Here is a 114,983-nt window from a genome sequence, read left to right as displayed (position 1 = left end):
CGGCGCGGCCACCGAGGTGGAGCTCAAGGAGCGCAAGCACCGCATCGAGGACGCCGTCCGCAACGCCAAGGCTGCGGTCGAGGAGGGCATCGTCGCCGGTGGCGGCGTCGCGCTGATCCAGGCCGGTGCCGTCGCGTTCCCGAAGCTCGAGCTCGAGGGCGACGAGGCGGTCGGCGCTCAGATCGTCGCCGCGTCGGTCTCGGCCCCGCTCAAGCAGATCGCGATCAACGCCGGCCTCGAGGGCGGCGTCGTGGCGGAGAAGGTCAAGGACCTCCCCGCCGGCCAGGGCCTCAACGCCGCGACCGGCGTGTACGAGGACCTGCTCGCCGCGGGCGTCAACGACCCGGTCAAGGTCACGCGCTCCGCGCTGCAGAACGCCGCGTCGATCGCCGCGCTGTTCCTCACCACCGAGGCCGTCGTGGCCGACAAGCCGGAGCCGGCTTCTGCCGCGCCGGCCGGTGACGGTGGCATGGGCGGCATGGACTTCTGATCCAGCAGCCCTGAGTCGTCAGCCACGCGCTGACTGACGCACGACGACGGCCGGTCACCCCGCGAGGGGTGGCCGGCCGCCGTCGTTCTCTCGCTGGTCGAGCCTGTCGAAACCAGCGACCTCGGTTTCGACAGGCTCAACCGACGGGCAGCAGATCAGCGGGCCGCGAAGAGCCGGGTGGCCTGGGCCTCGGCGTCCGCGTAGGTGCGCGACGCCGACGACAGGGCCGCCGTCACCGCGTCCAGCGCGGCCTCGACCTGCGTCTGCGTCGCCTGCCACTGGCCCATGACCCCGGCGAACTGCGTCGCCGCGCCGCCGTGCCAGTTCGACTGCAGGTCCTGCAGGTGCCGCATCATCGCCCCCACCTCGGAGCGGATCGCCACCACGGAACCGTTCACCGCCGCGCCCGCCTGCGCGACCCGCTCGCTGTCGACCTCGTACCGCACGTGTCCTCCTTCGTCGCCGTGCCCCGTGCTCCGGGGATGCCGAGGACGACGCTAGGGAAGCGGGCGCTCCACCGCGACGGTTGTCCACAGGGCTGTGGAGCACTGCCGGGATCAGGAGGCGGACGGCTCGGCCTTCTCCGCGAGCAGGCGCCGTTCCTTGAGCAGGCGGTGCAGCTCGGCGTCGACGTTCTGCCTCGCCGGCTCCTCCCACGCGGCACCCATCGGGCTGAAGTACAGGTAGGAGCGCTGCAGCAGCTTGGTGAGCACCCGGATCCGGGCGTCGAGATAGTCGGGCAGGGGGATGTGTGAGTACTCGGCCCGCACGTCCGTCATGTACGCCTTGTAACGTTGCGGCTCCGTCGCGAGCATCGCGAGGTCGGCGTCGTTGAGCACGGCCGAGTCGACGTCGTCGGGCAGTGGCTTGTGGCGGGCGATCGAGTCCACCAGGCGTGCGGTGCGCTCCACCGAGGCCGCCGGGACGCCCAGCTCCGTGAGCTGCGTGCGCGCCAGCTCCGCGCTGACAGTGGTCTGCTCGCCGCCCTGGTTGGCGGCCGCGACCTTCCTCGTCGCGTCGAACACGGCGCCGTGGTACCAGGCGGCGAGGCGCACCAGGTCGGGTTCGTGCGTCTCCTGGGACAGCTCGTCGACGCGGTGCAGCACGTCGGCGAGGTGCCGCAGGTTGTGGAAGCGCCGGTCGGCCCCGGACCACCGCTCGATGAGATCCTCCCCGACCGCCCGGATCTCGGCCTCGTCGGCGGTCGCCTTGGCACCGTGGCAGGTGCGGACGAACGCGGAGAGGAACCACTGGGGTGCGTCGGCGCTCATGACGCCCATCGCGATCAGACCTTCGGTCGACGGACTGGGACTGCCTTCTCCGTCAGAGTACGACCGAGCGGCGGCAACGTACCGCAGCCCGACCACGCCGGTCAGGCGGACGAAGACGACGCGCCATCGTAGCCGTCCGGCGGGGGCAGCTGAACACGCACCGTCAGGCCGCCGCCCGGCGTCTCGCTCACCGACACGTGCCCGTGGTGGGCGCCCACGATCGCGGCGACGATCGCCATGCCCAGCCCGGACCCGCCCGACTCGCGGTTGCGCGACGAGTCGGCCCGGTAGAACCGCTCGAAGACGCGCTCGGCCTGCTCCGGCGCGATGCCCGCGCCGTGGTCGCGCACCTCCATCACGGCGCCGCCGTCGGGTCCTGGGCCCACGGCGATCTCGGCCGGCGACCCGGCCGGTGTGTGCCGCGCCACGTTCCCGACCAGGTTGGTCAGCACCTGCCGCAGCCGGTCGCGGTCGCCCGTGACCCGGGCGTCGCCCGACGGCTCCTCGCCGTCGCGCAGGCCCGTCACGACGACCTCGCGCGTGGGGTCCAGCGCGTGCAGGTCCTGCGCGGCGTCGCGGGCCATCGGCACCAGGTCCACGTCCTCGCGTCGCATCGGGCGTCCCTCGTCGAGCCGCGCGAGCACGAGCAGGTCGGTGACGAGCGTGCTCATGCGTCGCGCGGAGTCCTCGATGCGGGCCATCGTGTCGTCGATCTTCTCGGGGGTGTCGAGCGCGCCCATGCGGTACAGCTCGCCGTAGCCCTTGACCGTGGCCAGTGGCGTGCGCAGCTCGTGGCTCGCGTCCGAGACGAAGCGGCGCATGCGGCGCTCCGACTCCTCCTGGGCGGAGAACGCGCGCTCGATCTGCGCGAGCATCGTGTTCAGCGACAGGGAGAGCGAGCCCACCTCGGTGGACGGCGGGCGCTCCGGGATGCGCTGCGAGAGGTCGCCGTCGGCGATCTTCGCGGCCGTCGCCTCGATCCGCCGCAGCGGCCGCAGCGACCGGTGCACGAGGAGGAACGAGATCGCGCCGCCCACGATGACGATGCCGAGGGCCGAGAAGAGCAGGGACCGGGTGAGGTACGCGACCGTCTGCTGCACGCCGGCGAGGGGAAGCGCGACGTACGCGGCGCCCTGGACGCTGCCCGACGACGTGTACGGGAGGGCGACGATTCGCCAGTCTCCCGGCTCCCTCCCGCCCGTCGACCCGACGGTGAAGGGGTCGGGGCCGCGCTCGACCACGGCGGAGACCGGCTCGTCAGGAATCTCGGGGGTGCCGAACCTCTCCCTTGTCGCAGGCCACACCATCGGTTCCGACGTGGCCCCGTCGATGTCGCGCAGGATGACGACATACTCGCTGGGGGCGCGCTGCACCATGTCGCCGGACGTGTTGAGGGTCATCTTCGCGACCCCAGTGGCGGACTGCTGGAGCTGGTCGTCCGTCTGGTCGACGAGGTACCCCGACACGACGACCCGCGTCACGACGGCCGCGAGGACCAGCCCCGCCGCGAGCACGAGCACAGTGATCGCGACGAGCCGGGTGCGCAGGGGCAGCCGCTCCATCCACGTCCAGCGGGGGGACGACGCGTCCGAGTCCGCGACGGGCGCCGCCGGGGCGGACCGCGGGTCGGCGGGCAGCGCCCGGCCGTCCGCCGTCGTGCCCACGCTCGTCGGGTCGGCCGTCCTCCCCGGTGCACCCGGCGACGACGTGCTCATCGCGGCGCCTGGGGCGCGCGCAGCAGGTAGCCCACGCCGCGCTTGGTGTGGATCAGCGGCGGCAGGTCGACGTCCTTACCGTCCGGGCCGGTGACGGAGAGGTTGTCGATCTTGCGGCGCAGGTAGGAGATGTAGGACTCGACGATGTTGGCGTCGCCGCCCCAGTCGTACTGCCACACGTGGTCGAGGATCTGCGCCTTGGACAGCACGCGGCCGGCATTGAGCATGAGGTAGCGCAGCAGCTTGAACTCGGTGGGGGAGAGGTCCACCTCGACGCCGGCGCGACGGACCTCGTGCGAGTCCTCGTCGAGCTCGAGGTCGCCGACGCGCACGACGGCGTCGTCGTTGTCGGGCTCGCCCGTGTGGGTGCGCCGCAGGACGGCGCGGATGCGGGCCACGACCTCCTCCAGGCTGAACGGCTTGGTGACGTAGTCGTCGCCGCCCACGGTCAGGCCCTGCACCTTGTCCTGCGTGTCGTCGCGGGCGGTGAGGAAGAGCACGGGCGTGTGCCGGCCGGTGGAGCGCATGCGGCGCGTCACGGTGAAGCCGTCCATGTCGGGCAGCATCACGTCGAGCACGACCAGGTCGGGCTCGACGTCCCGGACGAGCTGCAGCGCACCGTTCCCGTCACCGGCCGCGTGCACCTCGAACCCGGCGAAACGCAGGGAGGTGGACAGCAGCTCGCGGATGTTGGGCTCGTCGTCCACGACGACGAGGCGTGCCTCGGGTGCGCTCATGGCTCCAGTGTGCGACCGGGGACTGGGGGTTGCCTGGGAAGACCCTTGGACGGTCCTGGTGCTCGCGGCGTGGGTGCCGGGCTCCATGATGGGCGGGTGCGGATCACAGGGGAACAGCGTCGGCGCCGGGTCGTGGCGCACCAGCTCGCGCTCGGTGCCGACCAGCCGGGAAGGCCCGCGGCGACGACGCCGGAGGAGGTCACGGAGCGGCTCGTCGCGCTGCACGCGACCGACGCGCCGAGCGTGCACCTGGCGGTGCTCGCCCGGGTGCCGGGCCTCACGCTCGACGACGTGCGCGCCGCGCTCTTCGACCGGCACAGCCTCGTCAAGGTGCTGGGGATGCGGCGCACGATGTTCGTGGTGCCGCGCGCGAGGGTGCCCGTGGTGCACGCGGCGGCGTCGGCCGCGGTGGCGGGCCGCCTGCGGACCCGGCTCCTCAAGGAGCTCGAGACCCTGCCCACCGACCCGCCCGTCGCCGACCCGAAGGCGCTGCTGGCCGCGGCGGAGGCGCAGGTGCACGCCGCGCTCGTGGAGCAGGGCCCGCTCGACGGGGCGCAGCTCTCGCGCGCCGCGCCACTGCTGCGCACGGCGTTCCTGCCCACCACCGACAAGCCGTGGGACGTGCGCCGCACCATGACGTCGCCGCTGCTGTCGGTGCTCTCGGCCGAGGGCACCGTCGTGCGCGGCGAGCCGCGCGGGGCCTGGTCGTCGCCGCGGCACGTGTGGTCGCCGATGACCGACTGGTTCCCCGGCGGGATCCCGCCGATGGACGAGGACGCGGCGCGCGTGGAGCTCGCCCGGGCGTGGCTGGAGGCGTTCGGGCCCGCCACCGTGGCGGACCTGAAGTGGTGGACCGGCTGGAACCTCGGTCAGGCGCGCCGCGCGGTCGCGGCCCTCGGCGTGCGCGAGGTGGAGGTCGAGGTCGGCGCGCCCGGCGCCGACGTCGAGGTCGCCGACGGCGTGATGCTTCGCTCGACCGACCTCGACCTCGACCTCGACGACGACGTCCCGCCCCTGGACCCGCAGGCGGCGCTGCTGCCCACGCTCGACCCGACGACGATGGGGTGGGCCGCCCGGGACTGGTACCTGGGCCCGCACCGTCCGCAGCTCTTCGACAGCGCCGGCAACGCGGGCGCGACGGTCTGGTGGCAGGGGCGGATCGTGGGCGCGTGGGTGGCCCGACCCGACGGCGAGATCCGGTGGCGGCTGCTCGAGGACGTCGGCGCCGACGGCGAGGCGGCCGTCGCTGCCGAGGCGGCTCGGCTCGGCGCACTGCTGGGCGGCGCCGGCTTCACGCCCGGGTACGTGACGCCGCTGTACCGCGAGCTGCTCGCCTGACGCCGGGCGGGCGGGCTCTCGCCCTGACGACGGGGTTTTCCGCCGACGTCACCGGCGTCGCGCAGGTGCTCACCGTGGGCGACACGGTGCGCGGCCGGCGAGGGCTCAGAGGTAGCGCAGCGGGTCGAACTCGTCGAGCGGGATGATCCGCACGCGGGGCAGAGGCGCGGTGAACGCGTCGGCGTCGCCCTCGAGGTCGAACATCTCCAGGCCCTGCTCGGTGAGCTGGCTGAACTGCCCGTTGACGAACTCGCGGAACGCGAGGAGCCCCACGCGGCGGTCCCCGCCGAGCAGTGCCTCGATCTGCGGCAGGAAGTCGCCGTCGTGGCTGGCGAGCAGGACGTCGCCGTCCCGGCCGGCCAGGGCCTCCAGCGTGCGCTGGATGCCGACGTCGACGACCTTCTCCGTGCCCGTCGACGACAGCGGGATGGGCCGGTAGCCCATCGCGAGCAGCGCCTGCACGAACGCCATCGGCATCTGCCCGCTGCTGGCGTTGAGGAAGAACAGCGGGACGACGTCCTGCTCCCACAGCTTCTGCGCGAACGCCGAGATGCGGTCCCAGCGGGGGCGCTCCTCGGGGTTCGGCCGTCGGTTGAGGACGTTCATGCCGAGGGTGGCGTCGATGTTCTCGCCGTCCACCAGCAGATACGTCCGTCGGGGCGCCTCGCCCTCGGGCGTACCGGCCGTCGAGGGCGTGGGGGTGGGCGCGACCACCGGCGAAGTGCCGGCGAAGGAGGGGGACATGCCTGACAGCGTATCCGCCCGCTTCGAGTTCCCCGCTGGTTGAGCCTGTCGAAACCATGTCCCCGGGTTTCGACAGGCTCAACCGGCGGGGAGGTTTCGACAGGCTCAACCGGCGGGGGGGTTTCGACAGGCTCAACCGGCGGGGAGGTTTCGACAGGCTCAACCGGCGGGGAGGTTTCGACAGGCTCAACCGGCGGGGAGGTTTCGACAGGCTCAACCGGCGGGTGTCGGTCAGGGCTGGTCGGTCGTGGGGGAGATCTGCGGGGTCGAGGGGCTGCCGGCCTTCAGGGCGGCGAGCCGGGCCTCGAGCTCGATCTCCTCGTCGGAGGCCTCGAGCTCGGCGAACTGGGCGTCCAGCGAGGTCGCGGCGATCTCCGCCTGGCCCATGGCCATGGCCTCCTCGCGGCGCACGGTCTCCTCGAAGCGGGAGATCTCGCTCGTCGGGTCGAGCACGTTGATGGAGCTGATCGCGCCCTGCACGGTCTGCTGGGCCTGCGCCGCCTTCTGCCGGGCCACGAGCTGGTCGCGCCGCGACTTCAGGTCGACCAGCTTGTCCTTCATCGCGGCGAGGCCGGACTTGAGCTTCTCGACGGTCACGCGCTGCTGCTCGATCATCGGCTGCGCGGTCTTGACCTCTGACTCGGCGTCGAGCTGCTTGCGCAGCGCCACCTTCGCGAGCCGGTCGAACTTGTCGGCGTCGGCGGTGTTGCCCGCGGTCCGGTACTCGTCCGCCTTGCGCGACGCCGCGAGGGCCTTGGTGCCCCACTCGCGGGAGGCGGCGACGTCCTCCTCGAAGTCCTGCTCGGCCAGCCGCAGGTTGCCGATGGTCTGGGCGATCGCCTGCTCGGCCTCGGCGATGTTGTTCGTGTAGTCGCGCACCAGCTGGTCGAGCAACTTCTGCGGGTCCTCGGCACGGTCCAGCAGCGAGTTGATGTTCGCCTTCGCGAGCTGGCTGATACGCCCGAGGATGCTCTGCTTCTGCGTCATGGTCGTGCTTCCTTCCGTCGCCCGGTCCTGTCGCCAGGTGGTGCCGTCGTGTGCTGCCGTGATGCGTCGTCGTGTGCTGGTCAGAACGCCCGCGGCCGCGGGCGAGTTCCGACGTCAGAAACGTCCGCCGCGCGACCTCCCGCCGCGGCCGCCGCCGCGACGTCCCGCGCCGCCGCCGCCGAAGCCGCCGCCGCCGAATCCGCCGCCGAAACCGCCGGAGCTGCCGCGACGTCGGCCACCCCCGTACCTGCCGCCGGACCCGCGGAGCACGGAGTCGAGCAGGATCCCGCCGAGCACCATCCCGCCGATGTTGCTGCCACCCCCGCCAGGCGTGCCGCCCTGGTTCATCCCCCAGGTCGACGTGTCCCGCTCGGCGGCCTGCGCCGCCTGCTGCGCGTACTGCTCGGCGCGCTGGGCGCGCTCGAGCGCCGCGGTCGGGTCCTCGGTCTGCAGAGCCTGCGCCTCGGCGACGAGGCGCGCGGCCTCGGCCAGCCGGGTGCGGGCGTCGGGGCCGACGGCGCCGCGGCGGGTCGCGATGTAGTCCTGCGTGGCCCGCACCTGCGAGTCGACCCGGCCGAGCGTGTCGCGCAGCAGCGCGCGGGCGCGGGCGTCCGACTCCGCCTTCTCCCGTGCGGGGGCAAGCGCGGCGTCCAGCGCCGCCTCGGCCGCCGTGAGGCGGTGCAGCGCCGCGAGCGGGTCGCCGCCGGAGCGGGCGTCGCGGGCCTGCGCCATCGCGGCCTCGGCCTCGGCGCGCGCGGCCGCGACGGCAGCGCGGTCGGCCACCGGCTCGGCGTCCCCGGGCGGGTCTGCGGGCACGAGCCGCGCGGCGTCGGCCACGTCCTGCCCGATCGACGCGAGCCCCTTGTCCAGGTCGGTGCCGGCCGAGGCGAGCTGCGTTCCCGCCTGGTCGACGGCGTCCAGCAGCGTGCCCGCCTGGCCCAGCGCGTTCTGCGCCGCGCGCAGGTGGGCGACCGCCGCGGCCCGGGTGCGGCCGGTCAGCGCGGCGCGCCCGGCGGTCACGGCCTCGCGCGCGTGCTCGACGAGCACCGCCGCCTGGTCCGGGTTGCCGCTGACGGACGCCAGTGCTGAGGCGGGGTATGTCGCCGCGAGGCCCGTGAGCATCTCGCGCGCCACCGCGACACGTGCCTCGATCTCGCCCGCGCGCTGCTGGGTCTCGTCGAGCAGCTCCGGCGCGCGCTGCTGCAGGGAGCGCAGCTCGTCGAACGCGTCTGTCTGCTCGTCCAGCGACGCGCCGGCGTGCTCGCACAGCTCGAGGATCTCGGTGAGCAGCTGCCGGCGGCGCGCCTCGTCCTCGGGTACGTCGTCGTCCAGCTCCTGGCGCAGGTGGAACGCCTGCGCGACGTCCGCCTTGGCGGCCTCGAGCGCGGCGGAGAAGTCCTGGGTGGCCTCGAGGCCGAACTCCGCCTGCGCGAAGCCCAGCTCCTGCTCGGAGGTGCGCACGGCGTCGTCGATCCCGACCAGCGCGGTGCCGACCCGGCGCTCGAGCTCCGGGGTCGGTAGGGCGGCGACCTCGTCGGCCCCGGCCGGGGCGGTGGCGCGCGCCTCCGACGCGCGGCGGGACCGGAACCAGAGCCAGACGCCCACGACGACCAGGATCAGCAGACCGATCCCGAGGATCGCCCCCCAGGGGACTGCGCCGCCGGACGAGCCGCCGCCCGTGCGCACCGTGTCCGCCGCCGCGACGGCGGCGCCGGCCCAGTCCTCGTCGCGCAGGTGGTCCTCGACCGTCCCTTCGACCGCGTCCAGCTGGTCGTCGGTGATGGCGGCGTTGGAGTCCACGGAGAGGCCGTACACGCGGTCCTCGGTGGCGACCGCGAGCAGCAGGTCGTCCACGCCCAGCGCCGCGGAGGTGGCGGTCGCGTTGGCCCAGTCGCGGCCGTCGACCCCGTCGAAGGAGTCCACGTAGACGACGAAGAGCTGGTACGGGGTCTCGTCGGCGAGCTGGTCGAGCGCCGCCTGCACCTCGGCCTTGTCGCCGCCGAGCACCCCCGCCTCGTCGGTGATCTCGGTGTCGAGCTGGGTCAGGGGAGGGACGGCGGAGGCGGTGGCGACGGGCAGGGCAGCGCCGGCGAGAGCCAGCAGGACGGCCAGCACGCAGGCGCCGACGGCTGCGGCGCCGCGGCGCGGCGCGGCAGGAACGGGGGGAATCACGTCCTGATCGTGTCGCGCAGGGCGGACGGACGCAATCGCGCCGATCGCTTGTACGAGCCTGTAGCCCCGCTGGTTGAGCCTGTCGAAACCCGCCCGTCGGTTGAGCCTGTCGAAACCCGCCCGTCGGTTGAGCCTGTCGAAACCCGCCCGTCGGTTGAGCCTGTCGAAACCAGCCCGTCGGTTGAGCCTGTCGAAACCATGCGGGGTGGGTTTCGACAAGCTCAACCGGCGGAGAGGGGTTTCGACAAGCTCAACCAGCGGAGAGGGGTTTCGACAAGCTCAACCAGCGGAGAGGGGTTTCGACAAGCTCAACCAGCGGAGAGGGGTTTCGACAGGCTCAACCGGCGGAGAGGGGTTTCGACAGGCTCAGTCGATGGCGGGGGCGTCGAGGTCCTCCGCGTCGACGATGCGGTACGCGTACCCCTGCTCGGCGAGGAACCGCTGGCGGTGGGCGGCGAAGTCCTGGTCCACGGTGTCGCGTGCGACGACGGCGTAGAAGTGCGCCGTCCGGCCGTCCGCCTTGGGCCGCATGATGCGCCCGAGGCGCTGCGCCTCCTCCTGCCGCGACCCGAACGACCCGGACACCTGGATCGCCACGGACGCCTCGGGCAGGTCGATGGAGAAGTTCGCCACCTTGGACACGACCAGCCGCGATATCTCCCCGGAGCGGAACGCCTCGAACAGCCGCTGGCGCTCGCGGACGGTGGTCGCGCCCGTGATGAGCGGGGCGTCCAGGTGCTGGCTGAGCTCCTCGAGCTGGTCCAGGTACTGCCCGATGACGAGCACCTGATCGTCGGGGTGCTGCTCGACGATCTGCTCGACCACCCGGTTCTTGCCCGGCGCGCACGCGGCCAGCCGGTACTTGTCCTCCGGCTCGGCCGTCGCGTACACCATCCGCTCGTGCTCGGGCAGCGTGAGGCGCACCTCGACGCAGTCGGCGGGGGCGATGTACCCCTGCGCCTCGATGTCCTTCCACGGGGCGTCGTAGCGCTTGGGCCCGATGAGGCTGAACACCTCGTCCTCCCGCCCGTCCTCGCGCACCAGCGTGGCGGTGAGGCCCAGACGACGGCGGGCCTGCAGGTCCGCCGTCATGCGGAAGATCGGCGCGGGCAGCAGGTGCACCTCGTCGTACAGGACCAGGCCCCAGTCGCGTGCGTCCAGCAGCTCGAGGTGCGTGTAGACGCCCTTCCGCTTGGTGGTGAGCACCTGGTACGTGGCGATGGTGACCGGCTTGATCTCCTTGCGGGCGCCGGAGTACTCGCCGATCTCGTCCTCGGTGAGGGTGGTGCGACGCACCAGCTCGTCGCGCCACTGCCGGGCGCTGACGGTGTTGGTGACCAGGATGAGCGTGGTCGTGCCGGACTTCGCCATCGCGGCCGCGCCGACGATCGTCTTGCCCGCGCCGCACGGCAGCACGACGACGCCGGAGCCGCCGTGCCAGAACCCGTCCACGGCCTGCGCCTGGTAGGGGCGCAGCTCCCAGGTGTGCGGCTCCTCCGTCGGGGTGCGCGGCGTCGTGGGCGAGGTGAGTGCGATCTCGTGCTTCTCGCCGTCGACGTACCCCGCGAGATCCTCCGCCGGCCAGCCGAGCTTCACCAGCACCTGCTTGAGGTGGCCGCGCTCGGACGGGTGCACGACGACGGTCTCGTCGTCGACGCGCTCGCCCACCAGGCCGGAGGTGCGCTTGGACTTGAGCACCTCGGCGAGCACGGCGCGGTCGGTGGCCTGGAGCACGAGCCCGTGCGTCGGGTGGGTGGCGAGGGTGAGGCGCCCGTAGCGGCCCATGGTCTCGGCCACGTCGATCAGCAGCGCGTGCGGCACCGGGTAGCGCGAGTAGTCGATGAGCGTGTTGACGACCTGCTCGGCGTCGTGACCGGCGGCGCGCGCGTTCCACAGCCCGAGGCTGGTGAGCCGGTAGGTGTGGATGTGCTCGGGCGCCCGCTCCAGCTCCGCGAACGGCGCGATGGCGCGGCGCGCGTCATCGCCGCGGGGGTGGTCCACCTCCAGCAGGATGGACTTGTCGCTCTGCACGATCAGGGGGCCGTCGGTCATGCGTCTCCTCTCCCCGGGGGGCATCCAGCATCCCAACACCGGATACGGGTCGTGTGTTCCGGACACGTCGAGGACGGACGACGGGCGGTCCGGAGGGCCCACGCCCCAGATCCCCCAGATGGGGATGGAGCGCCACGCGGGCAGACACCATTCTGGCAGCGACGGGCCGGCAGGCCGCGCCCGTCCGTCGGGAAGGAAGCCGTCATGAGTATCGATCCCAGGCCGTCGTCGTCGGCGCCGCCTGGGCGTCGCGCTACGACTCGCTGCGGTTGAACACGTCGCGGCGCAACTCGCGCTGCCGGGCGCGCCCTTCCTGCGCGAGCTCGGTCAGTGCCCCACCCGCGATCAGTACGTGCAGTACCTCCGGGACTACGCCGAGAGCCGGGGCGTGGCGGCCCGGCCCGGGGCCAGGGCAACGGAGAGCGGTTCCGGGGGCGGGCGGTGCTGGTGGTGGGTGCCCGGTCCAGCGGCAGTGGGCCCGGGGGTCGTGGACCAGGTGGTGCTCCATGACCTTCTCATCGTGCGACGTCCGGCGGCGGGTGTCGAGGACGAGGTGCCCTGTCCCCGTGCCGTCCACGGGCTCGACGGCGGCCCCACGACGAACGGGAGATCAGGACGACTCGATCCGGTTCAGGAAGTCCTGGCACCAGGCGTGGTCGGCGCGATAGCCCTGCCAGGTGAGTCGGAAGATCTCAGTGACGTGCGACGGCCCCGACGCCTCGGCACGTTCGATGACGTCAGCCTCGTGGGCGATCATCTGGTCGAGGAGCGCGATGCGTCGGCGCAGCCCGCCCGTCAGCTCAGCGGTGGTCAGCAAGGGTGTGAAGTGCAGGAGCGGGACGAGGCTGAGCGGCTGGAAGTCCTGTTCGTTCAGCAGCGACAGGAGCAGTCGGTGGAGCTCGGCCCGCCCGCTAGGGGTGCAGCAGTAGTCGACGGCGCGGCTTGCGCCATCGTCGGCCGGCTCGATCAGACCCGCCGTGGTCAGTGAGCGGAGCTGGTGGTAGATCGACGCGGGCGCGATCGTCGTCCAGCGGGCGACCGCCCATTCGCCGAAGATTCTCTCGATGCCGTAGCCGCTGACCGGCGCTCGGTAGGCGATGACGCCGAGCACCATGAGTCGACTGATTTGCTTCGCCATGACCGCTCCTTCCCCGCTATCGTCTACTCAAACTTTAGTAGTGGAGGTCGGACATGTCAGTCAAGCCGCGCGGGAGCTATGGCGTCGACGCGCCCTGGGTGCCGTGGTTATGGATCGGGGTCGCCGTCGTGTCGGCCGGCGTCGCTGTCGGGTTCGGGCTGTGGAACGCGGGATGGTGGACAGTCGTGCTGGCGTGGTTCTTCGCCGCTTGCACGCTTCTCTACCTGACCGGCGCGGCCCTCTACTGGCATGCGTCCCGGCGCGGGAAGTTCGTGATCTGGGACGGCCTGCTGCACCGCGGGTCACTACCGGCCGGTGCGCGGGTGCTCGACCTCGGCTGCGGGCGTGGTTCGGTCGCGATCATGGCCGCCGCGAGGTTCCCCGGGGCTACCGTGACCGGCATCGACCTGTGGCGCACCGGCGACCAGTCCGGCAACTCACACGACGCGGCAGCGGGCAACGCGACGCTGAACGGCGTCGGCGACCGGGTCCGCTTCGACACCGGCGACATGACGCATCTGCCCTACCCCGACGGCTCCTTCGCGCTCGTGACGGCGAGTCTGTCGCTCCACAACATCTCCACGGCCGAAGGACGGTGCGCTGCGATCCAGGAGGCGGTGCGGGTACTGGCGCCCGGTGGCCGTGTCCTCATCGTCGACATCCAGCGCACGCGCGAATACGTCGCCGAGCTGCGGCGGCTCGGTCTGACCGTGACCGGCCCGGTTCGACTCGGTTGGCGCAGCTGGTGGAGTGGGCCGTGGATGGCCGCCGCCGGGGTCGACGCCGCACGACCGTGACAGCGCCCGCGGCTGCTCGTCCCGCGGCGGGGTTCAGCCGTCGACGGGCTCGACGGCGGCGATGCGGTGCACGGCGACGGTGAGCTCGGCCTCTCGGACGGGGTCGAGCGCGCGCAGCCGGCCGCCGTCGAGCCGCAGCGGCTTGAGCTCGCGACGCTCCAGGACGCCGGAGCCACCCACCATCTCGATCCACACCAGGCGGCCGTCGCGGAGCGCGTCGTGCAGGGTGGCGAGGGTGTCGCCGGGCTCGGTAGAGCGTCGTCGCGCGGCGGGCGCGGGGCGCGGGATGGCGGCCCGGCCCGGCCCGGCGGGGCCGGGGGTCGCCCGGGTGCTCCGGGCGAGCCGGTCCACGGCCGTCTCGTCCCCGGAGTCCGCTGCGCGCAGCCGCGCCACGAGCGTCGCGCGCGCGTCTTCAGACGTCGGCTCGGTCTCGGCCGCGGGGCCGCGCCGCGGGCCGCGGGAGCCGCGCTCGAGCCGCGGGGGCCGGCGCAGGCGGACGCTGAGCACGTGCCCGTCGGGGCCCTCGACGGCGGACAGGAGCCCCCGCGCGCGCAGCGCGTCGTGCAGCTCGGCGGCGGGCACCGCCGCGGCGAGGACGGTCGGGGCGAGGCGGACGAGGCCCAGGTGGGCCAGCCGGGGGTCCTGAGCCAGCCCGGCCAGCACGCTCGGGTCGGCCGCGCGGACGTACGACCCGGCGGACCCGACGCGCAGCGACTCGTGCCGCCGCGCGGTGTCGCGGACCAGGTACTCCAGGGGCTGCGGCACCGGCACCGGGGAGCGCCCCGCCAGCGCGCCCAGCAGCTCGTCCGCCGTCGTGCCGTGGTCCAGCGCACGCGTGACCGACGCCGCCGAGAAGCGCACCGTCGTCGCCGCGGCCCGCGACTCCACGTCCGCAGAGCGTTCCAGCAGCGTGGCCAGCGCCTGCGACGGCCGGCCCGGCACGATGCCGGTGAGGTCGCCCTGCAGGAGTACCTCGTCCACCTCGGGAGGAAGCGCTGCCCGCATCGCCTCCGCTAGCCCGCCGGTCGCGTGGTCGCCCTCGGCGGGACGCGCGTCCGGCAGGTGCGGCAGCAGGGCGCGCCCGGGCCCGGACAGCGCGCCGGCGCCGGTCACGCCCAGCCGTGCTGCCTCGCCCAGCAGCCCCGCCACGGCCTGCTCCGGCGGCACGGTGCGGGGCGCGTGCCAGCGCAGCACGGTCATCACGGCGTCGAGGTCGAGGGCGACGCCGGGCCGGGCGGCCAGGACGTCGAGCACCTGGCCGCGCAGCCGCGGCACCCAGGCGCGGTGCAGGTCGGGGGAGAGCGGCGCGCGCAGCGTCCCCTTCTCGTCGCGCGACCCGATCAGCCACGGCGTGCGCCGCGACGCCGCCCACGCGGCGGCGAGCAGTGCCCAGCGCTCGGCGTCGTCCATGCCCTCCCACGCGTCCGCGACGGTGGTGGACCGGTACGACGGCGGTGCCTCGCCGTCGTCGGCGACCACCCCGGCGGACGCGGCCAGCTCGACGACGAACGCCGTCTCCGTCTCGTCGGTGCCCAGCGCCTGCGCGGTGCGACGCAGGTCGCGCACGCCCAGGCCCCCGCTGCGCAGCACCGGAGGGGCCGTGTCGTCCCAGGCGGCCACGAGGAGGTCCACGCGGCGCACCAGCTCCAGCGCGGCGCCGGCTGACTCCGCGTCGACCGTCGCCTGCGGCACCGCCCGCCCCTCGGGGAGCGGAGGTGTGAGCTCGGGGGAGCGGTGCGTGCGTCCGTCGCGCAGCGCCAGCCCGACGTCGCGCGGCAGGGCCACGTGCCGGGCGTCCGTGCGCAGCAGGAGGCGGGCGTCCACCAGCGCGTCGACCGCGCTGCGGGCCGGAGTGCCTGGCGGTGGCACGACGCCGATCGGCGGGCCCCATGCGAGGGCGTCCAGCACCTCGCGGCCGCCCGTCGGCAGGTCGTCGAGCGCGACCCGGTCGCCGCGGCCTGCGTCCCCGTCCGTCGTCGTCCCCTGGTCGGACGGCGCACGGGAAGGCGACGCCGCGGGACGGATGGCGGCCGGCCGGGCCGGGCCCAGGCCGGCGGGGTGCGGGCCGAGCAGCTCGTCCAGCCCGGGTGCGGGGCGCAGGTCGGGCCGACCGGGCTCGCCCGCGTCCCACACGAGGGCGGAGGTCAGGACGTCGGCGAGGGCCCGCCCGACGGCGGAGGAGGCGCCCTCGGCGGCCGTCGCGTCCTCGGCCCCGACCGCCTTGAGCACGTCCCGCGGCGCCACCGGTCCGGCGTCCGCCAGGACCACGACGGCCTCCAGCACCTGCAGCGTGCGGGCGTCGGCGCGGGCCAGAGCCCGCTCGAGGGCGGTGCGGCTGGATGCGCGGGCGGCGAGGGAACGCAGGGTGGACGGCGACGGCGTGGCCAGGTCGGGCCGGGCACGCAGCAGGGCCAGCAGCTCGTCGTCGTCGCGGCTGCGGATCGCCTCCGTGAAGGTGCGGGGCGCAGCCGGGAAGCCGGCGCCGCCCGTGACGTCGGCCTCCTTCATGCCTTCCGGCGACGTGTTGGCCATCTGATCGATGCTACGCGCCGCCACCCGGGTGCCGAACCGGCGGGTGACACCGTGCTGGGCGGCCCGGAGGCGCGATCACGGTGTCAACAGCCTGTTCGGCACTCGGGGTCGGGGTACTCAGCCCTGGGCGGTGCGCCGGCAGATCTCCTCCCACGGCGTGGGCTCGAGGCCCCAGCGAGCCCGGGCGGCCGCGTCGTCGAGCACGTAGGGCCGCTCCCACTGGTAGATGAGCTCGCGGAGCTCGCGCAGCATGGGCGAGAAGGCCGCGGCGGCCGCGAGGGCCGGGCCCCGCAGCGAGCCCACGCGCACGGGCGGGCGCCCGGTCGTGGCCAGCACGTCGGTCAGCGCCTGGGCCTGGGTGCGCGGAGCGTTGCTCGGCACGTGCCAGACGCGGCCGTGTGCCCCGGGGTCCTCGGCGGCCGTGACGAGCGTGCGGGCGACGTCGCCGACGTCGGTGAACGTGTGCGGCACGTCGGCGCGGCCCATCATCGTCACGCGCCGGCCCTGGAGCGCGGCGGGCAGCACGCGGGAGACGTGCCCGTTGGCGCCGACGCCGGGGCCCAGGTAGTCGGAGCCGCGCACCTCGACGACGCCGCGCAACCGACCACCCTCGAACGACTCCCGGGCGCCGGCCCACATACGCGCACGCAGCCGGCCCTTGTGGTCGGTGGCGGCGTCGGGGAGGCCCTCGGTCATGGGCCCGTCGAGGGGCCCGTAGGGGTAGAGGTTGCCGGTGATGGCGTAGACGGCGCCGGACCGCTCGGCCGCGGTGAGCAGCGCAGCGGCCAGCGGCGGCCAGGCGCGCTCCCACAGCGTGTAGTCGCCGGGGTTCGCGCAGTTGTACAGGACGTCGGTGCCCTCGGCGGCGCGGGCGAGCGCGTCGGCGTCGGAGGCGTCGAGGGCGGCGTGGGTGACGCCGTCGATCCCGGTGTCGCGGCCCGAGCGGGTGACGACGGTGACGTGGGAGCCGCGGGCGGCGAGGACGGCGGCGACGTGACGGCCGACGGGCCCGGCGCCGACGACGAGGTGGCGATCAGTCATGGCGGGTGCTCCATTCCGAGAGCAGCGCTCTCCGTTGTGGCGAGCATGGCACGGTGACGAGCGTCTGACAAGAGCACTGCTCTCATTGGTGGGCGGCGCTCTCGCGTGCCACCCTGTGCCTCATGTCCGACGCAGTACCCGACGCAGTACCCGACGCAGTACCCGACGCAGTACCCGACGCAGTACCCGACGCAGTACCCGCCGCCGAGCCCGACGTGAGTCGCGCCCCCCGCACCGCCCGCGCGTTGGCCCGCGAGACGATCACGCGCGAGATCCTCGCCGCGGCCCGCGTCCGCCTCGCCGCCGAGGGGCCTGCCGCGCTCTCCCTGCGCGCCGTGGCCCGCGACGTCGGCATGGTCTCCTCGGCCGTGTACCGGTACTTCCCCAGCCGGGACGCCCTCCTCACGGCGCTCATCGTCGAGTGCTACGACGAGCTGGGCGCGGCGGTCGAGCTGGCGGACGCCGGCGTCGCCGACCAGGACGACGCGGCGGCGCGCTGGCTGGCGGCGTGCCGCGCGCTGCGCGGGTGGGCCGTCGCGCAGCCGGGCGAGTTCGCGCTGCTCTACGGCACGCCCGTGCCCGGGTACGCGGCGCCGCGCCATACGGTGGACCCGGCCACCCGGGTGGTCCGCGTGCTCGTCACGATCGTGGCGCGCGCCCACGCGGCCGGCGCGTGCCCCCGGCAGGCGCCCACGGGGGCGCCCGACGTGACCGCCGTCGTCGGCCCGGCCCGGGAGTTCGTCGCGGCGCGCGGGATCCTCGCCGACGCCCCGACCGAGACGGTGGCGCGCACGCTCATGGCCTGGACGACGCTCTTCGGCACGGTCTCGTTCGAGCTCTTCGGCCACCTCGTGGGCTCGGTGTCGGACACCGAGCGCTGGTACGACGCCGTTGCGCTCCGCCTCGCCGCCGACCTCGGCATCGCGTGACCGGACCGATGCAGCGCACGGGCGCACCGGCCGGTAGCCTGAACCTCTGGCCGCGTGCCGGGCAGGTGCCCGACGCGCGCCGGAGGCGGCCCCGCACCAGCGGGCGGCCGTCAGTCGCCGACGAGAACGAAGAGGTCGAGGTGCCCACCGGCAAGGTCAAGTGGTACGACGAGGAGCGCGGGTTCGGCTTCATCGCCAGCGAGGACGGCAGCGAGATCTTCCTGCACGCGTCTGCGTTGCCCACGGACGTGACGGGCGTCAAGCCCGGTTCGCGCGTGGAGTTCGGTGTCGCCGACGGCCGTCGTGGTCCGTCCGCGCTCTCGGTGAAGGTGCTCGACCCGGTGCCGACGACGGCGAAGGCGAAGCGCAAGGCGCCTTCCGAGCTGGGAGGCATCGTCGAGGACCTCATCAAGGTGCTCGACCACGTGGGCGACCAGCTCAAGCGGGGCAAGTACCCGGACTCCGCGTCGGGCAAGCGCGTCGCGACGCTGCTGCGCGCGGTGGCCGACGACCTCGACTCCTGACCGGCGCGGGCCGCAGACCCCGGCGCTAGCAGCCGGGACGAGGGCAACCCCGAGACACATGACGAGCACGAAGAGGACGACGAGGACATGGTGACCGCTGCCGCAGACGCACCCGCCCGTACGACGCGGGTCAGCTCCCGCGCGCGGAAGGACGCCGTGCTGCTGGGCGCCGTCGACCAGGCGCGCGCCGCCGCGGAGGAGGGCGCGTCGTCGCCGTCGGACGTGGGCGAGCACCTGGGGACGGTCGCCGAGGGCGAGCGCCTCATGTCCCACCGGTTCGCCGCGACGATGCCCGGCTACCGCGGCTGGCACTGGACGGTGACGCTCGCCCGCGTGCCGCGCGGGCGGGTCGCCACCGTGTGCGAGGTGGAGCTGCTGCCCGGCGAGGACGCGCTGCTCGCCCCGGCCTGGCTGCCCTGGTCGGAGCGCCTGCGCCCCGGCGACGTCGGCCCCGGCGACACGCTGCCCTTCCGCGCCGACGACCCGCGCCTCGAGCCCGGCTGGACGCCGACCGGCGACGAGGAGCTCGACTCCGTCGCGATCGACGAGCTCGCCCTCGCCCGCGCACGCGTGTTGTCCCCGCAGGGCCGCGACGAGGCCGCCGAGCGCTGGTACCGCGGGTCGCGCGGGCCGACGGCACCCGGCGCGGTCGCGTCGCCGTCGGAGTGCATGACCTGCGGCTTCCTGGTGCCGCTGCAGGGCCCGCTCGGCCAGGTCTTCGGCGTCTGCGCCAACGCGTGGTCTCCCGACGACGGCAAGGTCGTGTCACTGGACCACGGGTGCGGCGCGCACTCGGAGACCGACGCGGCCCAGGCGCCGAACGACTGGCCGGCGGACGCGCCGTTCATCGACGACCTCAAGGTGGAGCCGGTCGTCGTGCAGCGCACTCCTTCCTCGGATGACCAGCCGGACGACCAGCCGGACGACCGGCCGGACGGCCCGGAGCCGACGACGGAGGCGGACGCCGCTCCCGAGCGCCCCGACGCCGAGTGACGGGGGACGTCTTCGGGACCGCGGCGCTGCGGCACGCGGTCACGGAGGCGTGGCTCGGCTCGGGCACGCGCTTCCGTGAGGATGCGAACGCCGAGGAGGACCACGCCCGGGGCTACTACCGGGACCGCGTGGTGGTGGAGCTCGCGCAGAACGCCGCGGACGCGGCCGCCCGCGCCAGTGAGCCGGGCCGGCTGCAGCTCCGCCTGGAGGACCTCGGCGACGACCCGCGCGGCGTCGCGCGGCTGGTCGCCGCCAACACCGGCGCGCCCCTGACCGCGGACGGCGTGGCGTCCCTCGCGTCGCTCCGGGCCTCGGCGAAGACGCCCTCTTCGGTCGAGTCGTCTTCGTCGGTCGAGTCGTCTTCGTCGGTCGAGTCGTCTTCGTCGGTCGAGTCGTCTTCGTCGGTCGAGCTTGTCGAGACCACGGGGTTTCGACAAGCTCAACCTGCGGGGGAGCCAGCCGGGTTCCGACAGGCTCAACCAGCGGAGGCGCAGGTCGGCCGCTTCGGCGTGGGCTTCGCGGCCGTGCGCGGCGTGGCGGACGAGATCACGGTGCGGTCCACGACGGGCGGGGTGCGGTTCTCGCTCGCCGCGACGCGCGCGCTGTTGGACGACGTCGCCCCCGACGGTTCCCGGCTGCGCGCCGACGTCGCCGAGCGGGGCGACGACCTGCCCGTGCTGCGGTTGCCGTTCCCCGCCCCGGCGCTGGGCGACGGCGACGGTGATGTCGACGGCGACGAGGCACCTGCGGGCTACGACACCGTGGTGGAACTCTTCCTGCGCGACGAGGACGCGGCGGCGTCCGTGCGCGCGCAGCTCGATGCCGTGGACGACGCGTTGCTGCTGGCCCTGCCCGCCCTCGAGCGGGTGGAGGTGTCCGCCGGGGAGCGGTCCCGCGTGCTCACGGACCTCAGCGAGCGGTGGGTGGTGCTGCGGCGCACGGGCGACGTCGACGCCGCCGACGTGGCCGACCTGCCGCACGAGCAGCGCCGCGCCCGGTGGTCCGTGACCTGGGCGCTGCCGCGCGCGGAGCGCGGGCCGGCAGGTGGCCCGGACGATCGCCTGGGCGAGTCCGGGGAAACCGCCGGCGTGCTGCACGCGCCGACGCCCACGGACGTGCCCCTGACGTTCCCGGGCCTCCTGATGGCGTCGTTCCCGGTGGACCCAGGGCGCCGCCGGGTGCTGCCGGGCCCGCTGACCGACCGGCTCGTGGCCGAGGCCGGGCGCGCGTTCGCGGAGCTGCTCACCGACCTGGCCGCCGACCGCTCCAACGAGCATGCCGCCGACGTGCTCGACCTCGTGCCGGACGGGATGCCCGCCGGGGACCTCGACGCCGCCCTCCGCGACGTCGCGCTGGACGCCCTGCGCTCCGCCCCGCTGCTGCCCGCCCCGCGCGGGCTTGACGACGGCACCGAGGACGACCCCGTAGGCGGCGCCGTCGCGCCCGCCGACGCGACGGTGCTGGTGGGCGCAGCGGGCGACGATCCGCAGCTCGTCGCGGTGCTCTCCGGCGTCGTCCCGGGCCTGGTGACGCTGACCACCGCGCAGCAGGGGGTGGCCCGCCGGCTCGGGGCCACGCCGACCACCCTCGCCGACGTCGTCGCCGACCTGCCCGGCGGGCTGCCGCCCGCGCGCTGGCGGGCGCTGTGCGAGGCGCTCGCGTCGTACGCGTCGGACCCGGGGGTGCTCGAGGCGCTGGCCGGCGCGCGCGTGCCGCTCGCCGACGGGCGCACCGCGTCGGGCGTGCGCGGCACGGTGGTGCTCCCCGAGGACGACGACGACCCCGCGCTGGCGGCGGTCGCGCGCACGCTCGGCGTGCGGGTGGTGCACCCGGACGCGGCGCACCCGCTGCTGGTCCGCGCGGGCGCCACGTCCACCAGCCCGCGCGCCCTGCTGGACGACGCCGGCGTGCGCGGGCTGGCGCTGGCCGCGTCGGAGGCGCTGCTCGAGGGCGCGGCCGAGCTGCCGGACATGCCGGGCACCCCCGGCGCGTCGACGCTCGTGGGCCCGGTGGAGGTGAGCCCGCGCGAGGTGGTGCAGAACGTTCTCGCGCTGGCCCGGCTCGCGCAGGCGACCGGGGGCGACGGGTTCCCGTTCTGGCTGGGCGAGCTCCCGGTGCCGACCGAGGGCGGGATGCGGCCCGCACGCGAGGCCGTGCTGCCGGGGTCGTGGGCGGCCGGGGCGATGCCCGCGCTGGTGCCCGTCACGCGCGCGGCGCTCGCCTACTACGGCGCGCCGCTGCTGGCCGCGTTGGGCGTGCGCGCCGACGTCGGCGTGTACCGGGTGGCGGACGTGCTCACGCCCGACCCCGAGGACCCCGAGCCCGAGCACGGCCCCGACGACCCCGCCGGGTGGCTCTCCGGCTGGCAGGACTACCTGCACTTCCTGGCCGGCCGGTTCGGCCCCGGGACCGACGTCGGGGACGTCGACGCGGTGGCGGACCTCGACGCGGTGGAGGACGGCGAGAACGGGAACGAGGACGACGGCGACGGCGCGGGGGGCGCCGGGCCGTGGGCCGCAGTGCTCGCCCGGATCGTGGCCGACCCCGCCGCCCGCCGCGCCCTGCTGACCCCCGTCGCCGGCGGTCCGTCGTACACGGCCTGGTGGCTGCGGGACCGCCTCGGCGCCCCGTTCGCCGCGCACGACGGCGTCCCGCTGCTGCCCGCCGCGCCGCCGGCCGTCGCCGCGCTGGACGACGAGGCACAGCGCGCGCTCGGCGTCGTGGACGGCCTCGGCCGGCTCGACCCGGCCGACTGGCCTGCCGCGCTGGACCGGCTGCCCGACGTCGGCACGCCGCTGCCGCTGCCCGTCGCGCTCGGCGTGTGGCGCGGCCTGGCGGGCCTCGCGGTCCGGCTCGCCCCCGCGGCGCGCGCGGACGCCCTCGACCCGCTGCCAGACCGGCTGCCCGCCCTCGACGCGAGCGACGTCGTCGTGCGCCGGGCCGAGGACGTCGAGGTGTCCGGCACCGCGCGCTGGGCCGTGCTGCGCCCGGTGCTGCCCGTGCCGCAGGGCGAGGTGGGTGCCGTGGCCGACCTGCTCGACCTGCCCGTCGTCGGCGAGGACGGCCTGCCCTCCCCGGACGGCCTCGGCCGCGAGCGGCCGCTCGACGAGCGGGTCACGGCCCTCCACCCGCTGCTGCCCGACGTCTGGTTCGAGCACGGGCGGCTGTCCGTGGCCGGCAGCCCGGTGCCGTGGTGGGTCGACGCCGAGGGCCGGGCACACGCCACCGACCGCGCCGGGCTCGCCGCCGCGCTCGCGGACCTGCTGGGTCGCCCCGACCGCGCCGCACTGCTGGCCACCGTGCTCGCCGCGCCCGAGCGGGCCGCCGAGCTGTGGGTCACGACCGCCTGGGGCTGACCGGTCAGTCCTCGCCGCGGTACTCCCCGCGGTGCTTGCGCTCCCACAGCAGCCCGGCCCCGCCGAGCAGGATGCCGGCGACGCAGGTCACGACGACCTCCGACGTCGCGCGCCCCGACATGAGCAGCACCAGCGTCACGATCAGCGCGATCGTCCACGCGGCGATGCCGCCGAGCAGCACGCGGCGCAGGTCCACGCGCGGGGGCGGCGGGCTGGGCCGGCGTTCCTCGGGGTGGGTCAGAAGTCGGACGAGCGAGGGCACGCGCTCAGTCTAGGCGCTCCAGGCATCTTCCCCATGACGGGGCCTCGCGGCTGAAACGCGGGTGAAAGTGCAGGTCAGGAGGGCGCTTCTGGCGGGGTGAAAGCCGGGGTGAAAGGGCCTCAAAGGTCTCTCCGAAGCGGTGGTGACGCTCTTAACGTGATGGCACCGAAGTGTCGTACGCGAGAGCACCGACCCGGAGAGGAGGCCCGTCGTGATCACCGTCCCGGAAACCCGCAGGCCTTCCCGGTCGCGCCTCGCCGCCGTCCGCGCGGTGCGGCTGCGCGAGGTGCGCGACTCGTTCCGCGCCGAGTCCTGGCAGGCGGCCTACCGTCACCGGCTGATGCGCACGGACGCCGCCGTCGTCCTGGTCGCCGCGACCGCCGCCGCCCTCGTGCGCGGCGCGACCGTGACCGTCAGCGTGACGCCGTCCGTGCTCGGCGACCAGGTGCTGCTCGGCGCCGTCCTGGTCGCGACCTGGCTCGGCAGCCTCGCCCTCGCCCGCGCCTACGACGTGCGGGTGTTCGCCTCCGGCCCGGCCGAGTACCAGCGGGTGTTCGACGCGTCCTGGAAGCTCGTCGCCCCGCTCGCCCTGTGCGCGCTGCTCGTCGCCTGGCCCGGGGCGGGCGCGTTCCTGCTCGTGGCGGTGCCGTCCGGCATCGTCGCGCTGCTGGCCGGCCGGTGGGCGTCGCGGACCTGGCTGCACCGGCAGCGGGAGGTGGGCGGGTGCGTGACCCTCGTCCTCGCCGTCGGGCTGCGCGACCAGGTGGAGCGGCTCGTCCACGAGCTGAACGACCGCACGTCGGGCTACCGAGTGATCGGCGTGTGCGTGCCCGCCGTAGACGACGTGCGGCCCGGCGCGGAGATCCTCGGCGTGCCGATCCTCGGCGACCTGCGCACCGCGGGCGCGATGGCGGCGCAGGTGGGCGCCGATTGCGTCGCGGTGAGCGGCTCCGACGCGATCACGGCGGACGTCGTGCGCCGGCTCGGGTGGGAGCTCGAGCCCGCGGGCGTGGACCTCATGCTCACCGCGGAGCTCGCCGACGTCGCCGGCCCGCGCATCACGATCACCCCTGAGCAGTCGGTGTCCCTGCTGCACGTGGACGCGCCGCGGTTCAGCGGGCCGCGGTACGTGCTCAAGTCCGTGGTCGACTGGACCGGGGCCGCGCTCATCACCCTGCTGCTGCTGCCCCTGCTGGGCGTCGTGGCGCTGGCGGTGAAGGTGACCAGCCGGGGCCCGGTGCTGTTCCGCCAGGACCGGGTGGGCCGGGACGGGCGCACGTTCCGGATGCTGAAGTTCCGCAGCATGCGGCACGGGGCGGACCGGGAGCGGGCCGTGCTCGCCGGGCCGAGCGACGGCGCGGGCGTGCTGTTCAAGCTGCGCGACGACCCGCGGGTCACGCCGGTCGGACGCGTGCTGCGGCGCCTGTCGCTGGACGAGCTGCCGCAGCTGTTCAACGTGCTCGGCGGCCAGATGTCCCTGGTGGGGCCGCGGCCGCCGCTGCCGGCGGAGGTGTCGCAGTACGAGGCGCGCGTGCGCCGTCGGCTGCGCGTCAAGCCGGGCCTCACCGGGCTGTGGCAGGTGGGCGGGCGGTCCGACCTGTCCTGGGAGGAGGGCGTGCGGCTCGACGTCTTCTACGCCGAGAACTGGACCGTCTTCGGCGACCTGCTGATCCTCGCCCGCACGGCCAAGGCCGTGGTCACCGGGCGCGGGGCGTACTGACCGACCCCGCCTCGCCGCGCAACGACGTCACCAGCCGCCCCACGTGCCGGCGGATCCAGGCGTAGGCCCGCCAGTACTCGTCGTCGGGGCGCCCGTACGGGTCGGGGACGTCGTCGTCGCCGTCCTGGCCGAGGAAACGGGGCCGCAGCGCGAGCGCGGCGGGCACCAGGGTGGCGAGGCGCTCGCCGTCGGTGTCGCCCTGCATGGTGCCTCGCGGGAGCTCCGCCGCGAGCCGCGACAGCTCGCCGAGCGTGACCGTGCGCCGCACGGCCGACGGGTGCAGCGCGAGCGCCTCTGCCCGGTGGGCTGCCGTGAGCGTGAGCACCAGGTCCGCGTCCGCCATCATCGGTCCCGTGAGGGGCCTGGACCGGAAACCGGAGGCGACGATGCCGTCGGCCGCGAGCAGCGCCGCCATCCGGTCGTCGACCGGCCAGTCCGTCAGGCCCTGCGTGCCCGCGCTGGTGAGCGTGACCGACCCGTCCAGGGCGGCAGCGAGCAGATGCTGGGCCGCGGGCGAGCGGCAAATGTTCCCCGTGCACACGAGCAGGACGTCATAGCTCAACCCGGCTCCTCCTCCGCTCGCGATGCCGTGACGCGCAACCCTGGGTAGCGTGACAGCCGCACCGTCACCCGACGCCATCACACGACGGGAGAGCCCGTGACGCATCCCGGATGGGGCGAGAAGTGGGCGAACACCCCGATCCCGAAGGTCGGGACGACGACGGCTCGACCGCCGGACACGCCGCGCCCGCAGCGGCCGCGGCTCTCCGCGACGAGCCGCGCGGTCCGCCGCCGCCGGTGGCGCATCGCGATCTGGGTGCTCGTGATCCTCGTGCTGGTCCTCGCCCTGCTGCTCGCACGGGTCGTGACCGACGCCATGCGCGCGCGTGATTCGCTCGAGCGGGCCGCGGCCCAGATCTCCGCGCTGACCCCTGCGGCGACCGCGGGTCGCTCCGACGAGGTGGACACGACCCTCACGGCGCTCCAGGAGAACACCTCCGACGCGGTCCGGGCGACGACGGGTGTGCACTGGACGCTGACCGAACGGCTCCCGTTCGTCGGGAGCACCGCGGACGCGGTGGCCACGCTCGCCGAGGTGAGCGACACCCTCGCCCACGGCCCGCTCGAGGACCTCGTCAGCGTGGCCCAGGTGGTCAACCCTGCCACGGTGGCGCCACAGGACGGCAGGGTGGCGCTGGGGCCGCTCCAGGAGGTCGAGCCGGCCGTGGTCGACGCCGACCGCGACATCGAGATCGCCCAGCAGACGGTGGCGGGCATCGGGGAGACGCTCGTGCCCCAGGTGGACGACGCCGTCGCCGCGGTCGGGGACCAGCTCACCGAGGTGCGCGCCACCACCGCCACGGCCTCCCGGGCGGTCCAGCTGCTCCCCGCCATGCTGGGCGGGCAGGACGCGCGGCGGTACCTGGTGCTGGTGCAGACCAACGCCGAGCCCCGCGCGCTGGGCGGGATCCCGGGTTCCCTGATCCAGCTGCGGGCCGAGGACGGCGAGGTGACGATCGAGGACCAGCGCGCGGCGTCATCGCTGGGGGTGTTCGACGAGCCGGTCCTGCCGCTCGACGAGCCCGAGACCGCGCTGTTCGGCGACAAGCTCGCGCGCTACGGCCAGAACGTCACGATGACGCCGGACTTCCCTCGCGCGGCGGAGCTCGCGCGGGAGATGTGGCGGGAGCGCACCGGCGTCACCGTCGACGGCGTGCTCTCGCTCGACCCCGTGGCGCTCGCCGACATCCTCGCCGTCGACGGGCCCTTGGAGGTGCCCGACGGCCGGGAGCTCGAGGGGGAGGAGCTCTCGCAGTTCCTGCTGCACGGCGTCTACCTGAAGTACTCGGAACCGAGCAAGCAGGACGACGTCTTTGCGGAGGTGGCTCAGTCGGCGTTCCAGCGCGTGATGAGCGGGTCCTCGGACACGTCCCGGCTGGTCGAGGCGCTCGCCCAGAGCACGCGGGAGGGCCGGGTGATGCTCTGGTCCGCGGACGAGGACGAGCAGTCGGTGCTGGACGGCACCGTGCTCGACGGCGCGCTGCGGGGGGTGCAGGGCGACGACACCCCCGTGGTGGGCGTGTACACCCAGCTGACCAGCGCCGCGAAGATGGGCTGGTACCTGGACTCGGACGTCGACGTCGAGGTGGTCGACGACCGCCCGGACGGCTCGCACGAGCTGGAGGTGACCGTGTCGTACACGAATACTGCGACACCGGACGAGGTGCGAGGTCTACCCCCATATGTCACAGGTATGGACGAGGAAAAGCCAGGTGAACTCCGGATGAACTCGCTGGCCTATGCGCCGGCGGGGGGTCGAATTGTGTCAGCACACGACACGGAGGGGAATGTCGGTCTTTTCCCGCAGATGCATCATCGCCTCATTGTCGGAGCCCGAACTCTCGAGCTGGAACCCGGGGCGACAAGCACCCTGACCTATGTGATGATCACTGGGAAGCACCAATCCGGCGACGTAGCCATTCGATCGACGCCGGGCGCTCACGCTCAGCGTTGAGGCCACGACCTCGGAAGCGAGAGAGCTGAGGTGCGCCCTTGGGGGCGCCAGACAGGTGCCGGTCGGCACTTTCCTCATGAATCCGCGAGACCAGGGACAAAGAGTATGCTTCGACGTCTTGTATCCCTTGCCACCGCATTGGCCGCCATGGTCGCAATTCCGGCAACCATGGCCAGTGCTGACACCGACGACACCTACACACCGGACGAGTACACGCTGACGGTCAGCGTCACCACGGCCACCGTGGGAGTGCCGTTCACGGCCACCGTGACCGGCCCCGTCGACAACAGCTCGTTCACCCTCGAGATCCCGGGCGTCGACGACTCCGGGATCGAGGTCGCAGGTGCGCAGACCGCCGCCACGACCGACGGGGTCTCCAACTTCTCCGTGACGCTGCCCGAGGAGGGCACGTACCCGCTGACCGCGACCAACGACGACGGGCAGGTCGTCGGCACCGCGAGCGTGACCGCCGTGGCCGCGGGCGACGGCACCGGCACCGGCACCGGCACCGGCACCGGCACCGGCACCGGCGATGGCGACGGCACGAGTGCCGGGGTCGTCGACAGCCAGTCCACGACCTCCGGCGGCGGGGGCCTCCCCGTGACCGGCGCGACCAGCATGCCGTACCTGCTGACCGCGGGTGCGCTGCTGCTGCTCGGCGGCGCGGCCCTGGTGGTCGCACGAGTACGCGGGCGCAGCCACCGTGCCGTGCCGGGGGACGGGACGCCGTGACGCGCGGCGCCCGGTGAACCGGAGCAACGACCTCCATGACCGTCGAGAAGGACGCCCCGTCCGTCGCTGAGGGTTTTGGCGCTCCAGGTCGACACCCGGACGAGATCGGCGCGAATGCCCAGGCGCGGGCGGCGCCCGCGTCCCTGGTGGCCCCCACCCGACCGGTGGGGGCCACCAGGTCGGGGGAGGCCTGGCAGGCCTCGCTCACCGGGCGGGTGCTCGTCGTGGACCTCGTGGCGATCGTGCTCGCGGTGGTGGGCGCGTACGTCCTGCGCTTCGACCTCGAGGTCGACGTCGGCCTGCTGGAGCCGAGAGGCGGGCAGTACCTGCTGATCTCGGTGGTGCTGGTCGAGGCGTGGGTTCTCGCGCTCGGGTTCGGCGGGGCGCGGAGCCATCGCGTCCTCGGCTCCGGGCGCGAGGAGACCGTGCGGGTGCTGCGCTCGTCGCTCGCCCTCTTCGGCCTCGCCGCCGTGGTGTGCTACCTGCTGAAGTTCGACCTCGCGCGTTCCTACGTGGCGGTCGCGCTGCCCCTCGGGCTGGTGCTGATCCTCGCCGGACGCCGCTGGGTCGCGCGGCGGCTGCGCGCCGACCGGGAACGGGGCGAGTGTCGCCGGCGTACCCTGCTCGTCGGGGCGTTCGACACCGTCCAGGACCTCGGTATCCGCATGCGCCGGGCGCACGCGGCCGGGTTCGACGTGATCGGCGTGTGCCTGCCCGGCGGTACCGCTGCGCCGTCCCCGCTCCCCGAGGTGCCCGTGCTCGGTGACGTCAGCGAGGCCGCCGACGTCGCGCGGCGGGCGTGCGTCGACGCCGTCGCCGTCACGGCGTCGGACACGGCCACGACCCAGAGCATCAAGCAGATCGCCTGGGACCTGGAGCCCACGGGAGCCGACCTCCTGGTCATGCCCGGACTGGCCGACGTCGCGAGCCCGCGCCTCCTCATGACGCCCATCGACGGCGTGCCCGTCGTCCAGGTCACCCCGCCCGGCTACACCGGAGCCCAGCACGCGCTGAAGCGCGCGTTCGACGTGGTCGCCGCGGGCCTCGGCCTCGCGGTCATCGCCGTCCCCCTGCTGTTGACGGCTGCTCTCGTGTGCCTCACCAGTCGAGGGCCGGCGCTCTTCCGCCAGGAGCGGATCGGGTTGAACGGCGAACCGTTCACGCTCTACAAGCTGCGCACGATGAAGGCCGGCGCCGAGGATCAGCTCTCCCACGCCCTCGGCGGAGAAGCGGGGGTGTTCTACAAGCCCAAGGCTGACCCCCGCATCACGTCGCTGGGGCGGTTCCTGCGCCGCTACTCGATCGACGAGTTCCCGCAGCTCTTCAACGTGCTGCGCGGCGACATGAGCCTCGTCGGGCCTCGCCCGCAGGTGGCGCTCGAGGTGGCGCAGTACGACGACGCGCTGCGGCGCCGCCTGCTCGTCAAGCCCGGCCTCACCGGGCTGTGGCAGGTGAGCGGGCGCAACGACCTCCCGCTCGACCAGAGCGTCCGGCTCGATCTGTACTACGTGGAGAACTGGACGCTCCTGGGGGACATCGCGATCCTGTTCCGGACCGCCCGAACCGTGGTCGGAGGCAGCGGAGCCTACTGACGACGAGTGCTCGGGTCCCGGTCAGTAGCCGGCGGGGGGCCGCAGGAGCCGTGCGCTGCGAAGGACTGCCGCGAGGTCGTGACGGAGCCCGGGCCAGACCGACGTCACGACACCGAGGGCCACGAGGGCGATGCCGAGACCGACGCCGACCTCGGCCCACGGTCCGGGGAGGTCGAGCCACGACGCGGCGACTCCTCCCGCCGCCGCGGCGACCCCGTGAGCGACGACGGCCCGGAGGGCGGCGCCGAACAGCCGGCCGGCGGGCGCGTCGTTCGTGCGACGGATCCAGACGAGGCCCACGAGCCAGATGACGACAGCGGACACTGCCACTCCGCCCGCCACCCCCGCCATCCCCAGGAACGACCCTGCCACGATGGCGACGAGGAGCAGCGGCCGGGTCACGAGGGTGAAGACGAACAGCGCCCGCGTGCGCCCGGTCGCCAGCAGGACCCAGGTCGTCGGTTGGCTCGCGGTCTCGAAGATCGCGGCGACCAGCAGCAGGGACAGGACGGGTGCGGCCGACGCCCAGGTCGGACCGAGCACGATGTCGACGAGGGGTGCGGCCAGTGCGGCGGCGAACGCGCAGACGGGGGTGAGCGCGTGGAGCAGGATCGTCTGACCCCGCAGGACGAACGGCCAGAACTCGTCCTTGTCGTTCTGCAGCCGCGCCAGGACCGTCAGGGCGACGCGCTGCGCGGGGTAGGTGAGCTGCCGCATGGGGAGCGCCATCAGCTGGAACGCCCGGTTGTAGAGCCCTGCGGACACCGCGCCGAACCGGAATCCCACGACGATCGTGTCGGCGGCCCGACACGTCTGCTCGACGAGCTGGCTCGCGAGTAGGTGGAGGCCGTATCCCACGAGGGGGCGGATGCTCACGCGTCGGTGGGGGAGGCCGGGGAGCCATCCCGCGACGGCGGCCGAGCCGACGCAGATGACCAGGGCGATCGCGAGGTTCTGGCCGACCAGGGCCCAGTAGGCGCCACCGAGCAGTGCGACGACGACCGCGGTCCCGAGGCCGGCGATCTGGCCGACGACCTCGATCGTCGCCGCGGCCGTGAACCGCATGTCCCGCACGAGGCTCGCGCCGTACTGCGTGGTGATGCCGCCCAGGACGAACGTCAGGGCGAGCCACCGGGTGATCTCCACCAGCGCGGGTTCGCCGTAGAAGGCGGCGACCAGCGGTGCGAGGAGGAACAGCGTCGCGCCCGTCACGCAGCCGAGCGCCGTGTTGAGCCAGAAGAGGTTGTCGCGCTGCTTGTCGGACAGCGTCGTGGCCTGGATCGCGGCGTTCGCCATGCCGCTCTCCCGCACGACGTCGCCGATACGCACCACGGCGGCGACCATCGCCACGAGCCCGAAGTCCTCGGGCAGGAGAAGCCGGGCCAGGACAACCAGGGAGACCGCCTGCACCCCCGCGCGCGCGAGCTGTCCCGCGAGCGTCGAGGCGCTGCCTCGCGCGGCGATCCTGCCGAGGCGACGTGCGCCGTCGGTCGGGTCGCCCGTCATGCGGTCGAGGTGGCTCGTGGCGTTGCGGGCGGGCTGCGGTAGGCGAGGGCGAGGGGGACGGCGAGGCTTACGACGAAGTAGAGCTCGTTGTGGCTCGAGTACAGCGACGTGGCGACGACCAGGGCGATCACGAACATGGCCATCACCCACTCCCTCCTGCGCAAGAGTGCGACGGTGGTGCGCGCCAGGACGACGAGGTACAGGACGGCCACCCACAGGGGGAACTCCAGGACGATCGAGCCCAGCGTCGAGTGGAGCGGCGCGGAGCCCTCCAGGATCAGCTGGTAGGTCGCGGGGTCCTTGGCAGCGATGCCCGTGAGGTCGATCTCGCTCGCGGCCACCGCGTTGGAGAAGCCCCCGGGCGTCACGCCGAGTACCACGTTCCACAGGCTGTCCATCTTGAGCTCTGCACCGAGGGAGAGCAGCTCGAGGTGGGCCGTCGTCGAGGCCGAGGTCGCCTCGCCCGGTGCCAGCACTCTCTCGAAGACGGTGAAGCGGTCGGCCGCGCGAGCGGCGAGGAGCGCAGGGATGGTGACGGCAGCGAGCAGGATGAGATGCGCGCCGAACACCTGCCACACCTCGGCGGCACGGGCACGGACCCGGCGGTACTCGGTCCAGAAGGCGAGCACGAGGAACGGTGCGAAGAAGAAGGGCATCCTCGAGTAGGTGATGAGCGCGAGGGCGAAGAACCCGAGGGCGACGAGCAGCCGGAGCGGAGTGCGGAGGAAGCGCAGCGAGGCGAACGCGAGGAAGCACGCCGCCATCGCCGCGTGCGAGTTGTCGTCGAACCCGAGGCTTGGGATCTCGGCGCCCGAGACGAGGTCCCAGCCGAGCATGGACACGAGCACCACCGCGGTCACCGGGATCGCGCGACGCACGCCCTCCGATACGGCGTCCGTGGCTCCGTGGTCGCGGCACGCCCGGTAGACGGCGACGAGGTAGATCGTCGCGATCAGGAAGTAGATCGAGTGGGTGAACAGGATGCGAGTGCCGTACTGCAACGACACGGACAGCGACGCGACCGCCACGGAAGCGACGCCGACCAGGATCAGCACCGTGTCGCGCGTCCGGACCAGCCGGGGATAGGCCGCGAGCAGAAGGACGATCCCGATGACCTGCGCGACGTTGGAGACGGCGAGACGGTCGGCGATCTTCGTCGCGAAGAGCATCCCGACCACCACGACGACCGTCGAGGCCGTGACGAGTCGTGCCGCGCGATCGATCTCGCGGGGGCTGGTGGTCCGCGTCGGTGCCGCGAGGGCCGTCATGCGAGTTCTCCCGCGCGTCGCGGACGCCCGCGGTCGACCGTGGTGCGGGCGGACTGCAGGGCGGGGCGGACCACGCCGCGCACCGTCGTCCGCGCGAGCGCGACGGGGTCGCGCGCGAACAGCCGCCAGTGGCGCCTCATGATGCGACGGATGCTCGCGTCCCGGACCCGCGGATCGCCACGGGTGATGCTGTCCTCGGACAGGAACTTGTCAGCCACGACGACCGGAACGTGCACGAGCCGGGCGTTGGTCTTCTCGATGAGCGACAGCCACAGGTCCCAGTCCTGGAACCGGCGGAGGCCCCCGTCGAACCGCACGTCCTGCAGCAGCGCCGCGTCGAGGATCGCCGACTGGGTGGAGAACCGGTTCGTCAGGCGGAGGGAGCGACGGGGGTCGGCGATCCGGCGAGGCGGCTCGAGGCTCGGGCTCGGGTTCGACCCGGACCACGCCCGGCATGTCCCGAACACGACGACGCCAGGTCCGGCCCACGGCTTCAGACGCTCGACGAGGGTGGGCACCCACAGGTCGTCGCTGTCCTGGAACGCGACGAGCTCGCCCTCGGCCTCGGAGATGCCCCGGTTTCGTGCCGCGGTCGCGCCGAGGTGGGGCTGGTGCACCAGACGCACGCGGGGGTCTCGTTCGGCCGCCCCGGCCACGACCTCGGCGGAGGCGTCCGTCGATCCGTCGTCGACGACGATCACCTCGTGGACCGGGACCGTCTGCTCGAGCACGCTGGCGATGGCCGCCGGGAGGGACTCTGCGCGGTCGTAGGTCGGCAGGACGACGCTGATCCGGCCGGTCGTGGCCTGCGTCGCCGCGCTCATGCGCCCTGCGCCGTCGCTCGGGAGCCGGCGACACCCCACCTGGCGAGCGCGCGCGTGAGGGCGCTCGCTGCGCTGGACAGCGCGAAGCGCAGCCAGATCCCCGCCACGACGCACGCGTCGACCAGCGGGTTCCCCCTCTGGTGCTTGAGGTAGAAGAGCGCCATGCTGCGATGGAAGTGGAAGTTGAGGCGGAGCGGTCGCGCGCTGCCGGACGAGCCTCCCTTGACGTGCGTCGCGGACACCCGGCCGTCGTAGACGATGCGCCAGCCCGCAGAACGCATCCGCACGCACCAGTCCAGGTCCTCGGCGTACATCCAGAACCGTCCGTCGAGAGGGCCGACCTCGCGGATCGCCTCGGCCCGGACCAGCATGAAGGCACCGTTCACGGCTTCCACGTCGGCGACGTCGAACTCGCCGACGTCCGGCGCCGTATAGGCGGTCCCCGTGCGTCCGACGAGCCTGAGGGCGAAGTAGCGGGCGGCGGTCCACGGGCTCGGGATCCGCCTCTTCGCGGCGTGGTCCAGACTGCCGTCGGCAGTGACGAGCCGACATCCCATCATGCCGATGTCCGGGTTCTCGTCCATGTCGTCGAGGAGATGGTCGAGGAGCCCGGGTTCGATCTCGGTATCCGGGTTGAGCAGGAGCACGTGTTGTGCGGTGATGTCGGCGAGCACCGCGTTGTTCGCCGCCGCGAAGCCGTCGTTCGACAGGCGGCGGTGCAGCGTGACCTCCGGAAACCTGGTCGCGACCACGTCGGCGGTCTCGTCCGGGGAATTGTTGTCGACGACATGCACGGTCGTCTTCTCCGGGACCGAGCGAAGGACTGAGGAAAGGCATCGCGCGACGAGGTCGGGCCGGCCATAGGTCACCACGATGATCTGGAGACGATCGATGGGGAATGACCTCCTCCGACGCACCGACGAGCAGTTCGGGCCGAGCGGGACGATGTCACACTATCCACGCCTCACGGCGAGCGCAGTGTGAGCGCGCGGCCCGCAACCTTGGCGGTTAGGCTCGCTGATGGTTCTACTTCGACAATCCGACCGGCTCGGAACATGGCGGATGGTTCGCACGGGGTGACGACGGGAGTGCCATGGGGCTGGCCGAGTATCTGAGCGTCCTCCGAAAGCACTGGATGGTGGTCGCACTCTCGGCGATCGCAGGCGTCGTCCTTGCTGTCGTGCTGTCGGCGGCGACCACCCCGCAGTATCAGGCCGAGTCCCAGGTCTTCGTCTCGACGCGCTCCGGAGACACTCTGAACGATCTCGTCGCCGGGAACTCCTTCACGGCGAACCAGGTCTCGTCGTACACGGCCCTGGTGTCGAGCCCACGGGTCCTCCAGCCGGTGATCGATCAGCTCGGCCTGGCCGACTCGGTCGACTCCCTCGCCGAGAGAGTCACGGCGGAGTCCCCCGAGGAGACCGTTCTCATCACCATCGCCGTGTCGGATCCGGACCCGCAGCTCGCGGCGGAGACGGCGGACACGATCGCTTCGAGCCTCGCGACCGTCGTCTCCGACCTGGAGAGTCCCTCCGGGGACGAGGGCTCTCCGGTCCAGATCAGCACGGTCCGCGAAGCGCAGGTCCCCGAGAGCCCGGTCACCCCGCGCACGGCGTTGAACGTGGTGCTGGGCCTCGTCCTCGGCCTGCTCGTCGGTGTGGGGATCGCGGTGCTCAGGTCGACGCTCGACACGCGCGTCCGGTCGGAGGACGACATCCCTGCTCTCACCGACGCGGCGCTGCTCGGGACGATCGCCTTTGACGACGAGGCGGTGGGCCAGCCGCTCATCGTGCAGGGGAGCCCCCACAGCCGGCGCGCCGAGTCGTTCCGCAGGCTCCGGACGAATCTTCAGTTCGTCGAGGTCGACGACAACCGACGGCACGTGCTGGTCACGTCCTCCCTCCCGGGGGAGGGAAAGTCCACGACGGCGATCAACCTCGCGATTACGCTTGCCGACGCGGGAACCCGGGTCGTGCTGGTGGACGGTGACCTCCGGCGTCCGAGCGTCTCGAAGTACCTGGGTCTCGAGGGGTCGGTCGGGCTCACGACGGTGCTGATCGGCCGGGTGCCCCTCGAAGCCGCCGTGCAGCCCTGGGGCGACACCAACCTGTTCGTCCTACCCAGCGGTGAGGTGCCGCCCAACCCGAGCGAGCTCCTGGGGTCGGCGCAGATGGAACGGCTGGTCGCCAAGCTCGACGAGATGTACGACGTCGTCGTGATCGACAGCGCCCCGCTCCTGCCCGTGACCGACAGCGCCGTCCTCGCGAGGCTCACGGGCGGCACGATCCTCGTGATCAGAGCGGGCGAGATTCACAACGCGCAGGTCCAGCAGGCCATCCGGGTGCTGTCCACGGTCGGCGTCAGCCTCCACGGGGTCGTGCTGAACGGCGTGGCGCAGTCCGACGCGTCGGAGTACCGCTATCAGTACTACGAGCCGGGTAGCGCTGCGGCGCCGGACGACAGGCGACCGGGGTCACGGGTCCTGCACGGCGTGCACTCCTACGAGCCGACCTCGTAGGGCCGACCTCGTAGGGCCGACCTCGGAGGGCCGACCCGTCGGGTCGCGACCGTCAACGACGGGTCGACGAGTCCCGGGGAAGCCAGACCGTCGTGTAGGCGGCCTGCGACTTGCATGGCGCGATGCCCCGGATCGTGACGTGCCGGTGCGCCCGGGCGAGGTCGAAGACGGGGGCGTACCGCGCCCTCTCGGTGTCGTCCAGGATGAGCATGCCGCCGGGGCGGACCTTGGGCAGAGCCCGCTCGAAGCACCGGACCCGCTCCCGTCCGTCGACGACGACGACGTCGAAGTACTCGTCCGGGTAGGCGTCGATCGCCGGCACGTAGTCGGCATACTCGTCCGCGGCGCTCCTGATGAGCAGGGTGACGTTCGGCAGACCGGCGGTTCGCTCGCTCAGCAGGTCCGCCCACTCCGGGTCGTGCTCCGCCGTCACCACCTCGCCGGCCCGCTGCGCCATCCACAGGGTCGAGCCGCCGCCCCCGTACTCGAAGACTCGTGACGCAGGAGTGAGCACCTCGTCGAGCCGGTCGATGATCTGGAAGGGGAGCCAGGGGAGCTCGAGGTCCAGGGTGCTGCGCTCGACCGTGGGGACCCAGCGTCGGAGGTAGCTGAGCTGATGCGGGTCCCTGACGAGCTGGGTCCCGAGGCGGGCAGCGCCGCGGATCGCGATCCACAGGCGTCCCGGGTCCTGGACGAGCATCCTGGCGACGCGCGACGACGCCGACGTCGACTCCCGCAGCATGGCTCCGGTCGTCATCATGCGGTCCCGACGAAGACGCGCTCGCCGCGGACCAGACCGTACCGGCGGCAGTCGGCCGGCTCCCCGACGAACTCTGAGAGCGCGAAGCCAGCGGTCTCGATCCGGTCGCGCAGGTCTCGACCGAAGTACCGGACATGGTCCGCCTGACCGAACTCGATCCGGCGCTCACGGGGGTCGGTCACGCCCGGGATCTCGTGGGAGTGGTCCCAGCCCTCCACGATGGGGACCATCACGATCAGCCGGCCACCGGGCGCCAGGACGCGATGCATCTCCTTGAGCGCCAGGCGGTCGTCGACGTGCTCCAGGACGTGCGAGCACACGATCACGTCGAACGAGTCGTCGTCGAGATCGATCGCCTCGATGTCTATCCGGATGTCTGCGATGTTCTCGTCGATATCCGCGGAGACGATGTTGCCGGGCGAGATCTCCTCGAGAAGTCGCGCGACCTGTACCTCGGGCGCGAAGTGGAGAATACGGTCACCCGGCCTGATCAGGTCCTGGCGCTGCACGGCGAGCGCGAGGAGGCGGTGGCGCTCGAACGACCTGCAGACCCGGCACTTGGCGTCGAGCCGAGGCGGGTCGCCGGAGGGCGAGAACCTCCCCCGGTATCCGCAGAACGGACATTCGCGAGGAGTGATCCCTTGGAGCATGCGGACCGTCGATCGCGCGAGGAACCGCGCGTCTGCGGCGGCACTCCGTAGCCGACCCGATATGCCCAGCCCTCGCGGGGTCGTCAGTGGCAGCCGCACGGGACTCTGCGCCACTCGTTCCGGTTCCATCGCACCAGCCTCCGCGTACATCGCCTGTGATTGGTTCGCCTGAATTCGTCAGTCAACCGGGGAGGGAATCGGTTCGCGCCGATGATCGGGCGTTCCGCCTGCAGCGAGCGTAACTCCCGAAACGCGATAGCGCCCGGGCCGGAGTTCGACCACGTACGCGGCCGTGACCACAGCTCATATGGTGTCGGCGCGAGAACTGCCGGCAACGGGCAGCCCCCTTCGCAGCACCGGAGTAATGTCGGCGGACGTCGACCGTCACCACGGCTTCGGACAGGGACGGGAGGTGAGCTCGTGCGCATCTCACCGTCCCGCGGGGCCAGTGCGGCGCTCGCACCGGCCCTGTCTGTCGTGGTCGGGATGCTCGCGGGCTGCGGGCCCGGCGGTGATGCCCCGGACGGGACGGGATCGTCCGCTGCCCCGCGGCCGTCCACGTCCGTCGCGGTTCCCCGGGACGAGTACGCCGCCCTCCTGGAAGACGGTGTGAACGACGCACGCACGGGCGACGGCCTCGACCCGCTGGCCCACGACGACTGCGCGGCGCGCGCGGCGGCGGGACGCGCGGAGCAGCTGGTCGGGGAGGACGAGCTCACCCACCGTCCGCTGGACGACGTGCTGGAGGCGTGCGGCGTCGCCCTGGCCGCGGAGAACCTGTCGCGGGCGAGCGAGCCGCCGGAGGAGGTGGTGGCGGCGTGGCTCGCGTCGGCGGGGCACGCGGCGAACATCCGGAACCCGGAGTTCGTGCGCGGCGCGGTCGCGTGCGAGCAGGACGGCGAGGAGGCCGAAGGGCCCCGGATGGTGTGCGTCCAGATCTTCCTCGCCGAGTGACGTGCGTCCCGGGTAATGATCAGGGGGCAGCGTCGCGACCTGCGAGGATGTGCGTCGCGCGTGTGAATACGTCGTCACGGTGCGGCGACGCCGCCGGGTTGCCTTCACACGATCTGCCATGATTCTGCCCATGCCGAACCAGACCACCGCTCCGCCCTCCAGCGAGCTGAGCGCGATCGACCGATTCTTCAAGATCACCGAGCGAGGCTCGACCATCGGGTCGGAGATCCGCGGCGGCCTGGTGACCTTCTTCGCGATGAGCTACATCATCGTCCTCAACCCGCTGATCATCGGCACGGTGCAGGACGGCACGGGCCAGGTGCTCGGCGGCGGCGCCGAGGCGACGCCCGAGACGCTGGGCATGGTCGCGGCCGCGACCGCGCTGGTGGCCGGGGTCGTCACGATCATCATGGGCGTCGGGGCGAACTATCCCCTCGGTCTGGCGGCGGGGCTGGGCCTCAACGCCGTCGTCGCGTACTCGATCGCGGGCCTGCCGAACGTCACGTGGGCCGACGCGATGGGGCTCGTCGTCATCGAGGGCGTCATCATCCTGATCCTCGTGCTCACCGGGTTCCGGGAGGCCGTGTTCAAGGCCGTCCCGGTGGAGCTCAAGACGGCGATCAGCGTGGGCATCGGCATGTTCATCGCGCTCGTCGGCCTGGTCAACGCCGGGTTCGTCGAGGCCGGCGAGGGCACCGTCCTGCAGCTCGGCAACCTCGGCACGTGGCCGATCCTCGTGTTCGTCGTGGGCCTCGTGCTCACGATCGTGCTGTTCGTGCGCAAGGTGCGCGGCGCCATGCTGGTCGCGATCATCACGGCGACGGCGCTCGCGGTGGTGCTGGAGAACACGCTGCACATCGGCACCAAGGCCGAGGGCAACCCGAACGGGTTCAACCTCAACGCACCCACGTTCAGCGGCGTGGTCACGACGCCCGACCTCGGCCTGCTCGGTCAGTTCTCGCTGCTGGGGTCGTTCCAGAACATCGCCGCGGTCTCCGTGGTCCTGATCGTGTTCTCGCTGCTCATCGCCGATTTCTTCGACACGATGGGCACCATGGTCGCCGTGGGCGCCGAGGGCAAGCTGCTCGACAAGGAGGGCAACCCGCCCCGCACCCGCGCCATCCTCGTCGCGGACTCCGTGGCCGCCATCGCCGGCGGCATGGGCAGCACGTCGTCCAACACCGCGTACGTGGAGTCGACGACGGGCGTGGGCGCCGGCGCACGCACCGGCCTCGCTGCCGTCGTGACCGGCGTGGCGTTCCTGCTCGCGACCTTCCTGTCGCCCGTCGTGGCGCTCGTGCCCTACGAGGCGGCGGCGCCCGCCCTCGTCTTCGTGGGCTACCTGATGATGGCCCAGGTGGCCGGCATCTCGTGGCGCAACGTGGAGATCGCCATCCCGGCGTTCCTCACGATCATCCTCATGCCGTTCACGTACTCCATCGCGGACGGCATCGGCGCCGGGTTCATCGCCTTCGTGATCATCAAGCTTGCGCTCGGCAAGGTGCGGCAGATCCACGCGCTGATGTGGATCGCCGCCGCCATGTTCCTCGTGTACTTCACGCTCGACCCCATCCGGCAGGTGCTGGGTCTCTGACCCGACGACCGCGACGACCGGCCGGATGAACCTCACGCAGGGGCGTCCGGCCGGCCGTGTCTCCCGGGCCGGAGCGCACGGGAGGCGCTAGCGTCGAGCATCGGCGCTCGACGAAGGGCAGTGGACTCGTGAAGATCTCAGTGGTCGGCCTGGGTTACCTCGGTGCGGTGCATGCCGCGAGCATGGCGCGGCTGGGCCACGACGTCGTGGGGGTCGACGTCGACGCGGACCGGGTGGCGGCGCTCGCGGCGGGCAAGGCGCCGTTCTTCGAGCCGGGCCTGGACGAGCTGCTGTCCGAGGTCGCGGCCACCGGGCGGCTCACGGCGACCACCGACATGGCCGCCGTGGCGGGGGCCGAGGTGCACTTCGTCTGCGTGGGCACGCCGCAGCGCGCGGACAGCAACGCGGCCGACCTCTCGTACGTCGACGCCGCGTTCGCGGCGCTCGGGGCGCACGTCGGGCCGGGCGAGGTCGTGGCGGGCAAGTCCACGGTCCCGGTGGGGACGGCCGTGCGCCTCGCCGCAGGTCTGGCCGACGCGCAGCCGGACGCCGTGCTCGCCTGGAACCCGGAGTTCCTCCGCGAGGGCTTCGCGGTACAGGACACGCTGCACCCCGACCGCCTTGTCTACGGGGTGCCGGACGGCGAAGCGGGGGAGCGGGCCGCGGCCGCGCTGGACGCGGTGTACGCCGACCTCCTGGGCGAGGAGGTCCCGCGCATCGTCACGGACTACCCGACGGCGGAGCTGGTCAAGGTCGCGGCGAACTCGTTCCTGGCCACCAAGATCTCCTTCATCAACGCGATGGCGGAGCTGTGCGAGGTCGCCGGCGGCGACGTCACGCAGCTGGCGGACGCGATCGGCCACGACGCCCGCATCGGACGCCGGTTCCTCAACGCCGGCCTCGGCTTCGGGGGCGGATGCCTGCCCAAGGACATCCGCGCCTTCATGGCCCGCGCCGACGAGCTCGGCGCGGGCGACGCCGTCGCGTTCCTCGGCGAGGTCGACACGATCAACACGCGCCGTCGTGCCCGGATGGTCGACCTGGCCGTCGAGGTGCTCGGCGGCATGGTCGAGGGCGCCGAGGTCACGGTGCTCGGCGCCGCGTTCAAGCCGGACAGCGACGACGTGCGCGACTCCCCGGCCCTGGACGTCGCCGTCCACCTGGCGGAGCTGGGCGCCGTCGTCACCGTGCACGACCCGCAGGCGATCGACAACGCGCGCGCCAAGCAGCCGGGGCTGCGCTACGACCAGGACCTCGAGGGCGCGCTCGCCGGCGCGGACGCCGTTCTTGTGCTCACGGAGTGGCGCCAGTACCGCGAGCTGGACCCCGAGCGGGTCGGGATGCTCGTGGCGCAGCGCACCGTGCTCGACGGGCGCAACGCCCTGAGCCGCGGGGAGTGGCAGGCGGCGGGCTGGCAGTACCGCGCCCTCGGTCGAAGGTGACGCGTGTGCTCCGCCGGCGCTGACAAGTTATCGAGGAGGATCGGCGAAGCGGTAGTAAAACCCCGCACCTCGCCGATTCTCGCGCGAGGGTTCGAGGGCGCCCTCGTCCTCGAGCGAGCGGAGCACGCCGCCGACGTTGCTCGGGGCCGCGCCGACGAGAGATCCGAGCTCGGTGGACCTGATACGCCGTCGACCATGCCGATGAGCGGCTCCATATCGACCCTCGCGTCATTCAGCTCGTGGATCACCGACTCGCTCTCGGGCGGCGAGACTCGGAGAAACGGCGCCAGGCTCTCGACGTCGAACCAGCCCTGTTGCGTCAGCAAATGAAGTGCCATGAGCCAGCGGAGGTCGAAGCGGGCGCGGCGGTCGTCGATGCGTTCCAGCCACGCCACGTCGTCGGCACACCCACGATGAGTGCGCCTCCTCCTGGAGTGTTCGACATGCAAGCACACTCGCCAGCGAGTGCTTGAGCCGCACGTTCGTTGGTGGTGGCTGCTGTCACCGCGGCTGTGACGGGGTCCGGGCCGAAAGTGAAGCTCATGTGGATCCTCGACCTGGATCATAATTTCTTCTGGAGAGAATCATGGCCATGGCCCGCGCCACGCGGCCGCCATCATTTCTGCACCCGCCTGACCGGGTCCCTGGTGGCGTGGGGAGCGTCACCCTCAGGCGAGGAATAGAGCGATTCGATAGTCCGTTGCTCCGGGAGACACCCATCCCCAGGAGGAGGAGACCCGTGGCACCCGCGAGCGACGAACACATTCGGAGCCTCGCCCGATGAGCGCCACCTTCTCCTCCCTCAGGTACACCAACTACCGCATCTGGTTCGGGGCTGCCCTGGTCGCCAACGTCGGCACCTGGATGCAGCGCGTCGCGCAGGACTGGATCGTCCTCACCGACCTGTCCGACAACTCCGGGGTCGCGGTCGGCATCACCACCGCCCTGCAGTTCGTGCCCTTCCTGCTGCTGTCCCCGTGGGCCGGTGTGCTGGCCGACCGCCTGCCGCGCCGCCGGCTCCTCATGGCCACGCAGGGCGGCATGGGCGTGCTCGCGCTCGGACTCGGCGCGCTCGTGCTCTCCGGGAAGGCGGAGCTCTGGCACGTCTACGTGTTCGCGCTGCTGCTCGGCGTCGTCTCCGCCCTCGACAGCCCCGCCCGCCAGACCTTCGTCGCCGACATGGTGCCGGCCGACAAGCTGTCCAACGCCGTCGGGCTGAACAGCGCGTCGTTCAACGCTGCCCGCCTCATCGGCCCGGGCGTCGCCGGGCTGCTGATCGCTGCTGTCGGAACCGGATGGGTCTTCCTCATCAACGGCGTCACGTTCGCTGCGACGATCATCGCCCTCGGCTACATGCGCGTGCGCGAGCTGCGACCCCAGCCGGCCGCTCCACGGGCCAAGGGGCAGATCCTCGAGGGCGTGCGGTACGTGCGGCGGCGCAGCGACATCGTCGTGATCATGGTCGTGATGTTCGTGGTCTCTACGTTCGGTCTGAACTTCCAGCTCACGTCCGCGCTCATGGCGCGCGTCGAGTTCGGCCGGGGTGCGAGCGAGTACGGCATCCTCGGCTCGGTGCTGGCGATCGGGTCGCTGGCGGGGGCGCTTCTCGCGGCCCGACGGGACCGGCCGCGGGTGCGGCTGGTCATCGGGGCCGCCTTCGCGTTCGCCGTCACCACCGGCGTGCTGGGCCTCATGCCCACCTACTCGTCGTTCGTCGTGGCCTGCATCCCCGTAGGCCTGGCGTCGCTCACGATGATGACGGCGGCGAACAGCGCGCTCCAGATCTCCACCGACCCCGTGATGCGCGGGCGCGTCATGGCCCTCTACGTGATGATCTTCCAGGGCGCGACGCCGATCGGCGCACCGGTCGTCGGCTGGATCGGCGAGGCCTGGGGGCCGCGCTGGTCAATCCTCGTCGGCTCGATCGCCACGTTCCTCGTGGCGTCGGGGGCGACGGTCTGGGCCGTGCGCCGCTGGCACCTGCGGGTGCGCTACCGCGTGCTGAGCCGGCCGCACCTCGACGTCGTCTACCTCGACCGTGAGGTGCACAGGAGCGCGACGAGCGAGGGCGTCACCACCCGGGACGGCGTGCGGCGAGAGCTGACCCGCGCCGACGCCGAGCGGGTGGCCTCGGCCTGACCGTCGGTGTCGCGCCGTCAGTGCCGCGGACCGGCCGTCTCGTGCCGGGACGCGTGGCGGGTGACCGGCTCGCCGCGGGCGCCGCGCGACCGGCGGCGCTGCCTGGCCTCGAACTCCTGCTGGTCGCGCATCTCGGACTCCGTGGGCCACATGACCACCACGAAGATCAGGGCCACGGTCAGTGCCACGATGCCGAAGATCAGCGGGCCGAGCAGGTCGATCGCGCTGGTGCCCCCCGGGGCCTCCCCGCCTTTGCCGGTGACGGTGAGCGCGGCCATGCCGGTGTAGTGCATGCCGCTGACCGCGAGGCCCATGATGAGGGCGGCCCCCGCCGTCGCGCGGGCGCCGCGCACGTGCGTGCACAACCACAGCGCCACGGTCGCGGCCACGATCGCGATGAGCACCGACGCCGCCACGATCGGCAGCGAGAACTGCAGGTGCCCGGTCATCTCCATGGCGGCCATGCCCATGTAGTGCATCGCCGCGACGCCCAGCCCGGCCACGATGCCGCCCGGGATCAGCCACAGCGGCCGGTTGCCGCCGAACCCGACGAGGAACAGCCCGATCGCGACCACTGCTATCGCGACGAGGGCACTGACGACGGTGCGTGGCACGTCGTACTGGATCGGCATCCCTGTGACGGTGAAGCCGAGCATCGCGACGAAGTGCATGACCCAGACGCCCGTGCCGCCGATCGCGAGCGCGCCCACGAGCAGCCAGACGGATCGGGACTTCGCGTCCTTCGCCACGCGAGCGCGGGACGTCGCGGACAAGCCGGTGGCCGCTCCCACGGTCGACGCGACGTACGCCAGCACAGGGGTCATGACCCCATAGGTGAAATGGTGCATCTCAGGCAGTACGATCCTTGGCCTCCTCGTCCGTTTTGTGACGAGGCGGCACGTTACCAGTTCGTGACCTAGAGGGTGAAACGTGGGTGCTGACCAGCGACGATGCAACCCGTCCGCAGAGGGTCTCGCGCCGTGTGGCGGCCTCAGCCGAGGTGCTCGACCACGTGGTCGACGCAGGCGGTGAGGGCGCGCACGTCGTCCGGCTCGACGGCGGGGAAGACGCCGACCCGCAGCTGGTTGCGGCCGAGCTTGCGGTAGGGGAACACGTCCAGGATGCCGTTCTCCCGCAGCACCCGAATCACGGCAACGGCGTCGATCGCGTCGTCGAGGTCGATGGTCGCGACGACGGTCGAGCGCTCCGCGGGGTCGGCGACGAACGGCGTCGCCCAGTCCCGCGCTCCGGCCCAGTCGTACAGCACGCCCGCGGACTCGGCGCACCGCGCTGTCGACCATGCGAGCCCGCCCCGGCCCAGCAGCCACTCGACCTGCTCGGCGAGCAGCACGAGCGTCGAGACGGCGGGCGTGTTGAGGGTCTGGTCGGCGCGGGAGTTGGTGAGGGCGGTGGTCAGCGAGAGGAACTCGGGCACCCAGCGGCCGCTCTCACGCCCGGCGGTTGCCTCCACCTCCTCGGCGCGCTCCACCGCGGCGGGCGAGCAGACCGCGAGCCACAGGCCGCCCTCGGCCGCGAAGACCTTCTGCGGGCCGAAGTAGTAGACGTCCGTGTCGCCGACGTCGACGGGCAGCCCGCCCGCGCCCGACGTCGCGTCGACGAGCAGCAGGGCCCCGGCGGAGCGCGCGTCCTGCACCTGTCGCACCGGCGCCATCGCGCCTGTCGAGGTCTCGTTGTGCGGGGTCGCGTAGACGTCCACGCCCTCGGCCGTTCCTCTCGACGTGGCGAGACGTGCGACCGTGCCGGGCGCGGCCTCGACGACCTGCGAGGTCTCGAGGAAGGGGGCGCCGCGGGTGCTGGCCGCGAACTTGCCGCCGAACTCGCCGAAGACGGCGTGCTGGGCGCGCCGGCGCACCAGGCTCGCCGTCGCGACGTCCCAGAACGCCGTCGCACCGCCGTTGCCGAGCGCCACCTCATACCCGTCGGGCAGGTCGAAGAGCTCGGCCACGCCTCGCCGCACGCGGCGCACCAGGTCCTTGACCGGCGGCTGGCGGTGCGACGTGCCGAGCAGCGGCGATGCCGGGTCGCCGGCCGCGGCGAGCGCGGCCACCTGCGCGGCGCGCACCTTGGACGGGCCGGAGCCGAAGCGCCCGTCCGCGGGCAGCAGCGACGAGGGGATGGTGTGGGTCGGCACGGCGGGCATCGAGTCTCCGGTTCCGGGCGGGAGGCGGGTTGTCGGTGGGACAGGGCAGGATGGCGCGGGGCACGCGCACGACGGCGCCACGCGCGACCCGCCTGCGCCCACGCGTGCGAATAGACTAGGCCGCGCCGAACGACAGGAGCTGACGTGACCGACCTGATCGACACCACGGAGATGTACCTCAAGACGATCTACGAGCTCGGTGAGGAGGGCATCCCGCCGCTCCGTGCCCGGATCGCGGAACGCCTGGGGCACTCGGGGCCCACGGTGTCGCAGACGGTCGCACGCATGGAGCGCGACGGGCTCGTCGTCGTCACCGGCGACCGGCACCTCGAGCTCACCGAGGCGGGCCAGGCCAAGGCCACCCGGGTGATGCGCAAGCACCGGCTCGCGGAGCGGCTGCTCACCGACGTCATCAAGCTCGACTGGGAGCAGGTGCACACCGAGGCGTGCCGCTGGGAGCACGTCATGAGCGACCTCGTCGAGAAGCGCCTCGTGACACTGCTCGACCACCCACACATCGACCCGTACGGCAACCCGATCCCGGGGCTGTCGGAGCTGGGGGAGCAGTACCAGGACGTCCCGTTCCTCGAGGGCGTGCAGTCCCTGCCGGCGGTGCTCGCGGCCGGCCGGCCCGGGGAGGCCGGCGACGGCCTGGACCTGGTGCTGCAGCGGATCGCCGAGCCGCTGCAGGTGGACATCGAGCTGCTGGCGCGGCTCTCCGAGTCGGGGCTCGTGCCGGGGGCGCAGATCACGGCGCGCACGGCGGGGGACGATGTCACGGTCGAGGTCGAGGGTTCCAACATCGTGCTGGAGCTCCCGGAGGAGCTGGCCAAGCACCTGTTCGTCGCGAGCCGCTGACCAGGGCGTGGACCGCCGAATCGGGTCGGCACGCCACTTCGTGACTGCAGCGTGACATCGCCGGGGTCATCCGGTACGGTCGTGGTCGCTCGCCGGAGTTATCCAGCGGGCGCTCGACCGGACGCCGAACCCTGCCACCGGCCGAGCTCCACGGACATCCGCACGGCAGGAGCGGGGGACCCACTTCCGGGCGTCGATCATGACGCCCTCGGGGTGAAGTCGAACGGATCCGATGACCGGGTCCGGGCGGCCGGGTGTTTCTCCCACCCGAACCCGACAGCTGACCTCGCAGGCGATGGAGAGGTAGACACGTGACCGCACGTACGACTCGCGGCCGGCATCACGCCGCCCGACGTCCGATTGCCCTGGCCGCCCCGAAGGGCGCCGGCGCTCGCCGTGCGGCCGTCGTCGCAGCCGCCGGTGGCCTCCTGGTCTCGACCTTCGCCGGCGCGGGCGCCGCGCAGGCCGCCCCGGTCGACCACGACGCCGCCAACAAGCTCAGCACCGTCGACCTCGGCGCGCTGACCGACCAGGCACGAGAGGCCCTCGAAGCCGCGCCCGTCGTCACCGTCGACGCCAAGGCGAAGGTCGACGTCGAGAAGGTCACCAAGCAGGTCATCTCCGGGGCCGAGATCACGCCGGCGCCCGTGCCGGAGCCCGTCGTCGAGGAGGTCGTGGCAGACACGACCGCGTCCGACGAGGCGACCGGTTCCACCACGGATTCCACCACGGAGGCCGCCGCATCCCGTTCCGAGGAGCGCACCGCCGTCGAGGCGCCGGCCTCGGCGAACGGTTCGTCGGTCGTCTCGATCGCGATGCGCTATGTGGGCGTCCCCTACATCACGGGCGGCAGCAGCCCGTCGGGCTTCGACTGCTCCGGCCTGACGCAGTATGTCTTCGCGCAGGTGGGCATCGGCCTGCCGCGCACGGCGTCGGCCCAGCGCTCCGCCGGCACGGTCGTCTCGGCCTCCGAGGCACAGGCGGGCGACCTCATCTGGACGCCGGGCCACGTCGCGATCTACGCCGGCGGCGGCATGCAGATCGACGCCCCAAAGCCGGGCGACGTCGTGAAGTACCGGGCGATCTGGCAGTCGAACCCCACGTTCATCCGCGTCGGCTGAGTCCGTCCGTCGCGTTCCGACCATGCCCCGTCGCGCACCAGCGCGGCGGGGCGTCGTCGTGTCTGGGAACCCTCTGACCTACACGGACATTGTGTGACGCGCCTCATCCACAGGGGCCCGTGATCGGAACGTGACATCGCCGTCTGCGTCCGCTACGGTTCAACCACTCGGCGGTCATCTGTCGAGTCTCGACCGGAACGCCGAGCCCTGCCGCCGGTCGAGGACCTTGAACCCATGGCAGGGGCGGGGGACCCACTTCCGGGCACCAGACACGGTGTCCTTGGGGTGAAGCCGCACGGATCTTGATTCGTGCGGCCGGGTGATTTCTCCCACCCGAACCCGACAGCTGACTTCGTAGGCGACAGGAGAGGGAAACGTGAACGCACGTACCACGCGCGCCCGGCACCGTGCCGCGCGCCGTCCGTTCGACGGGCTGGTCCAGAGCGTCAGCTCTTCGACGACCGGCCGTCGTGCCGCCGTCGCCGCAGCTGCCGGTGGTCTGCTCGTCTCGACCTTCGCCAGCGCGAGTGCTGCGCAGGCGGCTCCGGTCGACCATGACACGTCCAAGAAGCTCAGCACCGTCGATCTGGGCGCCCTGAGCGACCAGGCCCGTGAGGCCCTCGAGGCCGCGCCCGTCGTCACCGTCGAGGCGAAGGCCAAGGTCGACGTCGAGACCGTCAGCAAGAAGGCCATCTCCGGGGCCAAGATCACCCCGGCACCCCAGCCGGAGCCGGAGCCCGTCGTCGAGGAACGCGCCGCGACGGAGACCGTGTCGCGGTCGTCCGAGCGCACCGAGGCACCGGCGGCTGAGCCGGAGGCGGAGACGTCCTCGAGTTCGTCGCTCGGCGAGCAGGCGGTGTCGATCGCCAAGCGCTACATCGGTACCCCGTACGTCGTCGGCGGGTCCAGCCCGTCCGGCTTCGACTGCTCGGGCCTCACCTCCTACGTCTACAGCCAGCTCGGCGTCGACCTGCCCCGCACGTCGTCCGACCAGCGCTACGCCGGAACGCAGATCTCGGCCTCCGAGCTGCGTGCGGGCGACCTCATCTGGAGCCCGGGCCACATCGGCATCTACGCGGGTGACGGAATGGTCGTCGAGGCCTCGCGCCCCATCGGTTGGGAGACGGGCTACCACTCGATGTGGCAGTCCGAGTCGGAGTCCGTGTACCTGCGGGTGCTCTGACGGCTCGCGGCGTGCGCCGCACACCAGCGCCCCGACCCCCGGTGCTCCATGAGCCCGGGGGTCGGGTGTTTCTCCCGCGCTTTGCTGTCCCTTGCGCCATCCTTTCGCTAGGCTTGAACGAGCCACCCTCGACGACGAGGGCGGGGCTCCTCGCCAGCGGACAGGAGGCGCAAGATGACACGGCCTGAGGTCGTCCTGGTAGGTGTCGATGGTTCTGCAGCCAGCCTGCATGCCCTCGACTGGGCCGCCGCGTACGCGCGGCGCGTGGGGTGGGGGCTGCACGTGGTGTGTAGCTACTCGTTGCCGTCGTTCACGGCGGCGTCGCTCGACGGCGGATATGCGGCGCTCGACGACACGGCGATCCAGGAGGGGGCCAAGGCGGTGCTCGCCGAGGCCGAGGAACGTGTCGCCGCGGCCGGCGTGCCGGTGACGGGCACGGTCGCGACCGGGGACGCCGCGGGAGTGCTGGTCGAGATGTCCCGCGAGCACGCCCTGGCCGTCGTGGGCACGCGCGGCAGGGGCGGGTTCACGGAACGGCTGCTCGGCACCGTCTCGTCCGCGCTGCCGGCGCACGCTCACTGCCCGACGGTCGTCGTGCCCTACCGGGGCACCGACGGCGCGAGCACCGACGCGGCGAACCGCCGGGACGGTGACGCCGTGCACGAGGTACGGCGGATCGTGGTGGGCGTCGACGGCTCGCCGTCCGCCGAGGTCGCGCTGAAGCACGCGGTCGCGCAGGCGAGAGCCTGGGACGCGGAGCTCGTGGCCGTGGCGGGCGTCCCGCTGGGCGGCGGCGCCGGCATCCTGGCGTGGCTGCCCTCGCAGATCGATCACGAGACGGTGCTCGCCGACGTCAAGGCGGGCCTCGACGTGACCGTGGACCGGGCGGAGGCCGCCAACCCAGGGGTCACCATCAAGCGGCACGTGCTCGACGGCACGGGGGCCGAGCTCCTCACCGAATTCTCCACCGCGGCCGACCTCCTCGTCGTCGGCTCCCGAGGGCGCGGAGGCTTCCGCGGCCTGCTGCTCGGCTCCACCAGCCAGGCGGTGCTGCACCACTCCGCCTGCCCGGTGCTCGTCGTGACACGCAAGTGCGACGAGGAGCTGAGCGAGGCCGCCGCCCCCGCCGCCTGATGTTGTGGGCGTGATTTCGGGGACTATTCGTGACCGAATAGTCCCCGAAATCACGCCCACACCGNCCCCTCTCCCCTCTCTGTTTTGTTTGTTTGTGTTTATGGCACTTTTGTCCAAAGAAGCCCCCCCAAACCCCACGCCCACACCGCTCGGTCCGTGGGTGACCTGTGGAAAGCCTCAAACGATCACCGCTGGTCCTGTCAACGTCGGTCCATGCCACGATCCGCTCCACCCCACGACCCCCGTGTCCCGGCCGGTCCGTTCGCGGTTGGCGCCGCCCGCGCCGCCGGAGTCAGCGCTGATCACCTTCGGACGGCAGCCTACGACGCGCCGTTCCGGGGTGTGCGTGCCCCTGCGGGGTCTATCGGTGGGCTGACCGACCGATGTCGAGCGTTGCTCCCTGCCCTCGATCCCGGCGTGGCGTTCAGTCACGCGACGGCGCTGCGACTGCTCGGAGTCGACCTTCCCTGGACGATCCAGGACGACGACCGCCTCCACGTGATCACGCCTCGGCCGCAGGACCGACCACAACGGGAGCGCGAGGGTGTGGCTGCCCATCGGTCGCGACAGCCGTTCCTCGAGACGACGGAGCTGGGCGGTCTCCTCGTCACGTCGCCGGCGCAGACCTTCGTCCACGTCGCCGTGGACCTCCGATTACCGGACGACGTCGTCGTGCTCGGAGACGCGATGATGCGTCGCAAGCGACGATTGACGAGTCCCGCCGAGCTGCTCACCCTCGCTGAGCGCACGTACAAGGTCAAGGGGATCGTTCAGGTGCGGCAGCAGATTGAGCGGATGCGCCTGGGGACCGACTCGCCGACCGAGACGCGTGCCCGTCTGGCCCTGGTCGCCGCGAATCTTCCGTGCCCCATCGTCAACGAGGTCGTCTGCGCGCCTGACGGGAGCTACGTCAAGCGGGTGGACCTGCTCTATCCGCAGTACCGGATCGCGATCGAGTACGACGGCGACCATCACCGGACGGACCAGGCGCAGTGGCGCGACGACATCCGGCGTCGTCGGGCGCTCGAGGCCCTCGGTTGGACCGTGATCGTCATCGTCGCGGACGACTTGCGTGACCCGCGAGACTTCGTGGCTCACGTGCGCAGCGCGATCCGACGAGCCCGGGGGCGGGATGCGTTGTGGGCGTGGGGTGGGGGGACATTCGGTGTTTAAAAAGACCCCCACCCCCCCCCCCCACAAAAGNGCGTTGTGGGCGTGAGTTGGGGGCCCGTTCGGTGTCGAACGGGCCCCCAACTCACGCCCACAACGATGGGTGGGGTCAGTGGCGGGTGCGGTACAGGCGCATGGTGATGGGGCCGAAGATGCCGGTGAGGACGACGGCGGCGACGAGCACCCAGACGATCTCGCCGCTGTCGGGCTGGCCGGCCATGAGGCCGCGCACGGCGGTGACGAGGTGGGATACGGGGTTGACGTCCACGAAGCGTTGCAGGGCCGCGGGCATCGTCGAGGGGTCCACGAAGATGTTGGACGCGAACGTCAGCGGCATCAGCACCATCATCGACACGCCCATCACCGCGTTCGGGGTGCGCAGCAGCAGGCCCAGGATCGTGAAGATCCAGCTCAGCGAGAACGCGAAGACGAGCAGCAGCAGCACGCCGAGGACCACGCCCACGAACCCGCCGTCGGGGCGGAACCCGATGATGAGGCCCAGCCCGATGGTCATGACCGACGCGATCGAGTAGCGCACGGTGTCGCCGAGCAGCGCCCCGACGATCGGCGCGGGCCGCCAGATCGGCAGCGACCGGAACCGGTCGAACACGCCCTTGGTGATGTCGGTGTTGAGCGTGTAGCCGGTGTACACGGTGACGATGACGATCGTCTGCACCAGGATGCCGGGCAGCAGGAACTGGATGTAGGCCGACGTCGACCCCGCCAGCGCTCCGCCGAAGAGGTACGTGAACATCAGCGTGAAGATCACGGGCGAGACGAGCACGTCGAAGAGCTGCTCGGGCACGTGCTTGATCTTCAGCAGCGCCCGCCACCCGAAGGTCAGCGTCATCGCGACGGCCGACGGCCGGGCGGGCCGCTCCGTGAGCGCCACTGCCTCGCGCAGCGTGGTGGTCGTGATCTCGGCGGGGTCCGTGGACGTGGTCATCGGGACACCTCCTGGGCGTCGGCGGGCTCGGCCTCGGCGTCTTCCTCGGCCGGCAGCGGCTGTCCCGTGATGGTCAGGAACACCTCGTCGAGGCTCGGCTGGCCGAGCGTGAACTCCGGCACGGCGATGCCCGCCTCGCCGAGCGCCGGGAGGAGCCGCGCCACGGCGTCAGCGCCGTCGTCGGGCACGCGGGCCGACAGGGCGTAGGGGTCGGTGGGCAGCGTCGGCCCGGAGCCGAGCACCTTCTCGACGACGCTCGCGGCGGCCGCCCGCTGGGACGCGTCGGCGAGGCGCATGGTCACGGCGCCCTGGCCCACCGACCGCTTGAGCTCGGTGGACGTGCCCTCGGCGATGACCTTGCCGTGGTCGATGACGGCGATCCGGTCGGCGAGCTGGTCGGCCTCCTCGAGGTACTGGGTGGTGAGGAGCACGGTGGCGCCGTCGGCGACGAGGACGCGCACGATGTCCCACACCTGGTTGCGGCTGCGCGGGTCCAGGCCCGTGGTGGGCTCGTCGAGGAAGAGCACGCGCGGCGCGAGGACGAGGGACGCGGCCAGGTCGATCCGGCGGTGCATGCCGCCGGAGTACGTCTTGACCTGTCGCGGGCCGGCGTCGGAGAGGCCGAACGCCTCGAGCAGACCCTCGACCCGCCGCCGCGCCGCGGCACCCTTGAAGCCGTAGAGCCTGGCGAGCATGAGCAGGTTCTCGGTGCCGGTCAGGTCCTCGTCCACGGAGGCGTACTGGCCGGTGAGCCCGACGGCGCTGCGCACGGTGTCGGCGTCCCGCACGACGTCGTGGCCCAGCACGCGAGCGTCGCCCGCGTCCGGTCGCAGGAGCGTGGCGAGCATGCGGACGACCGTGGTCTTGCCGGCTCCGTTCGGTCCCAGCAGGCCGAAGACGCTACCGGCGGGGATGTGCAGGTCGATGCCGTCGACGGCCTTGGTGACCTGCTTGCGCGTGGTGAAGTGTTTGACGAGACCGCGGGCGTCGACGGCGAGGTCGTCGCGGGCGGGCCCGCCGGCGGGGGTGTGGTTCGTGGGCGGGTCGGTCATAAGGTCTCCCGTGGGTGACGTGCGTCACGTACCACTTTAGGACGGCCCTCCGACGGAGGACTCATCGCTCATCGCTCATCGCTCATCGCTCTCGCGGCCCGTGGCATGGTGGCCGCCATGACCACGGAGCTCCTCGACACCGACCACCTCGCCGCGTGGGTCGCGACCCAGGCCGGGTTCGCCCGAGTGCCGGGCGTCCAGTACGCCGTCCTGGTGGACGACGACTCGGTGGACGACTCGGTGGACGACTCGGTGGTGCTCGACGGCGCGTGGGGTGTCGCGGACGTGACCACCGGCGAGCCCTTGCGCACCGACCACGTGTTCCGGGTCGCGTCGCACTCCAAGACGTTCACGGCGACGGCGGTGGCGCGACTGGCGGAGCGGGGCGCGCTGCGCCTCGACGACCCGTTCGAGGCGCACCTGCCGGAACTTGCGGGCTCCGCCGTCGGCCGCGTGACCCTCCGCGAGGCGCTCGGCCACACCGGCGGGGTGCGCCGCGACGGCCGGGACGCCGACTTCCTGCAGCTCGGCGCGCCGTTCCCCGACCGGGAGACGCTGATCGCGTCCGTCCGCGCGGACGGCGAGGTCCTCGGGCGCGGCGAGCGGTTCAAGTACTCGAACCTCGCCTACGGGCTGCTCGGGCTCGTGGTCGAGGCGGTCACGGGCGCGTCGTTCGCGGCGCACGTGCACGCCGACCTCCTCGGACCGCTCGGGCTGGGCAGCACGTCGCCCGAGCTGGACGGCGACGCCCTCGCGGTCGTGGGTCACTCCGCGCGGGGCGTCTCCGATGACGGGCGCCTGCCCGTGGCATCCGCGACGACCGGCGCGCTCGCCCCCGCGACGGGCTTCTGCTCGACGGCGGGCGACCTGGTGCGGTGGTTCGCCGCGCACCTCGACGGGTCCGACCTGCTGCGGCCGGAGACCCGGCGGCTGCTGCAGCGCGACGAGTCCGTGATCGACCGTCCGCACGACCGGCTGCGGCGCTACGGCCTGGGGTTCGAGACGCGCGAGATCGCCGGCCGGCGGGTGGTCGGGCACTCCGGGGGCTTCCCCGGGCAGCTCAGCCGCACCTGGGCCGATCCCGCCGGACGGGTCGTCGTCTCGGTGCTGACGAACGCCGTGGACGGCCCGGCGGACGCCGTCGCGACGGGCCTGTTCGCCCTGGTGGTGGCGGCCATCGACGCCCGCGACACCGGTCCCGACGCCGGTCCGGACCCTGCCGAGCTCGACCGCTGGACGGGTCGCTTCGCCAACCTCTGGGGCCTGACGGACGTCGTGCGCCTGGGCGGGCGGCTGTGGCTGATCGATCCGGCGCAGGCCGACCCGTTCGCCGGGGCGGAGCCGGTGACGATCGACGGCGAGGTGCTGCGCCCGGAGCTGCACGACGGCTTCGGGCCGGTGGGGGAGCCGGTGGAGGTGCTGCGGGAGGGCGACGGCAGCGTCGCGGCGATCGTCGTCGGCGGGCAGACGTCGTGGCGTGCCGAGGACTACGAGCGCGAGCGGCAGGCGCAGCTCGCCCGCCGTGCCGGGTTGTGAGTGCGTCTGGCCCTGTTCCGGGGGCGAAACAGGGCCAGACCAACTCACAACACTCAGGGCTCGGGGAACGTGGGCGTGATGGGCTCGAGCCGGGGGGGAGGGGCGGGGCGCGGCTCGTCGAACGTCTCGACCTCGACCGTCTCGGGCGCGAGCAGGCGGACGACGGCGTCGTCGAGGTTGGCGCGGATCGCGGCGACGAGGCCGTCGGCGTCCCGGGCCTCGAGGCACTCGACCAGGTCGACGTGCGACTCGGCGGCGTCCTTGCGCACGGCGTAGTCCTCGCTGAGGGTGAAGGTCGCGATGCGGACCTCCACGATGAGCGTCGTCATCCAGCGCAGCAGCCACGGGTTCCCGGCGGCGGCGACGAGGGTCCAGTGCACGTTGAGGTCGGTGTCGCCCACGCGCCGGGCGTCCTCGTCGCGCTCCGCGCCGACGAGGGCGTCGTGCGCGGCACGGACGGCCGCGACCTGCGCCGCGGTCGCGTGCTCGACGGCGAGGCGGGCGGCGGACGTCTCGACGACGGTGCGCGCCTCGTACAGGGCGCGGACCCGGTCCGCCCCGACCCGCTTCACGCTGAGCCCCCGGCCGGGGGTCGACCGCAGGAGCCCCTCCTGGACGAGGCGTTGCGCGGCCTCGCGGAACGGGCCCCGGCTGACGCCGAGCTGGCTCGACATCTCGACCTCGCGGATCGGCGACCCCACCGGCAGCGCGCCCGAGTAGACGGCGTTGCGCAGCTCGACAGTGATGAGGTCGACCGTCGACGGTCGTGTCACCGGCGACAGGTGGGGTGCGCTGCCGACGGGGACCCGTGACGACGCGGTCATCTGCTCTCCTTCCGCGAGGCCCGGGGCGTGTGTCCCGAGCCGGCATATCATCTCGCGATCCGGCCACGAACCAGATCGTGACCAGACTGTGACGCAGTCCTGTCGAGGCTCTGACACGCCCGTGACACGACCGGCCGATCGCGGCCGCACTTCGCTGACCTGCGGCGTTGCGCGATCGGAGGGTGTACTCCGGCCGCACGGAGCGATTGTAGACAATCCGACAGCCGGACACGTAGATTGTCGCACCAGCAACATCGGCGCTACCGTGTCCGATCGTCCACGTACCCCAGGCCCTGACGACGGATCCGGCGACGGATCCCGACGTCGGACCACGGAAGGGAGACATCGTGCCGTCCACCAGGACCACGAAGCGTCGCCGAGCGTTCCTTGCCGCCGGCTCCGTTCTCACCATGACCGCACTGGCCGCCTGCTCGAGCGTCGACGAAGGCGGCTCGGGCGACGGCGAAGGCTCGACCCTGCAGAAGATCCAGGACGCCGGGACGGTCAACGTCGCATTCAACGGCGAGCAGCCCTACAGCTACGAGGAAGACGGCGAGCTCACCGGCGCGACCATCGCCCTCGACAAGGAGATCTTCGGGGCGCTCGGTGTCGACGACGTCCAAGGCATCCAGACCGAGTGGAACTCACTCATCCCCGGGCTCAACGCCGACCGCTACGACACGGTCTCTGCGGGCATGTCGATCCTGCCGGAGCGCTGCGAGCAGGCGGCCTTCGCCGAGCCGACGATCATGTACACGACGGCGTTCCTCGTGCCCGAGGGCAACCCCGACAACCTGACCGACTGGCAGTCGGTGGAGGACTCCGGCCTCACCCTCGCCGTCACCAGCGGCGCGATCGAGGACGGCTACGCCAAGGACACGGGCGTCAAGACGATCACGGTCGGCGACTCGACCGACGGCCTGAACGCCGTCGTGACGGGCCGTGCCGACGCGTTCGCGCTCACCGGGATCTCGATCCGTGCGCTTGCCGAGAGCACCGACGAGCCCGTCGAGGCTACCGACGCGTTCGTCGCCACGATCGACGGCGTGCCGCAGATCGGCGCCGGCTCCGAGGTCTTCCGCAAGGGCGACACCGAGCTGCTCGACGCCTACAACGAGGAGCTCGCCAAGATCACGGGCGACAAGGAGAAGTGGCTCGAGATCATGGAGCCGTTCGGCTTCACGGAGGCGGAGTTCCCGCCGGAGGGCCTGACTACCGAGATGCTCTGCGAGGGCGACCTGAAGGCCATCCAGGACGAGCTGGGGCTGGATTCCTGACCGCATGTCGGATGACATCCAGACACTGATCGATCGTCTTCCCAACCTCGGCAGCGCCGTCGTCGTCACCCTCGAGATGACGCTCGGCGGCGCCGTCCTCGCGATGACCGTCGCGCTCGTCCTGGGCTTCGGGTCGCGCACCCGGTCGCTCTGGGTGCGCGGGCCGTCCCGAGTCGTGATCGAGTTCTTCCGGGGCACGTCCTTGGTGGTCCAGATCTTCTGGATCTTCTACGTCCTGCCGCAGTTCGGCTTCAAGATGGAGGCGCTCGCGGTCGCCATCGTCGCCCTCGGCCTCAACTACGGGGCCTACGGCGCCGAGGTGGTGCGAGGCTCCATCGCGTCCGTCCCGTCCGGGCAGTGGGAGGCCGCGACGGCCCTCAACCTGGGCTGGTTCCACAAGGTGCGTCGTGTGGTCTTCCCACAGGCCTGGGCGTTGATGATCCCCCAGCTGGCGAACCTGCTGATCCAGCTGCTCAAGGGCTCGGCGCTGGCCTACTACATCACTCTGCACGACGTGTACTGGTGGACCGACGAGCTCCAGCGCAGCACGCGGGACACGTTCTTCAGCTTCGGCTGCGGTCTCATCATCTACTTCGTGATCGCCTACGTCCTCACCTGGGGAATGAACTGGCTCGAGGAGCAGGCCAAGCGTCGCCTCGGCCGCGGCACCCGGCCGCGGCTGCGTGACGTGTTCGGCCTGAAGCCGGGCGTCCCGACCGAGATCGTCCGCGTGAAGGGAGGCGTGGCATGAACGAGGACAGCCTCTGGAACTGGGAGACGGCCTGGGAGGTCCTGCCCGAGCTCCTTCGCGGACTGGTCGTCACCATCGAGGCGACGGTCGTGGGCATGGTGATCGCCTCGATCCTGGGGCTCTTCATCGCCCTGGCGATGCGGGCGCCGACCCGGTGGATCCGTGGACCGCTGCGGTTCGTCGTCGACTTCATCCGCATGACGCCACTGCTGGTGCAGCTCGTGTTCGTATGGCTGCTGCTGGTCGACATCCCGCCGCTCGTCATCGGGTTCGGTGTGCTCGGCGTGCACTACGCCACCTATATGTCCGAGGTGTACCGCGCCGGCATCGAGGCGGTGCCGGCGGGTCAGTGGGAGGCAGCCACGGCGCTCAACCTTCCGAAGTCGCGGACCTGGTTCGCGATCATCCTGCCGCAGGCGATCCGCAAGACCCTGCCGGGCCTGGGGAACTATGCGGTCTCCATGTTCAAGGAGACCCCGTTCCTCTTCGCGATCACCGTGGTCGAGATGTACCAGGCCGCGCAGAACTTCGGCGCCAACACGTTCTCCTACGTCGAGCCGCTGACGATGGTGGGCCTGCTCTTCCTTATCGTGAGCTACCCGACGTCGCTGCTCGTGCGACGGATGGAGATCCGCTTTGCCTGACCCGAAAACCTCCGCTGGGAGCCAGACCATGACTACCGCCCCGGGCGACGCGCCCGCCATCGAGTTCAAGGACGTCGTCAAGCGCTTCGGCGACAACGTCGTGCTCGACAAGCTGAACTTCAGCGTCGCGCAGGGCGACCGCGTGACGCTCATCGGCCCGTCGGGGTCCGGCAAGACGACGATCCTGCGCCTCCTCATGACCCTCGAGGAGGCGAACGGGGGGCTCATCCTCATCGACGGGGACCCATACACGCACGAGTACCGCGGTGACAAGTGGGTCGAGATCCCCGAGAAGCGCCGCCGGGTGGTGCGCAAGCGCGTGGGGATGGTGTTCCAGCAGTTCAACCTGTTCCCGAACATGACGGTGCTGGAGAACATCACCGAGGCGCCGATCCACGTGCTGGGCAAGTCGAAGAAGGACGCCATCGAGCGCGCCGAGCAGCTCCTCGAGCAGGTCGGCATGTCCGAGAAACGGGACTTCAACACGAACCAGCTGTCCGGGGGTCAGCAGCAGCGCGTCGCGATCGCCCGTGCGCTCGCGATGGACCCGGAGATCCTGCTGCTCGACGAGGTCACCTCGGCCCTCGACCCGGAGATCGTCGCCGACGTGCTCGGCGTGCTCCGCGAGATCGCCCAGAACACGGACATCACGATGCTGCTGGTCACGCACGAGATGCAGTTCGCCCGCGAGGTGTCCAACCGGGTGCTGATGTTCGACCACGGCAAGATCGTCGAGGAGGCGGACCCCGAGACGATGTTCACCAACCCGAAGCACGAGCGCACGCAGGAGTTCCTCAAGGCCGTCCTCGGCTGAGCTCCTTCCGCGCCCGTGCCGCCGAACAGGCGGTTGCTGTCGCTATGGCGCGTCCTCGGACGGCATAGCGACAGCAACCGCCTGTTCGGCGTTTGAGGGGTGGTTTCAGGAGGTCGGCGCGGGGGCCTGCTCGGCGCTCCCGTTGCTCGAGCCCGACCCGGTGTCCGTGCCCGACCCGGTGTCCGTGCCGGATCCTGTGTCCGAGCCGGTGCCGCCGGTGTCTTCACCGGATCTCCCGGAGCCGTCCGAGCCGCCGGTCGTGTCGTCTTCGGTGTCGTCGTCCGTCGAGCCGCCGGTGTCGCCGTTGTCTCCGGTGCTGCCGTCCGTGCCGCCGGTGTCCCCGCCCGTCGACGTGTCGCCTGACCCGTCGGTGCCCTCCGTGGGCGTGGACCCGTCGGTCGGCTGGTCGGTGGGGTCGTCGGTCGGGCCGGTCGAGGAGCCGTCCCCGGTGCCGCGGCCGGAGTCGTCGTCCGGCACGTTCGCCGGGTCGTCCGTCGGGCTGGTCGGAACGGTGGTCGAGTCGTCGGGCGTGTCCGTGGTGCCCCGGCTGATGGTGGTGCCGGAGCCCTCCTGCCCGCGCACCGCGTCGGAGAGCGGCTTGCCGATCACGAGCTCGACGACCAGCACCACGCCCATGACCACGACGAACAGCGCGAGGGCCGATACCGTCAGGACCTTCGCCCTGCCGTGCCGCTCCACGAGGCGCAGCCAGGCGTTGGTGGGCTGCTCGTCGCCGGTAGCCACACCCTTTGCCAGAAGGTTCTCGGCCAGAGCGTCCTCGGCAGGAAGCACCTCGGTGGGGGACACCTCGCCGGGAAGGGCGCCGAGGGGCGCCGTCGTCGTGACCGGGTCCTCCCGCAGCGCGCTGACGGAGCGGCGCTCGACGGTGGGCTCGGCGGTGGGCTCGGCGGTGGGCTCGACGCGGGCAAGGGGCGTCGTCGCGTCTTCGCCTGCCTGTCCCTGGCCGCCGTCGAGCGGGATCGTGATGGTCGAGCGCGAGCGCGCCCCCGCCGGCACGACGCCGCGCGCCACGATCTGGTTGACGACGGGCTTCAGCTGCTCCTGCGTCTTCTCGATCGAGCGCGTGTAGAGGAAGTTGCCGATCACCGTGACGGCGCTCGCCAGGCCGGCCCCGATGATGGTCCCGGCGGCGCCGAAGAACGACAGGAGGACGGTGGCGCTCACCGCCGCGAGGCCGCTCGCCAGGACCTGCGTGAGCGAGAGCCGAGCCTTGACGGGCTCGTCCCTGGGGGCTGCGGAGGTGTCGGTGCTCTGGCCGGCGGGGTCCGGCGTGCGGGAGGGGGAGGGAGAGGTCACGGGGCGTCGCGTCCAGGTCGGGGGTCGTCGGTCCGACGCCCGCTGACCGCCGGCACACGAGCCGCGCGCCGCGGGCTCGGCGTCGGCCACGGGCGTCCCTCACAGCCTAGGACGGCGGTGTGCGCGCCGCATCGTGCCCCGGTGAGCCCGGCCGAGAGGAAGCGGGGAGATCCTGTGACGCCCCACATGACATCGCTGTGGGCACGAGATCGGGGACTATCCGTGACCGAATAGTCCCCGATTTCGTGCCCACAGCGTTCGGGTGCGACAGGCTCAACCCGCGAGCGAGGCGGCCTCCGCGGCGGCGAGCAGGATGCAGGTGGCGACGCCGTCCATGGCGACGCGCACCTCGTCCAGCGGCGGCATCGTGGGCGCCAACCGGATGTTGCGGTCCAGCGGGTCGCGGCGGTACGGGAAGGTGGCCCCGGCCGGCGTCAGCGCGATGCCCGCCTCCTTGGCGAGCTGCACCACGCGCGACGCCGTCCCCGGCTCGACGTCGACCGACACGAAGTAGCCGCCCTGAGGCTCCGTCCAGGTCGCGATCCCGAGGTCGCCGAGGCGCTCGGCCAGGGTCGTCGTGACGGCGGCGAACTTGGGCGCGAGGATCTCGCGGTGCTTGCGCATGTGGGCGCGGACGCCCTCGGCGTCGCCGAAGAAGATGGCGTGGCGCAGGTGGTTGACCTTGTCCGGGCCGATGGACCGGATGCCGAGGTGCTTCGTGAACCAGGCGACGTTGGTGGGCGACGCCGCGAAGAACGCGATCCCGGACCCGGCGAACGTGATCTTGGACGTCGACGCGTACATCAGCACCCGGTCGGGGTGGCCGGCCTCGGCGGCGAGCTCGATCGCGTTCGCCGACTTCGTCTCGTGCTCCGTGAGGTGGTGCACGGCGTAGGCGTTGTCCCAGATGATGCGGAAGTCGGGGGCCGCGGCGGGCATCGACACCAGGCGGCGGGCCACGGCCTCGGAGACCACGGAGCCGTCCGGGTTGCCGTAGGTCGGGACCACCCACAGGCTCTTGATACTCGGGTCGTCGGCGACGAGCGCGGCGACGGCCTCGGCGTCCGGGCCGTCGGGGGTTATCGGCACCGTGACCATGCGGATGCCCAGCTCCTCGCAGATCGCGAAGTGCCGGTCGTAGCCGGGCACGGGGCACAGGAACGTGATCTGCTCCTCGCGCGACCACGGGCGCTCGGACCCGGGCACGCCGAACAGCAGGGCCTGCACCACCGTGTCGTACATGAGGGTGAGGGACGCGTTCCCCTGGGCGAGCAGCTGGTCCACCGGTACCCCGAGCAGCTCGGCGAAGATGCGTCGCAGCTGCGGCAGGCCCGCGAGCCCGCCGTAGTTGCGGGCGTCGGCGCCGGTGTCGTCGGTGTGCACGCCCTCGCCCGGCAGGGCCAGCAGCGGCTCGGCGAGGTCGAGCTGCTCGGCCGACGGCTTGCCGCGGGTGAGGTCGAGCTTCAGGCTGCGCGCCTGCAGGTCCGCGTACTCGCGGCGTAGGTCGTCAAGGCGGCCGGTGAGGTCCTGTGCAGGGGCTGGCTCGGTGCTCACGTCGGCGACTCTACCGGCCCGGGCGGGTGATCCGCCGGGACAGGCGGGCCAGTGAGACCTGCATGAACCCGCGGAGGAACAGCCCGACCAGGGGGTCCGTGAGGACGCGGGGGAGCGGCCCGGCGAGGTACGCCTCCTCCCACCACACGACGCGGCACTGCCCGGCGTTCAGGGGCACGACGTCGAACCCGGCGTCGCCCCGAAGCACGGGCCCGAGCTTGTGCAGCCGGGTGCGGCCCACGCGCGCCGCCGTGGTGGACGGGCGCTCGAGCAGCTCGACGGCCATGTGGTCCACGACCACCAGGCGGCCTAGGGCGCTGCGGGGATCGCGGCGGGCGCCCGGGCCGCTGGCCATCGCGTAGCGGGAGCCGACCTCGGGCCCGGGCCCCGCCGGGCCCTCGAGGCGGGTCGCGACGATCCAGCGGGGGTGGGTGCGCAGGTCCGCCACCCAGGCGAACGCGACGGAGGCCTCCGCGGGCACGATCCGCGCCACCTCGACGCGACGGGCCGGACGTTCCGCCGTCATCGCCGGGCCCGCACGAGCGTCACTGCTCCTCCGTGGGGCCCTTGCGGCGCGGCAGCCACCGGCTCGGCGTCCGCCGTCCGCCGCCCGCGTCGAGCGCCCGACGGCGGGGCGGCCCGCCCTCGAGCGATCCCTCCACGACGCGCGGGAAGCGATCCGGCGGCGGCCCGAACGCACGGCGCGACTGCGCCACCACGCCGTGCCCGAGCGCGCGTCCGCCCGTGACGCCCACGACGATCCCGACGCCGAACGGCAGCAGCCGCCCCAGCGCCAACGACCCCTGCTTGGCGACCTGCCGCTTGAGGAACTGGCGGGTGAGCATCTTGTTGACCCGCTTGAGCGTGGTCTGTGGCATCGACGTCAGGAGCACCTTGCCCCACGCCACGGTCGAGCCGCCGATGGCGTTCTCCACGTCACGCGCGCCGCGGTCGCCCAGCACGGTCGCGAGCAGCAGCGCCCGGCGGCGCGGCACGTCGTCGATCTCGACGCCGTGCACGTCGGCCACGGCCAGGGCGAAGGCCGAGGAGGAGGCGAAGAACGTCGCGACGTCGCCCGTGGTGAGGGCCGTGGCAGCCGCCGTGCCCACCGCCGGCGCGGTCGCGGCGGCGCCCACCGCGCCGCCGGCCGTCGTGAGCAGGGTCAGGTACTCCTTCTCCAGCAGCCGGACGATGTGCGCAGGGTCGGCCTCGGGGTTGCGTGCCCGCAGCCGGTCCACGTGCTTGTGGATCGCCGCCGACGGGATGGTGACCGCCTTGTCGAGGAGCGAGTCGAGCATCGGCGTCGGTCGGTACTTCGCCCACTCCTCGCGCCGCGACACGGCGTCGCCGGTGGCGCCCGCTTCCGCGCCGTCCGGCTGCACGACCTCGCCGCCCGGCGTGGTCTCGTCGGTCGGGTCCACGTCGCGCGGCATCATGAGGCCTCCGCCTCGTCCTCGGCCTCCGGCTGCTCGAACACCGCGGGCGGCACGAGCGCGCCGGCCTTGAGCGTGCGGCCCACGGTGCAGACGCGGTCGATGGAGCGCTGCGCCAGCAGGAGCGTCTTGTTGCGGGTCTGCTCGTCGAGCCCCGACAGGTCGATCTCGAAGCGCTCCGTGAGCACCGGGTAGCGGTCCTCGTCCAGGTCCTTGGGGTCCTCCACCCGGACGACGACCTTGTAGTCGTCGCCCAGCACGCGGGAGAACTTCACGTCGCTGCTCATCCCGGCGCACGCGGCGAGCGCCACCTTCAGCAGCTCGCCGGGGGTGAAGACCGCGCCGGCCTCGACCGGGCCGACCTCGACGGTCGCGCCGCGCGCGGAGAAGCCGCGATACGTGCGCGTGCCGGTGCGCTCCACCCACAGCGGGTCGGTGGGCGACGGCGTCACGGCGGGCGCCGGGTCGCTCGAGCTGTCGGTCGTGGGGCTCTGGTCCGTCATGAGTCGATCCTCGCACTCCTGCGCCGAGCTCTCCCGGTGTCACGCCGCGACGCCCTGTCCGGTCGAGCAGGTGTCAGGCGGCCACGGGCCGCACCCAGGAGAGGAGATCGTCATGAAGATCGTCGTCGTCGGTGGGACCGGCCTCATCGGCAGCTAGGTCATCGCGGACCTGAAGGGTGCCGGCCACGAGGCCGTCACGGCCGCGCCCAGCACGGGCGTGGACACCCTCACGGGCCAGGGCGTGGACGAGGCGCTCGCGGGCGCCGACGTCGTGGTGGACGTGTCGAACTCGCCGTCCTTCGCGGACGACGACGTGCTGCGCTTCTTCACGACGTCGACCCGCACGCTGCTCGACGCCGAGAAGCGGGCGGGGGTGCGGCACCACGTCGCGCTCTCGATCGTCGGCACCGACCGCAACCCGGACTCCGGGTACCTGCGGGCAAAGGCGGCGCAGGAGGAGCTGATCCGCGCCGCGGGCACCAGCTGGTCGGTGGTGCGGGCCACGCAGTTCTTCGAGTTCGGGCCGCGGATCGCCGACGGCGCGACGACGAACGGCGTGGTGCGCATCCCGCCGGTCGCGTTCCAGCCGATCGCGTCGGCGGACGTGGCGCGGGCCGTCGCGGAGCTCGCCGCGGCCGAGCCCACGAACGGCGTCGTCGAGGTCGCGGGCCCGGAACGGGTGCGGTTCGACGGGTTCATCCGGGCCGCGCTCGCCGCCGCCGGCGACGACCGCGAGGTGGTGGCCGATCCGGCCGCCCCCTACTTCGGGGCCGTGCTCGCCGAGGACTCGATCGTGCCGCAGGGCGACTCGCGGCACGGCACGGTGACGTACTCCGAGTTCGTCGCCGCCCGACGGGCCGCGTGACCGCTCTCGCACGACCCGCGGCGTAGCGTGACCGCATGACCACGCGCCCGCCCGCGCGGGAGCGCCCCGGCGCCCTCGACGAGACCGAGGATTCCGGGGCGCTCGACGCGTTCCTCGCCGTCCGCCCGCAGCTGTTCGGCATCGCGTACCGCATGCTGGGCGGCGTCGCGGAGGCGGAGGACGTGGTGCAGGACGCCTGGATCCGCTGGCAGGGCGCCGACCACGACGCCGTGCAGAACCCCGCCGCGTTCCTCACCACCGTGACGACCCGGCTCGCCATCAACGCCGCGACCTCCGCGCGCGCTCGGCGCGAGACCTACGTGGGCCCCTGGCTGCCCGAGCCGGTCGACACCTCCGAGGACCCGGCGCTGGGCGCCGAGCGGGCCGAGGCGCTGGAGACGGCGACATTGCTGCTGATGGAGCGACTCACGCCGGTCGAGCGCGCCGTCTACGTGCTGCGCGAGGCGTTCGGGTACCCGCACCGGCGCGTCGCGGAGATCCTCGACCTCAGCGAGGCGAACGCGCGGCAGCTCGCCCGCCGGGCCCGCGACCGGTTCGGCCGCCGGGAGGCCGTGCCCGTGGAAGCGGGAGAGCACCGGCGCCTGCTCGACGAGTTCGTCGCCGCCGCGCACGAGGGCGACCTGGCCCGGTTCGAGCGCTACCTCGCCGACGACGTCGTCGCCCGCCCCGACGGCGGCGGGCGCGTGCACGCGTCGCGCACCGAGCTCGTGGGGCCGGCCCGGGTGTCGCTGTTCTTCGACAACGTGTGGCGCAAGTACTGGAACGTCGGCGAGGTGCGCGCCCTCGAGGCCAACGGCCTGCCCGCGATCGTCGTCGTCGTCGACGCCTCGCCCTTCGCGCTCGTCTCCCTCGACGTCGTGGACGGCCTGGTGGAGCACCTGTACGTGCAGGTCAACCCCGACAAGCTCGCCGGGTACGCCGCCGCGGGCTGAGCCCGGTCGTGTTCAGCCCGGTCGTGTTCAGCCGGTCGTGCTCAGGCCGTGCGGAGCGGCCTGTCGGCCTTCGCCTCGTCGTGCTCGGCGGGGACCGGCGGTACCGCGGCCGCGAACGCGGCCCGGGGCGTCTGCACTGCGGCCAGCGACACGACGTCGCGCCCGAACGCCGCGGCCGTGAGCCACACCGCCGCCACCCGGACCTTGCGCTCCCACGTGGGGATCGCGAGGACGTGGTAGCCGCGGTGCATCAGCCACGCGAGACGCCCGCGCACCACCAGCCGGCGGTACTGGAAGACGCCGGAGCCGAGGCCGAGGGTGGCGACCACCCCGAGGCTCCCGTGCACGTACGGGCGAGTCGGCCGCCCGCGGCGGGCCGCGACGAGGTTGCTGGCCAGGCGCCGGCCCTGCCGCACGGCGTGCTGCGCGTTGGGGACGGCGAGCGCGCCCGGGCGCGGGACGGCGAGGTCGGGCACCGCGGCGCCGTCGCCCGCGGCCCACGCGTCGTCGACCGGCGCGTCGTCGGTCCCGACCCGCAGGTCGGGCCGCACGACGACGTACCCGCGCGCGTCGACCGGCAGGTCGGTGTGGGTCGCGACGACGGGGTTCGCCGCGTTGCCCGCCGTCCAGACCAGCAGGCCCGAGGCGAAGGACTCGCCCGTCGAGAGGGTCACGACGCCGCCTTCCGCCGAGGCCAGCCCTGTGCCGAGGTGGACGTGCGCCCCCCGCCGCTCGAGCTGTTCCCCCACCCAGCGGCCCGGGCGGTCCGAGACCTCCGGCAGGATGCGGTCGTTCCGCTCCACCAGGTGGAACCGGAGCTCGGAGGTATCGACCTCGGGGTACCTGCGCAGCAGGTCGTGGGCGAAAGACAGGAGCTCGGCGAACCCCTCGACGCCGGAGAAGCCGCCGCCCACGAACGTCACCGTGAGCAGCCGCTGTCGCTCCGGGCCGCGCGGCAGGCTCGCCGCCTCGTCGAACGAGGTGAGCAGCCGGTCGCGGATCGCGACGGCCTCCTCCACGTGCTTCATGCCGATCGCGTGCTCGGCGACGCCCGGGACCGGGAAGACACGGGTCACCGCGCCCGCCGTGACCACCACCGTGTCGTAGGCCAGCCGGTAGGGCTCGCCGGAGCGGGGGCGCACGACGACGGCGCGGGCCGCGTGGTCGATGCGCTCCACCGTCCCGTCGACGAGCCGCGTGCGGCGCAGGTGCCGCCGGTGCGACACCGCCGCGTGCCGGGCCTCGATCGACCCGGCGACGACCTCGGGCAGGAACGGCTGGTACGTCATGTACGGGCGCGGGTCGACGAGGACGAGCTCGGCGTCGCCCCGGCGCAGCTCGCGCCGGAGGCCCTTCTCGAGCTCGCGGGCCGCCGTGAACCCGGCGTAGCCACCACCGACGACGACGATGCGCTGCATGGTCTCCTCCTCCGCCGCGCCCTGTGGGCGCTCTCACCATGTCGACCGCACGGCGGGGTCGAGACGTGACACCCGATCGGTGTGACGTCGGAGACGTCGGGACGGCAGTTCGGGTTCAGGTCGGCAGTTCGAACTGCCGACCTGAACCCGAACTGCCGCCCCGAACCGCGACTTCCTCGCCGAGTACGCGGAGTGTTCGCTCAAGCTCGACTCGTCGCGCCGACCGGGAGAGCAGCCGGCTCACACGCGGGTCGACGGGGACGACGTCGAGAGAAGCCCGGGTGTCGGCGACGTGGAGCTGGTCGAAGGTGCCCAGCTGGATGCGGACCTGCTCCACGCGCACCGACGTCGCTGGCGACCGGTCGACCTGCCACCGGGGCACGTCGTCGCCCCGGAACCAGATCTCGGCCAGGTCGGGAAGAACAGCGAGAACGGCGTATTCGCTGCTCGTCGCGGAGATGCGTCGGGTGCCCACGCCCAGGCGACGAGCCTCGGAGAAAAGCTCCGGCGTGGTCAGGACGAGCACGACCTCCGCGAACGGGCGGGCACGAGCGACCGTCGACAGCTGGCGCCGCATCCGGCGCCCGTACCAGGCGAAGATCAGGACGGCGATCGCCAGGCCGATTACCAGCCCGCCGATGAACGGGCCATCGCTTCCATCGACGAGCATCGGCAGACGGACGAGCGCGCCGGCGGCGACGAGCACCGAACCCGCCAGAGCAGCTTTGCTTGCACGGCTGCGGCGCGGGCGAGGTGGTGCCTGGCCGTCTCGGCCGGAGGCGTCCGGGGCTGTGCTCATGAGCTGCCTCTCTCTCGTTGTCGCGACGGATCCTGCCACGGTCCCGACACATCGTCAGGGCGTCGGCCATCGACTGGCGGACGAACCTAGACTGGCCGGCATGGCCGCGATCCCCACGCCTTATGAAGACCTCCTGCGCGACGTGCTGGAGCACGGCACGCACAAGGACGACCGCACGGGGACGGGCACGCGCAGCGTGTTCGGCCGGCAGCTCCGGTACGACCTGAGCCAGGGTTTCCCGCTGATCACCACCAAGCGGGTGCACCTGAAGTCGATCGCGTACGAGCTGCTCTGGTTCCTGCGTGGCGAGTCGAACGTGCGCTGGCTGCAGGAGCGCGGCGTGTCGATCTGGGACGAGTGGGCGTCGCCGGAGGGCGAGCTGGGCCCGGTCTACGGCGTGCAGTGGCGGTCGTGGCCGACGCCGGGGGGACAGCACGTGGACCAGATCGCGAGCGTCATCGACCAGATCAAGGTCGACCCCGACTCGCGGCGCCTCATCGTGAGCGCGTGGAACGTGGCCGAGCTCGCGGACATGGCGCTGCCGCCGTGCCACCTGCTGTTCCAGTTCTACGTGGCCGACGGGAAGCTGAGCTGCCAGCTCTACCAGCGCTCGGCCGACCTGTTCCTCGGCGTGCCGTTCAACATCGCGTCGTACGCGCTGCTCACGCACATGGTCGCCGCGCAGACCGGCCTCGAGGTGGGGGAGTTCGTCTGGACGGGCGGCGACTGCCACGTCTACGACAACCACGTGGAGCAGGTGCGCACCCAGCTCGCGCGCGACCCGTACCCCTACCCGAGGCTGACGCTCGCGCCGCGGGACTCGATCTTCGACTACGCCTACGAGGACATCGAGGTGCTGGGCTACCAGCACCACCCGGGCATCAAGGCCCCGGTCGCGGTGTGATCGGGCTGATCTGGGCCCAGGCGCGCGACGCTGCGGGCCGGCCCGTCATCGGCGCGTCCGGAACCATCCCGTGGCGAGTGCCCGAGGACTTCGCGCACTTCAAGGCCACCACCGCCGGGCATCCCGTCGTCATGGGGCGCCGCACGTGGGAGTCGTTGCCGCGCCGCCCGCTGCCCGGCCGGACGAACGTCGTCGTGACCCGGCAGCAGGGCTGGGCGGACGACGGCGCCGTCGCGGCCGGCTCCCTGGACGAGGCACTGGCCGTGGCGGCCGCCGCCCCGGGCGGCGACGAGACCTGGGTCATGGGCGGCGGCGAGCTCTACGCCGCCGCGCTGGCGCTCGCGGACCGGCTCGTCGTCACGCAGATCGACCTCGACGTCGAGGGCGACACGTTCGCCCCCGCCGTCGCCCCCGACGCGTGGGTACCTGCCGACGGGATCGTGGCGCTCGACGACGGCGCGGAGTGGGCGACCTCGTCCGGTCCTGGTGCCGTGAGCTACCGCATCCGCACCTACACCCGCGCAACCCCGAGGGAGCCCCGACCTCCCGCGAGGTAGTGCGAAACCTGTGTCCGTTCGTGATCAACCCCTTCTACTTCTGCGGCCGGGACGGCAAGGAGCCGCACGTGTCCGACCGGAACCCGCACCCCGTGGACGCGTCCACGCCCGTCTTCCGGCGCATCCACCTCGTGCACGTCACCGCGCGCGACGTGCACGCCGCGGCCGGGTTCCTGTACGGCCTGCCCGAGCAGCCGCTGACCGACGTCACCCTCGACGACATCACCGTCTCGTTCGCCGCCGACCCCGTCGCCGGCTAGTCGGGCTGGTGGTTCCTCGCTGCGGGGCTGGCCTGCCTGCTCGGGAGCCCGCCCATGCCGAACATCAGCCAGCCGCCGTGCGGGGTAGCCAGAGGTAACGACGGGGTCGTGGAGGCTCACCGCGCCCTCGGCGGCCAGCAGGCCGACGGCCAGGCCCGCTCCTCGACCGCTGCGAGGTGGGCCGCGCGGACCGCGTCGACCAGGTCAACGGCTCAGGCCAGGTCGCGGACGGCGGCGTACTGCTCGCGGATCACCGGCTGCGGGTCGGCGTCGAGCGTGGTGGCGACGGTCGTGGACCACGCCGGGGCGTCCGCGCCGGCGTCGTCGGCCGCCGCGAGCACCCACGCCGCCTGGCGCGCGGCGCCGTCGGCCACGTACTCGCCGGGCTCGGGGATGGCGATCTCGAGCCCGAAGACCTGGGTGGCCACCTGCTGCACGGCAGGCGACTGCGCCGCGCCGCCGATGAGCATGACCCGCTCGATGGGCACGCCCCGCTCCCGCAGGGCGTCGAGGCCGTCCGCCAGCCCGCACAGCATGCCCTCGACGTACGCGCGGGCGAGGTGCTCGCGGGTGGACGTCGCCAGCCGGATGCCGTGCAGCGTGCCGGTCGCGTCGGGCCGGTTCGGGGTGCGCTCGCCCTCGAGGTAGGGCACCAGCACGAGGCCGTCCGCGCCGGGGGGCGCGGCCAGCGCCAGGTCGGCGAGCGCGTGCACGTCGACGTCGAGCACCGACCGGGCGGCGTCGAGCACGCGGGCGGCGTTGAGCGTGACGGCGAGCATCAGGGCGTTGCCGGTCGCGTCGGCGAAGCCGTTGATCGCGCCGGTGCCGTCGGCAGTGCGCGCCGGCGCCACGGCGGACACGACGCCCGACGTGCCGATGGAGATGGCGATGTCCCCGGGGCTCATGCCGAGGGCGAGGGCCGCGGCGGCGTTGTCGCCGGCGCCGGGGCCGAGCAGGGCGCCGTCCGGGACGTCCGTGCCGGCCACCGAGGCGTGCGCCACGCCGCCGGACTCCGCCGGGCCGAGCACGCGGGGCAGGAGCACGTCGTCGCGGCCGAGGGCCAGCCGCAGCAGGTCGGGGCGGTAGGCGCCCGCGCCTCCGTCTGCCTCGGCGTCGTAGTACCCGGTGCCGGACGCGTCGGAGCGGTCGGTGAAGAGCGCGTCGAGCTGCGGGCCGAGCGGCGTCTCGCCCTCGGGCCCGTACCCGGCGATGCGCCAGGTCAGCCAGTCGTGCGGGAGCGCGACGGCGGCGACGCGCGCCGCGTTCTCGGGCTCGGCGTCGCGCAGCCAGCGCAGCTTGGTGATGGTGAGGGACGCGACGAGCACGGAGCCGACCGCGTCGGCCCAGGCCTGCGCGCCGGCGTCGCGGTCGCCGCGCCGTCCTGAGCCTGCGCCGTCCTGAGCCTGTCGAAGGGTCGAGGGGTCGCCCAGCTCGCTGATGAGGTCCTCGGCCGCAGGCGCGGAGCGGGTGTCGTTCCACAGGATCGCGTCGCGGATCACGCGGCCCTCGGCGTCGAGGGCGATGAGCCCGTGCTGCTGCCCGCCGACGGAGATCGCGGCGACGTCGGCGAGCCCGCCGGCCTCGGCCGACGCGGCGACGAACGCGTCCCACCAGTGCTGCGGGTCGATCGACGTGCCGTCGGGGTGCCTGGCGGTGCCGGAGCGCACCAGCCGCCCGGTCTCGGCGTCACGGACGACGATCTTGCAGGACTGCGTGGAGGTGTCCACGCCGGCGACGAGGGGCATCGTTGCTTCCTTCTCGGTACGGGGGCGTTGCAGGTTGAGCCTGTCGAAACCCGCGGGCGCGGTCTCGACAGGCTCAACCTGCGATCGGTGGTTCGGGTCAGCCGATGAGGTGCTTCAGCGCGAGCTGGTGCAGCCGCACCAGACCGTAGTCGCGCTCGGCGACCGCGTCGATGTCGACGTCCTCGTAGGCGGACCGGTCGGCGAGGAAGTCGTCGAACGACTCGCCCGCGGCCATCGTCGTCTCGCCCAGCTCGAAGATGCCGGCGTGCTCGAAGGCCTTCTGCACCTCGGTGTCTTCGCGGTAGGCCTTGGCCTTCGCGGCGAGCATGTCGTACGTCTCCATGTTCGCCTTGGCCGACTCCCACACGCCGTCGAGGTACTCGGTGCGGCTCGGCTTGTAGTCGAAGTGGCGCGGGCCGTCATACGTCGGGCCGCCGTTCGGGAAGCCGTTCTCGAGCATGTCGACCGTGAAGAACGCGCTCAGCAGGTCGCCGTGGCCGAAGACCAGGTCCTGGTCGTACTTCGGGCCGTGCTGGCCGTTGAGGTCGATGTGGAACAGCTTGCCCGCGTACAGCGCCAGGGCGAGGCCGTGGGTGTAGTTGAGGCCGGCCATCTGCTCGTGGCCCGTCTCCGGGTTGAGGCCCACGATGTCGCCGTTGTCGAGCGTGTCGATGAGGGCGATCGCGTGGCCGATGCTCGGCAGGAAGATGTCGCCGCGGGGCTCGTTGGGCTTGGGCTCCAGTGCGATGCGCAGGTCGTAGCCCTTCTCCTTGATGTAGGAGGCGACGGTGTCGATGCCCTCGGCGTAGCGGGCGTGCGCGGCGTGCAGGTCCTTGGAGTTGTCGTACTCCGTGCCCTCGCGGCCGCCCCACATGACGAACGTCGAGGCACCCATCTCCGCGGCCAGGTCGGCGTTGCGCAGCACCTTGCGCAGGCCGTAGCGGCGCACCTCGCGGTTGTTCGAGGTGAACGCGCCGTCCTTGAAGATCGGGTGCGTGAAGGTGTTGGTGGTGACCATCTCGCAGACGAGACCGGACTCCTCGGAGGCCTTCTTCACCGAGTCGATGTGCTTCTGGCGCTCGGCGCCCTCGGCGCCGAACGGGAAGACGTCGTTGTCGTGGAACGTGAAGCCCCACGCGCCGAGGTCGGCCAGCTTGCGGATCGACTCCGCCGGGTCCAGGTCGGGGCGGGTGGCGGTGCCGAACGGGTCGGCAGCCGGCCAGCCGACGGTCCAGAGGCCGAACGAATACTTGATGTCGCTCACGGGATTCTCCTCGTTGAGGTGGGTGCCGGGTCGGGGTGTCGAGCGGTGCCGGGACGGCGTGCGGTGAAGCGGCGTCGCGTCCGCACGGCGTTTTGTTGTATGGCTGAACTATTGCGTGTCGCTGGGCTAGAGTCAACACGTGCCAGCCACCTCGACGACGACGCCCGCTCCGGCGCGACCAGCGCCCGCCGGCAGTGCGGCTTCGCGCCAGCACACCCTCCGCGAGCGGAACCTGAGACTCGTCGCGGCCGCCGTCTTCGAGGCCGAGACACCACCGTCGCGCGCCGACGTCGCCGCCGCCACCGGCCTCACCCGCGCCACCGTGTCGACCCTCGTCGACCGCCTCGTCGCCGGTCGGCTGGTGGTCGAGCTGCCGCCGGTCGCCGCTCAGCGCGCCGGCCGGCCCGCCGTCCCGCTCGTGCCCGCCGGGAGGTCCGTCGTCGGCCTGGGGCTCGAAGTGAACGTCGACTACCTCGGGGTGCGCGCGCTCGACCTCGTGGGTGACGTCGTCGCCGAGCGCGTCGTGACCGGGTCGCTGCACGACTCCGACCCGCGCGAGGTGCTGCGGCGGCTCCGGGCGCTCGCGGCCGAGGCGATCGCCGAGGTGGAAGGCGCCGGCATGCGGGTGGCCGGGGCGCGGCTCGCGCTGCCCGGGCTCGTCGACGCCCGCGGGGCCCGGCTCGAGGTGGCGCCCAACCTGGGCTGGTCGTCGCTCGAGCCCGTGCCGGAGCTCGACCTGCGCGCCGGCGACGGGCGGGCGCTCGCCGTCGAGGTGGCGAACGAGGCGAAGCTCGCGGCGCTCGCCGAGCTCGCCGGGGACGTGCCGCCGTCGTTCTTGTACGTCTCCGGCGATGTCGGCGTGGGGGCGGGGATCGTCGTCGACCGGCAGCTCTTCCTGGGGGAGCGGGGGTGGAACGGCGAGATCGGGCACGTCGTCGTCGACCCGGCCGGGCCCCGCTGCTCCTGCGGCGCCACGGGCTGCCTCGAGCAGTACGCAGGCAAGGAGGTGCTGCTGCGCGGATCGGGTCTGCCGACGTCCGCCCCCGTGGACGCGGTGGTCGACCTGCTGCGCGCCGGCGACGCCGCCGCGCTCGACACCGTGCGGCGCGCGGGTCGGGCGCTCGGCGCAGCGCTCGCGACCTTCGTCAACCTCGTCGACGTCTCGACGATCGTGCTCGGCGGCGCGTACTCCGAGCTGTACGGCTGGGTCGGGCACGTCGTGGCCGACGTGGTGGAGGAGCGCGCGCTCGCCGCGCCCTTCGCGCCGGTCGACGTGCGCCCCGCCGCCGCCGGCCAGCACGCTGCGCTCACCGGCGGTGCGCGCGAAGTGCTGCGGTCGGTGGTGGCAGACCCAGCCGGCTGGGTCTGATTCCGGTCGTCGAGCTGTCGGACGCTAGGCTGTGGGCGTCGTCGAGCGGTCCGCAGGGGCGCTCGTACGAACGACCGTCTCGGCGGTCGAGCCTGCGTAGCTCAGTGGATAGAGCAACCGCCTCCTAAGCGGTAGGTCGCGCGTTCGAGTCGCGCCGCGGGCACCACCTGGCCGGACATTCCGACGTGGGGGCAGTCATGCGGGCGGCACGGAATCGAGTTCCATGTAGCGCTTCATGAAGCGGTCGAACTGTGGAACCGTGAACTTCGCGTACCCATGGCGCGGCGTGTAGAGCAGGCCCCGCTGATGTGTCGTGCGCGGATCGGTGTGACCTGTTCCGAAGTCTTGCTCAGGACTGCGACCACGTCGCTGTCCTTCTGAGCGTCAGGTCCTAGCTCGGCCATTGCCCGCATGTATCGCAGCTCTTCGGGGGAGCAGCGTTGGACGCGCACGCGGAAGCTCTCGTCCAGCTCGGCTTCGACGACGTCGCACGCGGGGGCGACGTCCGCGCCCATGACTGTCGGCTCTTCGGCGACATTCCACGCGGCTCGACCGTGCTCCTGCAGGAAGGACGGTATCCCTCTGTGTAACGGATGATCTCGTTCACGGCCGAGACTTCGAAGTCGACTCCCTCGGCCCGCGCGGGAAGCCGCGCGGGAAGAACGAGTGCCTCCCGTGCGGCGGGCTCCGGGTCGACGATGCCGTCGACAACGAGAGTCGCGTAGCGACTCGCGCGAACGACGACAATGGCCTCGCCCGTCCTCGTCCCAGGAAGGGCGAGTCGGCGTAGCAGGCACTCCGCGCAGATCGGTGCGCCGTATCCTCGGACCATGCCGCTCTCCGACGTCGAACCCCGCCTGGACTCTGCCGACTCCGCGGCGCAGTTCGTGTCCTACCTCGACTTCTACCGCGCCACGGTGGAGCGGAAGCTCGACGGCCTGACCGACGAGCAGCTGCGCACGAGCCTGCTCCCGTCGGGCTGGACACCGCTGGAGATGCTGACGCACCTGGTGCACATGGAGCGCCGTTGGTTCGTGTGGGGGTTCCTCGGGGAGCAGGTGGGCAGGCCCTGGGGTGACAACGCCGACGCCACCCTCGACGCGCCGTGGAGCGTGCCGGCCGTCGTCGGGCGCGACGAGCTGCTCGCCGCGCTGCACGCGGGCGGGGAACGCACGCGCCGCATCCTCGCCGCGCACGACCTCGCGGAGCGCGGCGCCACCGGCGGGCGCTTCACGGCCGACGACGGCGACCCGCCCACGCTCGCCTGGATCTGCTTCCACGTGCTGCAGGAGTACGCGCGGCACGCGGGGCACCTCGACGTCGCGCGCGAGCTCGCCGACGGCGCGACGGGGGAGTAGCCCGAACTACCTCGCGGGGATCTGGACTACCTCGCGGAGATCGGAACTACCTCGCCGAGATCTCGACTACCTCGCGGGGATCTCGACTACCTCGCGGTCAGTCGGCCCGGGTGTGCGCGATGTGCGCGAGCTGGCGCCAGACGAGCACGAGTGTGAGGCCGGCCCCGACGAAGCCGAACCACATGGGCGCGGTGAGTCCCCAGTGCTCGGCCAGCAAGCCCCCGATGGCGTTGCCGACGACGATGCCGCCGAAAACACACATCATGTAGACCGACCCGACGCGGCCCTGGAACCGGGTGGGTGTGGCGCGCTGGCGCACGGTGTTCGACACCGTGCCCCACACGAACGCGTACGCGCCGTAGACGAAGAGGGTCGCCATCGCGGCCCATCCCGTCGTCGCGAGGGCTAGCGCCAGGTGGAACAGCACCTCGAGGGACAGGCACACCTTCATCAGGGTGGTGAGGGAGAAGCGCCGCTCGAGGGTCCCGTAGGAGAAGGTGCCGATCAGCCCGCCGATCGCGGAGGCGGTGATGAGCAGCCCGAACCCGACCGGCCCCATGTGCAGGTGGTCCAGCGAGTACTTCACGAGGATGGCCCAGGGCGCCGCCCAGGTGACGTTGAAGACCAGGATGACCAGAGCGAGCGTGCGCACCGGCGGGTTGGTCCAGATCCACCGCAGGCCCTCGGCGATGTCGTGCCGCACCTTGCGGGGCACGTCCGCTGCCCCCGCCGCCCCGCCGTCACGCGGCGGTACGGGCGTGAGGACGAGCTTGCGCACCAGCAGCACCGCGAGCAGCACGGTCAGGACCTGCAGGACGAACGGCCACGCGGCGCCGGCGGCGAAGAGTGCCGCGCCGACGGGCGGCCCGACGAGCTGGTTGGCGGTGAGGAACCCGGCCTGGAGGCGGGAGTTGCCGATGCCGAGGTCGGCGGGCCGCACCAGCATGGGCAGCAGGGTCTGCGAGGTGGTGTCGGCGAACACCTCGGCGACCCCCATGAGCAGCATCGCGGCCAGCACCACGGCGATGTTCACGTGCCCGGTCACGATGACCACGCAGAGAGCGGCGACGACGACGGCGCGCAGCAGGTTGGCGACGATGACGAGACGACGGCGGTCGAGCCGGTCGGCGAGCACGCCGGCCCAGAGGCCGAACACGAGCCAGGGCAGCCGCTGCAGCATCGCGGCCAGGGCGACGAGCATCGCCGAGTCCGTCTGCGAGGCCACCAGCAGGGGGCCTGCCGCCAGGGCGACGCCATCGCCGATGTTGCTCACCCACGACGACGACATCAGCCACCGGAACCCGGTGCCCATCCGGGCGGGTGCCACCGTCTCGACCATTCGTTTCACGGGCGCCCAGCCTAGGTGGCGGCGACCGCGGGCCACGCCGCATTTTCCTGGGGTGCGGCTTCGAGTTGCGAGGATCGTCCGCTTCGCATATTGACGCCGCCCCGGCCGAGCGGCAAACTCACGGTGACGGCGCGCATCGCCCGCCCCCTGCGCGGTGCGCGCTGTCCTCTGCCGGGCCGTGCCCGGCCCGACGCCCCTTCGGACCCCCCGCCGAGGGGGCGTCTACGTGGTCGCACCCGGTTGGCGTCGGAGCCGCTGCGGTGGTTTCGACAGGCTCAACCGCCGAAGGTCGGCGTGCCGAGGCCTCCGCGAGGGGTCGGCCGTTCTACCGTGCTGGCGTGAGAGCCGCCCGACGATCCAACGCCACGACCGCGGTCGACCCCTCTGCCGGGGTGCCCGCCGCGCCGGCCGCGTCCCCAGGGACGGGTCGGGCCGCCGGCGACCCGGCGGCGGCCGACGACGATGCGGCGAGCCTCGACTCCCCGTCCGCCGCGCCTCCGGGGCCACCGGCCGCGGCCGGGAGCTCGAGCGGGCCGTCCGGCCGGAGGGTGTCCGAGAGCGCGTCGTCCGCCGCCGCGGCCGCGGTCGAGGCCGCGACGCGGCGGTGGCGGTCGTCCCTGGTGGAGATGGTGGGCGGCTCGTCGTTGTCCGACGTGGGGCTGCTCGGGGAGGCGGTCGTCGATCTCTCCGCGGCGCACCCGTCGGGAGTCGCCGGGCTCTTCGCCGGCCGCCCCACGCGCCTGTCCAACCTGATCCGCGAGGGCGACGCGCTGCCCGCGGCGCGTCGTCGTGCCCGGGCGGTCGCGGCCCGTGCCGCCGAGCACGCCTCGCGCTACGGCGTCGCGCCCACGTACCTCGCGATCGGCGTCGCCACCTGGGTGGAGCACGACGACGGGCCCGAGGTGCCGTTCGGCGGCGGCGGCCCGCAGCGGCACGACGTCGCGGCGCTTGCCCGCGTCGCCTCGGTGTCCGCCACCGAGCCCGACGCCGAGGACGGCGCACTCGGGACGGACGGCGCACCCGACGCCGAGGCACCCGACGACGCCGGGCCGGGCGCCGGGCCGGGCGGCACGGCGGCCGACACCCCGGGTGGCGCGCCCGACGGCGATCCCTCGGACGCGGAGGAGGGCCCGGCGCTGACCGCCTCGATCCCGGTCGTGTCGATGGCGGCGCAGAAGCCGGCCGCCCCGCGCGCGACCCCGTCGAGCCCGGACGACGCCCCGCCCACCGGCCGTGTGGTGCACGCGCCGGTGGTGCTGCGCCCGGTGACGCTCACCCCCCGCGGGGACGGCGGCGCCGACTACGACCTCACGCTGGAACCGACCGTCGAGATCAACCCCGTGGTGGCGCGCACGCTGCGGGCGCACGGGGCCCTGCTGGACCCGGCGTCGCTCGCGAAGGCGACGTTCACGCTCGCCGGGTTCGACCCCGCCGACGTGCTGGCCCGGGTGACCGCGCTCGGCGAGGCCGTGCTCGACGACTTCCACCTCGACCGGCGCGTGCTCGTGGGCACCTTCGTGCACCCGGGCCAGGCCCTCGTCGACGACCTCGACCAGCTCGCGCCCGCCCTGCACCGGCACGAGGTGGTCGCCGCCCTCGCCGGCGTCGACGCCGCCGCGGAGAGGCTCGCCGCCCTCGAGCTCCCCGCGCCGCGACGCGGGGACGCCGACCCGACGCGCGAGCGCGGCGTGGGCGACCTCGACCCGCAGCAGCGCTCGGTGCTCGACGCACTGGCCACGGGCGGGCACCTGTTCGTGGATGCACCCGTGGGCTCGGACGTCGCGGGCACGCTGGCCGCCGTCGTCGGCGAGGCGACCGCGGCCGGCCGGTCCGTGCTCTACGTGACGGGCCACCGGCGGGCCGCGGACCGGCTTGCGCTGCGGCTCGACTCGCTCGGCCTCGAAAGCCTGCTGCTCGACGTGCCACCGCACCCGACCTGGCGCGAGGACGTGACCCGGCGGCTGCTGTCGGCGATGGCGAGCGAGCCGGAGCAGGTGGACGTGGACGGCGCCGCGCGGGTGCGCGACGCGCTGATAGGCACGCGTGCCCAGCTCAGCGGGTACATCGAGGCCCTGCACCAGCCGCGCTCGCCGTGGCAGGTCTCGGCCTACGATGCGCTGCAGGCGCTCGCCCGGCTCACCTCCGAGCGGCCGGCGCCGTCGACCACCGTGCGGCTGGCGTCGGAGTCCGTGCTGGCCCTGAGCGCCGAGCGGCGGCGCGAGATCGCCGGCGGGCTGGAGCGCGCGGCCGTGCTGGGCGCCTTCACGCTGCGCCCGTCGTCCACCCCCTGGTACGGGGCGCTCCTGCTGACCGACGACGACGCGCGCCAGGCCCTCGTGCGCGTCGAGCGGCTGCGCGACGTCACGGTGCCGCAGCTGCGCCGCCAGCTCGCGTACACGGGCGAGGTCACCGGCCTGACGGCGCCGACGACGGTGCGCGGGTGGGGCGATCAGCTCGCGATGCTGGGCGGGATGCGCAGCACCCTCGACCTGTTCCACCCGATGGTCTTCGAGCGCACCGCCGCCGACCTGGTGCAGGCGACGGCGTCGCGGCGCTGGCGGGCCGAGCACGGGGTGGAGATGGGCTGGTTCGCGGGGCGGCGGCTGCGCAAGCGGGCCAAGGACATGGTGCGCCCGGGCGTGCGGGTGTCGAACCTGCACGAGGCGCTGGTCCAGGTGCAGGAGCAGCGGGACGTCTGGGCGGAGCACGCCCAGCGCGGCGGCTGGCCGACGCTGCCCGAGGGGCTCGCGTCCATCGAGGACACCTACGGGGCGGTGCGCATCGACCTCGAGGCCCTCGAGCCGGTGCTCGCGCCCACGATGCTCGGCGGCCACCTGCTGGACCTCGACCTCGACGGGCTCACGGAGCGGCTGCAGCGGCTCGCGGGTTCCGCCGACGCGCTGGGTGTGCTCCCCGAGCGCACGAACCTGCTGCGCCTGGCGCGGGCCGCCGGGATCGGCGACCTGGTCGACGACCTCACCGACCGGCGGGTGCCGGGCGACCTGGTCTCGGCCGAGCTCGAGCTCGCCTGGTGGTCGTCCGTCTTCGAGCAGCTGCTGGCCGCCGACCCCGTGCTCGCCGGGCAGGACGGCACCGGGCTCGACGCCCTCGCCCGCCGCTTCCGCGACCTCGACCGCGAGCACCTCGCGGCACTCTCGCAGCCGGTGCGGGTCGCGGCTCGCGCGCACCTCGGCACCGCGATGCGGGAGAACCGCGACGGCGCGGAAGCCCTGTTCACGGAGCTCATCGAGGGCCGGATGACCACGCTGCGCGACATCGCGGAGCGGCACGGCGACGTGCTGCGCCGGCTGCGCCCCGCGCTCGTCGCCACCCCGACGCTCGTGCCGCACCTGCTGCCCCAGCACCGCACGGCCGACGTCGTGATCCTGGACGCCGTGCAGCACGTGCCCACGGAGGTGGTGGTGCCGGCCCTCGCGCGCGGGCGCCAGGTGGTGGTGGTGGGTGACCCGCGGTCCGCGTCCGGCTCCAGCGTGCGGGAGCTCGCCGCGCTGCTGCCCACGGTGACGCTCCAGCCGCACGAGAACAGCCGCGACCCGGAGCTGACCCGCCTGCTCGCCGCCCACGGGTACGAGGGGCTGTTGCGCCCCGCCCCGCTGCCACGCGCGGAGGCCCTGGTGCACCTCGACGTCGTGGACGGCGCCGGGATGCCGGACCCGGTCTCGGGCAGCGTCGAGAGCACGCAGGCCGAGGTGGACCGCGTGGTCGAGGTCTCGATCGAGCACGCCCTGACCCGCCCCGAGGAGACGTTCGCGATCGTCACCGTGACGGCCGCGCACGCCGACCGGGTGCGCGAGGCACTGCTCGCGGAGGTGCGGTCCAACCCGGCGCTGGCGCCGTTCTTCTCCGGCTCGCGGCCGGAGCCGGTCGTGGTCGCCGACATCACCGGCGTGGCCGGCCTCTCGCGGGACACCGTGCTGCTGTCCGTGGGCTTCGGCCGGACGCCGCACGGCCGCGTGCTGCACCGCTTCGGTGTGCTGGGCGACGCCGGGGGAGAGGCCATGCTCGTCGGCGCGCTCGGCGCCACCCGCAAGCGGCTGCACGTGGTCTCGTGCTTCCGGGCCGATGCCCTCGACCCGGAGCGCCTGCGGGGCGCCGGGCCGCGGCTGCTGGTCGAGACCCTGGAGCTCGCCGAGCGGCGCTCCGGCGTCGCCGACCAGGTGCTCCTCGGCAACGGCGTCGACGTGGGCCGCGCCCCCGACCGGCTGCTCGTCGACCTCGGCGAGCGTCTCTGGAAGCTCGGCTACCTCGTCGAGACGGACTACGGGGCATCCGACGGCGACCGCATCCCGCTGGCGGTCGGGCACCCCGACCTGCCGGGCGAGCTGCTCGTCGCCGTGCTCACCGACGACGCCGCGTACGTGGCGGAGCCGTCGGTCCGGGTCCGCGACCGCCAGCTCGCGGAGCGGCTCGAGCGCGTGGGGTGGGTCGTGACCCAGGTCTGGTCCGCCGCGGCGTTCCTCGACCCCGACGGCGAGGCCGACCGCGTGCGCCGGCTGGTCCAGCGGGTGCGGGACGAGCGGATCGGCACCGCGGGCGGGGTCGTGCCACCGCGCGACGTCGTGGTGCCCGTGCTCCCCGACGAGGACATCGAGGACGCGCACGACGACGTCGAGGTAGTTCCTCCGGACGCCGAGGTAGTTCCCGGGGACGGCGATGTAGTCGATGCCGATGGGGATGTCGAGGACGGCCGGACCGAGCCGCGGTCGGACGACTGAGCGGTCCCACGCCGTGCGGTGCCGTGCGGTGCGGTGCGGTGCGGTGCGGTGCCGGACAATGGTCGGGTGAGCGAACGTGACGAGAACCCGCCGACGTCGGGCTCGACGTCGGCCGGCGAGCCCCGGCGCAGGCGGCCCCGCCGCGCGGTGCGGCGCGGCGGGGAGCGGGAGACGGTGCTGGGGGAGACCGCCGACGACCGCGGCGGCCACGGCGACAACGACGACCGCCTGACGCGCGACGTCCCGCCGCACTGGGGTCGACGCTGACGGCTGTGGCCGTTGTGCGGCCGCCGTACCGGTCAGGGCTGGGGGCGGCCCGACTGCGCGGCGAGCAGGTCGCGGATCTCCTGCAGCAGGGCGGTGTCCTCGGCCGGGGCCTCTGGCTCGGGCTCCTGTCCACGGGCGCGGCGCTCGGCCAGGTGGTTGAGCGGCGCGACGACGACGAAGTACAGGGCGGCGGCGATGATGAGGAAGTTCAGCACGGCGTTGAGGAAGACTCCGACGCTGAAGACGGAGTCGTTGATCACGAACCGACCGACATCCGAGATGTCCGGCTCGCCGAAGATCGCCGCGATGAGCGGGTTGATGATGCCGTCGAGCAGGCCGGCGACGACGGCCGTGAACGCGGTGCCGATGACGATGCCGACCGCGAGGTCGACGACGTTTCCTCGTATGACGAATTCCTTGAAGCCCGCGAGCAAGCTCTTCACGTAGTTCCCCCCTTGCTGTTCCCCCCGGGGTGTCCCGGGGACGACTGACGGTGGCCGATTCTCGCGGGGGAAGCCGCGGGGTGCAACGGCTGGTCGGCCTGGTCACCGCACGAGCACGGCGCCGACGGTGCCCCACCCGGACGCCGCCGACAGTGACGGGGCCTCGTCGGGGGACACGGCCACGAGGGTGACGTCGGCCCCGTCGGGCGTGGTGCCGCCACCGCCGAGGAGGCCGCCGGCCGCACCCTCCTGGCCGTCGTCCGCCGGCCGGGGCAGCACCAGGGCCCGGCGCGCGAGGTAGGTGTCGGCGCCGCCGTCCTCGCCGTCGCCGACCGCCCGTGCGGCCTCACCCGTGACGACCAGGTCGACGCGGTCGCCCGGCCGCAGCCACCCGGACGCCGTGTCGTCGAGGCGCACGGGCACCACCACGCTGCCGTCGGGCGCCTGCGCCACCACGCCGCCGCCCGGGACGAGGTCGGGATGCAGCGGGATGCCGGCGGGGAGCGCGATCGCGGGCGATCGGCCGACGACGGCGGCGGCGTCGGTGACCACACCGTCGGGGGCGAGGGCGGCGGGCACGGTCGCCGTGGCGAGGTCGTCGGCGTGCACGACCTCGCCGGCCGGCAGGACATGCGCGGGGACGACCACGTCGACCGTCGGTGGCGGCGCAGGGCGGAGCGCCTGCACGACGGTCGTCGCCGCGAGGCCGCAGCACAGCGCGGCGAGCACGAACCGACCGCGCCAGAGGACACCGCGCAGCCGCCGGGCCAGACGTCGCCGGCCGGTCCGACCGCCCGGTTCGTGGCGGGCCGGGGGGTCGGGGCGTCGAGGGCGGGAGGGGCGGACGGGCGCGTCGGGCAACGGCATGGCGGCGACGCTAGGTGCGGCCACGACGGCTCCGGCCGCGTCCGGGCGCGATCTGTGGACGACGCCGGTCTGGGGGCAGGGTCAGCGCCCGGGACGGCGCGGAGTCGTCAGGATGGCCGAGGGCTCGGCCGACAGGCCGGCCGACGGCGCAGGGCTCAGCTGGACGCGGCCTTGGAGGAGCCCGACGACGTGGATGAGGCGGACGACGAGCCGCTCGAAGAGCTCGAGCTGCCCGACGAGGACGAGCTGCCCGCGGACTCTTTGCTCGTCGACGAGTCGGAGCTCTTGCCGGCGGAGCTCTCTGCCGACACCGCGCTCTTGTCCGAGCCGGCGCGGGAGTCCGTCCGGTAGAAGCCTGTGCCCTTGAACGTCACCCCGACCGACCCGTACTGCTTGCGGAGCTGGCCGCCGCACTCGGGGCAGACGGTCAGCGAGTCGTCGGTGAACGACTGGTGGACGTCGAAGGCGTGGCCGCAGTCGGCACACCGGTACGCGTAGGTGGGCACGTGATCTCCTCGGGGCGGACGTTGGCACGTCCGCGCGACGGACGGTGCTGGCACTCGGGTGATGCGAGTGCCAAGCATACGCCGGGCGGTAGTCTCGCCTGCGTGTCAGCGACCGCCAGCCCTGCAGCACCTGGAAGCCCGTCCGACCCGGACCTCTCGTCGGACGTGACGGAGACCGAGCCGGCACCCCCTCGGCGGCCCCGTTCGCGGCTCCGCAGCGCGGCCGTCGGCGTCGCCGTCGTCGTGGTCCTGGCGGTCGTGGCCACGGTCGTGTTCGGCGTCGTCACCGGGCGCCGCCCGCTGCCGGACCACGACGGCACCCAGCAGGTGCCGGGCCTCACCTCCGCGGTCGAGGTGCGTCGTGACGCCCAGGATGTGCCGCAGGTGTACGCCGACACGGCCGAGGACCTGTTCCGCGCCCAGGGCTACCTGCAGGCGCAGGACCGCTTCTTCGAGATGGACTACCGGCGCCACGTGACGGCCGGCCGGGTCGCGGAGCTGGTCGGCAACGTCCCGGCCGCGATCGAGGCCGACAAGGTCACGCGCACGTTCGGCTGGCGCCAGGTGGCCGAGCAGGAGTGGCACCTGATCTCCGACGAGTCCCGCGCCTATCTCCAGGCGTACGCGCAGGGCGTCAACGCCTACCTCGAGGATCGCGACCCGGAGGAGATCGCCGTCGAGTACACCGTGCTCGGGGCGAGCGTCGACATCGACGAGCCTGAGCCGTGGGACCCGGTGGACTCGCTGGCCTGGCTCAAGGCCATGGCGTGGGACCTGCGCGGCAACTATGACAGCGAGCTAGACCGCGCCCTCGCCTACAGCACGCTCGGCGAGTCGGACCTGGTGGACGAGCTGTTCCCCGCCTACGACGACAGCGGCAACCACCCCGTTCTGCGCAACCGCGACCTGGCGAACGACAGCACGTCGGACAAGGACGGGAAGTCCGAGGAGGATCCGGCCACGGACGCCGAGCTGGCGTCCGCGCTCTCGGGCCGGACGTCGGGCGGCGGGGCGGCGACGGACGCGCTGAGCGCGGCGGTCGACTCCGCCCGCGGTGCGCTCGAGGCGGTGCCCGTGCTGGTGGGCCGCGGCGACGCCGCAGGCTCGAACTCGTGGGCCGTGTCGGGGGAGCACACGGCGTCCGGCGAGCCGATGCTCGCCAACGACCCGCACCTCGAGCTGTCCGCCCCGGGCATCTGGTCACAGGTGGGCCTGCACTGCAACGAGGTCACTGCCGAGTGCCCGTTCGACGTCACAGGCTTCTCGTTCGCCGGCTTCCCCGGCGTCGTCATCGGGCACAACGGTGACCTGTCGTGGGGCCTGACGAACATGGGCGCCGACGTCACCGACTTCTTCATCGAACGCGTGCGGGGCGACACCTGGCTGCGCGACGCGGACGCCGAGGAGTGGGAGCCCCTCGACGTGCGCACCGAGACCATCCGGGTCGCGGGGGCCAGTCCCGTCGATCTCACGGTGCGCAGCACGGAGCACGGCCCGATCGTCTCGGACGCGCTCGGCGTGGGGGACGTGGTCGGCTCGCCCACCGAGGACGGCACGGAGTTCGGCGAGTACGCCGTCGCGCTGCAGTGGACGGCTCTGCAGCCGGGCCGCACCGCGGACGCCGTCTTCGCCTTCGACACGGCGAAGGACGCGAAGGACATCAAGTCCGCGGCCGCGCTCTTCGAGGTGCCCGCGCAGAGCATCGTGTTTGCGACCTCCGACGGACATATCGGGTTCCAGGCGCCCGGCCGTATCCCGGTGCGTTCCGACGTCAAGGGCCCGGTGCCGTCCGACGGCTCCTGGCCGCGGCCCGGCTGGGACCCCCGCTACGACTGGAAGGGCTGGGTGGACGACGGCGACATGCCCCGCTCCCTCGATCCCGAGGAGGGGTTCGTCGTGGCCGCCAACCAGGCCGTGCTGCGCGACGGGGCGAGTTCGTTCCTCACCGACGACTGGGACTACGGCTATCGCTCGGAGCGCATCCGCACCCTCCTGACCGAGCAGATCGCGGCGGGCCGGCCGTTCACCGCCGAGGACATGAACCGCATCCAGAACGACGACTGGTCGGCCTTCGCCGAAGCGCTCGTGCCCGTGCTCGTCGATCTCGACCTCGACGACTCGTTCGACGCCGCGGGGCAGGAGCTCCTCGCCGACTGGGACTACCGGATGGACGCCGACTCCCCGGCCGCCGCGTACTTCGCGGCCGTGTGGCGCAACCTGCTGCAGGAGACGTTCTGGGACGACCTGCCCGCGAGCATGCGCCCCTCGGGCGGCGACCAGTGGCTCATGGTGGTGAAGTCGATGCTCGAGCGCTCCGACGACACCTTCTGGGATGACCGCGCCACGGTGAACGTCGTCGAGACGCGCGACGAGATCCTCACGCGGGCGCTCACCAGCGCCCGGCGCGACCTCACGGTCGAGCTGTCCAAGGAGCCGAAGGACTGGGACTGGGGAACGCTGCACACGTTGCGGCTCGAGCACTCGGTGCTCGGCGGCACCGACGTGCCCGTCCTCGTGCGCGACCTCGTCAACCCGGACGGCGTGCGGATGCCCGGCGGGTCGGCGATCGTCAACGCCACGGGCTGGGACGCCGGCACCGGCAGCTTCGCGGTGACCACGGGGCCGTCGATGCGCATGGTGGTGGATATGGCCGACCTGGACGCGTCAACGTGGGTCACGGTGACGGGCACGTCGGGTCACCCGGCGTCGTCCCACTACGACGACCAGCTCGACGAGTGGGCCGCGGGGGAGACGTTCCCGTGGCCGTTCACCCGCGAGGCCGTCGAAGCCGCCGCGGAGGTCCGCACGACGCTGACCCCCTGAGCGATCTCGTCGGTCGAGCCTGTCGAGACCTGGTTTCGACAGGCTCAACCAGCGGGCTCAACCAGCGGGGCTGTGGGTTTCGACAGGCTCACCCGACGGGCAGCGACAGCCAGCCCTCGGGCGTGACGACGGCGTGCACGGACACGTCGTGGTCCGCGGACGGCAGCGGGTGCTCGGCGCTGTCGTACACCTCCTCGGGGAAGACGAGCGCGACGACGGGCACGCCCGGCCGGCGCATCTTCAGCGAGCGGTCGTACCAGCCGCCGCCCTGGCCGAGGCGCACGCCCCGGTCGTCGACGGCGAGGGCGGGCGCGACGACGACGTCCGCCTGCGCGATGGCGTCGGCGCCGAGCGCGGGGCCGCCGGGCTCGGGCGGGCGGCCGGGCGCACGCTTGAGCAGGTCGTCCGGCCCCTGGTACTCGGCCCAGTCGCGGGCCAGGCCCGCGCCGAGCACGGGCAGCAGCACGCGGGCGCCGCGGTCGGCGAGCTGTTGCAGCAGCACGTGGGTGCCCGGCTCGGTGGGGCGGGAGACGTAGGTGGCGACGACCTGCGCGTCGCGCACCGCTGGCACGGTGGCGAGGATGTCGGCGAACGCTCGCGCGGCCTCGTCCCGCAGGCGGGGCGAGCGCTCGGCGCGGTGGGCACGGATGACCCGGCGGAGCTCCTCCTTGGCGTCGGACAGCTCCATCCCGGCGACGACCGGGTACGGCTGGTGTGCTCTCGATCCCTTGCGGTCGCCGTGCATGGGGCCATTGTGGCAGGGTCCCGTCCGGGAGTCCCGGCGCGCGCCGGTGACGCCGAGGATGGCCCGTGCCGCGGTGACCGGCGGGATCCGGGCAGCAGCGTCGGGACGGAGCAAGGTGGCATGACGCACAAGCACGCCAGGGGATGGGCCGTGTCGCGACCGTGGCCGGTCACGTTGCGCGAGGACGGCCCGTCCGGGGCCCTGCTGCTGCGGCCGCTGCGGCGCAAGGACGGACCGGACTGGTTGCGCCTGCGCAACCGGAACGCGCGCTGGCTCGAGCCGTGGGAGGCCACGTCCCCCGGCGAGCGTCCGACCTCCGCGACGTTCGGCGAGTACCTGAGGGCGCTGTCCGCGCAGGCCCGCGCCGGCACGACGCTGCCCTTCGCCGTCGAGCTGGACGGCGAGCTCGTCGGGCAGCTGACCGTCTCCCAGATCGTGTACGGCTCGCTCTGCTCGGCCAGCATCGGCTACTGGGTGTCGCAGGAGGTGGCCGGCCGGGGCGTCATCCCGACGGCGGTCGCGATGGCGGGCGACTACTGCCTCGCGGTGCTCGGTCTGCACCGCATCGAGATCAACATCCGCCCCGAGAACGCCCCCAGCCTGCGGGTGGTGGCCAAGCTGGGCTTCCGCGACGAGGGCGTGCGCGAACGCTTCCTGCACATCCAGGGGCAGTGGCGCGACCACCGCACCTTCGCGCTCACCACCGAGGACGTGCCGGAGGGTCTCCTCGCCCGCTGGCAGCAGACGCGGGGCGAGGGCTAGGGCGGTTCTCCCCAGGGTCTGGCGGGCGCCTCTCGTGCGCCGATACGGTGGGCCGATGGCATCGGTCAAACAGTTCCAGGTCACCTTCGACTGCGCGGATCCCGAGCGCGTCGCCCGCTTCTGGTGCGAGGTGCTCGGCTACGTCATGCCCGAGGGCGCGACGGACGCCGCCGTCGATCCCACGGGCGTGGGCCCGCGGCTGTACTTCCAGCGCGTCCCCGAGGGCAAGGTCGTCAAGAACCGGGTGCACCTCGACGTGCGGGTCGGCACCGGGCTGGTGGGGGAGGAGCGGCTCGCCGCGCTCCAGGCGGAGCAGGCCCGGCTCGAGCCGTTGGGCGCCGTCTACCTGTACACGCAGCTCGCCGATGGCGAGGAGGAGTCCTGCATCACGATGCAGGACGTCGAGGGCAACGAGTTCTGCGTCGACTGAGTTCTGCCTCGACTGACGAGCCCCGTCGGGCATCCCGACACCGGACACGCCGGACCGGTGCCGTCCGTGAACTAGCGCGGTCCCCTACCGTCGTGACGTGGAAACGTCGGCGGCAGGACTCGCAGTGCTCGCGCTGTTCGTCCTGTGGCTGGGCTTCTGGGTGCCACACCGGCTGCGGCACCGCCAGCAGCTGCTCGACTCCCGGGTGGACGACAGGTTCTCCGCCGGGCTGCGGGTACTGGCGGTGGCCGACGCGGGCGGCGCGCGCGGGGTGACGATTCCGTCCGGCGGGTCGGTGCCGCTGCTGGGGCCCGGCCCGTCGTCGGACGGTGGCGGAGACGGCGGACGAGGGGAGCGACCGATGGGTCAGGACGACGACAGGCGCACACCGCGTGCCCCCGGGCTCCCGCGGACCGAGGCCGCGGCGAACGACGCGCCCCGTGCCCCGCGCCTCGCGCTCTTCGAGCGGCGCGCGGCCCGTGCGCGCCGCCGCCTGCTGCTCACCCTCCTGCTGCTGCTCGCGACGGCGGTCGCCTGGGTGGTCGTGGGCCTCGGGCCAGTGAGCTGGTACGCGGCCGTGGCGCCGACCGCGCTGCTGCTCGTCGCCCTGGTGCTCGGCCGCGTCGCCGTGCTGCAGGCACGACGCTCCGACGCGCGCTGGGCCGCGGACCGCAAGGCCGCGCAGCGGCAGGCGACGCAGGCCCGCGCGCTCGCGAACGGCGGACCGCACGCACCCCGCAACCGGGCCCGCGTCACCGGGCACGCCGTGCGCCCGTCCGCGACCCACACGCAGATGATCCCGCGCGTGCCCGTGCCCGCCGCGTCCGGCGGCCGGTCGGACCCGCGGCCCGCCGAGCAGCGGCCGGAGCAGCGCGTCGACCGTCGTGCCACACGACAGCCCGTGCCTGCGCCGTCGTCCGTGCCCGCCGGGGTCGGCGGAGCGCCCGGCGCGGTAGCGGACGACGAGGGCGCGGAGCCCGAGCCGGCCCGCACGCCCTCCGCGATGTCGTCTGGGCCCGCCGGGGCGACGGGCTCGAGGACGGGCCGGGCGGTCTTCGACAGGGCGGCAGCGCCTGCGGGCGCCCCCGCGGCGGTACCGGTGGTGGTCGTGAACTCGCCGGGCGTCGGGGGCGCGCCCTGGGACCCGGTTCCCGTGCCCCTGCCCACGTACGTGACGAAGCCGGCGGCCCCGCGTCGTCAGCCCCGCCCGCTCACGGGGACCGCACCGACCGCCGGCCGCGCGTTGACGGCCGGTGACGCGGTTCGTGCCGCCGCGCTCGCCGCGACGACGGAGGCCGCGCTCGGCTCGACGGTGACGCCGGCGGGCTCGGGTCGGGCCGGTGCCGACCGGTCGTCCGGGGTCGGCCGGGGCGCGTCGTCCGCGCCCGGTCCGGACGCCGCTCCGGCCGCCACAGAGGAGCCTCGTCCCCGGACCGAGACGCTCGGACTGCCCCTGGACGAGATCCTCGCGCGACGTCGCGCGGCGGGCTGACCCGATTTGGCGACCTGCCTTGGCGTGGTGCTAATGTTGGCACCGCTCTCGGGGCTATGGCGCAGTTGGTAGCGCGTCTCGTTCGCAATGAGAAGGTCGGGGGTTCGAATCCCCCTAGCTCCACCGGCTGAGGGCCGCTGACCACCAGGTCAGCGGCCCTCTTGCTTTCCCGGGGCGCCCTGACGAAGGGCGAGAACCATGGAAATGCCACGCCTTGTGCCACGCGAAGTGCGCGGTTCGGAGGGTGCGTCCGAGGACGATCCGGCGGTGAGGTACACCGGATCACACCTACGGGGCATGGAAGCCAACGATCCCGGGACCAACTTGTCCCATATCCCGATGTGGACGCTCGACGAACTGTGCGAGAAGTTGCACACGACGCCGCGCGTCGTCCACGCCTGGCGTCGTCGCGGGACGGCGCCGAAGGCGTACAAGGTCGGCCGGCACCTGATGTTCGACGAGAACGACATCGCGACCTGGCTGTCCGACCACGCGTCGGAGCGCCCCGGGAACCGGGCGGCGACCAATACGGCCGCCGACGCGGACGACGGCGACGGGTCGGGGTGGTGATCGCGATGTCGGCGAGAAGGCTCAAGCCCGGCGAGCACGGGGAGATCTTCGTCTATCGGACCGGCACCAAGTGGCGCGCCAAGGTGCGGGTGAGGCTGCTCGACGGCGACGACACGCAGGTGTCGCGCACGCGCGACTCCGCGGTCGAGGCGAGGCTGGCGGTGTAGGCCGCGATCGTCGAACGGCTCGGCGCGGCACGGGGTTCGGCGGAGCTGCGCCCGGACTCCAAGTTGGGGCTGGCGTGCCGGCAGTGGGTGAACGAGATGCGGGACGCACGGCATGGCCGAATCCGCCGGTGCTGCCCCAGACCGTCGACGAGTACGAACGGGTCCTGGGGAACCACGTCGTGCCGCACCTGGGCAAGCGGCAGCTGAACGAGCTGACCCCGGCGGCGTGCCAGCAGTGGCTGGACGGGGTCCTGGCACGCGCAGGGCCGGCGGGAAGCACGACATGCTCGCCACCGCCATCCAGGCGCGGGCCGCGCTGGTCGCCGTGCTCGACCGTGCGGTGATCCACGACGCGCTCCGGGACAACCCGGCCCGCAAGACGATCGCGCCGGCGAAGAAGCGGCCCGAACCTGTGGCCATGTCCGCGCTCGACGTGGCGCGCCTGCGCAGAGCGACGCGCGACTGGCAGGCCTCGAGGCACAGCCAGCCGGGCCCGAAGCCGACCGGGCACCTTCCGGCCGTGGTCGACGTCATGCTCGGCACCGGCCTACGGATCGGCGAGGTGATGGCCCTGCGATGGGGCGAGGTGAACCTGTCGCCGGACGGGCTGCCGACGATCGCGGTCACGGCCACCATGGTCGACATCAAGGGGCAGGGCACCGTGCGGCAGGAACGACCGAAGACCGACGCCGGCCAGCGCTCGATGATCGTGCCGCGGTTCACCGCCGAGGCGCTGGAGTCGATCCGTCCGGCGGTCATCAGCGCTGACATGCCGGTGTTTCCCTCACGGACGTTCCGTGACGGCCGCAACGTCGGCAGGCCGCAGACCCCGGCGAACCTGCGCCGGTCGCTGCGCGCCGCGCTGGCGGCGGCGCAGCTCAGCGGCGTGTACCCACACCTGCTGCGCAAGACCGTAGCGACGGTCGTGGCCCGCAAGATGGGCGTCGCGGAGGCCGCGGCCCTGCTCGGTCACAAGATCGACGCCGGGTTGACCGGGCGCCACTACATCGAGCGACTCCGTCTGGCGCCGGACACCTCCGCCGTGCTGCAGGAGATGGTCGAGATCGGCGAGGCAGAGCTGATTCGGCAGGAAGAGGGCGATGCGAGCGGCGTCGGCTGGGGACGTGTCGACGAGGCGCTGCACCCGACCGTCACCGCGCCGCCAGGGGAGCCCGTCCTCGCACCGATCGGATGGGTCCAGCCGACGCTGCCTGACGACCCGGATGGAGGGTGGTAGGCCGCCGCGTCCGGATGCGCGACCAGGCTCGATGCCCGTCGTGATCAGGCGCTCTTCGGCACCGTTCCGCGGCGCGTCTCGGTGGCGACCTCAAGACCCGGAGGGACTCGACCGTGCGATGGAGCGTCGCCCACGTGTCCTCGTCGAGGTGCGGGCCGACGACGGCGGGATCGAACTGGAGGATCGCCGAGGCACCATCCAGCACGGACGAGAACTCGAGCGCGGACCTGCGTGCCTGGACTGCTGTGACTGCTGTGACTGCTGGCCGGCTGGAGGCGCGGGCCGGGTTCTGTGCGTCCTCCAGCCGTCCGCCGTGGTCGCTCTCGACAAGAGTCAGGTGCTCCGCATCGTCGACGTCCGCGGGAGTGGCGTCGAAGGGCGTGGCGGCCCACGACTGGTGCTTGCGCTCCGCGTCCTCCTCCGCCTGGCGGATAGCGGCCCTGACCCGGTTGACGGCCGGCGCGACCCCGGCGCCCTGTCGCAGCTCCTCGACCTCGGCGGAAGCGAGCTCGCGCACCGGCTTGGGGAGGTCGAAGTCCTTGGAGACGGCAAGCATCCAGTTGATCCGTTCCAGGCGGGTGTAGGACGCCGCGCCGGTGACCGTGCGAGCCGCGATACGCCGCACGTCTCCGGCGCCGCGCGGTGCCGCCGCGTGGGCGGCATCACTGCGTCGCAACTCGACACTTCGGCCAGTCACAGGGTTGGACGCGGAGCCAAACGACGAGTGGTCCAGTCAAATATACTGACAACAACGGTGTGGTTCGAATTACAATCAAGCGGGGAAGCCCGAACGCTCCGGGCAGCGGCCACCCCCACGTGGAGATGCGAAACGCCGCCGGTAATCGGGTGGGACCCTACGGCAATGAGGTAATGCGCAGGAGTGTCGAGAACCACACTCCGATAAAGTGGGACTGGTGACGAAGGATGAGCAACTATGTAAGTCTTGCAGGATTCGAAGACGTATACCTGGAGGACAGCTGGGTTCTCGGGATCGAACTAGAGCTCACGATGGCGACGATCGACATCGAGGTAGTTCTTACCGATCGACATCCTGATTACCTTCCGCCGCGGAATGGGGAGCAGTTCTGCTACAGACGTGGACAGATCCGGTTTATGCAGGTCTCCAACATTCACTGGACCGGTCAGGACCGGGTCAAGCCTGCGATAGACGCATCTGGCGAACGCGATCTTGGGTCCATTGATGAATTTATTGCCAATGGTACTCGGTTCGAGCTTCAAGGGGACTTTGGGCGTCTTGAGATTGAATCTCGCCGGCCGACACTGAGCTTTCTCTCGGTAAATTGAATTTGCTGCCTCGTCGATGCTAGGGAAGCCACATTCCGAGTAGCGCCGGGCCTCGCCAGTCGAATCCCAAGTTACTTGTATAGGCGAAGGTTGAGTCGTTGGCTCGCAACGACACCGCGACGGCGTGCATTTGCCTGGGCATGATGCGTCTCCACGCTGGTGAGTGATCGTCACGGGACGGCGAGCGTGTCGGTCACGAACGTGACGGGGAAGGTGACGCGCCGGTATCAGTCGCCGTTTGGTGAGGCCCGTGGTACCGCGCCGGTGTCGTGGTCGGGGGATCACGGGTTCCTGGACAAGCCGGCCGATGCCACGGGGTTGACGGCGATCGGGGCCCGGTACTACGACCCGGCCATCGGCAGGTTCGTCAGTGTGGATCCGGTGATGGATCTGGCGGATCCGCAGCAGTGGCACGGTTACGCGTACGCGCACTCCAGCCCGGTGACGTTCTCCGACCCGACCGGGCTGCGCGAGGTCACCGGGGATGGGCGTCATGACACCCAGGGGCAGTTCCAGAGCGCCGTGCGCCACACCGCGAAGGGCAATGGGTGGACCCCACAGTTCGTGATTCCACCGGTGAAGACGTCGTCGAATGCAGGTGGCGGCGGCTCGGGGTCGGGCTCGAGCGGGGGTACGGCGAGCTCGAGTGGTTCCTCTGGTGGCTCGTCGGGCAAGTCGTCGATCGTGGGCGGGTCCGAGGCGAGTGTGAAGGACGAGATCGTCTCGTGGGTGCGGGGGTTCGAGCAGGACCACCCCGTACTTGCGGGCGTTCTCGGTGTGAGTGACGCGCTCGGATGTCTCGCGGACGGCAAGTGGCAGTCTTGCGCCTGGCTGCTGGCCGGATTCCTCCCGGCGGGCAAGCTCGCGAAGCTGGGCAAGGTCGGCTTCGAGGTCGCCGACGCAGGCATCGACGCTGCACGAGCCGCGAGGACGGGCGCGAGGGCGTGTTCGTTCACCGGCGCCACGGTCGTGTTGATGGCTAGCCTCGGGCTTTCATCGCGGGGCGGTCCGGGTGACGGACTGAACGAAGAAAGGTGCTCCTGACCTGGGAAGATACGGCTTGTCGAGAGTCGTAGCAGTCCAGGGCGAGGAGCACCTTTCAGGTGAGGAAGAGTAGCGGGTTCTATCCGCGGTTGAAGGCGGACGTCCGCGCCTCGGGCGCGGTCGGGCAGGCGGGTGGTGTGCTGCTGACCGAGACGATCCGCTCGACCGCCCTGGACCGGGAGTTGAGAGCGGCGCTGTCGTCGTGGCGCAAGCCGCTCGCGGTGCACGATCCGGGCAAGGTGCTGTGCGATCTGGCGATCGCGCTGGCCATGGGCGGTGACTGTCTCGCGGACATCGCGATGGTGCGCGCCGAGCCCGGGGTCTACGGCCCGGTCGCATCGGACCCGACGGTCTCCCGGATGATCAGCGCGCTTGCCGGCGACGCCGATACCGCGTTGGCCGCGATCGGGCGCGGGCGGGCGCACGGGCGCGGGCGTGGAGTCTGGCCGGCGACCAGGCGCCGGACCACGACATCGCCACCCGCCACCCGCTCGTGATCGACCTGGACGCGACCCTGGTGACCGCGCACTCGGAGTAGGAACGGGCGGCGCCGACGTTCAAGCGCGGGTTCGGGTTCCACCCGCTGGCCGCGTTCGTCGACCACGGCCAGACGGGGACCGGGGAGACGCTCGAGATCAAGCTGCGGACGGGAAACGCGGGCTCCAACACCGCGACCGACCACATCGAGGTCGTCAAGGCCGCACTCGCGCAGCTGCCCGACCACCTGACCGGCAGCAACGGGCGCACCAGGCGAACGCGGGCGTCGAAGAAGATCTTGGTGCGCACCGACGGCGGTGGCGGGACCCGCGCGTTCGTCACCTGGCTGCACAAGCAACGGTTGGGGTACTCGGTCGGGTTCACCCTGCCACCCGAGACACCCGACCTGATCGCGATGCTCAACACCGCGGGCGCGTGGACCCCGGCCTACGACGCCCACGACGAAGTACGTGACGGGGCGTGGGTCGCCGAGCTCACCGACCTGCTCGACCTGACCGGCTGGCCGCCCGGGATGCGGGTCATCGTCCGCAAGGAGCGCCCCCATCCCGGCGCACAACTACGGTTCGAGGACGTCGACGGCATGAGGATCACCGCGTTCGCCACCAACACACCACCCGGCGGGCCTGGCACCCAGCTGCCCGACCTCGAGCTGCGCCACCGCCGCCGCGCCCGGTGCGAGGACCGCATCCGGATCGCGAAGGACCGGCCTGGCGAACCTGCCCCTGCACGGATTCGACGCCAACCGGATCTGGTGCGCCATCGTCGCCCTCGCCGGCGACCTGACCGCGTGGATGCAGATGCTCGCCCTGACCGGCCACGCCGCCCGCCGATGGGAACCCAAACGCATACGACTGCGCCTGTTCACCATCCCCGCGACCCTGGCCCGCCGGGCTCGCACCGAGGTGCTGCACCTCGCCGAGCACGCGCCCTTCGCCACCCTCGCCCTATCCGGACTCGACCGGCTACGAGGACTCGGACCAGCGCCCGGCTGACGCCCAGTACCACGCCCCGACGACGCCCAACAGTTCTCCGGATCAGTGGAACCCGGCCCCCGCAGGCGACCTGCGGCGACCTGTCACACCCTGCTGCCGGAATCACGCCCGAACAACGGCACCGACGCCGTCACCAACATGCTCACCGGCCCGATGAAAGATCGAGGCTAGCTCCACCGAGATCGAAGGCCGCTGATCTGCACTCCGCAGATCGGCGGCCTTCGTCATTCGCTACCGGAACATCGGCGACCACGATCCGAACGCCCGCGTATTTCTCCGTGGAGGCCGTCGACCGGGACGCCGGGGATGCGCAAAGATGAGCGGCGTGTCCCTCCGGAACGTCCGATTCGTCCTTCCTTCCGTCGTCGTGACCGGCGCACTTGCCCTCGCGGGGTGCGCAGCGTCGCCGCCGAGCGAGAGTGGGGCTTCCCCGTCGTCTGCCCCGGCGGTCGCGGTCCGCGACCTGTCGACCCACACGGTGCTGCTGGACTCCGCGGACCCGGTCGAGCTCGCCCTGACCACGAGCCAGACCGTCTACGCGCGGTCCGAGGTCGTGGTGCTCGCGGACGCCGCCGACAAGGCGGCACGCCCCGCGCTCGCCGCGACCGCGGTGGCGGTGCACGGACCCGCGCTGCTGGCCGGGGGCGACAACTCCGACGGCGGGCTCGCCGAGGAGCTGGGCCGGCTCGGCGCCCGCGTCGCGGTCGTGGTGACCGGCGAGGACGACGCCGCTGCTACGGGCGAGGCGTCCCAGGCGGTGGCGGACGCCGCCGGGGTCCAGACCGTCCGCGTCGCCCCCGACGTCGTCGGCAGCGGTGACAACGGTGACAGCGGTGACGACGGTGACGACGGTGACGACGGTGACGACGGCGGGGAGGGCGGCGACCCCGCGCTCGAAGACGACGACCTGAAGGACCTGACGTCCCGGCTCGACACGATGCTGGGCGGGGGCCCGACGACGGGCGCGACCGCCAACCCGGGGGGGTCCGTCGCCGAACGCGGCGAGCCGAGCCTCCTGCGTGAGGTCCTCGCGCTCGTCGATCCGGTGGCGGGGCAGGAGGCGGCGATCGCCTCGCTCCGCGCGGCCGGCGCCGTGACCAGCGAGGTGCCGGGCGGGGACCTCGGCACCCGGCGGATCGTGCAGGACGTCGACCGGGCGCAGGCGCTGACCGTCGTGGGGGTGGGCGGCTCGTTCGGCGACGCCGGGACCTTCGCGTGGCGCGTCGCGGCGGCGGAGCGCGCGGCCCTGCTCCCCACGAAGTCGCAGCACCTGCTGCCGGGCCGGTACGTCACGGTCGACGTCGCCCGGTGGGACGACCCGGCGGCGGCCGTGGCCCGCGCGCAGGCGGCGGCCGCGGCGTACGAGCCGGCAGAGGGCGACGACGGCGCCCCGGCCGACGCCGGGCCGCTGGTGCCGACGCTCGTCGTGCCCGTGAGCGCCACGGCGGGCGGGCCCGGCGACGACGGCGACTGGGTGACCCAGGAGGACGTCGACGCGCTGCGGCCGACGATCGAGGCCGCCCGTGACGCGGGGGTGTACGTGCTGCTCGACGTGGGCGCGGGGCCGGCGCCGGTGGTGGAGCAGGTGCGGGCCGCCGAGCCGCTGCTGCGCAACCCGGGCGTGGGTGTCGCGGTGCACCCGGAGTCGCGGGTCGGGGACGGCTCGTCGACGACGTCGCACGAGATGACCGCCGCCGAGCTGCAGGGCGTCACGGACTACCTCGCCGACCTCGCGACGCGCGAGGGTCTCCCGCCCACCATGCTCGTGGTGCACCAGACGCGCCCGGAGTCCGTCCCGGACCGCGACCGGCTGCGCCCGCTGCCCCAGGTCGAGGTGGTGCTCCTCGCGGACCGCACGGGCGGGGTCACCACGGGCGAGTGGGTGTGGAACCAGGTCAGCACGGACGTCCCCGAGGGCGTGCACCTCGGCTGGTCCGGGCCGGCCACGACGACGGCGGCGAACCCGGCCCTCGTGCCGCCCGCCCCGGCGCCCGTGCTCATCGCCGCCTCCTGAGGGCGCGCGACGACGGGGCAGTCCGGGGTGACGTTGACACCGGATCGCCGGATTCGGCAGGATCGTTAACGTTTCGCCTCGCTCCCGTGCCGACCGTGCCACCACGTGCCCGGCGCTGTGCCGAACCACGTCTGGAGAATGATCGCCGTGCTGCCGTTGATCCCGTGGCCCACCGTCGTCGACCGGCAGGACGGGGACACGCTCCGTCTGGACGCCGTGCGCCTCGACGCGCCCGACGCCGCGCTCGCGGCGGTTGCCGCCGAGCAGCTCGCGGCTGCCGGGGTGCGCGTCGTCGCTGACGGCGCCGACCCCGTGGGCGGCGCCGCCGCCGTCGTGCTCCGCCTCGACGCCGCCGCGGGTCCGGAGGGCTCCGACAACCCCGAGCGGTACACCCTGCGCGTCACGACCGACGGCGTCGAGGCCACGGCCCCCGAGCGCGTCGGGCTGCTGCACGCCGTGCGCACCCTGCGCCAGCTCGTCCCCGCCGGCCCGGGGGAGGCGGACGGTGGCGCGCGGGAGGTGCCCGCCGTCGTCGTCCACGACGCGCCGCGCTACGGCTGGCGCGGCCTGTCGTTCGACGTCGTGCGGCACTGGTTCGGGCCCGAGGACATCCGCGCCGTGGTCGACCTCGTCGCGGCGTTCAAGCTCCGTGTGCTGCACCTGCACCTCACGGACGACCAGGGCTGGCGCCTCGAGATCCCGTCGCGCCCGGAGCTGGAGAAGGCGTCCGACAACCAGGTGGGCGGCGGTACGGCGGGCTTCCTCACCACCGGCGACTACCGCGAGCTGCAGGAGTACGCGGCGGAGCGGTTCGTGACGATCGTGCCGGAGTTCGACATGCCCGGGCACATCAACGCCGCCACGCAGGTGTACGGCGCGCTGACGCACGACGGCCTGCCGACCGAGGCCTACGAGGGCATCGAGGTGGGCTTCTCCCGCCTGTGGTTCGACAACCCCGCCACCGAGCCGTTCCTGCGCGACGTCATCGGCGACGTGGCCGCCATGACCCGCGGCGAGTGGGTGCACGTGGGCGGCGACGAGGTGCACACGATGGAGGTCGAGGAGTTCGCGAAGTTCGTCGAGCTCGCCGCCCGGATCGTGCGCGAGTCGGGCAAGACGCCGATCTTCTGGCAGGAGGGCGCCCGCGGCCCCGTCGAGCCGGGCACGCTGCTGCAGTACTGGGAGCCCAAGGGCGAGGAGTTCGACCGGTTCGTCGCGGCCGCGAGGGGCGGCGCGCGGTTCGTCATGTCGCCCGGCAACCACGCCTACCTGGACATGCAGTACACGCCCGAGCACCCGCTGGGCCTGGACTGGGCGGGCTACGTCGAGCTGCGCGACTCCTACGACTGGGAGCCGGAGCAGGTCATCGACGGCCTGCCCGCCGACTCGATCGAAGGCGTCGAGGCCGCCGTCTGGACCGAGACGATCACCACCCGCGACGAGCTGTTCTCCATGCTGCTGCCCCGCCTGGGCGCCGTCGCCGAGGTCGCGTGGACGGCTCCGGAGCGCAAGGACTGGGAGGCGTTCCGTGTCCGCACGGCCGCGCAGGCCCCCGCGTGGCGCGACGCCGGGTGGGAGTTCCACCCGACCCCGCAGGTCGACTGGTAGGGGTGGTCGTCGGTTGAGCCTGTCGAAACCACGGACCCGGTGTCGACGGGCTCAACCAGCGCGGGATCAGATCCAGGACTCCAAGCGCATGACGGACTGCCAGTACGGGTAGGGGACCTGCGTGCCCGTCCACAGCGGGTAGAAGACGGCGGAGACGGCCACGATCACGACGAGGACGGCGACGACGGCCGCGACGACGCGTGCCCGGGCGCTGCGCCGTCCCTCCGTCCGTTCCAGCGCCACCACCATCGGGTACACGAGCGTGAGCACCACGAACGGGGTGAACACGATCGAGTAGAACGTGAAGATGGTCCGCTCGTGGAACCAGGGCAGGAGGGTGAACGGCGTCGCGTAGACCAGCCACGGCAGCCAGCCCGCGATCGTGCCGCTGAGCACGGCGAGGGCGCGCCAGTCGCGCAGGCGGATCCCCAGCCACACGGTCGCGACGATCGCGAGGGCGGCGAGCAGCCACAGCAGCGGGTTGCCCAGCGAGGTCACCGCCCGCGCGCAGGCGTCGGCTGCGTCGGCGGGGCAGGTGCCCTGACCGGCGGCGTCCTTCTCCCAGAAGAACGACGTGGGCCGCCACTGCACGATCCAGCCGAGCGGGTGCGAGGCGTACGGGTGCTCCGACGACAGCCCGGTGTGGAAGTCCCACATCTGCCGGTGGTACTCGAGCAGGCTGCGCAGCGGCCCCGGCAGCCAGGTGATGCCCTCGCCGGGATGCTCGGAGGCCCACTGGCGCATGTACGCGCCCGGGTGCGTGAACCACGACCACCACGACGCGAGGTACGTGACCAGCGCGGTGGGCACGAGCGTGAAGAAGGCGGGCACGGCGTCGACGACCAGCGAGTCCTCCCACCAGCGCCCGATGCCGGCCGCGCGCCGTGCGCCGAGGTCCCACAAGACCGTGAGGATGCCGAACACGGCGAGGAACCACAGGCCGGACCACTTGGTGCCGCACGCGAGCCCGAGGCTGACGCCGGCGGCGAGCCGCCACCACCGGAAGCCGATCCGGGGTCCGTAGCGGGCCACCGTGCCGCCGGCGTCCAGGATCTCCGCCACCCGGGACGCGAGCCGCCGTCGGGCCTGCTCCCGGTCCAGCACCAGGCAGCCGAACGCCACCAGCACCCACAGCATGACGAACTGGTCGAGCAGGGCGGTCCGCGAGTGCACGATCGCCTCGCCGTCCACGGCGAGCAGCAGCCCCGCGACGACACCCATGGTGGACGACGCGAACAGGCGCCGCGCGATCCGCACCAGGAGGAACACGGCGAGGATGCCGACCACCGCGCTCGCGAGCCGCCAGGCGAACGAGCTGGTCGCCCCGCCGCCCGCCTCCATCCCGAGCCAGATCATCCACTTGCCCACGGGCGGATGGACGACGTACGCGGCCTTTTCGAGGTAGGTGAAGACGTCGCCGGCCTCGAACGCGGGGTTGGGCTCGTCGGGCCACTGGGCCTCGAAGCCGAGCCGGCCCAGCGTGAAGGCGTCCTTGACGTAGTACGTCTCGTCGAAGACGAGCTTGTGCGGCTGGCCGAGCTGCCACAGCCGGGCCACCGCCGCCAGCAGCGTCACCGCCAGGGTGCCGAACCAGCCCCAGAACCGGTCGCGCCGGCGCAGGTCGAGGCGCACCCGGCGGCCTCCGAGCAGGCGCTCCAGCAGCCGCGCCTGCGTCGAGCGGCCGTCGTCCTCCTCCGGCGTCGGGTGGAACGCGGGCGCTGGCGAGCCGGGGAACGCAGGCGGCGGCGTGCTCTCCGGCTCGTCGACCGCCAGATGGCGGGCAGGGGCCGGCGGCGTGCCCGCGGGCGCGGGATCGCCGGAGGCGGTGGCGTCGGCGTCGGGGGCGGTCACCGGGTCATCGTAGGGGCGTGCGACGCTGGTCACCATGACCTCCGACCCGTCCACCGACAGCCGCGCCGTGTCACCCGACGGCGGCGGCGGAGCGGCCGAGACCCCCCTCCGCGCCGAGGCCGGGACGGTGGTGCTCGCGGCGACGCCGATCGGGAACGCCGAGGACGCGTCGCCGCGGCTGCGCCGGCTGCTCGCCGAGGCGGACGTCGTCGCCGCCGAGGACACGCGCCGGCTGCACGCGCTCGCGGCGCGGCTGGGGATCGTCGTCGGCGGGCGGGTCACGTCGTACCACGAGCACAACGAGGCGGCGCGGGCCGACGAGCTCCTGGACGTCGTGGCCGACGGCGGCACGGTGCTCGTGGTGTCGGACGCCGGGATGCCCGCGGTGTCGGACCCGGGCTACCGCGTCGTGGCGCGCGCCGTGGAGCGCGGGGAGCGGGTGACCGCCGCGCCGGGGCCCTCCGCCGTGCTCACGGCGCTCGCCCTGTCCGGCCTGCCCACCGACCGGTTCACGTTCGACGGGTTCGTGCCACGCAAGGCGGGGGAACGGTCGCGGTGGCTGGGGGCGCTGGCCGCCGAGCCGCGCACGATGGTGTTCTTCGAGGCGCCGCACCGGATCACGGAGACGCTGCGCGCGATGGCGGAGGCCTTCGGCGCCGACCGGCCCGCCGCCGTCTGCCGCGAGCTGACCAAGACCTACGAGGAGGTGCTGCGCGGGCCCCTCGCCGACCTGGTCGCGCAGGCTGACGCGCGCGCCGCCGCCGGCGACGGCCTGCGCGGCGAGATCTGCGTCGTCGTCGGAGGCGCGCCCGCGGGCGGCGCCCCCAGCGTCGAGGAGCTGGTGCCGGAGGTGCTGGCCCGCGTCGGGGCGGGCGAGCGGCTCAAGACCGTCGTCGCCGGCGTCGCCACCGCCGCCGGCGTCCCCAAGCGCGACCTGTACGCCGCGGCCCTCGCCGCGAAGTAGTCCAGGTCTCCGCGAGGTAGTTCCAAAAATGGCGAGGTAGTTCGGCGGTCTCAACCGGTCATCGCACCTGCGCGAGGTAGTTGACTACCTCGACGGGTCTGGAACTACCTAGCCATTTTTGGAACTACCTCGCGGATTTTCAAACTACCTCGCGATTTCTGGGACTACCTCGCGGTGGACGGGGCGAGGACGACTCCGGCCGCGGTGAGCTCCGCGCGGGCCTGCACGCCCTGCTCGGGGCTCACGGGGATGGTGAGGTCGGTGAGCACGCGCGTGGCGAACCCGAGGCCGACGGCGTCGAGCGCGGTGCGCTTGACGCAGTGCGACTCGACCAGGCCGACGACGTCGACGGCCTCGATGCGGGCGTCCCGCAGGGCCTGCTCCAGCGTGCGGCCCTCGCCGTCCGTGCCCTCGAAGCCGGAGTAGCCGTGCGCGTACTGGCCCTTCTTCACCGACACGTCGGGGTGCAGGTCGGTCAGCGCAGGGTGCAGCTCGGCGTTCGGCGTGCCGGCGAGGCCGTGCGGCGGCCACGAGTCGACGAAGTCGGGGTGGTCGCTGAAGTGCTCGCCCGGGTCGATGTGCCAGTCCTGCGTGGTCACGACGATCTCGTACCGGTCGCGGTGCGCGACGGCGTGCGCGGCGACGTCCTCGGCGACCTTGTCGCCGCCGTCCACGGCGAGCTCGCCGCCCTCGCAGAAGGTGGGCTGGACGTCGACGACGACGAGCGCGCGGCGGGGCACGCTCTCGGGGGAGGTGCTTGAGCTCATGGTGCCCACCCTGCCACCGCGGGCTGCGCGGCGTCAGGCCTGTCGGTCGGTCAGCAGTACCCGCCGCCGGACGAGTCGGGGCAGTAGAGCGGCTGGACGGCCATGGTGCCGGCGACCGGCCACCCCCTCTCGTGAGCCAGGGAGTCCGGTGGCAGGTCGCGCGGCCGCTCCAGGGGCGGCTCCTCGTGCCGCTGGAACACGCGTCGGAAGCGTTCGGTGATCGACATGACGACCTCCCTTGACCAACCTTTGGGGACAGCATGCCGCTGCATGGCCCTGGTGTCGACGGTGGCGGGTCGGGCGCTCCAAGATGGGGGCATGACCCGCCACCTGCGTCGTACCGGGGCCGTCGCCGGCCTCGTCGCGGGGCTCCTGCTCGTCCTTGCCGGCTGCGGCTCGGCCGGCGACGGAGAGCCGCCCGTGGTGTCGGGGACTGCGGCGCCCCCGGACGGGACGGGGAGCCCGGCGGTCCCTACCGCCGATGAGCCGTCGTCGGCGACGCCGGAGGTCACGATCGAGACCGTCGTGGACGGCCTCGACGTCCCGTGGGGGCTCGCGGCGCTGGACGACGGCACGCTGCTCGTCAGCCTGCGCGACGAGGCCCGGCTTGTCGTCGTGGACCCGGACGAGGGCACGACGACGGAGGTCACCGGGCCCGGGGCGGACCGCTTGGCCGCCGAGACGACGCCCGACGGCGAGGGCGGGCTGCTGGGGGTCGCGGTCGACCCGGCGTCGGGCGACGTCTTCGTCTACCGGACCGGCGCCGACGACAACGCCGTGCTGCGCGGCGCGCTGGACGGCGCCGTGTTCGGCGAGCTCACGACCGTCCTCGACGGCATCCCGCGGGCCGGGCACCACGACGGCGGGGCGCTCGCCTTCGGCCCGGACGGCCACCTGTACGTCGGCACGGGGGACGCGGGGGACCGGGAGAACTCCCAGGACCCCGATTCGTTGGGCGGCAAGATCCTGCGGATCACGCCCGACGGCGAGCCGGCTCCCGGCAACCCGTCTGCCGGCAACAACGCCCAGGCGTCGCCGGTCTGGACGCTGGGGCACCGCAACGTCCAGGGCCTCGGGTGGGATCGCGCCGGGCGGATGCTCGCGAGCGAGTTCGGGCAGAACACGTGGGATGAGCTGAACGTGATCGAGGCCGGCGGCAACTACGGCTGGCCCGAGGTGGAGGGCCCGGACGGCGCCGGCGACGGTACGGTCGCGCCGGTCGCATGGTGGTCGACCGACGAGGCGTCGCCGTCGGGCCTCACGGTGACGGACGACGCCGTGTACCTCGCAGGCCTGCGGGGCGAGCGGCTGTGGCGCGTGCCGTTCGGCGACACGGCGTCCGGAGCCGAGGAGGGTGCGAGCGCCGAGCCGAGCAAGGGCACCGGAGTCGACGCCGACGGCAGCGTCCGCGCGCTCGGGGAGCCGCAGGCGCTGCTGACGGGCGAGCTCGGCCGGCTGCGCAACGTGGCGCCGGTCGTCCCCGACGGAGGCGACGCCGACGGCCTGTGGGTGCTGACCAACAACACCGACGGCCGCGGGACACCGCGCGACGGCGACGACCGGCTGGTGCGCGTCACGTTCGGCTGACCCGCCGGTCGGCGGCGTGAAACATCGTGAGACTGCCGTCGCGACACATCTACGATGGGCACCATGCCCGAGCCCGCGAAGACCTTCTACCTGACGACGCCGATCTACTACGTCAACGACGCCCCCCACATCGGGCACGCGTACACGACCGTCGCGGCAGACGTGGTCACCCGCTGGCACCGCCAGCGCCAGGAGGACGTCTGGTTCCTGACCGGGACGGACGAGCACGGCGAGAAGGTGCTGCGCACCGCCGAGGCGAACGGCGTCAGCCCGCAGGCGTGGGCGGACCGCCTCGTCGAGACGGCGTGGCAGCCGGTGCTGAAGACGCTCGACGTGCGCAACGACGACTTCCTCCGTACCACGCAGGAGCGGCACGAGACCGCGGTCCAGACCTTCCTGCAGGACCTGTACGACAAGGGCGAGATCTACGCCGGCTCCTACGAGGGTCCGTACTGCGTGGGCTGCGAGGAGTACAAGCTCCCGGGCGACCTGGTCGACGGCACCGGCGAGTACGAGGGGCAGAAGCTGTGCCCCATCCATCTCACGCCGGTCGAGATGCTCTCGGAGGAGAACTACTTCTTCCGCATGAGCGCGTACGCGGAGCGCTTGCTCGCTCTGTACGAGGAGCACCCGGAGTTCGTGCAGCCCGCCAGCGCCCGCAACGAGGTCATCGGCTTCGTGAAGCAGGGCCTGCAGGACCTGTCGATCTCGCGGTCCACGTTCGACTGGGGGATCCCGATCCCCTGGGACGACAAGCACGTGCTGTACGTGTGGTTCGACGCGCTGCTCAACTACGTCACCGCGATCGGCTACGGCGCGGACGACGAGGCCGCGCGCGAGAAGTTCGCCCGGACGTGGCCCGCCGACGTGCACCTGGTCGGCAAGGACATCCTGCGGTTCCACGCCGTCATCTGGCCGGCCATGCTCATGGCGGTCGGGCTGCCGCTGCCGAAGCAGGTGTTCGCGCACGGCTGGCTGCTCGTGGGCGGCGAGAAGATGAGCAAGTCTCGCCTCACCGGTATCGCGCCGGGCGACATCATCGACACCTTCGGCTCCGACGCGTTCCGCTACTACTTCATGCGGACGATCGCCTTCGGCGGGGACGGCTCGTTCTCGTGGGAGGACATGGTCGCGCGGTACAACGGCGAGCTGGCCAACGGCTTCGGCAACCTCGCCTCGCGCACGGCGGCGATGATCGGCAAGTACTTCGGCGGCACGCTGCCGACGGCGGGCGCGCGGACGGACCTCGAGACCTCGCTGGAGCGGGTGGCGGCCAAGGCCGTGGCGGACGCCGAGGACGCGATCGACCGGCTCGCGATCCACGACGCCCTCGCGGCCGTGTGGTCACTGGTCGACGCCACCAACGGTTACATCACCGAGACGCAGCCGTGGAAGGTCGCCAAGGAGCCCGGCGAGACGGACGAGGACGGGCGCGGCGTGGACGGCGGCCGACTCGCGACGTCGCTCGTGACGGCGGCCGAGGCCCTGCGTGCGCTCGCGGTGCTGCTGCACCCGGTCACCCCCCAGGCTGCCCAGGCGCTGTGGGAGGCGCTGGGGGCGGAGCCCGCGCTCGGTGCGCTCGAAGCCCAGCCGATGTCGGGCGCCGCGATCTTCGGCGTCCTGCCCGCGGGGGCCACGGTGACCAAGGGCGCCGCGCTCTTCCCGCGTCTCGCCGACGACGCCTGAGCCGCGTGGCACGCCAGCGCGAACGCGGGTTCCCGCCGGACCCGGAGCCCCTGCCCGTCCCGGTCGCCGACAATCACACGCACCTCGAGGCGATCGCCGAGGTGCTGGCTGAGCGTTCGTCCGGAGCGAGCTTGCGAGCGCAGGACGAGAGTGACCGGAAGCCGGACGACGTCCCGGCGCCGAGTGTTGCGGAGCTTCTCGCCCGCGCCGCGGCGGCGGGCGTCGACCGGGTGGTGCAGGTGGGCTGCGACCTGCCCGCGATCGCCTGGACCGACGACCTGCTGCGCGACCCGCTGGTCGAGCCTGTCGACACCTCGTGGGTCGAGCTTGTCGAGACCACCCCCGGGTTTCGACGAGCTCAACCAGCGGCGAGGGTGGTCGGCGCCGTGGCGATCCACCCCAACGAGGCGGTGCTGCACGCCGGCGTGCGCGAGGTGGGCCCGGACGGCCTGGAGCCGACCCCGGCCGCGCACCACGACGTGCCGCTCGACGACGCGATCGCGCGCGTGGCGGAGGTCGCCCGCACCAACCCGCGCGTGCGGGCGATCGGCGAGACCGGGATGGACCTGTTCCGCACCGGCCCGCAGGGGGAGAAGGCGCAGCGCGACGCCTTCCGCGCGCACGTCGCCCTGGCCAAGGAGCTCGGCCTGGCGCTGCAGATCCACGACCGCGACGCGCACGCTCAGGTGATCGACGTGCTCCTGGCGGACGGCGCTCCCGAGCGTACGGTCTTCCACTGCTACTCCGGCGACGAGGAGATGGCGGCGCTCGCCGCCTCCCGCGGCTGGTTCCTCTCGTTCGCCGGCCCCGTGACCTACCCGAAGAACGACCACCTGCGCGCCGCCCTGCGCGCGGTGCCGCTCGACCTCGTGCTCGTCGAGACCGACGCGCCGTACCTGCCGCCGCACCCGTACCGCGGGCGGCCGAACGCCCCGTACGTCGTCGGGCACACGGTGCGGGCGATGGCGGAGATCCTCGAGCGGCCGCTGCCCGACGTCTGCGCGGCCGTCTCGGCCACCTCCGAACGGGTCTACGGCGCATGGTGACGGCGCGGTGAGCCGCGCCTCGCACCAGGCGGACGCCGCCGGGCAGCCCGCCGAACCGCCCGAGGGGCTTCCCACGAGGTCACGGTTCCGTTACGGTCTGGTGCTCGTGCGGAGGTCGAGGGCGAAGAGGGCGTCGGAAGCGTCGACGCACCCCCCGGCGACGGCTGACGGGTCCACGCGCACGCCAACCGCGCCCGGCCGCTCACGGCCCCGGGCCGCGGCGCTGACCGGGCCCGCGCGCCACCTCGTGCACGGCGCGGTGGTGATCGCGCTGGTCGGTGGCGCCGCCGCCGTGGCGCAGGTGCACAAGACCGTGACGATCGACTACGACGGCCACGTCGCCACCGTCGACGCGTACGGCGCCTCCGTGGCCGACGTGCTGAAGTACCACCACATCACGCCCGGCCCGGACGACCTGGTGCAGCCGGCGTCCGCGTCCGTGGTCGCGGACGGCGGGGAGGTCGTGGTGCGGACGAGCCGAGAGGTGACCGTCGAGATCGACGGCGAGGTCACGACGTTCCCGACGACGGCGCACACGGTGGGCGAGCTGCTCGCCTCCCTCGGCCCGCGCGGGACCGACGCGGTGACCTCGGCGTCGCGCTCCACCCGCCTGGACCGTGACGAGGTGCGGGTCTCCACCACGAAGACGGTCCAGATCGCCGTCGACGGGCTGGTGCTGCCGATCCGCACCACCCAGTCCACGGTGCGGGACGTGCTCGGCACCGCGGGCATCACGCTCGGTGAGCACGACCACACGTCCGTGCTGCTCGGTGCTGCCGCCGTGGACGGGATGGTGGTGATGGTCAGCCGGGGGGACACCGACGCCGACCGCGTCACCGAGGTCATCCCGTTCGAGACCGAGCGCATCGAGTCCGACGAGCTGCCGAAGGGGTACGAGGTGGTGCGCACCGCGGGCGTCCCCGGCGAGCGCGTCACGACCTACGAGGTGCGCACCCTCGACGGCGCCGAGGTGGAGCGCACGGTGCTCGACCGCGAGGTGACCCGCGAGCCGGTGGACGAGGAGATCGTGGTGGGCACCCTCGAGGCCTCGACGGCCAACCCGGACCCGGGCTCCGCCAAGGCGATCGGCAAGGCGATGGCGGCCGAGCGCGGCTGGGGCGGTGACCAGTTCGCGTGCCTCGAGAAGCTGTGGGACAAGGAGTCCGGCTGGCGATGGAACGCCGACAACCCGTCGAGCACGGCGTACGGCATCCCGCAGGCGCTGCCGGGCTCGAAGATGGCGACCGTCGGCTCCGACTGGCGCACCAACCCGTCGACGCAGATCGAGTGGGGGCTGGGGTACATCGCCGGACGGTACGGCGCGCCGTGCGACGCGTGGGCCCACTCGATGGCCAAGGGCTTCTACTGATCGCTCGTCGGTCGAGCCTGTCGAGACCTCGAGCCGGGTTTCGACCGGCTCAACCAGCGATACGGGGTGTGAGTCGACCCACGGGTTTCGGCCAGACTTATCGGACAGCCCCGGACAGACGGGGGCATCCTTACCACAACCAGGCTTGGACATCGATCACGATCCGGTTACGGTCTTCGGAGCCACCGGATCGATACCGGACCCAGCAGCCAGCCGGGACCCCGTCGTCGTGGCCGGATCGCACGACGACTGGACCTGTGTGAACTCCTCGAACGAGACTCCCAACCCTTCGGCCGAGTCGACGCCCGAGGCGCCCGGCGCCGACACGACGACCCGTACCCGTCGGCGGCGCCTGCCGCTGATCGCGAGCATCGCGGCCGGCGCCCTCGTCCTCGCGGGCGGTGCCGCCACGGCCTACGAGAGCGCGCGCAAGAGCGTGACGCTCGACATCGACGGCGAGACCCGCAGCGTCGAGACGTTCTCCGGCTCGGTCGCCGGCCTGCTGGACGCCCAGGGCGTCCGCGTCGGTGACCGTGATGCGGTCACCCCCGGTTCCGACTCCGCCCTGCGCGACGGCTCGGAGGTCGTGGTCCGTTACGGCCGCGAGCTCACCGTGGACGTCGACGGCGAGCAGGACGACGTGTGGGTGACCGCCCTCGACGCCGACGAGGCCCTCCGCGGCCTCGACGCACGCGGCTCCGACGTCTCGCTCGTCGCGTCGCGCTCCGGCGACCGTGCGTCGCTCCCGCTGCGGCTCGACGCCGACCAGGCCGTCGCGGTCGTCGCGGACGGCACCACGACGGTGGTGGACGACGGCTCGGTGGGCCTCGACGCGATCCTGGAGGGGCTCGACGTCACGGTCGACAAGGCCGACCATGTGTTCGTGGAGCGCCAGGCCGCCAAGGCCGAGGGTGACCCCAGCGTGCGGATCGTCGTCGAGCGCGTGGACACCAAGAAGGTCACCAAGAAGGTCGCGGTGGACCACAAGTCGCGGACCAAGAAGGACAGCGACCGGTACGCAGACCTGGGCAGCAAGGTGGCCCAAGAGGGCAAGGACGGCGAGCGGACGATCGCGTACCGCGTGACGACCGTCGACGGCGACGTCGTGAGCAAGAAGAAGCTCTCCGACGACGTGACGACCAAGCCCGTCACGGAGATCGTGGTCAAGGGCACCAAGGAGCGCCCCGAGCCCGAGCCGGAGCCCGCGGAGAAGGAGTCCTCCTCGAGCGACTCGTCCTCCGGCTCTTCCTCCAACGGCTCTTCCGACTCGTCCTCTGACGACTCGTCGGACGACAGCTCGTCGTCGGCCGGTGGGTCCGCGCCCGCCGGTGTCTGGGGTCAGCTGGCCCAGTGCGAATCCGGCGGCAACCCGTCGACGAACACCGGTAACGGCTACTACGGCCTGTACCAGTTCTCGGCACAGACGTGGCAGGCGATGGGCGGCAGCGGCCTCCCGTCCGAGAACTCCGCCGGCGAGCAGACGCGGATCGCGAAGAAGCTGCAGGCGCAGTCGGGCTGGGGCCAGTGGCCCGGGTGCGCGGCCAAGCTCGGCCTGCTCTGACCTGACTGACCGACGACCCGTTGGTTGAGCCTGTCGAACCCGGAGCCCTGGGTTTCGACAGGCTCCGCCAGCGGGTCTTCGTGTGTCCGGAGGGCGTGGGGCTCGTCACGTCGGGCCCCGAGGATTAGGTTTGCAATAACGAATCAGTTACGTTCGGGTGTCCCGCGTGCGAGCCGCACTGTTCTGGTGTATGGCACCGCGGGGTGGCCGCCGGATCGGTGGGTCGATACTCGGCACCCAGGGTGCGGAGGCCGGAGCCAGGCGCGAACGCGCCGGCCCGGTGCGGCAGGCCCTCGAGGCCCGCCCCCGACGACCGTGCCCGGACAGCACGACGACTGGACCCCCGTGACTTTCATCCCCCACACCTCGCCAGAGCCTGCGACCGACGGGACCGCGACCCGCGGCCGCCGCCGCCGCTGGCCCCTCCTGGCCGCCGCGACCGTTGCCGCGGTCGCCGTGGCAGGCGGCGCCGTCGCCTACGCCGACGCCCGCAAGACCATCACGCTCGACGTCGACGGCGATCTGCGCACCGTCACCTCGTACTCCGACTCCGTGGATGCGATGCTCGACTCCCAGGGGGTGGCCGTGGACGACCGCGACACCGTGACCCCGACGGCGAGCGCCTCGCTCGAGGACGGCGCCGACGTCGTCGTCCGCACCGGCAAGGAGCTCACTGTCCAGGTGGACGGCGAGGAGACCGACACGTGGGTCAACGCCCTCGACGCAGACGAGGCGCTCGACACGCTCACCGCCCGCGGCGGCGACGTGCGGATCGTCGCCTCGCGCTCGGGTGACCGGGCTTCGCTGCCCGTGGACGTCGACGTGGACGGCCCCGTGGCCGTGGTCCACGACGGCGGGACGGACGTCGTGGAGGGTGCGGAGGACGTCGCCGCGGTGCTCACCGAGGCGGACGTGGAGCTGGGCGGCAGGGACCGCGTGCAGGTCACCGAAACGACCAACGCAGACGTGAAGAAGAGCGTGGCGCAGGCCGTCGCGGCCGAGAAGAAGGCCGCAGAGAAGAGGGCCGCGGAGCAGGCGGAGAAGGATGCGGGCGAGAACGCGACCCAGGTCGACGACGCGGCCACCGCGCCGGCCACCCCGCAGGTCGCCGTCGTCGTGCAGCGTGTCGAGACCAAGAAGGTCGCCACCACCAAGGCCGTCGCGAACGAGTCGAAGACCAAGAAGTCCGACAAGCGCTACTCCGACCAGGACGCGAAGGTCGTGACGAAGGGCAAGGACGGCGAGCGCACGATCGTGCAGCAGGTCACGACGATCGACGGCAAGGTCGTCAAGAAGACCAAGGTCTCCGACGAGGTCACCACGAAGCCCGTGACCCGCGTGCTGGTGAAGGGCACCAAGGATCGCCCGGAGCCCAAGGCCAAGACGCCCGCCACGACGTCCGAGACGAAGAGCTACTCCGGGTCCACCCGCTCGATCGGCAAGCAGATGGCGGCCGCCCGCGGCTGGTCCGGCTCCGAGTGGACGTGCCTCGAGTCGCTGTGGACCAAGGAGTCGGGCTGGAGCGCCTCGGCAGCCAACCCGTCGTCGGGCGCCTACGGCATCCCGCAGTCGCTGCCCGGCTCGAAGATGGCGTCCGCCGGCTCCGACTGGCAGTCGAACCCGGCCACGCAGATCAAGTGGGGCCTGGGCTACATCACCGACGTGTACGGCACCCCGTGCGGCGCGTGGGGCCACTCGCAGTCGGTGGGCTGGTACTGAGCCGCCGGCACCGCACGGTGCGGGTCGCCGAATAGACTCGCCCCCATGACGAACACCACCCCTGGCGCCCTGCTCGGCCCCGCGGAGATCCGCGAGCTGGCAGGGCGCCTCGGTGTGCGCCCCACCAAGACGCTCGGTCAGAACTTCGTGCACGATGGCGGCACGGTGCGTAAGATCGTCCGCGCCGCCGGGCTTCGGCCGGGCGAGCGCGTCGTGGAGATCGGCCCCGGCCTGGGATCCCTGACCCTCGGCCTGCTCGAGGCGGGGGCCTCGGTCGTCGCCGTGGAGATCGACCGGGCGCTGGCGCGGGAGATCGACGCGACCGTCCGCCGGCACGCCCCGGACTCGGACTTCGAAGTGGTGACCGCCGACGCCCTCGAGGTCACCTCGCTGCCGGGCGAGCCCCCGACGGCGCTCGTCGCGAACCTGCCCTACAACGTGGCCGTCCCCGTGCTGCTCACCTTCCTCCAGCGCTTCCCCACGCTGGAGCGCGTGCTCGTGATGGTGCAGGCCGAGGTGGCCGACCGGCTCGCCGCCGGCCCCGGCTCGCGCACCTACGGGATCCCGTCGGTCAAGGCCGCCTGGTACGCCGACGCGCGGCGGTCGCTCAACGTCAGCCGGCACGTCTTCTGGCCCGAGCCCAACGTCGACTCCGCCCTCGTGGCGCTGGAGAAGCGCGACCCGCCGGTCACGACCGCGACGCGCGAGCAGGTGTTCGCCGTCGTCGACGCCGCGTTCGCCCAGCGGCGCAAGACGCTGCGTGCCGCACTGGCGAGCACCTTCGGCTCGGGCGCGGCCGCCGAGGTGGCGCTGCGTGCCGCCGGCGTCGACCCGGGGCTGCGGGGCGAGCGGCTCGAGGTCGGCGACTTCGCGCGGATCGCCGAGCAGCTTCCGGTCGCTGCTGGCACGGTGGACGCGTGACCCACCTCGCCGCCGCCCCGTCGCCGTCCGTCCGGGTGCGCGCGCCGGGCAAGGTCAACCTGTCGCTGCGCGTCGGCGCGGTCCAGGACGACGGGTACCACCCGCTGGCGACGATCTTCCAGGCGGTCTCGATCTACGAGGAGATCACCGCCACGCAGGTGCCGGAGGGCGCCGGCGTGACGATCACCGTGGACGGCCCCCAGGCCGCGCACGTGCCGGTGGACGCGTCCAACCTCGCCTGGAAGGCGGCGGTGGCGGTCGCCGAGCGGGTCGGGATGACGGCGGACGTCGCGCTGCACCTGGCGAAGGGGGTGCCGGTGGCCGGCGGCATGGCCGGGGGATCGGCCGACGCGGCCGCGACGCTCGTCGCCTGCGACGCCCTGTGGCAGACCGGGCTGAGCCGCGAGGACCTGGCGGACCTCGCCGCCGGGCTCGGGTCGGACGTGCCGTTCGCAATGCTCGGGCACACGGCAGTCGGCACTGGCCGGGGCCATCTCCTCACGCCCGCCATGACGCGGGGCGAGTTCCACTGGGCGTTCGCGGTGCAGGAGGACGGGCTGTCGACGCCCGCCGTCTACGGCCGGTTCGACGATCTGGCCGTCGGGGACGCGGCCGGCGACCCGGGGCTCGCGGAGGACACGGGCCTCATGCAGGCGCTCCGCGCGGGCGACGCGCACGCGCTCGGCCGGGCCCTGCACAACGACCTCGAGCCCGCGGCGCTCTCGCTGCGCCCGGAGCTGGAGCGCACGCTCGACGTCGCCCGCGAGGCGGGTGCGCTCGGTGCGCTCGTGTCCGGCTCCGGCCCCACCGTGGCCGCGCTGGCCCGCTCGCGGCAGCACGCGCTCGTCATCGCCGCGTCGTGGACCGCCGAGGGCGCCGCCGACTCCGTCTGGTGCACCTCGAGCCCCGCGCACGGCGCCCGCCTGCTGCCCTGACCGGGGCCGCTGGTTGAGCTTGTCGAAACCCAGGGGGACCCGCTGGTTGAGCTTGTCGAACCCAAAGGGGCAGGGTGTCGACAAGCTCAACCAGCGACTCGGGTTTCGACAGGCTCAACCAGCGACTCGGGTTTCGACAGGCTCAACCAGCGACTCGGGTTTCGACAGGCTCAACCAGCGACTCGGGTTTCGACAGGCTCAACCAGCGACTCGGGTTTCGACAGGCTCAACCAGCGACTCGGGTGTCGACAGGCTCAACCAGCGACCCGGGTTTCGACAAGCTCAACCGGCGACGGGTCGGCGCGTTCAGAGGTGCTTGGCGAGCCAGGAGAGGGTCGGGGCGAAGCGGTAGCCCTGGCCGCCCTCGTGGCCGTTGTACGGGTAGACATCGATCGCCTTCTCGGGCGTGGTGTCACCGAGCGCACCCCACTGGTTGTAGGCGGCGTAGACCGTCGACGGCGGGCAGACGGCGTCCATGAGGGCGGTGGAGAACAGGCCGGCCGCGCGGGCGCGGCGAGCGAAGGAGACGCCGTCCAGGTAGGAGAACGTGCGCCAGACGGCGTCCTCGTGCTCGCGGTGCACCGCGAGGTAGCGCGTGATCTCGCCGTACGGCATCGCGTCCGAGATCTGCACGGCGCGGCGGTAGTGGCTGAGGAACGGCACGTTCGGAACGGCGGCCGCGAGGTCCGGGACCAGGCCGGCGACGGCGACCGCGATGCCGCCGCCCTGGCTGGCGCCGGTGACCGCGACGCGCGCGGGGTCGATGCCGTCGACCCGGCGCACCGCCTCCACGGCCCGCACGCCGTCGGCGAAGACGCGGCGGTAGTAGTGCGTCGCGGGGTCGAGGACGCCGCGCGTCATGAAGCCGGGGGAGGCGGGGCCGCTGCCGACGGGGTCCGGCGTGTCGCCGCCGTGCCCCCAGCCGGAGCCCTGGCCGCGGGTGTCCATCACGAGGTGCGCGTACCCGGCGGCCGCGAGCCCCAGGTGGTCGTGCGCCAGCCCGCGCCCGCCGCCGTACCCGACGTACTCGACCACGGCCGGCAGGGGCCCGTCGACGTGCGCCGGCCGGACCAGCCACGCCTCGATCGGGTGGCCGCCGAAGCCGGGGAACGTCACGTCGTCCACGACGAGCTCGGTCAGGCCGGAGTCCACCCGCGCGAGCTCGGGCGCGGCGTCGTGCGCGCGGGTCTCGGCGAGCGTCTGCGACCAGAACGCGTCGAAGTCGGCGGGCTCGTCGACCTCGGGCACGTAGGCCTCGAGCTCCGGGACGGGCAGGTCGAACTGGGCCATCGGTCTCCTCCGGGGCATTCTCCGCGACAGCGGTGTCGGCTGCACTGTAGCGGGGCCGACGGCGGGGCCGGCGCCGCGTCCTCTGGCTGACGTCTAGGCTGCTCCCACTTTGGGCGCGCGGACCGCGGTGCTGCGGCGGCGCCCCCGGCCGGACGGCGAGATGGGGACACGGTGCGACGCGGGACGAACCTGCCGCGGGTGGGCGACTTCAACCAGATGGTGGTGCTCGACCAGGTGCGCCGGTCCCCGGACGGCTCGAGCCGCAGCGAGCTCGCGGCGAGCATCGGGCTGTCGCCCCAGGCCGTGTCCAACATCGTGTCGCGCCTGATCGTGCTCGGGTACGTCGTCGAGGGGGAGCGGCGGGTGGAGGG

Annotated in this window: 99 protein-coding genes, 2 tRNA genes, 2 pseudogenes and 2 riboswitches (2 of these 105 running past the window's edge); of the genes and pseudogenes, 60 read left to right on the top strand and 43 right to left on the bottom strand. The window is 72.8% G+C overall.

The window, feature by feature from the left end:
* Positions 1–490: the 3' portion of a chaperonin GroEL gene (gene groL, locus AC1C2V_RS03825; RefSeq protein WP_495388231.1), read on the top strand. The gene continues 1,136 nt to the left of window position 1, outside the view; the window shows 490 of its 1,626 coding nt (coding positions 1,137–1,626); the start codon falls outside the window, past its left edge; the stop codon is at positions 488–490.
* 155 nt (positions 491–645) lie between these two features.
* Here groL and AC1C2V_RS03820 read toward each other — a convergent pair whose 3' ends face one another.
* The 4 genes from AC1C2V_RS03820 to AC1C2V_RS03805 form a co-directional block, all read right to left on the bottom strand.
* A complete protein-coding gene (locus tag AC1C2V_RS03820) occupies positions 646–936 on the bottom strand; it encodes a WXG100 family type VII secretion target (RefSeq protein WP_495388230.1) in 291 nt (96 codons plus the stop codon).
* Between the two features lie 111 nt (positions 937–1,047).
* Positions 1,048–1,770, bottom strand: a complete 723-nt coding sequence (locus AC1C2V_RS03815; RefSeq protein ID WP_495388229.1) for an HD domain-containing protein — start codon at positions 1,768–1,770, stop codon at positions 1,048–1,050.
* Between the two features lie 92 nt (positions 1,771–1,862).
* Positions 1,863–3,476: a sensor histidine kinase gene (locus AC1C2V_RS03810; RefSeq protein ID WP_495388228.1), complete on the bottom strand. Its 1,614-nt coding sequence runs from the start codon at positions 3,474–3,476 to the stop codon at positions 1,863–1,865.
* Positions 3,473–4,213 (bottom strand): response regulator transcription factor, encoded by a 741-nt coding sequence (locus tag AC1C2V_RS03805; protein ID WP_495388227.1) that lies wholly within the window; start codon positions 4,211–4,213, stop codon positions 3,473–3,475. Before AC1C2V_RS03805 ends, AC1C2V_RS03810 begins: the two co-directional genes overlap by 4 nt.
* A gap of 96 nt (positions 4,214–4,309) precedes the next feature.
* On the opposite strand from AC1C2V_RS03805, the gene AC1C2V_RS03800 reads away from it, so the two are divergent.
* Complete coding sequence (locus AC1C2V_RS03800) at positions 4,310–5,551, top strand: winged helix DNA-binding domain-containing protein (protein WP_495388226.1); 1,242 nt, start codon at positions 4,310–4,312, stop codon at positions 5,549–5,551.
* A 105-nt stretch (positions 5,552–5,656) separates the two neighbouring features.
* Here the strand turns inward: AC1C2V_RS03800 and AC1C2V_RS03795 are convergent, their stop codons facing one another.
* The 5 genes from AC1C2V_RS03795 to AC1C2V_RS03775 all read right to left on the bottom strand — a co-directional run bounded on the left by AC1C2V_RS03795 (position 5,657) and on the right by AC1C2V_RS03775 (position 12,620).
* Positions 5,657–6,295 (bottom strand): NYN domain-containing protein, encoded by a 639-nt coding sequence (locus tag AC1C2V_RS03795; RefSeq protein WP_495388225.1) that lies wholly within the window; start codon positions 6,293–6,295, stop codon positions 5,657–5,659.
* Positions 6,296–6,526: 231 nt separating this feature from the next.
* A complete protein-coding gene (locus tag AC1C2V_RS03790; protein WP_495388224.1) occupies positions 6,527–7,282 on the bottom strand; it encodes a PspA/IM30 family protein in 756 nt (251 codons plus the stop codon).
* Positions 7,283–7,396: 114 nt separating this feature from the next.
* Positions 7,397–9,454 carry a TPM domain-containing protein gene (locus AC1C2V_RS03785; protein ID WP_495388223.1) on the bottom strand — a complete coding sequence of 686 codons (2,058 nt, stop codon included), beginning with the start codon at positions 9,452–9,454 and terminating at the stop codon, positions 7,397–7,399.
* 366 nt (positions 9,455–9,820) lie between these two features.
* The gene (locus AC1C2V_RS03780) at positions 9,821–11,506 is read right to left on the bottom strand and encodes a DNA repair helicase XPB (protein ID WP_495388222.1); all 1,686 of its coding nucleotides are present in this window, start codon (positions 11,504–11,506) and stop codon (positions 9,821–9,823) included.
* 610 nt (positions 11,507–12,116) lie between these two features.
* A complete protein-coding gene (locus tag AC1C2V_RS03775; protein WP_495388221.1) occupies positions 12,117–12,620 on the bottom strand; it encodes a PadR family transcriptional regulator in 504 nt (167 codons plus the stop codon).
* A gap of 77 nt (positions 12,621–12,697) precedes the next feature.
* Between AC1C2V_RS03775 and AC1C2V_RS03770 the strand changes: the two genes are divergently transcribed.
* Entirely contained in the window at positions 12,698–13,441 is a 744-nt protein-coding gene (locus tag AC1C2V_RS03770; RefSeq protein WP_495388220.1) for a class I SAM-dependent methyltransferase, read from the top strand.
* A 33-nt stretch (positions 13,442–13,474) separates the two neighbouring features.
* Here AC1C2V_RS03770 and AC1C2V_RS03765 read toward each other — a convergent pair whose 3' ends face one another.
* A complete protein-coding gene (locus tag AC1C2V_RS03765; protein ID WP_495388219.1) occupies positions 13,475–15,973 on the bottom strand; it encodes a helicase-associated domain-containing protein in 2,499 nt (832 codons plus the stop codon).
* 117 nt (positions 15,974–16,090) lie between these two features.
* Positions 16,091–17,014, bottom strand: coding sequence for an NAD-dependent epimerase/dehydratase family protein (locus tag AC1C2V_RS03760; RefSeq protein WP_495388218.1), 924 nt, complete (start codon positions 17,012–17,014; stop codon positions 16,091–16,093).
* A gap of 215 nt (positions 17,015–17,229) precedes the next feature.
* On the opposite strand from AC1C2V_RS03760, the gene AC1C2V_RS03755 reads away from it, so the two are divergent.
* From AC1C2V_RS03755 to AC1C2V_RS03740, 4 genes are all read left to right on the top strand, one after another.
* Positions 17,230–17,943: a TetR/AcrR family transcriptional regulator gene (locus AC1C2V_RS03755; RefSeq protein WP_495388217.1), complete on the top strand. Its 714-nt coding sequence runs from the start codon at positions 17,230–17,232 to the stop codon at positions 17,941–17,943.
* 140 nt (positions 17,944–18,083) lie between these two features.
* Complete coding sequence (locus AC1C2V_RS03750; protein WP_495388444.1) at positions 18,084–18,467, top strand: cold-shock protein; 384 nt, start codon at positions 18,084–18,086, stop codon at positions 18,465–18,467.
* Between the two features lie 87 nt (positions 18,468–18,554).
* On the top strand, positions 18,555–19,460 hold the full coding sequence (locus tag AC1C2V_RS03745) for a DUF3027 domain-containing protein (RefSeq protein WP_495388216.1): 906 nt from the start codon (positions 18,555–18,557) through the stop codon (positions 19,458–19,460).
* Positions 19,457–22,816 carry a sacsin N-terminal ATP-binding-like domain-containing protein gene (locus AC1C2V_RS03740; protein WP_495388215.1) on the top strand — a complete coding sequence of 1,120 codons (3,360 nt, stop codon included), beginning with the start codon at positions 19,457–19,459 and terminating at the stop codon, positions 22,814–22,816. The genes AC1C2V_RS03745 and AC1C2V_RS03740 overlap by 4 nt, the downstream gene beginning before the upstream one ends.
* 4 nt (positions 22,817–22,820) lie before the next feature.
* Here the strand turns inward: AC1C2V_RS03740 and AC1C2V_RS03735 are convergent, their stop codons facing one another.
* A complete protein-coding gene (locus AC1C2V_RS03735) occupies positions 22,821–23,078 on the bottom strand; it encodes a DUF2530 domain-containing protein (protein WP_495388214.1) in 258 nt (85 codons plus the stop codon).
* 211 nt (positions 23,079–23,289) lie between these two features.
* Here AC1C2V_RS03735 and AC1C2V_RS03730 point away from each other — a divergent pair, with 211 nt between their 5' ends.
* Positions 23,290–24,798, top strand: a complete 1,509-nt coding sequence (locus AC1C2V_RS03730) for a sugar transferase (protein WP_495388213.1) — start codon at positions 23,290–23,292, stop codon at positions 24,796–24,798.
* Here AC1C2V_RS03730 and AC1C2V_RS03725 read toward each other — a convergent pair.
* Positions 24,776–25,360, bottom strand: a complete 585-nt coding sequence (locus tag AC1C2V_RS03725; protein ID WP_495388212.1) for an arsenate-mycothiol transferase ArsC — start codon at positions 25,358–25,360, stop codon at positions 24,776–24,778. The two genes, AC1C2V_RS03730 and AC1C2V_RS03725, sit on opposite strands and share 23 nt — an antisense overlap.
* A gap of 96 nt (positions 25,361–25,456) precedes the next feature.
* On the opposite strand from AC1C2V_RS03725, the gene AC1C2V_RS03720 reads away from it, so the two are divergent.
* The 3 genes from AC1C2V_RS03720 to AC1C2V_RS03710 all read left to right on the top strand — a co-directional run bounded on the left by AC1C2V_RS03720 (position 25,457) and on the right by AC1C2V_RS03710 (position 29,637).
* Positions 25,457–27,313, top strand: coding sequence for a DUF4012 domain-containing protein (locus tag AC1C2V_RS03720; protein WP_495388211.1), 1,857 nt, complete (start codon positions 25,457–25,459; stop codon positions 27,311–27,313).
* A 168-nt stretch (positions 27,314–27,481) separates the two neighbouring features.
* Positions 27,482–28,045 (top strand): LPXTG cell wall anchor domain-containing protein, encoded by a 564-nt coding sequence (locus AC1C2V_RS03715; RefSeq protein ID WP_495388210.1) that lies wholly within the window; start codon positions 27,482–27,484, stop codon positions 28,043–28,045.
* Between the two features lie 35 nt (positions 28,046–28,080).
* Positions 28,081–29,637 (top strand): sugar transferase, encoded by a 1,557-nt coding sequence (locus tag AC1C2V_RS03710; protein WP_495388209.1) that lies wholly within the window; start codon positions 28,081–28,083, stop codon positions 29,635–29,637.
* Positions 29,638–29,658: 21 nt separating this feature from the next.
* Here the strand turns inward: AC1C2V_RS03710 and AC1C2V_RS03705 are convergent, their stop codons facing one another.
* Genes AC1C2V_RS03705 through AC1C2V_RS03690 form a run of 4 tightly spaced genes read right to left on the bottom strand, consistent with a single transcriptional unit; the run spans position 29,659 to position 34,107 of the window.
* Positions 29,659–31,143 carry a lipopolysaccharide biosynthesis protein gene (locus tag AC1C2V_RS03705; RefSeq protein WP_495388208.1) on the bottom strand — a complete coding sequence of 495 codons (1,485 nt, stop codon included), beginning with the start codon at positions 31,141–31,143 and terminating at the stop codon, positions 29,659–29,661.
* Entirely contained in the window at positions 31,140–32,411 is a 1,272-nt protein-coding gene (locus tag AC1C2V_RS03700) for a hypothetical protein (protein ID WP_495388207.1), read from the bottom strand. Before AC1C2V_RS03700 ends, AC1C2V_RS03705 begins: the two co-directional genes overlap by 4 nt.
* Entirely contained in the window at positions 32,408–33,235 is an 828-nt protein-coding gene (locus AC1C2V_RS03695; protein WP_495388206.1) for a glycosyltransferase family 2 protein, read from the bottom strand. Before AC1C2V_RS03695 ends, AC1C2V_RS03700 begins: the two co-directional genes overlap by 4 nt.
* Complete coding sequence (locus AC1C2V_RS03690) at positions 33,232–34,107, bottom strand: glycosyltransferase family 2 protein (RefSeq protein WP_495388205.1); 876 nt, start codon at positions 34,105–34,107, stop codon at positions 33,232–33,234. The genes AC1C2V_RS03695 and AC1C2V_RS03690 overlap by 4 nt, the downstream gene beginning before the upstream one ends.
* Positions 34,108–34,328: 221 nt before the next feature.
* Between AC1C2V_RS03690 and AC1C2V_RS03685 the strand changes: the two genes are divergently transcribed.
* Positions 34,329–35,753 carry a tyrosine-protein kinase domain-containing protein gene (locus AC1C2V_RS03685; protein ID WP_495388204.1) on the top strand — a complete coding sequence of 475 codons (1,425 nt, stop codon included), beginning with the start codon at positions 34,329–34,331 and terminating at the stop codon, positions 35,751–35,753.
* A 52-nt stretch (positions 35,754–35,805) separates the two neighbouring features.
* Here AC1C2V_RS03685 and AC1C2V_RS03680 read toward each other — a convergent pair whose 3' ends face one another.
* Together AC1C2V_RS03680 and AC1C2V_RS03675 are read right to left on the bottom strand one after the other, a co-directional pair.
* Positions 35,806–36,513 (bottom strand): O-methyltransferase, encoded by a 708-nt coding sequence (locus AC1C2V_RS03680; protein ID WP_495388203.1) that lies wholly within the window; start codon positions 36,511–36,513, stop codon positions 35,806–35,808.
* Complete coding sequence (locus tag AC1C2V_RS03675) at positions 36,510–37,262, bottom strand: methyltransferase domain-containing protein (RefSeq protein ID WP_495388202.1); 753 nt, start codon at positions 37,260–37,262, stop codon at positions 36,510–36,512. The genes AC1C2V_RS03680 and AC1C2V_RS03675 overlap by 4 nt, the downstream gene beginning before the upstream one ends.
* Before the next feature lie 321 nt (positions 37,263–37,583).
* On the opposite strand from AC1C2V_RS03675, the gene AC1C2V_RS03670 reads away from it, so the two are divergent.
* The 4 genes from AC1C2V_RS03670 (at position 37,584) to AC1C2V_RS03655 (ending at position 43,292) form a co-directional block, all read left to right on the top strand.
* The gene (locus tag AC1C2V_RS03670; RefSeq protein ID WP_495388201.1) at positions 37,584–38,117 is read left to right on the top strand and encodes a CAP domain-containing protein; all 534 of its coding nucleotides are present in this window, start codon (positions 37,584–37,586) and stop codon (positions 38,115–38,117) included.
* A 130-nt stretch (positions 38,118–38,247) separates the two neighbouring features.
* Positions 38,248–39,711, top strand: coding sequence for an NCS2 family permease (locus tag AC1C2V_RS03665; RefSeq protein ID WP_495388200.1), 1,464 nt, complete (start codon positions 38,248–38,250; stop codon positions 39,709–39,711).
* A 128-nt stretch (positions 39,712–39,839) separates the two neighbouring features.
* On the top strand, positions 39,840–41,153 hold the full coding sequence (locus AC1C2V_RS03660; RefSeq protein ID WP_495388199.1) for a UDP-glucose dehydrogenase family protein: 1,314 nt from the start codon (positions 39,840–39,842) through the stop codon (positions 41,151–41,153).
* A 780-nt stretch (positions 41,154–41,933) separates the two neighbouring features.
* Entirely contained in the window at positions 41,934–43,292 is a 1,359-nt protein-coding gene (locus AC1C2V_RS03655) for an MFS transporter (RefSeq protein WP_495388198.1), read from the top strand.
* Between the two features lie 17 nt (positions 43,293–43,309).
* On the opposite strand, the gene AC1C2V_RS03650 is transcribed toward AC1C2V_RS03655, so the two are convergent.
* A complete protein-coding gene (locus AC1C2V_RS03650) occupies positions 43,310–44,116 on the bottom strand; it encodes an MHYT domain-containing protein (protein ID WP_495388197.1) in 807 nt (268 codons plus the stop codon).
* Positions 44,117–44,283: 167 nt separating this feature from the next.
* Complete coding sequence (gene serC, locus AC1C2V_RS03645) at positions 44,284–45,453, bottom strand: phosphoserine transaminase (RefSeq protein WP_495388196.1); 1,170 nt, start codon at positions 45,451–45,453, stop codon at positions 44,284–44,286.
* Between the two features lie 144 nt (positions 45,454–45,597).
* On the opposite strand from serC, the gene AC1C2V_RS03640 reads away from it, so the two are divergent.
* The 5 genes from AC1C2V_RS03640 (at position 45,598) to AC1C2V_RS03620 (ending at position 50,922) form a co-directional block, all read left to right on the top strand.
* Entirely contained in the window at positions 45,598–46,311 is a 714-nt protein-coding gene (locus tag AC1C2V_RS03640) for an iron-dependent transcriptional repressor DtxR (RefSeq protein ID WP_495388195.1), read from the top strand.
* A 129-nt stretch (positions 46,312–46,440) separates the two neighbouring features.
* Positions 46,441–46,621: riboswitch (cyclic di-AMP (ydaO/yuaA leader) on the top strand.
* Position 46,622: 1 nt separating this feature from the next.
* Positions 46,623–47,432: a C40 family peptidase gene (locus AC1C2V_RS03635; RefSeq protein WP_495388194.1), complete on the top strand. Its 810-nt coding sequence runs from the start codon at positions 46,623–46,625 to the stop codon at positions 47,430–47,432.
* 214 nt (positions 47,433–47,646) lie between these two features.
* Positions 47,647–47,807, top strand: a riboswitch (cyclic di-AMP (ydaO/yuaA leader).
* Between the two features lies 1 nt (position 47,808).
* Entirely contained in the window at positions 47,809–48,615 is an 807-nt protein-coding gene (locus AC1C2V_RS03630) for a C40 family peptidase (RefSeq protein ID WP_495388193.1), read from the top strand.
* A gap of 174 nt (positions 48,616–48,789) precedes the next feature.
* A complete protein-coding gene (locus AC1C2V_RS03625; RefSeq protein ID WP_495388192.1) occupies positions 48,790–49,749 on the top strand; it encodes a universal stress protein in 960 nt (319 codons plus the stop codon).
* 213 nt (positions 49,750–49,962) lie between these two features.
* Positions 49,963–50,922 carry a DUF559 domain-containing protein gene (locus AC1C2V_RS03620; protein WP_495388191.1) on the top strand — a complete coding sequence of 320 codons (960 nt, stop codon included), beginning with the start codon at positions 49,963–49,965 and terminating at the stop codon, positions 50,920–50,922.
* A 106-nt stretch (positions 50,923–51,028) separates the two neighbouring features.
* Here the strand turns inward: AC1C2V_RS03620 and AC1C2V_RS03615 are convergent, their stop codons facing one another.
* Complete coding sequence (locus tag AC1C2V_RS03615; RefSeq protein WP_495388190.1) at positions 51,029–51,865, bottom strand: ABC transporter permease; 837 nt, start codon at positions 51,863–51,865, stop codon at positions 51,029–51,031.
* Positions 51,862–52,917, bottom strand: coding sequence for an ATP-binding cassette domain-containing protein (locus AC1C2V_RS03610; RefSeq protein WP_495388189.1), 1,056 nt, complete (start codon positions 52,915–52,917; stop codon positions 51,862–51,864). Before AC1C2V_RS03610 ends, AC1C2V_RS03615 begins: the two co-directional genes overlap by 4 nt.
* A 117-nt stretch (positions 52,918–53,034) precedes the next feature.
* Between AC1C2V_RS03610 and AC1C2V_RS03605 the strand changes: the two genes are divergently transcribed.
* On the top strand, positions 53,035–54,453 hold the full coding sequence (locus AC1C2V_RS03605; protein ID WP_495388188.1) for a serine hydrolase domain-containing protein: 1,419 nt from the start codon (positions 53,035–53,037) through the stop codon (positions 54,451–54,453).
* Positions 54,454–54,506: 53 nt separating this feature from the next.
* On the opposite strand, the gene AC1C2V_RS03600 is transcribed toward AC1C2V_RS03605, so the two are convergent.
* On the bottom strand, positions 54,507–55,277 hold the full coding sequence (locus AC1C2V_RS03600; protein WP_495388187.1) for a GntR family transcriptional regulator: 771 nt from the start codon (positions 55,275–55,277) through the stop codon (positions 54,507–54,509).
* A 410-nt stretch (positions 55,278–55,687) separates the two neighbouring features.
* On the opposite strand from AC1C2V_RS03600, the gene ehuB reads away from it, so the two are divergent.
* From ehuB to ehuA, 4 genes are read left to right on the top strand one after another with little or no spacing between them, the layout of a single operon-like run.
* Positions 55,688–56,554 (top strand): ectoine/hydroxyectoine ABC transporter substrate-binding protein EhuB, encoded by an 867-nt coding sequence (gene ehuB / locus AC1C2V_RS03595; RefSeq protein ID WP_495388186.1) that lies wholly within the window; start codon positions 55,688–55,690, stop codon positions 56,552–56,554.
* 4 nt (positions 56,555–56,558) lie between these two features.
* Positions 56,559–57,305 (top strand): ectoine/hydroxyectoine ABC transporter permease subunit EhuC, encoded by a 747-nt coding sequence (ehuC, locus tag AC1C2V_RS03590; RefSeq protein ID WP_495388185.1) that lies wholly within the window; start codon positions 56,559–56,561, stop codon positions 57,303–57,305.
* Positions 57,302–57,949, top strand: coding sequence for an ectoine/hydroxyectoine ABC transporter permease subunit EhuD (gene ehuD / locus AC1C2V_RS03585; protein WP_495388184.1), 648 nt, complete (start codon positions 57,302–57,304; stop codon positions 57,947–57,949). Before ehuC ends, ehuD begins: the two co-directional genes overlap by 4 nt.
* 28 nt (positions 57,950–57,977) lie before the next feature.
* Positions 57,978–58,763: an ectoine/hydroxyectoine ABC transporter ATP-binding protein EhuA gene (gene ehuA / locus AC1C2V_RS03580; protein WP_495388183.1), complete on the top strand. Its 786-nt coding sequence runs from the start codon at positions 57,978–57,980 to the stop codon at positions 58,761–58,763.
* Between the two features lie 105 nt (positions 58,764–58,868).
* Here the strand turns inward: ehuA and AC1C2V_RS03575 are convergent, their stop codons facing one another.
* The 5 genes from AC1C2V_RS03575 to AC1C2V_RS03555 form a co-directional block, all read right to left on the bottom strand.
* Positions 58,869–60,080, bottom strand: a complete 1,212-nt coding sequence (locus AC1C2V_RS03575; protein ID WP_495388182.1) for a hypothetical protein — start codon at positions 60,078–60,080, stop codon at positions 58,869–58,871.
* Between the two features lie 273 nt (positions 60,081–60,353).
* On the bottom strand, positions 60,354–61,634 hold the full coding sequence (locus tag AC1C2V_RS03570; protein ID WP_495388181.1) for an aspartate aminotransferase type Ic: 1,281 nt from the start codon (positions 61,632–61,634) through the stop codon (positions 60,354–60,356).
* Between the two features lie 10 nt (positions 61,635–61,644).
* Positions 61,645–62,160 (bottom strand): SRPBCC family protein, encoded by a 516-nt coding sequence (locus AC1C2V_RS03565; RefSeq protein ID WP_495388180.1) that lies wholly within the window; start codon positions 62,158–62,160, stop codon positions 61,645–61,647.
* A 19-nt stretch (positions 62,161–62,179) separates the two neighbouring features.
* Complete coding sequence (locus tag AC1C2V_RS03560; RefSeq protein ID WP_495388179.1) at positions 62,180–63,070, bottom strand: hypothetical protein; 891 nt, start codon at positions 63,068–63,070, stop codon at positions 62,180–62,182.
* The gene (locus AC1C2V_RS03555; protein WP_495388178.1) at positions 63,067–63,570 is read right to left on the bottom strand and encodes an OsmC family protein; all 504 of its coding nucleotides are present in this window, start codon (positions 63,568–63,570) and stop codon (positions 63,067–63,069) included. Before AC1C2V_RS03555 ends, AC1C2V_RS03560 begins: the two co-directional genes overlap by 4 nt.
* A gap of 217 nt (positions 63,571–63,787) precedes the next feature.
* Here AC1C2V_RS03555 and AC1C2V_RS03550 point away from each other — a divergent pair, with 217 nt between their 5' ends.
* Positions 63,788–64,435, top strand: coding sequence for an SDR family oxidoreductase (locus AC1C2V_RS03550; RefSeq protein ID WP_495388177.1), 648 nt, complete (start codon positions 63,788–63,790; stop codon positions 64,433–64,435).
* A 35-nt stretch (positions 64,436–64,470) separates the two neighbouring features.
* A complete protein-coding gene (sigJ, locus tag AC1C2V_RS03545; protein ID WP_495388176.1) occupies positions 64,471–65,388 on the top strand; it encodes an RNA polymerase sigma factor SigJ in 918 nt (305 codons plus the stop codon).
* A 41-nt stretch (positions 65,389–65,429) separates the two neighbouring features.
* Here the strand turns inward: sigJ and AC1C2V_RS03540 are convergent, their stop codons facing one another.
* Together AC1C2V_RS03540 and AC1C2V_RS03535 are read right to left on the bottom strand one after the other, a co-directional pair.
* Entirely contained in the window at positions 65,430–66,806 is a 1,377-nt protein-coding gene (locus tag AC1C2V_RS03540; RefSeq protein ID WP_495388175.1) for an NAD(P)/FAD-dependent oxidoreductase, read from the bottom strand.
* Between the two features lie 115 nt (positions 66,807–66,921).
* The gene (locus AC1C2V_RS03535; protein ID WP_495388174.1) at positions 66,922–67,512 is read right to left on the bottom strand and encodes a hypothetical protein; all 591 of its coding nucleotides are present in this window, start codon (positions 67,510–67,512) and stop codon (positions 66,922–66,924) included.
* Positions 67,513–67,705: 193 nt separating this feature from the next.
* Between AC1C2V_RS03535 and AC1C2V_RS03530 the strand changes: the two genes are divergently transcribed.
* Genes AC1C2V_RS03530 through AC1C2V_RS03520 form a run of 3 tightly spaced genes read left to right on the top strand, consistent with a single transcriptional unit; the run spans position 67,706 to position 69,326 of the window.
* A complete protein-coding gene (locus AC1C2V_RS03530) occupies positions 67,706–68,509 on the top strand; it encodes a thymidylate synthase (RefSeq protein WP_495388173.1) in 804 nt (267 codons plus the stop codon).
* A complete protein-coding gene (locus AC1C2V_RS03525) occupies positions 68,506–69,066 on the top strand; it encodes a dihydrofolate reductase (protein WP_495388172.1) in 561 nt (186 codons plus the stop codon). Before AC1C2V_RS03530 ends, AC1C2V_RS03525 begins: the two co-directional genes overlap by 4 nt.
* A 20-nt stretch (positions 69,067–69,086) precedes the next feature.
* Complete coding sequence (locus AC1C2V_RS03520; protein ID WP_495388171.1) at positions 69,087–69,326, top strand: hypothetical protein; 240 nt, start codon at positions 69,087–69,089, stop codon at positions 69,324–69,326.
* A 212-nt stretch (positions 69,327–69,538) separates the two neighbouring features.
* Here AC1C2V_RS03520 and AC1C2V_RS03515 read toward each other — a convergent pair whose 3' ends face one another.
* A complete protein-coding gene (locus AC1C2V_RS03515; RefSeq protein WP_495388170.1) occupies positions 69,539–71,071 on the bottom strand; it encodes an FGGY family carbohydrate kinase in 1,533 nt (510 codons plus the stop codon).
* Positions 71,072–71,168: 97 nt separating this feature from the next.
* The gene (gene xylA / locus AC1C2V_RS03510; RefSeq protein ID WP_495388169.1) at positions 71,169–72,335 is read right to left on the bottom strand and encodes a xylose isomerase; all 1,167 of its coding nucleotides are present in this window, start codon (positions 72,333–72,335) and stop codon (positions 71,169–71,171) included.
* 139 nt (positions 72,336–72,474) lie between these two features.
* Here xylA and AC1C2V_RS03505 point away from each other — a divergent pair, with 139 nt between their 5' ends.
* A complete protein-coding gene (locus tag AC1C2V_RS03505) occupies positions 72,475–73,704 on the top strand; it encodes an ROK family transcriptional regulator (RefSeq protein WP_495388168.1) in 1,230 nt (409 codons plus the stop codon).
* A 90-nt stretch (positions 73,705–73,794) separates the two neighbouring features.
* Positions 73,795–73,870: transfer RNA gene (locus AC1C2V_RS03500), tRNA-Arg, on the top strand.
* 29 nt (positions 73,871–73,899) lie between these two features.
* Here AC1C2V_RS03500 and AC1C2V_RS03495 read toward each other — a convergent pair.
* Positions 73,900–74,108 (bottom strand): annotated as a pseudogene (locus tag AC1C2V_RS03495) (DUF8462 domain-containing protein).
* A 426-nt stretch (positions 74,109–74,534) separates the two neighbouring features.
* Here AC1C2V_RS03495 and AC1C2V_RS03490 point away from each other — a divergent pair.
* Positions 74,535–75,062 (top strand): DinB family protein, encoded by a 528-nt coding sequence (locus AC1C2V_RS03490; protein ID WP_495388167.1) that lies wholly within the window; start codon positions 74,535–74,537, stop codon positions 75,060–75,062.
* 97 nt (positions 75,063–75,159) lie between these two features.
* On the opposite strand, the gene AC1C2V_RS03485 is transcribed toward AC1C2V_RS03490, so the two are convergent.
* A complete protein-coding gene (locus AC1C2V_RS03485) occupies positions 75,160–76,401 on the bottom strand; it encodes an MFS transporter (RefSeq protein WP_495388443.1) in 1,242 nt (413 codons plus the stop codon).
* 635 nt (positions 76,402–77,036) lie between these two features.
* Here AC1C2V_RS03485 and AC1C2V_RS03480 point away from each other — a divergent pair.
* Together AC1C2V_RS03480 and AC1C2V_RS03475 are read left to right on the top strand one after the other, a co-directional pair.
* Positions 77,037–81,146 carry a PDDEXK-like endonuclease domain-containing protein gene (locus AC1C2V_RS03480; RefSeq protein WP_495388442.1) on the top strand — a complete coding sequence of 1,370 codons (4,110 nt, stop codon included), beginning with the start codon at positions 77,037–77,039 and terminating at the stop codon, positions 81,144–81,146.
* A 66-nt stretch (positions 81,147–81,212) separates the two neighbouring features.
* Positions 81,213–81,413, top strand: a complete 201-nt coding sequence (locus AC1C2V_RS03475; protein ID WP_495388166.1) for a hypothetical protein — start codon at positions 81,213–81,215, stop codon at positions 81,411–81,413.
* Between the two features lie 32 nt (positions 81,414–81,445).
* On the opposite strand, the gene mscL is transcribed toward AC1C2V_RS03475, so the two are convergent.
* The 3 genes from mscL to AC1C2V_RS03460 all read right to left on the bottom strand — a co-directional run bounded on the left by mscL (position 81,446) and on the right by AC1C2V_RS03460 (position 83,229).
* The gene (gene mscL / locus AC1C2V_RS03470; RefSeq protein WP_495388165.1) at positions 81,446–81,856 is read right to left on the bottom strand and encodes a large conductance mechanosensitive channel protein MscL; all 411 of its coding nucleotides are present in this window, start codon (positions 81,854–81,856) and stop codon (positions 81,446–81,448) included.
* Positions 81,857–81,958: 102 nt separating this feature from the next.
* Positions 81,959–82,723, bottom strand: a complete 765-nt coding sequence (cpaB, locus tag AC1C2V_RS03465) for a Flp pilus assembly protein CpaB (protein WP_495388164.1) — start codon at positions 82,721–82,723, stop codon at positions 81,959–81,961.
* Between the two features lie 155 nt (positions 82,724–82,878).
* Positions 82,879–83,229, bottom strand: a complete 351-nt coding sequence (locus AC1C2V_RS03460; RefSeq protein WP_495388163.1) for an FmdB family zinc ribbon protein — start codon at positions 83,227–83,229, stop codon at positions 82,879–82,881.
* A 165-nt stretch (positions 83,230–83,394) separates the two neighbouring features.
* On the opposite strand from AC1C2V_RS03460, the gene AC1C2V_RS03455 reads away from it, so the two are divergent.
* Complete coding sequence (locus AC1C2V_RS03455) at positions 83,395–86,052, top strand: penicillin acylase family protein (RefSeq protein WP_495388441.1); 2,658 nt, start codon at positions 83,395–83,397, stop codon at positions 86,050–86,052.
* Positions 86,053–86,140: 88 nt separating this feature from the next.
* Here AC1C2V_RS03455 and AC1C2V_RS03450 read toward each other — a convergent pair whose 3' ends face one another.
* Positions 86,141–86,797, bottom strand: coding sequence for a 5-formyltetrahydrofolate cyclo-ligase (locus tag AC1C2V_RS03450; RefSeq protein WP_495388162.1), 657 nt, complete (start codon positions 86,795–86,797; stop codon positions 86,141–86,143).
* Positions 86,798–86,917: 120 nt separating this feature from the next.
* Here AC1C2V_RS03450 and AC1C2V_RS03445 point away from each other — a divergent pair, with 120 nt between their 5' ends.
* The 13 genes and pseudogenes from AC1C2V_RS03445 (at position 86,918) to AC1C2V_RS03385 (ending at position 98,916) form a co-directional block, all read left to right on the top strand.
* Positions 86,918–87,559, top strand: a complete 642-nt coding sequence (locus AC1C2V_RS03445) for a GNAT family N-acetyltransferase (RefSeq protein ID WP_495388161.1) — start codon at positions 86,918–86,920, stop codon at positions 87,557–87,559.
* A gap of 55 nt (positions 87,560–87,614) precedes the next feature.
* The gene (locus tag AC1C2V_RS03440) at positions 87,615–87,989 is read left to right on the top strand and encodes a VOC family protein (RefSeq protein WP_495388160.1); all 375 of its coding nucleotides are present in this window, start codon (positions 87,615–87,617) and stop codon (positions 87,987–87,989) included.
* Between the two features lie 97 nt (positions 87,990–88,086).
* The gene (locus AC1C2V_RS03435) at positions 88,087–89,481 is read left to right on the top strand and encodes a hypothetical protein (RefSeq protein ID WP_495388159.1); all 1,395 of its coding nucleotides are present in this window, start codon (positions 88,087–88,089) and stop codon (positions 89,479–89,481) included.
* Positions 89,482–89,531: 50 nt separating this feature from the next.
* A tRNA-Ala gene (locus AC1C2V_RS03430) sits at positions 89,532–89,604 on the top strand.
* Positions 89,605–89,820: 216 nt separating this feature from the next.
* Complete coding sequence (locus tag AC1C2V_RS03425; RefSeq protein ID WP_495388158.1) at positions 89,821–90,051, top strand: helix-turn-helix domain-containing protein; 231 nt, start codon at positions 89,821–89,823, stop codon at positions 90,049–90,051.
* 5 nt (positions 90,052–90,056) lie between these two features.
* Complete coding sequence (locus AC1C2V_RS03420; RefSeq protein WP_495388157.1) at positions 90,057–90,218, top strand: hypothetical protein; 162 nt, start codon at positions 90,057–90,059, stop codon at positions 90,216–90,218.
* Between the two features lie 74 nt (positions 90,219–90,292).
* Positions 90,293–90,562, top strand: coding sequence for a tyrosine-type recombinase/integrase (locus AC1C2V_RS03415; RefSeq protein WP_495388156.1), 270 nt, complete (start codon positions 90,293–90,295; stop codon positions 90,560–90,562).
* Entirely contained in the window at positions 90,502–91,455 is a 954-nt protein-coding gene (locus AC1C2V_RS03410) for a site-specific integrase (RefSeq protein WP_495388155.1), read from the top strand. Before AC1C2V_RS03415 ends, AC1C2V_RS03410 begins: the two co-directional genes overlap by 61 nt.
* Positions 91,456–92,379: 924 nt before the next feature.
* Positions 92,380–92,760 (top strand): hypothetical protein, encoded by a 381-nt coding sequence (locus tag AC1C2V_RS03405; RefSeq protein WP_495388154.1) that lies wholly within the window; start codon positions 92,380–92,382, stop codon positions 92,758–92,760.
* A gap of 186 nt (positions 92,761–92,946) precedes the next feature.
* Positions 92,947–93,804: an RHS repeat-associated core domain-containing protein gene (locus AC1C2V_RS03400; RefSeq protein WP_495388153.1), complete on the top strand. Its 858-nt coding sequence runs from the start codon at positions 92,947–92,949 to the stop codon at positions 93,802–93,804.
* A 59-nt stretch (positions 93,805–93,863) separates the two neighbouring features.
* A pseudogene (locus AC1C2V_RS03395) lies at positions 93,864–95,294 on the top strand (IS1380 family transposase).
* A gap of 478 nt (positions 95,295–95,772) precedes the next feature.
* The gene (locus tag AC1C2V_RS03390; RefSeq protein WP_495388152.1) at positions 95,773–97,308 is read left to right on the top strand and encodes a hypothetical protein; all 1,536 of its coding nucleotides are present in this window, start codon (positions 95,773–95,775) and stop codon (positions 97,306–97,308) included.
* Positions 97,309–97,446: 138 nt separating this feature from the next.
* A complete protein-coding gene (locus AC1C2V_RS03385) occupies positions 97,447–98,916 on the top strand; it encodes a beta-N-acetylhexosaminidase (protein WP_495388151.1) in 1,470 nt (489 codons plus the stop codon).
* Positions 98,917–98,982: 66 nt separating this feature from the next.
* On the opposite strand, the gene AC1C2V_RS03380 is transcribed toward AC1C2V_RS03385, so the two are convergent.
* Entirely contained in the window at positions 98,983–100,767 is a 1,785-nt protein-coding gene (locus AC1C2V_RS03380) for a dolichyl-phosphate-mannose--protein mannosyltransferase (RefSeq protein ID WP_495388150.1), read from the bottom strand.
* Between the two features lie 34 nt (positions 100,768–100,801).
* Between AC1C2V_RS03380 and rsmI the strand changes: the two genes are divergently transcribed.
* Positions 100,802–101,731 (top strand): 16S rRNA (cytidine(1402)-2'-O)-methyltransferase, encoded by a 930-nt coding sequence (gene rsmI, locus AC1C2V_RS03375; protein ID WP_495388149.1) that lies wholly within the window; start codon positions 100,802–100,804, stop codon positions 101,729–101,731.
* Positions 101,732–101,895: 164 nt separating this feature from the next.
* Here the strand turns inward: rsmI and AC1C2V_RS03370 are convergent, their stop codons facing one another.
* Both AC1C2V_RS03370 and AC1C2V_RS03365 read right to left on the bottom strand, forming a co-directional pair.
* On the bottom strand, positions 101,896–102,498 hold the full coding sequence (locus AC1C2V_RS03370; protein WP_495388148.1) for an isochorismatase family protein: 603 nt from the start codon (positions 102,496–102,498) through the stop codon (positions 101,896–101,898).
* Positions 102,499–102,548: 50 nt separating this feature from the next.
* Positions 102,549–102,725, bottom strand: coding sequence for a hypothetical protein (locus AC1C2V_RS03365; protein WP_495388147.1), 177 nt, complete (start codon positions 102,723–102,725; stop codon positions 102,549–102,551).
* A 91-nt stretch (positions 102,726–102,816) separates the two neighbouring features.
* On the opposite strand from AC1C2V_RS03365, the gene AC1C2V_RS03360 reads away from it, so the two are divergent.
* The 8 genes from AC1C2V_RS03360 (at position 102,817) to AC1C2V_RS03325 (ending at position 113,322) form a co-directional block, all read left to right on the top strand.
* A complete protein-coding gene (locus AC1C2V_RS03360; RefSeq protein ID WP_495388146.1) occupies positions 102,817–104,085 on the top strand; it encodes a PQQ-dependent sugar dehydrogenase in 1,269 nt (422 codons plus the stop codon).
* Positions 104,086–104,148: 63 nt separating this feature from the next.
* Positions 104,149–105,771, top strand: coding sequence for a methionine--tRNA ligase (metG, locus tag AC1C2V_RS03355; RefSeq protein ID WP_495388145.1), 1,623 nt, complete (start codon positions 104,149–104,151; stop codon positions 105,769–105,771).
* A gap of 5 nt (positions 105,772–105,776) precedes the next feature.
* Positions 105,777–106,817, top strand: a complete 1,041-nt coding sequence (locus AC1C2V_RS03350) for a TatD family hydrolase (RefSeq protein ID WP_495388144.1) — start codon at positions 105,777–105,779, stop codon at positions 106,815–106,817.
* A 262-nt stretch (positions 106,818–107,079) separates the two neighbouring features.
* Complete coding sequence (locus tag AC1C2V_RS03345; RefSeq protein WP_495388143.1) at positions 107,080–108,186, top strand: aggregation-promoting factor C-terminal-like domain-containing protein; 1,107 nt, start codon at positions 107,080–107,082, stop codon at positions 108,184–108,186.
* 259 nt (positions 108,187–108,445) lie between these two features.
* Entirely contained in the window at positions 108,446–109,747 is a 1,302-nt protein-coding gene (locus tag AC1C2V_RS03340; RefSeq protein ID WP_495388142.1) for a resuscitation-promoting factor, read from the top strand.
* A gap of 345 nt (positions 109,748–110,092) precedes the next feature.
* Positions 110,093–111,466 (top strand): resuscitation-promoting factor, encoded by a 1,374-nt coding sequence (locus AC1C2V_RS03335; protein WP_495388141.1) that lies wholly within the window; start codon positions 110,093–110,095, stop codon positions 111,464–111,466.
* A gap of 45 nt (positions 111,467–111,511) precedes the next feature.
* On the top strand, positions 111,512–112,387 hold the full coding sequence (gene rsmA / locus AC1C2V_RS03330) for a 16S rRNA (adenine(1518)-N(6)/adenine(1519)-N(6))-dimethyltransferase RsmA (RefSeq protein WP_495388140.1): 876 nt from the start codon (positions 111,512–111,514) through the stop codon (positions 112,385–112,387).
* On the top strand, positions 112,384–113,322 hold the full coding sequence (locus AC1C2V_RS03325; RefSeq protein ID WP_495388139.1) for a 4-(cytidine 5'-diphospho)-2-C-methyl-D-erythritol kinase: 939 nt from the start codon (positions 112,384–112,386) through the stop codon (positions 113,320–113,322). The genes rsmA and AC1C2V_RS03325 overlap by 4 nt, the downstream gene beginning before the upstream one ends.
* A gap of 306 nt (positions 113,323–113,628) precedes the next feature.
* Here the strand turns inward: AC1C2V_RS03325 and AC1C2V_RS03320 are convergent, their stop codons facing one another.
* A complete protein-coding gene (locus AC1C2V_RS03320; RefSeq protein ID WP_495388138.1) occupies positions 113,629–114,612 on the bottom strand; it encodes an acetylxylan esterase in 984 nt (327 codons plus the stop codon).
* A gap of 171 nt (positions 114,613–114,783) precedes the next feature.
* Between AC1C2V_RS03320 and AC1C2V_RS03315 the strand changes: the two genes are divergently transcribed.
* Positions 114,784–114,983, top strand: the 5' end (the start) of a protein-coding gene (locus AC1C2V_RS03315) for an ROK family transcriptional regulator (RefSeq protein WP_495388137.1). The gene runs 1,036 nt beyond the window's last position; only the first 200 of its 1,236 coding nucleotides appear in the window; its start codon is at positions 114,784–114,786; its stop codon lies off the right edge, out of view.

The sequence above is a fragment of the Isoptericola sp. Y541 genome (assembly GCF_059445465.1).
This window is presented reverse-complemented; position numbering and strand designations above follow the sequence as displayed.

Bases quoted from the DNA above. Each gene is read 5' to 3' on its own strand.
- AC1C2V_RS03815 (WP_495388229.1), bottom strand. From the start codon at position 1,770: ATGGGCGTCATGAGCGCCGACGCACCCCAGTGGTTCCTCTCCGCGTTC.
- AC1C2V_RS03810 (WP_495388228.1), bottom strand. From the start codon at position 3,476: ATGAGCACGTCGTCGCCGGGTGCACCGGGGAGGACGGCCGACCCGACG.
- AC1C2V_RS03805 (WP_495388227.1), bottom strand. From the start codon at position 4,213: ATGAGCGCACCCGAGGCACGCCTCGTCGTCGTGGACGACGAGCCCAAC.
- AC1C2V_RS03795 (WP_495388225.1), bottom strand. From the start codon at position 6,295: ATGTCCCCCTCCTTCGCCGGCACTTCGCCGGTGGTCGCGCCCACCCCC.
- AC1C2V_RS03790 (WP_495388224.1), bottom strand. From the start codon at position 7,282: ATGACGCAGAAGCAGAGCATCCTCGGGCGTATCAGCCAGCTCGCGAAG.
- AC1C2V_RS03780 (WP_495388222.1), bottom strand. From the start codon at position 11,506: ATGACCGACGGCCCCCTGATCGTGCAGAGCGACAAGTCCATCCTGCTG.
- AC1C2V_RS03775 (WP_495388221.1), bottom strand. From the start codon at position 12,620: ATGGTGCTCGGCGTCATCGCCTACCGAGCGCCGGTCAGCGGCTACGGC.
- AC1C2V_RS03770 (WP_495388220.1), top strand. From the start codon at position 12,698: ATGTCAGTCAAGCCGCGCGGGAGCTATGGCGTCGACGCGCCCTGGGTG.
- AC1C2V_RS03765 (WP_495388219.1), bottom strand. From the start codon at position 15,973: ATGGCCAACACGTCGCCGGAAGGCATGAAGGAGGCCGACGTCACGGGC.
- AC1C2V_RS03760 (WP_495388218.1), bottom strand. From the start codon at position 17,014: ATGACTGATCGCCACCTCGTCGTCGGCGCCGGGCCCGTCGGCCGTCAC.
- AC1C2V_RS03745 (WP_495388216.1), top strand. From the start codon at position 18,555: ATGGTGACCGCTGCCGCAGACGCACCCGCCCGTACGACGCGGGTCAGC.
- AC1C2V_RS03715 (WP_495388210.1), top strand. From the start codon at position 27,482: ATGGCCAGTGCTGACACCGACGACACCTACACACCGGACGAGTACACG.
- AC1C2V_RS03710 (WP_495388209.1), top strand. From the start codon at position 28,081: ATGACCGTCGAGAAGGACGCCCCGTCCGTCGCTGAGGGTTTTGGCGCT.
- AC1C2V_RS03705 (WP_495388208.1), bottom strand. From the start codon at position 31,143: ATGACGGGCGACCCGACCGACGGCGCACGTCGCCTCGGCAGGATCGCC.
- AC1C2V_RS03700 (WP_495388207.1), bottom strand. From the start codon at position 32,411: ATGACGGCCCTCGCGGCACCGACGCGGACCACCAGCCCCCGCGAGATC.
- AC1C2V_RS03695 (WP_495388206.1), bottom strand. From the start codon at position 33,235: ATGAGCGCGGCGACGCAGGCCACGACCGGCCGGATCAGCGTCGTCCTG.
- AC1C2V_RS03685 (WP_495388204.1), top strand. From the start codon at position 34,329: ATGGGGCTGGCCGAGTATCTGAGCGTCCTCCGAAAGCACTGGATGGTG.
- AC1C2V_RS03680 (WP_495388203.1), bottom strand. From the start codon at position 36,513: ATGATGACGACCGGAGCCATGCTGCGGGAGTCGACGTCGGCGTCGTCG.
- AC1C2V_RS03665 (WP_495388200.1), top strand. From the start codon at position 38,248: ATGCCGAACCAGACCACCGCTCCGCCCTCCAGCGAGCTGAGCGCGATC.
- AC1C2V_RS03655 (WP_495388198.1), top strand. From the start codon at position 41,934: ATGAGCGCCACCTTCTCCTCCCTCAGGTACACCAACTACCGCATCTGG.
- AC1C2V_RS03650 (WP_495388197.1), bottom strand. From the start codon at position 44,116: ATGACCCCTGTGCTGGCGTACGTCGCGTCGACCGTGGGAGCGGCCACC.
- serC (WP_495388196.1), bottom strand. From the start codon at position 45,453: ATGCCCGCCGTGCCGACCCACACCATCCCCTCGTCGCTGCTGCCCGCG.
- AC1C2V_RS03625 (WP_495388192.1), top strand. From the start codon at position 48,790: ATGACACGGCCTGAGGTCGTCCTGGTAGGTGTCGATGGTTCTGCAGCC.
- AC1C2V_RS03620 (WP_495388191.1), top strand. From the start codon at position 49,963: ATGCCACGATCCGCTCCACCCCACGACCCCCGTGTCCCGGCCGGTCCG.
- AC1C2V_RS03615 (WP_495388190.1), bottom strand. From the start codon at position 51,865: ATGACCACGTCCACGGACCCCGCCGAGATCACGACCACCACGCTGCGC.
- AC1C2V_RS03610 (WP_495388189.1), bottom strand. From the start codon at position 52,917: ATGACCGACCCGCCCACGAACCACACCCCCGCCGGCGGGCCCGCCCGC.
- AC1C2V_RS03605 (WP_495388188.1), top strand. From the start codon at position 53,035: ATGACCACGGAGCTCCTCGACACCGACCACCTCGCCGCGTGGGTCGCG.
- AC1C2V_RS03600 (WP_495388187.1), bottom strand. From the start codon at position 55,277: ATGACCGCGTCGTCACGGGTCCCCGTCGGCAGCGCACCCCACCTGTCG.
- ehuB (WP_495388186.1), top strand. From the start codon at position 55,688: ATGACCGCACTGGCCGCCTGCTCGAGCGTCGACGAAGGCGGCTCGGGC.
- ehuC (WP_495388185.1), top strand. From the start codon at position 56,559: ATGTCGGATGACATCCAGACACTGATCGATCGTCTTCCCAACCTCGGC.
- ehuD (WP_495388184.1), top strand. From the start codon at position 57,302: ATGAACGAGGACAGCCTCTGGAACTGGGAGACGGCCTGGGAGGTCCTG.
- ehuA (WP_495388183.1), top strand. From the start codon at position 57,978: ATGACTACCGCCCCGGGCGACGCGCCCGCCATCGAGTTCAAGGACGTC.
- AC1C2V_RS03565 (WP_495388180.1), bottom strand. From the start codon at position 62,160: ATGACGGCGGAACGTCCGGCCCGTCGCGTCGAGGTGGCGCGGATCGTG.
- AC1C2V_RS03560 (WP_495388179.1), bottom strand. From the start codon at position 63,070: ATGATGCCGCGCGACGTGGACCCGACCGACGAGACCACGCCGGGCGGC.
- AC1C2V_RS03555 (WP_495388178.1), bottom strand. From the start codon at position 63,570: ATGACGGACCAGAGCCCCACGACCGACAGCTCGAGCGACCCGGCGCCC.
- sigJ (WP_495388176.1), top strand. From the start codon at position 64,471: ATGACCACGCGCCCGCCCGCGCGGGAGCGCCCCGGCGCCCTCGACGAG.
- AC1C2V_RS03540 (WP_495388175.1), bottom strand. From the start codon at position 66,806: ATGCAGCGCATCGTCGTCGTCGGTGGTGGCTACGCCGGGTTCACGGCG.
- AC1C2V_RS03530 (WP_495388173.1), top strand. From the start codon at position 67,706: ATGGCCGCGATCCCCACGCCTTATGAAGACCTCCTGCGCGACGTGCTG.
- AC1C2V_RS03515 (WP_495388170.1), bottom strand. From the start codon at position 71,071: ATGCCCCTCGTCGCCGGCGTGGACACCTCCACGCAGTCCTGCAAGATC.
- AC1C2V_RS03490 (WP_495388167.1), top strand. From the start codon at position 74,535: ATGCCGCTCTCCGACGTCGAACCCCGCCTGGACTCTGCCGACTCCGCG.
- AC1C2V_RS03485 (WP_495388443.1), bottom strand. From the start codon at position 76,401: ATGGTCGAGACGGTGGCACCCGCCCGGATGGGCACCGGGTTCCGGTGG.
- AC1C2V_RS03480 (WP_495388442.1), top strand. From the start codon at position 77,037: ATGGTGGGCGGCTCGTCGTTGTCCGACGTGGGGCTGCTCGGGGAGGCG.
- cpaB (WP_495388164.1), bottom strand. From the start codon at position 82,723: ATGCCGTTGCCCGACGCGCCCGTCCGCCCCTCCCGCCCTCGACGCCCC.
- AC1C2V_RS03450 (WP_495388162.1), bottom strand. From the start codon at position 86,797: ATGCACGGCGACCGCAAGGGATCGAGAGCACACCAGCCGTACCCGGTC.
- AC1C2V_RS03445 (WP_495388161.1), top strand. From the start codon at position 86,918: ATGACGCACAAGCACGCCAGGGGATGGGCCGTGTCGCGACCGTGGCCG.
- AC1C2V_RS03440 (WP_495388160.1), top strand. From the start codon at position 87,615: ATGGCATCGGTCAAACAGTTCCAGGTCACCTTCGACTGCGCGGATCCC.
- AC1C2V_RS03425 (WP_495388158.1), top strand. From the start codon at position 89,821: ATGTGGACGCTCGACGAACTGTGCGAGAAGTTGCACACGACGCCGCGC.
- AC1C2V_RS03420 (WP_495388157.1), top strand. From the start codon at position 90,057: ATGTCGGCGAGAAGGCTCAAGCCCGGCGAGCACGGGGAGATCTTCGTC.
- AC1C2V_RS03410 (WP_495388155.1), top strand. From the start codon at position 90,502: ATGCTCGCCACCGCCATCCAGGCGCGGGCCGCGCTGGTCGCCGTGCTC.
- AC1C2V_RS03405 (WP_495388154.1), top strand. From the start codon at position 92,380: ATGAGCAACTATGTAAGTCTTGCAGGATTCGAAGACGTATACCTGGAG.
- AC1C2V_RS03385 (WP_495388151.1), top strand. From the start codon at position 97,447: ATGATCGCCGTGCTGCCGTTGATCCCGTGGCCCACCGTCGTCGACCGG.
- rsmI (WP_495388149.1), top strand. From the start codon at position 100,802: ATGACCTCCGACCCGTCCACCGACAGCCGCGCCGTGTCACCCGACGGC.
- AC1C2V_RS03370 (WP_495388148.1), bottom strand. From the start codon at position 102,498: ATGAGCTCAAGCACCTCCCCCGAGAGCGTGCCCCGCCGCGCGCTCGTC.
- AC1C2V_RS03365 (WP_495388147.1), bottom strand. From the start codon at position 102,725: ATGTCGATCACCGAACGCTTCCGACGCGTGTTCCAGCGGCACGAGGAG.
- AC1C2V_RS03360 (WP_495388146.1), top strand. From the start codon at position 102,817: ATGACCCGCCACCTGCGTCGTACCGGGGCCGTCGCCGGCCTCGTCGCG.
- metG (WP_495388145.1), top strand. From the start codon at position 104,149: ATGCCCGAGCCCGCGAAGACCTTCTACCTGACGACGCCGATCTACTAC.
- rsmA (WP_495388140.1), top strand. From the start codon at position 111,512: ATGACGAACACCACCCCTGGCGCCCTGCTCGGCCCCGCGGAGATCCGC.
- AC1C2V_RS03320 (WP_495388138.1), bottom strand. From the start codon at position 114,612: ATGGCCCAGTTCGACCTGCCCGTCCCGGAGCTCGAGGCCTACGTGCCC.